The sequence below is a fragment of the Niallia sp. FSL R7-0648 genome (assembly GCF_038007005.1).
Taxonomy (GTDB): Bacteria; Bacillota; Bacilli; order Bacillales; family Cytobacillaceae; genus Niallia; species Niallia circulans.
Window position 1 is genome coordinate 1,441,789 of record NZ_JBBOWE010000001.1, and the last position, 115,343, is coordinate 1,557,131.

The 115,343-nt window shown below is 36.0% G+C and carries 114 protein-coding genes (2 of these 114 only partly in view); 110 read left to right on the forward strand and 4 right to left on the reverse strand.

What is annotated here, in order from left to right; all coding sequences use genetic code 11:
• From NSQ89_RS06725 to NSQ89_RS07190, 94 genes are all read left to right on the forward strand, one after another.
• Positions 1-297: the 3' portion of a putative DNA-binding protein gene (locus NSQ89_RS06725; protein ID WP_047939979.1), read on the forward strand. 36 nt of this gene lie to the left of the window's left edge; only the last 297 of its 333 coding nucleotides appear in the window; its start codon lies beyond the left edge, outside the window; it ends in the stop codon at positions 295-297.
• 12 nt (positions 298-309) lie between these two features.
• Positions 310-1,662, forward strand: a complete 1,353-nt coding sequence (gene ffh, locus NSQ89_RS06730) for a signal recognition particle protein (protein ID WP_047939980.1) — start codon at positions 310-312, stop codon at positions 1,660-1,662.
• 175 nt (positions 1,663-1,837) lie between these two features.
• Positions 1,838-2,110, forward strand: a complete 273-nt coding sequence (rpsP, locus tag NSQ89_RS06735; RefSeq protein WP_016201097.1) for a 30S ribosomal protein S16 — start codon at positions 1,838-1,840, stop codon at positions 2,108-2,110.
• Between the two features lie 11 nt (positions 2,111-2,121).
• Positions 2,122-2,352: a KH domain-containing protein gene (locus tag NSQ89_RS06740; protein ID WP_031534442.1), complete on the forward strand. Its 231-nt coding sequence runs from the start codon at positions 2,122-2,124 to the stop codon at positions 2,350-2,352.
• A 358-nt stretch (positions 2,353-2,710) separates the two neighbouring features.
• Positions 2,711-3,088, forward strand: a complete 378-nt coding sequence (locus NSQ89_RS06745) for a YlqD family protein (RefSeq protein ID WP_047939981.1) — start codon at positions 2,711-2,713, stop codon at positions 3,086-3,088.
• A gap of 11 nt (positions 3,089-3,099) precedes the next feature.
• On the forward strand, positions 3,100-3,618 hold the full coding sequence (gene rimM, locus NSQ89_RS06750; RefSeq protein ID WP_144579777.1) for a ribosome maturation factor RimM: 519 nt from the start codon (positions 3,100-3,102) through the stop codon (positions 3,616-3,618).
• Positions 3,618-4,361, forward strand: a complete 744-nt coding sequence (gene trmD / locus NSQ89_RS06755; protein WP_047939983.1) for a tRNA (guanosine(37)-N1)-methyltransferase TrmD — start codon at positions 3,618-3,620, stop codon at positions 4,359-4,361. Before rimM ends, trmD begins: the two co-directional genes overlap by 1 nt.
• A 220-nt stretch (positions 4,362-4,581) precedes the next feature.
• Entirely contained in the window at positions 4,582-4,926 is a 345-nt protein-coding gene (gene rplS / locus NSQ89_RS06760) for a 50S ribosomal protein L19 (protein WP_047939984.1), read from the forward strand.
• Between the two features lie 346 nt (positions 4,927-5,272).
• Complete coding sequence (gene lepB / locus NSQ89_RS06765; protein ID WP_047939986.1) at positions 5,273-5,809, forward strand: signal peptidase I; 537 nt, start codon at positions 5,273-5,275, stop codon at positions 5,807-5,809.
• Between the two features lie 28 nt (positions 5,810-5,837).
• Positions 5,838-6,689 (forward strand): ribosome biogenesis GTPase YlqF, encoded by an 852-nt coding sequence (ylqF, locus tag NSQ89_RS06770; RefSeq protein ID WP_047939987.1) that lies wholly within the window; start codon positions 5,838-5,840, stop codon positions 6,687-6,689.
• 235 nt (positions 6,690-6,924) lie between these two features.
• Complete coding sequence (locus NSQ89_RS06775) at positions 6,925-7,701, forward strand: ribonuclease HII (protein WP_047939988.1); 777 nt, start codon at positions 6,925-6,927, stop codon at positions 7,699-7,701.
• Between the two features lie 31 nt (positions 7,702-7,732).
• Positions 7,733-8,986 (forward strand): hypothetical protein, encoded by a 1,254-nt coding sequence (locus tag NSQ89_RS06780; protein WP_341132393.1) that lies wholly within the window; start codon positions 7,733-7,735, stop codon positions 8,984-8,986.
• Positions 8,983-9,285 (forward strand): EscU/YscU/HrcU family type III secretion system export apparatus switch protein, encoded by a 303-nt coding sequence (locus NSQ89_RS06785; RefSeq protein ID WP_061796708.1) that lies wholly within the window; start codon positions 8,983-8,985, stop codon positions 9,283-9,285. The genes NSQ89_RS06780 and NSQ89_RS06785 overlap by 4 nt, the downstream gene beginning before the upstream one ends.
• Positions 9,286-9,570: 285 nt before the next feature.
• Complete coding sequence (sucC, locus tag NSQ89_RS06790; RefSeq protein WP_047939991.1) at positions 9,571-10,746, forward strand: ADP-forming succinate--CoA ligase subunit beta; 1,176 nt, start codon at positions 9,571-9,573, stop codon at positions 10,744-10,746.
• Complete coding sequence (gene sucD, locus NSQ89_RS06795; protein ID WP_047939992.1) at positions 10,746-11,663, forward strand: succinate--CoA ligase subunit alpha; 918 nt, start codon at positions 10,746-10,748, stop codon at positions 11,661-11,663. Before sucC ends, sucD begins: the two co-directional genes overlap by 1 nt.
• Before the next feature lie 242 nt (positions 11,664-11,905).
• Positions 11,906-12,775, forward strand: a complete 870-nt coding sequence (gene dprA, locus NSQ89_RS06800) for a DNA-processing protein DprA (RefSeq protein ID WP_061796859.1) — start codon at positions 11,906-11,908, stop codon at positions 12,773-12,775.
• Between the two features lie 470 nt (positions 12,776-13,245).
• Positions 13,246-15,321, forward strand: a complete 2,076-nt coding sequence (topA, locus tag NSQ89_RS06805; protein WP_328283422.1) for a type I DNA topoisomerase — start codon at positions 13,246-13,248, stop codon at positions 15,319-15,321.
• 473 nt (positions 15,322-15,794) lie between these two features.
• Positions 15,795-16,697 carry a tyrosine recombinase XerC gene (gene xerC / locus NSQ89_RS06810; RefSeq protein ID WP_047939994.1) on the forward strand — a complete coding sequence of 301 codons (903 nt, stop codon included), beginning with the start codon at positions 15,795-15,797 and terminating at the stop codon, positions 16,695-16,697.
• Positions 16,698-16,731: 34 nt separating this feature from the next.
• Positions 16,732-17,274, forward strand: a complete 543-nt coding sequence (hslV, locus tag NSQ89_RS06815; protein ID WP_016201113.1) for an ATP-dependent protease subunit HslV — start codon at positions 16,732-16,734, stop codon at positions 17,272-17,274.
• A gap of 15 nt (positions 17,275-17,289) precedes the next feature.
• Positions 17,290-18,699: an HslU--HslV peptidase ATPase subunit gene (hslU, locus tag NSQ89_RS06820; RefSeq protein ID WP_047939995.1), complete on the forward strand. Its 1,410-nt coding sequence runs from the start codon at positions 17,290-17,292 to the stop codon at positions 18,697-18,699.
• Positions 18,700-18,795: 96 nt separating this feature from the next.
• Positions 18,796-19,578 (forward strand): GTP-sensing pleiotropic transcriptional regulator CodY, encoded by a 783-nt coding sequence (gene codY, locus NSQ89_RS06825; RefSeq protein WP_047939996.1) that lies wholly within the window; start codon positions 18,796-18,798, stop codon positions 19,576-19,578.
• A 461-nt stretch (positions 19,579-20,039) separates the two neighbouring features.
• Positions 20,040-20,423 (forward strand): flagellar basal body rod protein FlgB, encoded by a 384-nt coding sequence (gene flgB, locus NSQ89_RS06830; protein WP_047939997.1) that lies wholly within the window; start codon positions 20,040-20,042, stop codon positions 20,421-20,423.
• Between the two features lie 5 nt (positions 20,424-20,428).
• On the forward strand, positions 20,429-20,881 hold the full coding sequence (flgC, locus tag NSQ89_RS06835; RefSeq protein WP_047939998.1) for a flagellar basal body rod protein FlgC: 453 nt from the start codon (positions 20,429-20,431) through the stop codon (positions 20,879-20,881).
• 19 nt (positions 20,882-20,900) lie between these two features.
• Positions 20,901-21,209 (forward strand): flagellar hook-basal body complex protein FliE, encoded by a 309-nt coding sequence (gene fliE / locus NSQ89_RS06840; protein ID WP_047939999.1) that lies wholly within the window; start codon positions 20,901-20,903, stop codon positions 21,207-21,209.
• Between the two features lie 156 nt (positions 21,210-21,365).
• Entirely contained in the window at positions 21,366-22,952 is a 1,587-nt protein-coding gene (fliF, locus tag NSQ89_RS06845; RefSeq protein ID WP_047940000.1) for a flagellar basal-body MS-ring/collar protein FliF, read from the forward strand.
• A gap of 12 nt (positions 22,953-22,964) precedes the next feature.
• Positions 22,965-23,981 carry a flagellar motor switch protein FliG gene (fliG, locus tag NSQ89_RS06850; RefSeq protein ID WP_047940001.1) on the forward strand — a complete coding sequence of 339 codons (1,017 nt, stop codon included), beginning with the start codon at positions 22,965-22,967 and terminating at the stop codon, positions 23,979-23,981.
• On the forward strand, positions 23,974-24,738 hold the full coding sequence (fliH, locus tag NSQ89_RS06855; RefSeq protein ID WP_047940002.1) for a flagellar assembly protein FliH: 765 nt from the start codon (positions 23,974-23,976) through the stop codon (positions 24,736-24,738). The genes fliG and fliH overlap by 8 nt, the downstream gene beginning before the upstream one ends.
• Positions 24,735-26,051, forward strand: coding sequence for a flagellar protein export ATPase FliI (gene fliI, locus NSQ89_RS06860; protein ID WP_341132394.1), 1,317 nt, complete (start codon positions 24,735-24,737; stop codon positions 26,049-26,051). Before fliH ends, fliI begins: the two co-directional genes overlap by 4 nt.
• Positions 26,052-26,054: 3 nt before the next feature.
• Entirely contained in the window at positions 26,055-26,507 is a 453-nt protein-coding gene (gene fliJ, locus NSQ89_RS06865) for a flagellar export protein FliJ (protein WP_047940004.1), read from the forward strand.
• Positions 26,508-27,104 (forward strand): MotE family protein, encoded by a 597-nt coding sequence (locus tag NSQ89_RS06870; protein ID WP_047940005.1) that lies wholly within the window; start codon positions 26,508-26,510, stop codon positions 27,102-27,104.
• A 31-nt stretch (positions 27,105-27,135) separates the two neighbouring features.
• Positions 27,136-28,605 (forward strand): flagellar hook-length control protein FliK, encoded by a 1,470-nt coding sequence (locus NSQ89_RS06875; protein WP_336044825.1) that lies wholly within the window; start codon positions 27,136-27,138, stop codon positions 28,603-28,605.
• Between the two features lie 14 nt (positions 28,606-28,619).
• Complete coding sequence (flgD, locus tag NSQ89_RS06880) at positions 28,620-29,264, forward strand: flagellar hook assembly protein FlgD (RefSeq protein WP_047940007.1); 645 nt, start codon at positions 28,620-28,622, stop codon at positions 29,262-29,264.
• 11 nt (positions 29,265-29,275) lie between these two features.
• Positions 29,276-29,677: a TIGR02530 family flagellar biosynthesis protein gene (locus NSQ89_RS06885; RefSeq protein ID WP_047940008.1), complete on the forward strand. Its 402-nt coding sequence runs from the start codon at positions 29,276-29,278 to the stop codon at positions 29,675-29,677.
• Positions 29,678-29,752: 75 nt separating this feature from the next.
• Complete coding sequence (flgG, locus tag NSQ89_RS06890) at positions 29,753-30,535, forward strand: flagellar basal body rod protein FlgG (RefSeq protein ID WP_047940272.1); 783 nt, start codon at positions 29,753-29,755, stop codon at positions 30,533-30,535.
• A 50-nt stretch (positions 30,536-30,585) separates the two neighbouring features.
• Positions 30,586-30,807: a flagellar FlbD family protein gene (locus NSQ89_RS06895; protein WP_047940009.1), complete on the forward strand. Its 222-nt coding sequence runs from the start codon at positions 30,586-30,588 to the stop codon at positions 30,805-30,807.
• The gene (fliL, locus tag NSQ89_RS06900; protein WP_047940010.1) at positions 30,797-31,225 is read left to right on the forward strand and encodes a flagellar basal body-associated protein FliL; all 429 of its coding nucleotides are present in this window, start codon (positions 30,797-30,799) and stop codon (positions 31,223-31,225) included. Before NSQ89_RS06895 ends, fliL begins: the two co-directional genes overlap by 11 nt.
• Before the next feature lie 31 nt (positions 31,226-31,256).
• Entirely contained in the window at positions 31,257-32,255 is a 999-nt protein-coding gene (fliM, locus tag NSQ89_RS06905; RefSeq protein WP_047940011.1) for a flagellar motor switch protein FliM, read from the forward strand.
• On the forward strand, positions 32,245-33,456 hold the full coding sequence (gene fliY / locus NSQ89_RS06910) for a flagellar motor switch phosphatase FliY (protein ID WP_341132395.1): 1,212 nt from the start codon (positions 32,245-32,247) through the stop codon (positions 33,454-33,456). The genes fliM and fliY overlap by 11 nt, the downstream gene beginning before the upstream one ends.
• Before the next feature lie 21 nt (positions 33,457-33,477).
• Positions 33,478-33,840, forward strand: coding sequence for a response regulator (locus tag NSQ89_RS06915; protein ID WP_016201134.1), 363 nt, complete (start codon positions 33,478-33,480; stop codon positions 33,838-33,840).
• A 24-nt stretch (positions 33,841-33,864) separates the two neighbouring features.
• Entirely contained in the window at positions 33,865-34,605 is a 741-nt protein-coding gene (locus NSQ89_RS06920; protein WP_341132396.1) for a flagellar biosynthetic protein FliO, read from the forward strand.
• On the forward strand, positions 34,598-35,263 hold the full coding sequence (gene fliP, locus NSQ89_RS06925; RefSeq protein ID WP_047940013.1) for a flagellar type III secretion system pore protein FliP: 666 nt from the start codon (positions 34,598-34,600) through the stop codon (positions 35,261-35,263). The genes NSQ89_RS06920 and fliP overlap by 8 nt, the downstream gene beginning before the upstream one ends.
• A gap of 12 nt (positions 35,264-35,275) precedes the next feature.
• Positions 35,276-35,545, forward strand: coding sequence for a flagellar biosynthesis protein FliQ (gene fliQ, locus NSQ89_RS06930; protein WP_047940014.1), 270 nt, complete (start codon positions 35,276-35,278; stop codon positions 35,543-35,545).
• A gap of 7 nt (positions 35,546-35,552) precedes the next feature.
• A complete protein-coding gene (fliR, locus tag NSQ89_RS06935) occupies positions 35,553-36,332 on the forward strand; it encodes a flagellar biosynthetic protein FliR (protein WP_047940015.1) in 780 nt (259 codons plus the stop codon).
• Positions 36,333-37,412, forward strand: coding sequence for a flagellar biosynthesis protein FlhB (flhB, locus tag NSQ89_RS06940; RefSeq protein WP_047940016.1), 1,080 nt, complete (start codon positions 36,333-36,335; stop codon positions 37,410-37,412).
• A gap of 69 nt (positions 37,413-37,481) precedes the next feature.
• Entirely contained in the window at positions 37,482-39,518 is a 2,037-nt protein-coding gene (flhA, locus tag NSQ89_RS06945) for a flagellar biosynthesis protein FlhA (protein ID WP_341132397.1), read from the forward strand.
• Positions 39,515-40,693: a flagellar biosynthesis protein FlhF gene (gene flhF / locus NSQ89_RS06950; protein ID WP_341132398.1), complete on the forward strand. Its 1,179-nt coding sequence runs from the start codon at positions 39,515-39,517 to the stop codon at positions 40,691-40,693. Before flhA ends, flhF begins: the two co-directional genes overlap by 4 nt.
• Positions 40,690-41,565 (forward strand): MinD/ParA family protein, encoded by an 876-nt coding sequence (locus NSQ89_RS06955; protein ID WP_047940019.1) that lies wholly within the window; start codon positions 40,690-40,692, stop codon positions 41,563-41,565. Before flhF ends, NSQ89_RS06955 begins: the two co-directional genes overlap by 4 nt.
• A gap of 11 nt (positions 41,566-41,576) precedes the next feature.
• Positions 41,577-42,686: a protein-glutamate methylesterase/protein-glutamine glutaminase gene (locus NSQ89_RS06960; protein ID WP_341132399.1), complete on the forward strand. Its 1,110-nt coding sequence runs from the start codon at positions 41,577-41,579 to the stop codon at positions 42,684-42,686.
• A 20-nt stretch (positions 42,687-42,706) separates the two neighbouring features.
• Positions 42,707-44,761 (forward strand): chemotaxis protein CheA, encoded by a 2,055-nt coding sequence (locus NSQ89_RS06965; protein WP_341132400.1) that lies wholly within the window; start codon positions 42,707-42,709, stop codon positions 44,759-44,761.
• Positions 44,762-44,927: 166 nt separating this feature from the next.
• Positions 44,928-45,404, forward strand: a complete 477-nt coding sequence (locus NSQ89_RS06970; RefSeq protein WP_047940022.1) for a chemotaxis protein CheW — start codon at positions 44,928-44,930, stop codon at positions 45,402-45,404.
• 2 nt (positions 45,405-45,406) lie between these two features.
• Entirely contained in the window at positions 45,407-46,048 is a 642-nt protein-coding gene (locus NSQ89_RS06975) for a chemotaxis protein CheC (RefSeq protein ID WP_061796670.1), read from the forward strand.
• Positions 46,041-46,538: a chemotaxis protein CheD gene (locus NSQ89_RS06980; RefSeq protein ID WP_047940274.1), complete on the forward strand. Its 498-nt coding sequence runs from the start codon at positions 46,041-46,043 to the stop codon at positions 46,536-46,538. The genes NSQ89_RS06975 and NSQ89_RS06980 overlap by 8 nt, the downstream gene beginning before the upstream one ends.
• 543 nt (positions 46,539-47,081) lie before the next feature.
• A complete protein-coding gene (locus NSQ89_RS06985; RefSeq protein ID WP_047940024.1) occupies positions 47,082-47,846 on the forward strand; it encodes a FliA/WhiG family RNA polymerase sigma factor in 765 nt (254 codons plus the stop codon).
• A gap of 18 nt (positions 47,847-47,864) precedes the next feature.
• Positions 47,865-48,176, forward strand: coding sequence for a hypothetical protein (locus tag NSQ89_RS06990; protein WP_061796667.1), 312 nt, complete (start codon positions 47,865-47,867; stop codon positions 48,174-48,176).
• A 9-nt stretch (positions 48,177-48,185) separates the two neighbouring features.
• On the forward strand, positions 48,186-48,743 hold the full coding sequence (locus NSQ89_RS06995; RefSeq protein WP_061796665.1) for a hypothetical protein: 558 nt from the start codon (positions 48,186-48,188) through the stop codon (positions 48,741-48,743).
• A gap of 150 nt (positions 48,744-48,893) precedes the next feature.
• On the forward strand, positions 48,894-49,595 hold the full coding sequence (rpsB, locus tag NSQ89_RS07000) for a 30S ribosomal protein S2 (RefSeq protein ID WP_016201151.1): 702 nt from the start codon (positions 48,894-48,896) through the stop codon (positions 49,593-49,595).
• Between the two features lie 198 nt (positions 49,596-49,793).
• The gene (gene tsf / locus NSQ89_RS07005) at positions 49,794-50,678 is read left to right on the forward strand and encodes a translation elongation factor Ts (RefSeq protein ID WP_047940027.1); all 885 of its coding nucleotides are present in this window, start codon (positions 49,794-49,796) and stop codon (positions 50,676-50,678) included.
• Between the two features lie 82 nt (positions 50,679-50,760).
• Entirely contained in the window at positions 50,761-51,495 is a 735-nt protein-coding gene (pyrH, locus tag NSQ89_RS07010) for a UMP kinase (RefSeq protein ID WP_047940275.1), read from the forward strand.
• A complete protein-coding gene (frr, locus tag NSQ89_RS07015; protein WP_047940028.1) occupies positions 51,488-52,045 on the forward strand; it encodes a ribosome recycling factor in 558 nt (185 codons plus the stop codon). The genes pyrH and frr overlap by 8 nt, the downstream gene beginning before the upstream one ends.
• A 439-nt stretch (positions 52,046-52,484) precedes the next feature.
• Positions 52,485-53,261 (forward strand): isoprenyl transferase, encoded by a 777-nt coding sequence (locus tag NSQ89_RS07020; protein WP_047940029.1) that lies wholly within the window; start codon positions 52,485-52,487, stop codon positions 53,259-53,261.
• Positions 53,262-53,278: 17 nt separating this feature from the next.
• The gene (locus NSQ89_RS07025; RefSeq protein WP_047940030.1) at positions 53,279-54,070 is read left to right on the forward strand and encodes a phosphatidate cytidylyltransferase; all 792 of its coding nucleotides are present in this window, start codon (positions 53,279-53,281) and stop codon (positions 54,068-54,070) included.
• A gap of 38 nt (positions 54,071-54,108) precedes the next feature.
• Positions 54,109-55,251, forward strand: a complete 1,143-nt coding sequence (gene dxr / locus NSQ89_RS07030) for a 1-deoxy-D-xylulose-5-phosphate reductoisomerase (protein WP_047940031.1) — start codon at positions 54,109-54,111, stop codon at positions 55,249-55,251.
• Between the two features lie 17 nt (positions 55,252-55,268).
• Positions 55,269-56,534: an RIP metalloprotease RseP gene (gene rseP, locus NSQ89_RS07035; protein WP_047940032.1), complete on the forward strand. Its 1,266-nt coding sequence runs from the start codon at positions 55,269-55,271 to the stop codon at positions 56,532-56,534.
• Positions 56,535-56,706: 172 nt separating this feature from the next.
• Positions 56,707-58,413, forward strand: coding sequence for a proline--tRNA ligase (locus NSQ89_RS07040; RefSeq protein ID WP_095257539.1), 1,707 nt, complete (start codon positions 56,707-56,709; stop codon positions 58,411-58,413).
• A 159-nt stretch (positions 58,414-58,572) separates the two neighbouring features.
• Positions 58,573-62,895 carry a PolC-type DNA polymerase III gene (locus NSQ89_RS07045; protein WP_047940034.1) on the forward strand — a complete coding sequence of 1,441 codons (4,323 nt, stop codon included), beginning with the start codon at positions 58,573-58,575 and terminating at the stop codon, positions 62,893-62,895.
• A 275-nt stretch (positions 62,896-63,170) separates the two neighbouring features.
• Positions 63,171-63,644, forward strand: coding sequence for a ribosome maturation factor RimP (rimP, locus tag NSQ89_RS07050; protein ID WP_172866010.1), 474 nt, complete (start codon positions 63,171-63,173; stop codon positions 63,642-63,644).
• Between the two features lie 81 nt (positions 63,645-63,725).
• Entirely contained in the window at positions 63,726-64,856 is a 1,131-nt protein-coding gene (gene nusA / locus NSQ89_RS07055) for a transcription termination factor NusA (protein ID WP_047940036.1), read from the forward strand.
• A gap of 15 nt (positions 64,857-64,871) precedes the next feature.
• Positions 64,872-65,156, forward strand: a complete 285-nt coding sequence (gene rnpM, locus NSQ89_RS07060; RefSeq protein WP_047940037.1) for an RNase P modulator RnpM — start codon at positions 64,872-64,874, stop codon at positions 65,154-65,156.
• Positions 65,153-65,455, forward strand: a complete 303-nt coding sequence (locus tag NSQ89_RS07065) for a YlxQ family RNA-binding protein (protein WP_016201165.1) — start codon at positions 65,153-65,155, stop codon at positions 65,453-65,455. Before rnpM ends, NSQ89_RS07065 begins: the two co-directional genes overlap by 4 nt.
• Positions 65,456-65,474: 19 nt before the next feature.
• The gene (infB, locus tag NSQ89_RS07070; RefSeq protein WP_047940038.1) at positions 65,475-67,649 is read left to right on the forward strand and encodes a translation initiation factor IF-2; all 2,175 of its coding nucleotides are present in this window, start codon (positions 65,475-65,477) and stop codon (positions 67,647-67,649) included.
• A complete protein-coding gene (locus NSQ89_RS07075) occupies positions 67,646-67,927 on the forward strand; it encodes a DUF503 domain-containing protein (RefSeq protein WP_047940039.1) in 282 nt (93 codons plus the stop codon). The genes infB and NSQ89_RS07075 overlap by 4 nt, the downstream gene beginning before the upstream one ends.
• Positions 67,928-67,949: 22 nt before the next feature.
• Positions 67,950-68,315, forward strand: coding sequence for a 30S ribosome-binding factor RbfA (gene rbfA, locus NSQ89_RS07080; RefSeq protein WP_047940040.1), 366 nt, complete (start codon positions 67,950-67,952; stop codon positions 68,313-68,315).
• A gap of 266 nt (positions 68,316-68,581) precedes the next feature.
• Entirely contained in the window at positions 68,582-69,499 is a 918-nt protein-coding gene (gene truB / locus NSQ89_RS07085) for a tRNA pseudouridine(55) synthase TruB (RefSeq protein WP_047940042.1), read from the forward strand.
• Between the two features lie 84 nt (positions 69,500-69,583).
• Positions 69,584-70,531 (forward strand): bifunctional riboflavin kinase/FAD synthetase, encoded by a 948-nt coding sequence (ribF, locus tag NSQ89_RS07090; protein WP_095319979.1) that lies wholly within the window; start codon positions 69,584-69,586, stop codon positions 70,529-70,531.
• A gap of 309 nt (positions 70,532-70,840) precedes the next feature.
• Positions 70,841-71,110, forward strand: coding sequence for a 30S ribosomal protein S15 (rpsO, locus tag NSQ89_RS07095; protein ID WP_016201171.1), 270 nt, complete (start codon positions 70,841-70,843; stop codon positions 71,108-71,110).
• A gap of 231 nt (positions 71,111-71,341) precedes the next feature.
• Entirely contained in the window at positions 71,342-73,462 is a 2,121-nt protein-coding gene (pnp, locus tag NSQ89_RS07100; RefSeq protein ID WP_047940043.1) for a polyribonucleotide nucleotidyltransferase, read from the forward strand.
• Positions 73,463-73,644: 182 nt separating this feature from the next.
• Positions 73,645-74,601, forward strand: a complete 957-nt coding sequence (locus NSQ89_RS07105) for a polysaccharide deacetylase family protein (protein WP_047940044.1) — start codon at positions 73,645-73,647, stop codon at positions 74,599-74,601.
• Between the two features lie 268 nt (positions 74,602-74,869).
• The gene (locus NSQ89_RS07110) at positions 74,870-76,108 is read left to right on the forward strand and encodes a M16 family metallopeptidase (RefSeq protein WP_047940045.1); all 1,239 of its coding nucleotides are present in this window, start codon (positions 74,870-74,872) and stop codon (positions 76,106-76,108) included.
• A gap of 328 nt (positions 76,109-76,436) precedes the next feature.
• Positions 76,437-77,312, forward strand: a complete 876-nt coding sequence (dpaA, locus tag NSQ89_RS07115; RefSeq protein WP_047940046.1) for a dipicolinic acid synthetase subunit A — start codon at positions 76,437-76,439, stop codon at positions 77,310-77,312.
• Between the two features lie 25 nt (positions 77,313-77,337).
• Positions 77,338-77,931 carry a dipicolinate synthase subunit B gene (locus NSQ89_RS07120; protein WP_047940047.1) on the forward strand — a complete coding sequence of 198 codons (594 nt, stop codon included), beginning with the start codon at positions 77,338-77,340 and terminating at the stop codon, positions 77,929-77,931.
• Positions 77,932-78,197: 266 nt separating this feature from the next.
• A complete protein-coding gene (gene asd, locus NSQ89_RS07125; RefSeq protein WP_047940048.1) occupies positions 78,198-79,244 on the forward strand; it encodes an aspartate-semialdehyde dehydrogenase in 1,047 nt (348 codons plus the stop codon).
• A 361-nt stretch (positions 79,245-79,605) separates the two neighbouring features.
• The gene (gene dapG / locus NSQ89_RS07130; RefSeq protein WP_095321306.1) at positions 79,606-80,829 is read left to right on the forward strand and encodes an aspartate kinase; all 1,224 of its coding nucleotides are present in this window, start codon (positions 79,606-79,608) and stop codon (positions 80,827-80,829) included.
• Between the two features lie 46 nt (positions 80,830-80,875).
• Positions 80,876-81,739, forward strand: a complete 864-nt coding sequence (gene dapA / locus NSQ89_RS07135; RefSeq protein ID WP_047940050.1) for a 4-hydroxy-tetrahydrodipicolinate synthase — start codon at positions 80,876-80,878, stop codon at positions 81,737-81,739.
• Positions 81,740-82,216: 477 nt separating this feature from the next.
• Positions 82,217-83,554 (forward strand): amino acid permease, encoded by a 1,338-nt coding sequence (locus tag NSQ89_RS07140; protein WP_047940051.1) that lies wholly within the window; start codon positions 82,217-82,219, stop codon positions 83,552-83,554.
• 193 nt (positions 83,555-83,747) lie between these two features.
• On the forward strand, positions 83,748-85,421 hold the full coding sequence (locus NSQ89_RS07145) for a ribonuclease J (protein WP_047940277.1): 1,674 nt from the start codon (positions 83,748-83,750) through the stop codon (positions 85,419-85,421).
• Between the two features lie 299 nt (positions 85,422-85,720).
• Positions 85,721-86,458, forward strand: a complete 738-nt coding sequence (locus NSQ89_RS07150) for a ClpP family protease (RefSeq protein ID WP_047940052.1) — start codon at positions 85,721-85,723, stop codon at positions 86,456-86,458.
• Positions 86,455-86,667: a YlzJ-like family protein gene (locus NSQ89_RS07155; protein ID WP_047940053.1), complete on the forward strand. Its 213-nt coding sequence runs from the start codon at positions 86,455-86,457 to the stop codon at positions 86,665-86,667. Before NSQ89_RS07150 ends, NSQ89_RS07155 begins: the two co-directional genes overlap by 4 nt.
• 100 nt (positions 86,668-86,767) lie before the next feature.
• Positions 86,768-86,917 (forward strand): hypothetical protein, encoded by a 150-nt coding sequence (locus NSQ89_RS07160; protein WP_341132401.1) that lies wholly within the window; start codon positions 86,768-86,770, stop codon positions 86,915-86,917.
• A gap of 141 nt (positions 86,918-87,058) precedes the next feature.
• Positions 87,059-89,395, forward strand: coding sequence for a DNA translocase FtsK (locus NSQ89_RS07165; protein ID WP_095321308.1), 2,337 nt, complete (start codon positions 87,059-87,061; stop codon positions 89,393-89,395).
• 367 nt (positions 89,396-89,762) lie between these two features.
• Positions 89,763-90,494 (forward strand): GntR family transcriptional regulator, encoded by a 732-nt coding sequence (locus tag NSQ89_RS07170; protein ID WP_047940055.1) that lies wholly within the window; start codon positions 89,763-89,765, stop codon positions 90,492-90,494.
• A 66-nt stretch (positions 90,495-90,560) separates the two neighbouring features.
• Entirely contained in the window at positions 90,561-91,628 is a 1,068-nt protein-coding gene (locus NSQ89_RS07175; RefSeq protein WP_061796650.1) for a BMP family lipoprotein, read from the forward strand.
• A gap of 266 nt (positions 91,629-91,894) precedes the next feature.
• Positions 91,895-93,430: an ABC transporter ATP-binding protein gene (locus NSQ89_RS07180; protein ID WP_095257536.1), complete on the forward strand. Its 1,536-nt coding sequence runs from the start codon at positions 91,895-91,897 to the stop codon at positions 93,428-93,430.
• The gene (locus NSQ89_RS07185) at positions 93,423-94,481 is read left to right on the forward strand and encodes an ABC transporter permease (RefSeq protein ID WP_047940058.1); all 1,059 of its coding nucleotides are present in this window, start codon (positions 93,423-93,425) and stop codon (positions 94,479-94,481) included. Before NSQ89_RS07180 ends, NSQ89_RS07185 begins: the two co-directional genes overlap by 8 nt.
• Positions 94,482-95,444: an ABC transporter permease gene (locus NSQ89_RS07190; protein WP_061796649.1), complete on the forward strand. Its 963-nt coding sequence runs from the start codon at positions 94,482-94,484 to the stop codon at positions 95,442-95,444.
• 122 nt (positions 95,445-95,566) lie between these two features.
• Here the strand turns inward: NSQ89_RS07190 and gpmA are convergent, their stop codons facing one another.
• Positions 95,567-96,358 (reverse strand): 2,3-diphosphoglycerate-dependent phosphoglycerate mutase, encoded by a 792-nt coding sequence (gene gpmA, locus NSQ89_RS07195; protein ID WP_047940061.1) that lies wholly within the window; start codon positions 96,356-96,358, stop codon positions 95,567-95,569.
• An 814-nt stretch (positions 96,359-97,172) separates the two neighbouring features.
• Between gpmA and yfmF the strand changes: the two genes are divergently transcribed.
• The 15 genes from yfmF (at position 97,173) to NSQ89_RS07270 (ending at position 113,492) form a co-directional block, all read left to right on the forward strand.
• A complete protein-coding gene (gene yfmF, locus NSQ89_RS07200) occupies positions 97,173-98,453 on the forward strand; it encodes an EF-P 5-aminopentanol modification-associated protein YfmF (RefSeq protein WP_095319954.1) in 1,281 nt (426 codons plus the stop codon).
• Entirely contained in the window at positions 98,453-99,736 is a 1,284-nt protein-coding gene (yfmH, locus tag NSQ89_RS07205; protein WP_341132402.1) for an EF-P 5-aminopentanol modification-associated protein YfmH, read from the forward strand. The genes yfmF and yfmH overlap by 1 nt, the downstream gene beginning before the upstream one ends.
• A gap of 83 nt (positions 99,737-99,819) precedes the next feature.
• The gene (gene ymfI, locus NSQ89_RS07210; RefSeq protein WP_047940064.1) at positions 99,820-100,542 is read left to right on the forward strand and encodes an elongation factor P 5-aminopentanone reductase; all 723 of its coding nucleotides are present in this window, start codon (positions 99,820-99,822) and stop codon (positions 100,540-100,542) included.
• Between the two features lie 93 nt (positions 100,543-100,635).
• Complete coding sequence (locus tag NSQ89_RS07215; protein ID WP_047940065.1) at positions 100,636-100,893, forward strand: DUF3243 domain-containing protein; 258 nt, start codon at positions 100,636-100,638, stop codon at positions 100,891-100,893.
• Positions 100,894-101,333: 440 nt separating this feature from the next.
• Positions 101,334-102,125, forward strand: coding sequence for a YmfK family protein (locus NSQ89_RS07220; RefSeq protein WP_047940066.1), 792 nt, complete (start codon positions 101,334-101,336; stop codon positions 102,123-102,125).
• Positions 102,126-102,145: 20 nt separating this feature from the next.
• A complete protein-coding gene (locus tag NSQ89_RS07225) occupies positions 102,146-103,030 on the forward strand; it encodes a helix-turn-helix domain-containing protein (RefSeq protein ID WP_047940067.1) in 885 nt (294 codons plus the stop codon).
• 116 nt (positions 103,031-103,146) lie between these two features.
• Entirely contained in the window at positions 103,147-103,725 is a 579-nt protein-coding gene (gene pgsA / locus NSQ89_RS07230; RefSeq protein WP_047940068.1) for a CDP-diacylglycerol--glycerol-3-phosphate 3-phosphatidyltransferase, read from the forward strand.
• A 101-nt stretch (positions 103,726-103,826) separates the two neighbouring features.
• Complete coding sequence (locus NSQ89_RS07235) at positions 103,827-105,068, forward strand: competence/damage-inducible protein A (protein WP_095321311.1); 1,242 nt, start codon at positions 103,827-103,829, stop codon at positions 105,066-105,068.
• Between the two features lie 177 nt (positions 105,069-105,245).
• Positions 105,246-106,289, forward strand: coding sequence for a recombinase RecA (gene recA, locus NSQ89_RS07240; RefSeq protein ID WP_047940070.1), 1,044 nt, complete (start codon positions 105,246-105,248; stop codon positions 106,287-106,289).
• A 554-nt stretch (positions 106,290-106,843) separates the two neighbouring features.
• On the forward strand, positions 106,844-108,412 hold the full coding sequence (gene rny, locus NSQ89_RS07245; RefSeq protein WP_047940071.1) for a ribonuclease Y: 1,569 nt from the start codon (positions 106,844-106,846) through the stop codon (positions 108,410-108,412).
• Between the two features lie 142 nt (positions 108,413-108,554).
• Complete coding sequence (locus NSQ89_RS07250) at positions 108,555-109,352, forward strand: TIGR00282 family metallophosphoesterase (protein WP_341132403.1); 798 nt, start codon at positions 108,555-108,557, stop codon at positions 109,350-109,352.
• Between the two features lie 185 nt (positions 109,353-109,537).
• The gene (gene spoVS, locus NSQ89_RS07255; protein WP_016201204.1) at positions 109,538-109,798 is read left to right on the forward strand and encodes a stage V sporulation protein SpoVS; all 261 of its coding nucleotides are present in this window, start codon (positions 109,538-109,540) and stop codon (positions 109,796-109,798) included.
• 505 nt (positions 109,799-110,303) lie between these two features.
• Positions 110,304-111,227, forward strand: coding sequence for a dipeptidase (locus NSQ89_RS07260; protein ID WP_095257531.1), 924 nt, complete (start codon positions 110,304-110,306; stop codon positions 111,225-111,227).
• Positions 111,228-111,558: 331 nt separating this feature from the next.
• Positions 111,559-113,109, forward strand: a complete 1,551-nt coding sequence (gene miaB / locus NSQ89_RS07265) for a tRNA (N6-isopentenyl adenosine(37)-C2)-methylthiotransferase MiaB (protein ID WP_047940278.1) — start codon at positions 111,559-111,561, stop codon at positions 113,107-113,109.
• Positions 113,109-113,492 carry a RicAFT regulatory complex protein RicA family protein gene (locus tag NSQ89_RS07270; RefSeq protein ID WP_341132404.1) on the forward strand — a complete coding sequence of 128 codons (384 nt, stop codon included), beginning with the start codon at positions 113,109-113,111 and terminating at the stop codon, positions 113,490-113,492. The genes miaB and NSQ89_RS07270 overlap by 1 nt, the downstream gene beginning before the upstream one ends.
• 123 nt (positions 113,493-113,615) lie before the next feature.
• Here the strand turns inward: NSQ89_RS07270 and NSQ89_RS07275 are convergent, their stop codons facing one another.
• From NSQ89_RS07275 to NSQ89_RS07285, 3 genes are all read right to left on the reverse strand, one after another.
• Positions 113,616-113,969, reverse strand: coding sequence for a hypothetical protein (locus tag NSQ89_RS07275; protein ID WP_047940075.1), 354 nt, complete (start codon positions 113,967-113,969; stop codon positions 113,616-113,618).
• Positions 113,970-114,078: 109 nt separating this feature from the next.
• Complete coding sequence (locus tag NSQ89_RS07280) at positions 114,079-114,387, reverse strand: hypothetical protein (RefSeq protein ID WP_047940076.1); 309 nt, start codon at positions 114,385-114,387, stop codon at positions 114,079-114,081.
• Positions 114,388-114,422: 35 nt separating this feature from the next.
• On the reverse strand, positions 114,423-114,842 hold the full coding sequence (locus NSQ89_RS07285) for a hypothetical protein (protein ID WP_341132405.1): 420 nt from the start codon (positions 114,840-114,842) through the stop codon (positions 114,423-114,425).
• 340 nt (positions 114,843-115,182) lie between these two features.
• On the opposite strand from NSQ89_RS07285, the gene NSQ89_RS07290 reads away from it, so the two are divergent.
• Positions 115,183-115,343: the start of an outer spore coat protein CotE gene (locus tag NSQ89_RS07290; RefSeq protein WP_047940078.1), read on the forward strand. Its footprint extends 391 nt past the window's final position; only the first 161 of its 552 coding nucleotides appear in the window; its start codon is at positions 115,183-115,185; its stop codon lies off the right edge, out of view.

A 115,343-nucleotide genomic window follows, 5' to 3' on the forward strand; every position in this document is an offset into this window, starting at 1 on the left:
GATTTCTATCAGTCGTTGTTAACACCGAAGCAACGAAGCTATATGTCTCTTTACTATTTGGATGATTACTCTCTTGGGGAGATTGCTGCGGAGTACAATGTAAGCCGGCAAGCGGTGTATGACAACATTAAACGTACGGAAGCAATGCTAGAAGAATATGAGAATAAGTTAGTGTTACTTCAGAAATTTCAGGAACGTCAAGTTCTTTTTGAAAAGATGAAAAAAATGCTAGAACATGATACCTTATCTATATCTGCGTTGCGAGAAGCAGTAGAGGAACTAGAGAAATTAGATTAAGGAGGCTGACGTATGGCATTTGAAGGTTTAGCTGACCGACTGCAGAACACGATGCAAAAAATCCGCGGAAAAGGGAAAGTAAATGAAGCGGATGTTAAAGAAATGATGCGTGAAGTTCGTCTTGCACTCCTTGAAGCGGACGTTAACTTTAAAGTGGTAAAAGACTTTGTCAAAAAAGTAAGTGAGCGTGCAGTTGGACAGGAAGTGCTAAAAAGCTTAACTCCTGGACAACAAGTTATTAAAGTAGTAAAAGAAGAACTTACTGAATTAATGGGTGGAGAAGAAAGTAAAATTGGCGTTAGTAAGCGCCCTCCAACTGTTGTTATGATGGTCGGACTACAAGGGGCAGGTAAAACAACAACTACTGGTAAGCTTGCGAATTTATTGCGTAAAAAACATAATCGTAATCCGTTATTGGTAGCTGCAGATATTTATCGTCCTGCTGCGATTAAGCAATTGCAAACTTTAGGAAAGCAGCTTGATTTTCCGGTATTTTCACTAGGAGATCAAGTTAGTCCAGTTGAAATTGCAAAACAAGCAATTGAAAAAGCAAAAGAAGATCATCATGATTATGTTTTAATTGATACAGCTGGTCGCCTTCATGTAGACGAAGCACTAATGGATGAATTAAAGCAGATCAAAGAACTTGCAAACCCAGAAGAAATATTACTCGTTGTCGATGCAATGACAGGGCAGGATGCTGTTAACGTAGCTGGCAGTTTTAACGAGCAGTTAGGATTAACGGGAGTTGTTTTAACAAAACTTGATGGGGATACACGCGGGGGAGCAGCACTTTCTATTCGTTCTGTTACAAATACACCAATTAAATTTGTTGGTTTGGGAGAAAAAATGGATGCGCTTGAAGCGTTTCACCCTGAGAGAATGGCTTCCAGAATCTTAGGAATGGGCGATGTCCTAAGCTTAATCGAAAAAGCACAAATTAATGTAGATGAAGAAAAAGCAAGAGAGTTAGAAAAGAAAATGAAGTCTGATTCATTTACCTTTGATGATTTTCTTGATTCCTTAAGCCAAGTTAGAAGTATGGGGCCGCTGGACGAATTATTAAAAATGATGCCAGGTGCGAACAAAATCAAAGGCTTAAATAATATGAAGGTGGATGAAAAGCAAATTGCCCATGTTGAGGCAATCATTAAGTCCATGACAAAGCAAGAAAAAGAGCATCCTGAAATTATCAATTCTGGCAGAAGAAAGCGTATTGCGAAAGGAAGCGGAAGAACGGTTCCAGAAGTAAATCGACTTTTAAAACAGTTTGATGATATGAAAAAAATGATGAAGCAAATGACCAATATGGGTCAAAAAGGCAAGAAAAAAGGTAAATTTAAATTACCATTTAACCCTTTTTAACAGCGATTATTTGTAAAAAAGAGGATCTGTTTGTCCATTGGAATGGCGCGGAGACTGCCTGTGAGAGGGCTTAAATAAAGATTTTTAACACTGACAAGAAAAAACACTTTACAAAGTGTTGGAGTATCTGATAATATACTATCTTGTGTGAAACTATTCGGAGGTGCAATATTAAATGGCAGTAAAAATTCGTTTAAAAAGAATGGGAGCAAAAAAATCTCCTTTTTATCGTATCGTAGTAGCAGATTCTCGTTCACCACGTGATGGACGTTTCATTGAAACAGTAGGAACTTACAATCCAGTAGCAAACCCTGCTATCGTGGAAATCAACGAAGATAAAGCTCTACAATGGTTACAAAATGGTGCAAAACCATCTGATACAGTACGTAACCTATTCTCTAACCAAGGTATTATGGAGAAATTCCACAATATCAAAAACGGTAAATAATATTTGATGCAATGAAAGAGCTTATAGAAACGATTGTTAAGCCCCTTGTTGATTTTCCAGAGGAAGTTGCTGTAACTGTAACAGAAGAGGATAATCGTATCACTTACTTGCTTTCTGTCAACGAGAATGACATTGGAAAGGTAATAGGGAAGCAAGGGCGAGTTGCTAGAGCAATTCGAACGATTGTTTATGCAGCAGGATCATTACAACAAAAGAAAATTATTGTTGATATTAGAGATTAAATGAAAAGGAAGGAGGGGGAACCCTCCTTCCTTTATTTTTTAGGGGAAATAGTAGCTTTGGCTGATAAAATGGAAATTTGGCTGAAAAGAGAGCGTGTTTGGCTGATAAATCGGAAATTTGGCTGATAAGAAAGCAGGATTGGCTGATAAATCGAGATTTTGGGCTGATGATCGCACTATAAATAGCTAATATAACTTCATTACCCTAAAAGGCAGAAACAAACGGCAGCTTTTCTGAAAAATAGTTGTAATTACGTTCGGAAAATTGATTCCCCCCTTTGTTTTTAGACGAAAACAGTAATCTGTGTTACTTTGTTAGTAGTAAGGACTAAAGTTGTCATCTGTTAGGAGGAAGTGAATGAAGATTCTTCAGTCTGTAACAGTAAAACAAGTATTAACCGAAACTACCAAAAAGTCGATTTCCGATCGATATAGGCAAGAAATACAGCAGTTAGAAAAAGAAATACAGCAGCTTCAATTTGAAGAAAGAAAACAATTGAAAAATAATCCTTCTATTTCGGAAATAAAAACTTTTTTTCGTAAGGAAGTTACAAATAAATTAGAGAAACAAAAAACGATAGAGTTTCAATTAAAGCAATTACATATACTACCGTTAGGGACAGAGATTAAAGAACAGGAAGTAATGGGACTTGTTGATGTTCAAGTGGGACAGGCTTGGGAAAGTACTAAGAAGACGATTGTTGTCAAAGATGGAATAGTGGTTGACATTCGATAGAGGTGAAGGTAATGGAAAAATGGTTTAATGTTGGAAAAGTTGTAAATACCCATGGGATAAGAGGAGAAATCCGCGTCATTTCTCGTACTGATTTTCCAGAAGAACGATATAAAATTGGAAACACCATTTATTTTTTTCAAAACGATAAAGCAAATCCCCTAGAACTGAAAATTAAAAGTCATCGTGAGCATAAGAACTTCAATCTACTTACATTTGAAGGCTATGATAATGTAAATGATGTAGAATTTATGAAGGGTGGTCTCCTGAAGGTTCCAGAGAGTTTTTTAGGTGAGCTTGCGGAGAATGAATATTACTTCCATGAAATTATTGGCTGTAAAGTAGTGACAGTTAAAGGAGAAGAACTTGGAGAAATCACAGAAATTTTAACACCAGGTGCAAATGATGTTTGGGTGGTAAAGGGTAAAGATAAGAGTGAAATTTTAATTCCTTATATTGAAGAGGTAGTCATGAAAGTAGATGTAGAAGAAAAAGTAGTTGTCATAGAGCCGATGGAAGGGCTGTTGTCTTAATGAAAATTGACGTATTGACTTTATTTCCTGAGATGTTTGAAGGCGTCCTTCATAGCTCCATTTTAAAAAAAGCACAAGAAGCGGAAAAAGTAGCTTATAAGATCGTCAATTTTCGCGATTATGCCGATAATAAACATCAAACCGTTGATGATTATCCATATGGAGGAGGTGCGGGAATGGTGTTGAAGCCACAGCCTATATTTGACGCTGTGGACGCTCTAAAACCAAAAGATAACAGAAAGCCTCGTGTCATCTTGATGTGCCCTCAAGGCGAAAGATACAGTCAAGCAAAAGCAGAGGAATTAGCACAAGAAGAGCATTTGATTTTCATTTGCGGACATTATGAAGGCTATGATGAGAGAATTAGAGAACATTTAGTGACAGATGAAATCTCCATTGGTGATTATGTCCTTACAGGCGGCGAATTAGGGGCTATGGTCGTTATTGATAGTGTAGTACGTTTATTACCAGGCGTGCTTGGAAAAGAAGCATCCCATGTTAATGACTCTTTTAGCACTGGTTTGTTGGAGCATCCTCATTACACTCGTCCAGCCGATTTCCGAGGAATGAAGGTACCAGACACGCTGCTTTCTGGAAATCATGCACATATTGATGAATGGAGAGAAAGGGAATCCTTCCGAAGAACGATTGAAAGACGACCAGATTTACTCGAAAATTATCCGCTGACTGAGAAGCAGAAAAAGTTGGTAAAAGAGCTAACAAATCAGCATCATCCAAGCTAATGGGGGATGGAATTGTTGAAGATTTGATGAAGGAATCTATTAAGGAGCAAGGTAATACTATTATTTTCAGAAAAAATATTGCTGTTATGCTCCTTTTATGTTAAGATAACACTTGTGACTTAAACAGATGAATTTCTGTGAAGGGTCTTATAACGATGTTCCGCTGCAAGTGGTCTCTATCTATGAGTGCAAGAGCGTCTGTTGGAAGGAGTTGAAAACGATGCAAAAATTAATAGAAGAAATTACAAAAGAACAACTTCGTTCTGATCTTCCTGCGTTCCGTCCTGGTGACACTGTACGTGTACACGTGAAAGTTGTTGAGGGTACTCGTGAGCGTATTCAGTTATTTGAAGGTGTTGTAATTAAGCGTCGTGGTGGTGGAATCAGCGAAACTTTTACAGTACGTAAAGTTTCTTACGGAGTTGGCGTTGAGCGTACATTCCCTGTTCACACACCTAAAATTGCGAAGCTAGAAGTTATCCGTCGCGGTAAAGTACGCCGTGCGAAACTTTACTACCTACGTAACCTGCGTGGTAAAAAAGCTCGTATTAAAGAAATTCGATAATTGTTACCAAAAAAGAGCCTGTTCTTGTAACAAGCTCTTTTTTATATCCTTAAATGCTGCTTATAGAAAACTCGCATATTAGAAATAATAGTCCTATAATTCATCCAAAAATGAGGGGGATGCTGAGAAAGGAAACTGAAGTGGTCTTTAAATGGAATCACAACTTAGCAAATCTATTTCTAATCTATATGCGAATAATTGGAGTAATCTGGAACAAAAGTCCAACTGCAATCTTTCCAATTTTACTTCATCCGGAAATTCCGCTAAAATATTATCATGGTAGAGAGAACTTTTAACCATACATAAAAAAATACCTATATTGTTCAGTTAAGGATTGGTGAAAGGTATGGCAACTGAAAAGAAGAAGAAAAATGAAATTTGGGAATGGAGTAAAGCATTAATAATTGCTGTTTTACTTGCTGTTGTTATTCGCTATTTTTTATTTGCTCCAATTGTAGTTGATGGTGAGTCCATGCAGTCTACATTGCTAGATCAAGATCGAATGATTGTCAATAAGATAAATTACAAAGTAAGTGAACCGAAGCGTTTTGATATTGTTGTGTTCCACGCTCCAGAAGGTAAGGACTATATAAAAAGAGTAATTGGTCTACCCGGAGATACAATTGAATATCGCGATGATGTTTTATATGTGAACGGACAAGCTTATGAAGAACCTTATTTAGAACATAATAAAGAAGGCGTAATAGGCCCTCTAACAGAAGACTTTACAGCAACTGTGCCAAAAGGAGAATTATTTGTGATGGGAGATAACCGTCGCAATAGTAAAGACAGTCGTCATATCGGTACAATTGGCTTTGATAAAATTATTGGTACTACAAGTGTGGTATATTGGCCAATAGCTGATTGGAAAATAGTAGAATAATGTTAGTGGGAGAAATAGAGGTGCATGCATGACTATACAATGGTTTCCAGGGCATATGGCAAAAGCCAGAAGGCAAGTAACGGAAAAATTAAAGCTAGTTGATATTATTTTTGAATTAGTGGATGCGAGAATTCCGCAATCTTCACGAAATCCAATGATTGATGAAATTATCCAGCATAAGCCAAGAATTGTTTTGTTAAATAAAGCAGATATGGCAGATAAAGAACGAACGAAAGAATGGATTCGTTATTTTCAAAGTCAAGGAATAAGAGCACTTGCGATTAACTCTCAAGCAGGTGTTGGAATGAAAGAAATTACTGCTTTAGCAAAAGAAGTACTAGCAGAAAAATTTGATCGGATGAAAGCGAAAGGGATTAGACCTCGAGCGATTCGAGCGATGATTGTTGGAATTCCTAATGCAGGTAAATCTACTTTAATTAATCGGTTGGCAAAGAAAAACATTGCCAAAACGGGGAATACACCTGGTGTGACGAAAGCGCAGCAATGGATTAAAGTAGGGAAAGAACTGGAGTTATTAGATACACCAGGAATACTATGGCCGAAATTTGAAGATCAGGAAGTAGGCTTAAAGCTTGCATTAACAGGTGCGATAAAGGATACAATTTTGAATTTGCAGGACATTGCCATATTCGGACTTCGTTTTTTGGAAAAAGAGTATCCGCAACGTTTAAAAGAAAGGTACCAATTAGAAATAATTCCAGAAGATACAGTAGAGCTGTTTGATCGTATCGGTGAGATAAGAGGAGCTCTGTCGGGTGGCGGTATCGTTAACTATGATAAAGTAACGGAACTAATTATTCGTGACATTAGAGGTGAAAAGTTTGGTCCGCTAACTTTTGAAAGAGCAGACGAAATGTAAGGGAAAAACTGCAAGGAGAAGTGGCTAAAAACAGACACTTCTCTTTTTTATGTAATATATTTACCTATAAATGATTAGGTCCAGCGCTTTGAATCATATGGGAGATAAGAAATGATATGAAGCATCCCACACGGAATAATAGGACCATTTATAGGACCGGTCTCTTGGAAGGGAATGTGATCGGGGCTATAAAAAAGGAAGCGATTGAACCGATATAACTACTGAGGTGTAAACAATGAAATTAGCAACAATGAAAGATATCAAAGAGGCGCTAGAAGCAATAAGGGAAGTAAATGACCCATTTATCCTTGAATTAGAAAAGGACGAGAGGAAAGGGGCTCAGAAGCTTTTAGAAGCGTGGAAGAAGCGGATAGAGAAGGAAGAAAAGCTCCATCATCACTTTCTATCGATGAACCACTATGAACAAATTATCAGAAAGCAAGGTTATACATATATAGCAGGAATCGATGAGGTTGGCAGAGGACCGCTTGCAGGGCCTGTTGTTACAGCAGCTGTCATCCTGCCAGAAGATTTCTATTTACCAGGTATCGATGACTCAAAAAAATTATCTGAGAAAAAAAGAGAATTATTTTACGAGGTAATCCAAAAAGAAGCAATTGCCATTGGCGTGGGAATTATTTCACCTGCTGAAATTGATCGTATAAATATTTATCAAGCAACAAAAAAAGGGATGCTTCTAGCAATTAATGAACTTTCACAAACGCCAGACTACTTACTAATTGACGCAATGAAATTAACGACACCATATCCAAGTCAATCTCTTATTAAAGGAGACAGTAAAAGTGTCTCTATTGCTGCAGCAAGTATAATAGCAAAAGTGACAAGAGATCATATGATGAAAGAGCTGCATCAAGAATATCCAGAATACCATTTTGCGACAAACATGGGCTATGGGACACAGGAACATTTAGCTGCTCTTAAAGAGTACGGAATTACCATTCATCATCGTAAAAGTTTTTCCCCTGTGAAAGAGATGGTAGAAAATAACTAAGCTGAATCTGTAAGGAAGGAGGAAGAGAAAGATGAATGTGAACCATATTGTCCAAACTTTATTTCAAGAAAACCTCATGAGTAATAAAAGTCTGGAATTACGAGATGGACAACTAGTTTATGGGAAATTAACGAAACTTTTTCCTCAACAAATGGCAGAGGTACAAATAGGCTCACAAAAAATGCTTGCAAACCTAACGATTCCGTTAACTCTTGATAAAAGTTATTGGTTTCAAGTTTCCATTACAGATAATAAACCAGTTCTAAAAGTATTGCCGCAGTCATCAGAAGTTCCAGCTGCAAAGGGGAATATCAATGGATTACTTCAGCAGCTGCATCTTACCGATACGAAAGAAAATAAACTGCTTCTTCATTTTTTACTATCTAATAATCTACCAATTTCGAAAGAAGCGATAAAATCTATAGGTGAATGGCTGCCAAAAACAATAGGGAAACAGGAGCTTGCTACTATCGGTCTTATGATGGAAAGAGAGCTCCCTCTAACAAAGGAAGTATTTGCAAGTATTTCCGCCTTGCAATCCAATAAAGGAGTTAGTGTGCTGCTAAATGAACTTCAGCAGCAGTTGTCTACCTATCATATTAAAGAACCAAAGGTAGCGGATGTTCTTTCGGGGATTAGTGAGAGTGGAAAGGTTGCTCAAGATAATATCGTTGCTTCACTAAAAGCTGTTCTGCATAAAATGGGCTATTCGTTTGAAGCGGGATTGTTACAGCATACGCAAATAGAGGAGCAAACAACTAAAGAAATATTAAAACCATTGCTGCTAGGATTGATGGGAAAAGATATCCCTGATGTTGTGAAAGAAACTGCAGGTCAATTAATTGATAAAGTGACAGGGTATCAGCTTATCAGTCAGCAAACAGGTCCAATGATGCAAATGATAACAGAAATTCCTCTTCGTTTTTTTAATCAACAAGTGGATGTGACAATGCAATATAATGGCAGAAAAACAGCAGATGGAAAAGTCGATAGTAATTATTGTCGCATTCTTTTTTACTTAGAACTGGCTAATTTAAAAGATACAGTTATTGATATCCATATTCAAAATAGAATCATGAACATGATTATATTAAATGATCAGTCAACAAAAATAATGCCCTTAATTAAACAGGCAGAGGAGCCCTTAAAAGAAAAACTACGGGAATTAGATTATACCTTACTGTCTATTCATGTGAAAGACTTGTCAAAAGAAAACAAACCCATATGGAGTTCCCAACAAGCAGTGAAAGGAAATGCCTACAGAGGGGTGGATATAAAAATATGAATAAACACCATTCTTTAAAAAGGAAAGAAGCAATAGCATTAACTTATGAACAGCAAAAACACGCTTCCCCTACCGTTATTGCAAAAGGCAAAGGCGTGATCGCAGAACAAATTCTGGAACGTGCCAAAAAAGAGAACATTCCAATTCAAGAAGATCCCTCTCTTGTAGAGCTTTTAAGTAAATTAAATATAAATGAACAAATTCCTGAAGATTTATACATGACAGTGGCAGAAGTGTTTGCATTTATTTATGCTTTAGAGAAGGAAGTAACGGAAAAAGAGGGGGAAAAAGCAAAATAAGAAAGAAAAAATATTTTTAATTGTAAAATATTTAAAGATAAAAGCCTTTTTTATAGACAAAGAAAGGTTTTTTCCTTTAAAATGAAAGCGTGAACATATTTTTGTCTTTTCTAAATACATAAAATAATCGTAATTTGCTCTCGAAAAGAATATTAATACAGTGATAACGATACTTATGTTTTGGAAAAAACAAATGAATGGATGGGAAAAGTTATTCATTCACGAAAGTCATCATGCAGTTGTCTCCAATTTTACACAAAAAGGGAAAATAAGGGGTGTGGAAGCTTGAATATTCATGAATATCAGGGGAAAGAGATTTTAGAATTAAATGGCGTCGCAGTACCAAAAGGAAAAGTAGCTTTTACAGTAGAAGAGGCAGTGCGAGCTGCAGAAACATTAAATAGTGATGTATGGGTAGTGAAAGCGCAAATTCATGCAGGTGGTCGCGGTAAGGCTGGAGGAGTAAAAGTTGCCAAAAGCTTAGATGAAGTACAAACATATGCTTCTGACATTCTAGGGAGCACATTAGTAACTCACCAAACAGGTCCCGAAGGAAAAGTTGTAAAACGATTATTAATTGAAGAAGGTTGCCGAATCAAGAAGGAATATTACATAGGTTTTGTTGTGGATCGAGCAACATCTAGAATCGTATTGATGGCTTCTGAAGAAGGCGGTACAGAAATTGAGGAAATTGCAGAAAAGTACCCAGAGAAGATTGTAAAAGAAGTTATTGATCCAGTGACTGGCTTAACACCATTTCAAGCACGTCGAGTTGCTTTCTCTATTAACATTCCGAGCAAGCAAGTTAATAAAGCGGTTGCCTTTATGACTGGATTATATAAAGTATTTGTTGAAAAAGACTGCTCTATTGCTGAAATTAATCCCTTAGTTTTAACGGAAGATGGAAATATTATTGCATTGGATGCAAAATTAAATTTTGATTCAAATGCATTGTATAGACATAAAGATATTGTTGCCTATAGAGATTTAGATGAAGAAAACGAAAAAGAATTAGAAGCTTCTAAATATGATTTAAGCTATATTGCCTTAAATGGAAATATTGGCTGTATGGTCAATGGTGCTGGACTTGCTATGGCAACAATGGATATTGTTAAGCATTATGGCGGAGAACCGGCCAATTTCTTAGATGTTGGGGGCGGTGCGACAGCAGAAAAAGTAACGGAAGCATTTAAAATCATTCTATCTGATTCTAATGTGAAGGGGATTTTTGTCAATATTTTTGGAGGCATCATGAAATGTGATGTTATTGCGACTGGAATTGTAGAAGCCGCAAAGCAAGTTAGTCTTCATGTACCATTAGTTGTTCGCTTGGAAGGAACAAATGTGGAGCTTGGCAAAAAAATTCTTCGTGAATCTGGAGTAGATATTGTCGCAGCAGAATCAATGGCTGATGGTGCTGAGAAAATTGTAACCCTAGTAGAACAAGGAGGGAATGCATAATGAGTGTTTTTATTAATAAAGATACAAAAGTCCTTGTCCAAGGAATCACAGGTGCAACAGCACTATTTCATACTAAACAAATGCTTGAATATGGAACTAAAATAGTTGGCGGGGTAACACCAGGCAAAGGTGGTACAACGGTAGAAGGAGTGCCGGTATTTAATACCGTTAAAGATGCAGTGGATGTAACCGAAGCAAATGCATCCGTAATTTATGTACCAGCTCCATTTGCAGCAGACGCTATTTTAGAAGCGGTTGATGCCGAATTAGACTTAGTAATCTGTATTACCGAACATATTCCTGTTCTGGACATGGTGAAAGTTAAGCGCTATTTGGAAGGGAAAAAGACTAGATTAATAGGACCAAACTGTCCAGGTGTAATTACCCCAGAAGAATGTAAAATTGGCATTATGCCAGGATATATCCATAAGAAAGGGCATGTAGGCGTTGTTTCTCGTTCTGGTACTTTAACATATGAGGCTGTTCATCAGCTTTCTCAAGCTGGGATTGGTCAGTCAACAGCTGTAGGAATTGGTGGAGATCCAGTTAATGGAACAGATTTTATTGATACACTAAAAGCATTTAATGAAGATGAAGATACGTATGCAGTTATCATGATTGGGGAAATTGGTGGGACGGCTGAAGAAGAAGCAGCCCGCTGGGTGAAAGAAAACATGACGAAGCCAGTTGTTGGATTTATCGGCGGTCGTACAGCTCCTCCAGGAAAGCGTATGGGCCATGCGGGGGCGATAATCTCTGGCGGTAAAGGAACAGCAGATGAGAAAATTAGTGTTCTAACGGAATGTGGCATTAAAGTAGCCCCAACACCATCTGATATGGGGGCAACACTTATTGAGGTGTTAAAAGAGCAGTCGTTATACGAAAAATGTAAGACACATGAAGTGGTAGCAAAATAGAGAAAAGCTTAATCTAGCCTTATTCCACTAAATAAGGCTAGGTTTTTTCTTGATTTTTTTAAAGAGGATGGCATATGTAGCTAATCTATTAATTTACAATAGAAACAGTACCTCAATACTAGGAATTTTCAGAAAAACTAATTATAATGAAGGAAGATAATCCTTATTTAATTTATGTTTCTCTTTCTTTTGTATTTTTAGCTGATTTCTTTGTGAAAAGTAGAAAGCGAAAGGAAGAAAAGATGGAAATAATAAATAAATTATTAGTGAAATTACATCATTGTCAAGGAATCAGCTGGAAAATGATCGATCGTCTTCTAAAAGAAGATCCCACTCTTCAGTTGGAGAAAATCCCTTCCTTTATATCCTCGTTGTCACCTACTATGGAAAAGGAAATAGTAGAAACAATCCATTCTCATCATGTAGAAGAACAATTAAACCAATATTGGTTTAATCAAATTCATCCAATTACATTTTTTGATCCGTTATATCCGCCGTTTTTAAAAGAAATATATCAACCACCTTGGGTTCTTTATGCAAAAGGAGATCTTGAACTGCTGCAATCGAAGAGAAAGCTTGCAATTGTAGGTTCGCGCTTAGCTACCAATTATAGTACCAAAGTAATAACAAGGTTGATGAAAGAACTAGTAGAGGAGAAAATCACCATAGTAAGTGGACTTGCACATGGGGTTGATTCGATTGCCCATAAGCTGGCAATCGAAAATGGCGGCAAAACCATCGGTGTTATTGCTGGAGGTATTTTTCATATCTATCCAAAAGAAAGCATAGAGTTAGCAGGAGAAATGATGAAACATCATTTAGTCATCTCCGAATATCCTCCGTTAACTAAGCCTCTAAAATGGCAATTTCCAATGAGAAATCGAATTATAAGCGGTTTAAGCAATGGAACACTTGTCGTAGAAGCAAAGAAAAAAAGCGGCTCCTTAATAACTGCTAATTTCGCTGTAAATGAAGGGCGGGATGTATTTGCTGTTCCTGGCAATATATTTAGTCCTTATTCAGACGGTCCAAATGAATTAATTCAACAAGGAGCAAAGCCGGTGCTTGAAGCAAAAGATATACTAGAAGAATGGAAGCATTTATCGAAGTAGGAAAAAGTAAACTAGAAATAGCTTTGCAGACAAATTTATTAAATAAAATAATCATTTTCACAGATAGTAAAATGAAAATAGTTTGCAATACAAAAGGAAAGTGATACGCTATAAGCAGCAAATTATTTAAGGAATTATCTTTTTTTAGTTCGGTCAGTGTGACTAACATCTCTGCTAATGAGAATTCAACGGAGGGGATTTAGCTGCAGTTAAGAAAGTAAAAACGCTATTCCAAACCAATGAGCAAGAAAAGTTGTTTCCATAAATTTGGAGTTTTTCATGAAAATTCAAAAAAAGTGTTGCTATTTTTATCATTTTGTTATACATTTTGCAACGTATAGATATTTCAAAGATAAAATTATGTAAATAAAGAGAGTGAAAACGTTTGCTAGTTATCGGAATGTTTGACAAATCAAAACATAGTATACAATAATAGTGAATATTTAAATCCCTCTTAAGGAGGACAGTTGATGTCAGATTTTTTAGTAATCGTTGAGTCACCAGCTAAAGCAAAGACAATAGAACGATATTTAGGAAAAAAATATAAAGTGAAAGCATCGATGGGGCATATTAGGGATTTGCCTAAAAGCCAAATGGGTGTTGATATAGAAAAACAATTTGAGCCGAAGTACATAACTATCCGTGGAAAAGGTCCAGTATTAAAAGAACTTAAAACAGCAGCAAAAAAAGCCAAAAAAATCTATTTAGCAGCTGACCCGGATCGCGAAGGAGAGGCAATTGCCTGGCATTTGGCAAATAGCTTAAATGTTGATATCGAATCAGATTGTCGCGTTGTTTTCAATGAGATAACAAAAGATGCTATCAAAGAATCATTTAAGCATCCTCGTGCGATTAATATGGATTTAGTAGATTCTCAGCAGGCTAGAAGAGTTTTAGACCGTTTAGTGGGTTATAATATCAGTCCATTATTATGGAAAAAAGTAAAAAAAGGGCTTAGTGCAGGAAGAGTACAATCAGTTGCAGTACGTCTCATTATTGAAAGAGAACAAGAAATTAAAGAATTTGTACCAGAAGAATACTGGTCCATTGAAGGAAGTTTTATAAAAGGAAAAAATAATTTCGAAGCATCCTTTTACGGTGTAAAAGGAAAAAAAATTGAGTTGCATTCAGAAGATGAAGTAAAAAAAATTACTAGTCAGTTAAAAGATAATAAGTTTACTGTCGACAAAGTGAGTAAAAAAGAGCGGAAGAGAAATCCTGCTGTTCCATTTACAACATCTTCTTTACAACAGGAAGCTGCCCGCAAATTGAATTTCCGAGCAAAGAAAACAATGATGTTAGCACAGCAATTATATGAAGGAATAGATCTTGGAAAAGAAGGAACAGTGGGTTTGATAACCTATATGAGAACGGATTCCACTAGAATATCAGAGGTTGCACAAAGTGAAGCATATGACTATATAAACAGTCAATATGGCAAAGAGTATACACGTGAAGAGAAGAAACAAGAGAAGAAAAATCCAAAGGTTCAAGATGCCCATGAAGCAGTACGTCCAACTAGTATAGGTCGTGAGCCTAGCAAGATGAAGGAATATTTATCCCGAGATCAATTTAGATTGTATAAGCTTGTGTGGGAAAGATTTATTGCCAGCCAAATGGCGCCAGCTGTTATGGATACGATGAGTGTGGATTTATCAAATGGTAACGTCCTTTTTCGTGCTAATGGTTCAAAAATTAAGTTCCCAGGTTTTATGAAGGTATATGTGGAGGGCACAGATGACAACGTTGATGAGAAAGATCGACAGCTCCCAGATTTAAAAGAAGGAGATGTTGTCTTAAATAAGGATATTGATACAAAACAGCATTTCACTCAGCCGCCTCCACGTTATACAGAAGCAAGATTAGTTAGAACACTAGAGGAATTGGGGATAGGAAGACCATCTACATTCGCACCAACTTTAGATACAATTCAAAAAAGAGGTTATGTGGCTCTTGATAACAAACGATTTATTCCAACGGAGCTTGGGGAAATTGTTTTAGAGTTAATTTTAGAATTTTTCCCAGAAATATTAAATATTGAGTTTACAGCCAATATGGAACAAGACTTGGATAATATTGAGGCGGGCAAGGTCAATTGGGTAAAGGTTATCGACGATTTTTATAAAACGTTTGAGAAAAGACTTGAAGTTGCAGAACAAGAGATGCAAACTATTGAAATCAAAGATGAGCCAGCTGGAGAGGACTGCGAAGAATGTGGTCATCCGATGGTATTTAAAATGGGACGTTATGGAAAATTTATGGCATGTAGTAATTTTCCAGAATGCAGAAATACGAAAGCAATCGTCAAGGATATTGGTGTGAAATGTCCGAAGTGTCATGAAGGGAATATAATTGAAAGAAAAAGTAAAAAACGCAGAATTTTTTATGGCTGTGATCGATTCCCAGAATGTGACTTCATTTCATGGGATAAACCACTACAAAGACCATGTCCAAAATGTGAAAATATGTTAGTGGAGAAAAAATTAAAAAAAGGTGTTCAAGTACAGTGCGTAAACTGCGACTATAAAGAAGAACCACAAAGTTAAAATAGCTAGAATAAATAAATTTATTTGAGGGTGAGCAAAAGCTCACTCTCTTGTCACGTTACTGCCCAAGTATTCTTTTTCAAGTATCCCCTAAATTAGATATATAATGGAAGAAAAATAGATATTTTGCGAAAAAATTATTAATTCGCTTAAAGTAGAAACTTTTCATTCTTTCAATCGTATAGTAAAATGCTATGAGTGAACATCATCCATACATTTTAGCAGAAATAAAAAATGACAATTTTTTTACATTTGTAGCTGATTCTAATTCTTCTGTGTTTAAAGCGATATACTCTAGAAGGAAAGTTCCATAATCATTTAGGATTATCTTAATCTCAAAAGGGAAGAGTGTAGAAACAATAGGTTGTGAAAGAAATGATGCGAACAATTCGGAACTTTGTGAAAAATATGTAAATTGATTGATTGTAGCTAAAAAGTATGATAATATGATGAAGCCATTGTGAGGTGAGGTTATGAAACAGGAATTAAACAATCATGTTCACGCATTTATTGCCTATTTGCAGATTGAAAAAAATTACTCACCATATACAATAGAATTTTATACACAAGATATTAACCAATTCTTTCACTTTATGAAAGATCAAGTAATAGACAAGTTAGAAGACGTAAGTCCATCTGATGTAAGAATATACTTAACAGAGCTGTTTTCAAAGCAATTAGCAAGAAAAACAATTGCTCGGAAAATCTCTAGTTTGAGAAGTTTTTATCGTTTTTTGCTTAGGGAAAAAATAGTAGAAAATAACCCATTTTCTGCTGTATCGATCCCAAAGCTAGAAAAGAGATTACCTGATTTTTTCTACGAGGAAGAATTGCAGCAACTCTTTTTATCATGTGATACGAACACGCCCCTAGGACTAAGAAATAAAGCATTGCTGGAATTATTGTATGCAACCGGCATCCGTGTTGGTGAATGTACAAAAATTCAGTTGAGCGATATTGATTTCAGTGTCTCTACTGTGTTAGTTAGGGGGAAGGGCCAGAAGGAAAGATATGTTCCGTTTGGTAGTTTTGCTCATAATGCTCTTGAAGCGTACATAAAAGCGGGTAGGAATCAGTTGATGAAAAATTCAACAGATCATTCTTATCTGTTTGTTAATTATCGCGGAGGAATGTTAACAGATAACGGAGTTCGTGATATCTTAAATAAAATGATGAATACTTCATCCTCACAAGGAAAAATTCATCCCCATAAATTGAGACATTCATTTGCCACACATTTACTGGCAAATGGTGCAGATATGAGAACGGTTCAGGAATTATTAGGTCATGCATTTTTAACATCAACACAAATATATACACATGTCACAAATGAGTATCTAAAAAAGACGTATATGTCTTATCATCCTAGGGCATAGTCAATTGGTAGAAGGAGGAAGTAACATGTCTGAAATGCCACAATTTCATGCAACAACTATTTTTGCAGTTAAACATAAAGGGAAATCAGCAATGTCCGGTGATGGGCAAGTCACACTTGGAAATGCTGTTGTGATGAAACATACAGCCCGTAAGGTTAGAAAGCTTTTTAACGGGAAAGTAATTGCAGGATTTGCGGGATCAGTTGCGGATGCCTTTACTCTTTTTGAACTATTTGAAGGGAAATTAGATGAGTATAATGGGAACCTACAGCGCGCTTCAGTAGAGCTTGCGAAGCTGTGGCGCAGTGATAAAGTTCTTAGAAAACTTGAAGCGATGCTGATCGTAATGAATGAAACGGATCTATTATTGGTATCTGGAACAGGAGAAGTAATTGAACCAGATGATGGTATACTTGCAATTGGATCTGGCGGAAACTATGCTTTAGCAGCTGGCAGAGCACTAAAAACTTACTCAGGAGATAATCTTTCTGCATACGATATCGCTAAAGCAGCTCTAGAGATTGCTGGTGAGATTTGTGTCTATACAAATAATAATATCATCGTAGAAGAATTATAGGGGAGGATTTTTAATATGCAAAAAAGTGCTAGTTTAACACCTCGGCAAATTGTAGAACGACTTGATCAATATATAGTCGGACAAAAAGATGCAAAAAAAGCGGTGGCTGTTGCATTAAGAAACCGTTTTCGCAGAAGCCTTCTTGATGAAAAGCTAAGAGATGAGATTAGTCCGAAAAATATTTTGATGATTGGTCCTACTGGTGTCGGAAAAACAGAAATAGCTAGAAGAATTGCGAAAATTGTTAATGCGCCATTTGTTAAGGTAGAAGCTACTAAATTCACAGAGGTAGGATATGTTGGCCGCGATGTAGAATCAATGGTTCGTGATCTTGTCGAAACATCTGTACGCTTAGTAAAGGAAGAGAAGATGTTTCAAGTAAGAGAAAGAGCGGAAGTTGCGGCAAATAATCGTCTCGTTGAATTGTTAGTTCCGTCTGCTGCAAAGAAATCATCCAGTTATAAAAATCCTCTGGAAATGCTTTTTGGCGGCGGTGGGGCAGACACAGAGGAAGATGAGCCGACTGTAGAAGAAACTAGTAAATCAGAAAAGAGAAAAATAGTAAAAGAAAAGCTTGCTCTAGGTGAACTGGAAGATGAAGTGGTTTCTGTAGAAGTGGAAGAACAACAGCCTTCTATGTTTGACATGCTCCAAGGTTCTGGTATGGAACAAATGGGTATGAATATGCAGGATGCTTTAAGTAGTTTTATGCCGAAAAAAAAGAAAAAGCGCAAATTAACAGTTAGGGAAGCACGTACAATATTAACGAACGAGGAAGCTCAAAAACTAATCGATATGGATGAGGTTACCCAAGAAGCAGTCGTTCGTGCTGAGCAAATGGGAATGATATTTATCGATGAAATTGATAAAATTGCCAGCAAATCAAACAGCAGCTCTTCAGCGGATGTTTCTAGAGAAGGGGTGCAGCGAGATATTTTACCTGTAGTAGAAGGATCTACGGTTGTGACAAAATATGGATCAGTTAAAACAGACCATGTATTGTTTATTGCTGCTGGAGCATTTCATATGTCTAAGCCTTCTGATTTAATACCAGAGCTACAAGGAAGATTTCCGATTCGTGTAGAACTTACTAAATTAACAGTGGATGATTTTTATCGCATTCTTGTGGAACCAGATAATGCGTTGATTAAGCAATATCAAGCATTATTGCATACAGAAGGTATAGAAATTGAATTTTCTGACGAAGCTATTCGTAAGATAGCTGAAGTGGCTTATGAAGTCAATCAAAATACAGACAATATCGGTGCGCGAAGACTGCATACTATTCTCGAAAAATTATTGGAAGATCTTTCTTTCGAAGCACCAGAAATAACAATGGAAAAAATAACGATTACTCCAAAGTATGTGGAGGAGAAGTTAGGAGCCATCTCAAGAAATAAGGATTTAAGTCAATTTATACTCTAATGAAAGCCAATTGGAATTTAAACTCCTGCATTGAAAGGTATAAGTAGACATAGATTTATTTCAAGTGTTGGTTTTAGTTAACAGGAGGAATAAAAAATGGATTTATTAACAAAAACGAGAAAAATAAACGCAATGTTACAAAGAGCTGCTGGAAAACCAGTTAATTTCAAAGAAATGTCTGAAACTTTAAGCGATGTTATCGAAGCAAATATCTTTGTTGTTAGCAGAAGAGGAAAATTATTAGGTTTTGCAGTTAACCAGCAAATTGAAAATGATCGTATGAAAAAAATGCTTGAAGATCGTCAATTCCCTGAGGAATACACAAATAGCTTGTTTAATATTCAAACAACTTCTAGTAATTTAGAAATTGAAAGTGAATATACTGCTTTCCCAGTTGAAAATAAAGAATTATTTGCAAAAGGGTTAACAACTATCGTACCAATTATTGGTGGAGGAGAAAGATTAGGAACATTAATTCTTGCAAGATTACAAGAACAATTCCACGATGATGATTTGATTCTTGCTGAATATGGTGCTACTGTTGTTGGAATGGAAATTCTTCGAGAAAAAGCAGAAGAAATTGAAGAAGAAGCAAGAAGTAAAGCGGTTGTTCAAATGGCAATCAGTTCACTATCCTATAGTGAATTAGAAGCTATTGAGCATATTTTTGAAGAATTAAACGGAAGTGAAGGCTTGCTAGTCGCTTCTAAAATTGCAGACCGAGTTGGAATTACAAGATCTGTAATTGTTAACGCATTACGTAAATTAGAAAGTGCTGGTGTTATTGAGTCTCGTTCATTAGGAATGAAAGGTACTTATATTAAAGTACTTAACGATAAATTCTTATTAGAACTTGAAAAGTTAAAAACAAATAAGTAAGGATAAATTATTATCCATTGTAAAAAACCTTTTCCTTTTATAGAAAAGGTTTTTTTTACGTGACGAAAAATGAGAGTTTTTTTTAACCATCAATCGATAGCTAATAAGTTATGTACATATTATTCGACATAAACCGCATATTTTCCATTTATTTTTCATTTACATTACAGTATGACAAAAGGTATATTAAATCAGATAGAAGAAAAAGGGTAACGTTTAGTAAGTTATGACTATGAAAATAGTAACAATGACGCAGTGAAAAATCGCTTTTTATCCTTTTTTAAGATGATTAAAACCAAATATTAACTAAAATAGGTAAAAAGAATCACTAAAATTCTCCTCTTTTCCATGGACATATTATTACAAATTAATTAAAATAAAAGCTATCATGTAAAAAAAACGTCATCAAAAAACAAAATTCAACAATTTTTTCTCAAAATGATTGCTCGAGGTGTGATGAAGTGAAACTTTTCTCAAATACAATAACTACTTTAGAAAATGCAATTAATTATTCGAATCAAAAGCAAAAAGTAATCTCACAAAATATTGCAAATGTTGACACGCCTAATTATAAAGCAAAGACTGTAACTTTTAAAGATTCGTTATCTAGTGCATTGAATGCTAATGTAACGAATAGTAAGCATATTCCTTTTTCTGCTACTAATACTGCTTCATCAGCTGTCGTTACAAAGAATGGAGTTACTTACAATAACAGTGGGAATAGTGTCGATATGGAAAAAGAGATGGCAGACCTTGCGACAAACCAAATCTATTACAACGCATTAATAGATCGAATTAGCGGAAAATTTAGTTCCCTTGAAAATGTAATTAGAGGAGGTAAGTAATAAAAATGACCATTTTTGCTAGTATAAATACTACTGCCTCTGCTTTAACCGCTCAACGGCTAAGAATGGATGTTATTTCATCTAATATGGCAAATGTTGATACAACAAGAGGCAGATTAGTAAATGGTGAGTGGGAGCCATATAAAAGAAAACAAGTAGTGTTTCAAGAACAAGAAGGATCATTTGCCTCTCATTTAAATGCTGCAAGAGGGAATAGCGGGAACCCTGCAGGTGGTGTGAAGGTATCACGTATTGTAGAAGATGATACACCGTTTGAAATGGTGTATGATCCGGAGAACCCAGAAGCGGACGCAACAGGATATGTTCGTATGCCCAATGTGGACCCTTTACGAGAGACGGTTGATTTAATGAGTGCTTCAAGATCGTATGAAGCTAATGTGACTGTTTTAAATGCATCAAAAAGTATGTTAATGAAAACATTAGAAATCGGTAAATAAAACAAAAAGGAGTACTTAAATGGAACCAATTAATTTTTCACCTGTATCATCTGCATTACCGTTAACAAATACGGCAACAAGTAATAAGACCTCTGCAGCAGATACGCAAAAAAGTTTTGCTTCGTTTCTAAAAGAATCAATTAACAATGTGAATCAAGCGCAAAATGAATCAGATGTGCTAACAAATAAGTTAGCAAGAGGAGAAAACGTTGATTTATCTCAGGTGATGATTGCCTCGCAAAAAGCAAGCATTACCATGCAAGCTACGTTAGAAATCCGAAATAAGGCAGTAGAAGCTTATCAGGAAATTATGCGAATGCCAGTTTAATGTAAGGCTGTTTTCTATAATGGTTACTTTTTACAAGAAAACGAAGGTCCTTCTCTGCTTTAGGCAATTAAGTGTCCATGCCGTTAAAGAGAAGACAGTTAATATAAAAGATGGGCGGTTTATACCTAAACAAATTACGGTAGCCGGGGGAAGAAAATGAAAGAGAATCTAAATAAAATATTTAATCCTTTAAAAGAGTTTTGGCAAAGTCGTTCTAAAAAGCAAAAGACTGTTATAACGGGCAGCGGACTTTTGCTTATTCTATTTGCTGTGTTTGCGACTTATTTTTTCACAAGAGTAACGTTAGTGCCGCTATACAGTAATTTAACACCTTCTGAAACGGGAGCTATTAAAGAGAGTCTAGATAGTAAAGGGGTAACTTCTGAAATATCAGGTGGCGGTACCGTGATTAGTGTTCCAGAGGAAGTAGTCGATACATTAAAAGTACAACTTGCAGCAGAAGGAATTCCTAAGTCCGGTAGCATTGATTATTCCTTTTTTAGTCAGAATGCGAGCTTTGGTATGACAGATAACGAATTTAATGTCTTAAAATTAGATGCCCTGCAGACAGAAATTGCTAATTTAATAAAGAGTGTTGAAGGAATTAATGATGCCAATGTTGTTATTACATTACCAGAAGAAAGTGTATTTGTTTCAGATCAAGGGGGAGAAGCTACAGCTTCGATTGTATTAAATACAAAGCCTGGCTATAACTTCTCTGAAAATCAAATAAAAGGGTTATATACACTCGTGTCCAAAAGTGTACCAAACCTTCCTACAGATAATATCGTCATTACTAATCAAGATTTTGAGTATTTTGACTTAAATTCTTCAGATAATTCTGCGACAGATACTTTTACTGCGCAAAACAATGTGAAAAAGCAGATTGAACGTGATATTCAAAGACAGGTTCAAACAATGCTAGGAACGTTAATGGGACCAGATAAAGTTGTAGTGTCAGTTACTGCTGATATAGACTTTACCCAAGAAAACCGAGAAGAAAACCTAGTTACGCCAGTTGATGAAGAAAATATGGCGGGAATTGAAATAAGTGCACAAAATATTACAGAAACATATACCGGTGAAAATGCTGCCGGTGGAGTTGTACAGGCAGAAGACGATGCCGATGTAACTACTTATAATACAGAAACAGGATCGGGAAATGGCGACTATGAAAAAGTCGAACAAACCGTTAATAGTGAAGTTAATCGTATAAAAAAACAAATTGTGGAAAGTCCCTATAAAATTCGTGATTTAGGTATTCAAGTAATGGTAGAGCCGCCTGATGCAAATGATACTACTTCCTTACCACAGGAAAGTATTGATGATATCTCTAACATATTGGGGACAATTGTTAGAACTTCGATAGATAAAACATCAACAGGCGGAGAACTAACAGATGAGGATATCCAAAGTAAGATTGCTGTGTCTGTTCAACCATTTAAAGGTAAAAAACAAGCAACAGAGGTTGCTCAAACATCAATCCCGTGGTGGATTTATGCCGTTGGAGGAGGTTTACTTGCAGTTATTATTCTATTAATCTTCTTCGTTATGAGAGCGAGAAAGAAAAAACAGGAAGAAGAAGTAGAAGAAATTATTCAGCCAGTTACTTCAGTAGCAGATATTAATGAGGAACAACAAGAATCAGAAGGAACAATAAGACGAAAACAGCTTGAAAAAATGGCTAAAGAAAAACCAGAGGAATTTGCAAAATTACTTCGTACATGGATTACGGAAGATTAAGGGGTGATGTAGATGGCAAGAAAAGAATCAAATGAGTTAACTGGAAAACAGAAAGCTGCCATTCTCCTTATATCGCTAGGTCCTGATGTTGCAGCTTCGGTTTATAAGCATTTAAGTGAGGAAGAAATTGAGAAACTATCTTTAGAAATATCAGGAGTTAGAAAGGTAGAGAATACTTCTAAAGAAAGTGTTTTAGAAGAATTTCATAATATCGCACTTGCTCAAGACTATATTTCTCAAGGTGGTATAGGATATGCAAAAACGGTCTTAGAAAAGGCTCTTGGAGCAGAACAAGCATCCATTATTTTAAATAGGCTTACTTCTTCTCTGCAAGTAAGACCTTTTGATTTTGCCAGAAAAGCAGAGCCGAACCAAATATTAAATTTTATTCAAAATGAACATCCACAGACAATTGCGCTAATTTTATCTTACTTGGATCCCACTCAGGCAGGTCTCATCTTGTCTGAGCTTCCACAGGAAGTGCAAGCTGATATTGCAAGAAGAATTGCTGTAATGGACAGTACTTCACCAGAAATTATTAACGAAGTCGAGCAAATATTAGAAAGAAAATTATCGAGCACTGTTACGCAAGATTATACACAAACTGGTGGTATTGAAGCAGTAGTTGAAGTACTAAATGGAGTCGATAGAGCAACAGAACGCACTATTTTAGACGCACTCGAAATCCAAGATCCAGAATTAGCAGAAGAAATTAAAAAGAGAATGTTTGTCTTTGAAGATATCGTTACATTGGATAATAGAGCAATTCAAAGAATTATTCGTGATTGTGAAAATGAAGATCTTATGCTTGCACTTAAGGTATCTGGAGATGAAGTGAAAGAGATTGTTTATGGCAACATGTCTACTAGAATGGCTGAGTCCTTTAAAGAAGAGATGGAATTTATGGGACCTGTACGCTTGAAGGATGTAGAAGAAGCACAATCAAGAATTGTTGGGATTATCAGACGTCTTGAGGACGCTGGCGAAATCGTAGTTGCCCGTGGCGGAGGAGATGATATCATTGTCTAGATTAATAAAGTCAAGATACTCAAAGCCAGAGACTGCTACAGAGAAGGTTATTTCGATTAAATATATAGATACCTTCAATACGGAGATGGATCTTTCTAGGGAAGTTACACAAGCCGAGTACAACAGGATAGTAGAGTCAGCATGGGAAGAAGCAGAAGAGTTGAAAGCCCAAGCATTGGAAGAAGCCGAACTTATACGAATACAGCTTTCGGAAGAAAGACAGAACTGGGATATAGAAAAAGCAAGTTTAATAGAAGAAGCGAGGAAAAATGGTTTTCAAGCAGGTTACGAAGAAGGTCAAAATGTTGGATATAACGAAATGCTAAGTTTTATTCAACAAGCGAAAGACACAGTAACAGCATCAAAAGAGGATTATGAAAAATACTTACAATCTGCCGAAACTACTATTTTGGAGCTCGCGATTGAAGTTGCTGAAAAAATTATGAATAACAAGATAAAGGAAGAGGAAGAAAATTTCCTTTATCTTGTACAAAATGCTTTAAAAGAAGTAAGGAAACAGAAGGAAATACAGTTACATGTTAGTCCTATCCATTATGAAATGCTAGTAGCAGAAAAAGAGGAATTGTTACAACTATTCCCGATAAAGCCAAATCTTTTCATTTTTCCTGATGAAACGATTGATGAAAATGCTTGTATTATCGAAACGGCAAATGGGCGTTTAGATGCAAGTGTTGATACGCAATTGCTTATGATTAAAAGTAAGTTACTTGAAATATTGGAGAGTGAAGAAGGGTGAAAGCACTAGAGTTACTAAGCTCGATTTCGTCCATTGACACTTATAAGCAATATGGCCGTGTGAAAAAAGTTGTAGGGTTAATGATTGAATCACAAGGACCTGAGAGCTCTATCGGTGATGTATGTAATATCCACATTGGTACAAAGCATAAACGAATTATCAAGGCAGAAGTTGTAGGATTTAACGAGGGAAATATCATTTTAATGCCATATACAACTGTCCAAGATATATCACCAGGCTGTTTAGTAGAAGCGTCTTCTGAGCCATTAGAAATTAAGGTGGGTCCAGGATTAATAGGCACTGCTGTGGATGCATTAGGAATGCCTTTAGACGGATCGATGTTACCAAAAGGGTTAAAGTCTGTTCCAATTGACCAAGAGCCTCCTAATCCAATGACAAGACCACCAATTTCTCAGTCGATGGAAGTAGGAGTTCGATTAATTGATGGACTCTTAACAGTTGGCACTGGACAAAGACTTGGGATTTTTGCAGGTAGTGGTGTTGGGAAAAGTACATTGCTAGGGATGATTGCAAGAAATACGAAAGCAGATTTAAATGTGATTGCCCTGATAGGGGAACGTGGTAGAGAAGTACGAGAATTTATTGAACGGGACTTAGGGCCAGAGGGGCTGAAGCGATCGATAGTTGTTGTTGCAACATCTGATCAGCCAGCTTTAATGAGAATCAAGGGTGCATATACAGCTACTGCTATTGCCGAATATTTTCGAGACAAAGGATTAAATGTCATGTTAATGATGGATTCTGTTACTCGGGTTGCAATGGCACAAAGAGAAGTAGGACTAGCTATTGGCGAACCGCCGACGACAAAAGGATATACCCCTTCTGTATTTGCTATCTTACCAAAACTCCTAGAAAGAACGGGAACGAACGAATTTGGAAGTATAACAGCCTTTTATACCGTGTTGGTTGATGGGGATGATATGAATGAACCGATTGCAGATACCGTACGCGGGATTTTAGATGGGCATTATGTCTTAGACCGAGCACTTGCCAATAAAGGGCAATATCCTGCTGTGAATGTCTTAAAAAGTGTAAGCCGTGTGATGAATCATATTGTCTCAAAAGAACATGTAAAAGCAGCCGAGCGATTACGAGATCTTTTGAGTACTTATATGAATTCGGAAGATTTAATCAATATAGGTGCTTATAAAAAGGGTTCTTCTAAAGAGATTGATACAGCAATGAGGTTATATCCTAGCATCCTATCTTATATAAAGCAGGCAACAGACGAAAAGGTTTCAATTGAGGAGAGTCTTCATTCCTTATTAACTTTAGTTGGAACAGAGGGATAAAAGATGAGCTATCAATTTAAATTCGAAAAGATTTTAACGATTCGCGAAAGAGAAAAAGAAGAAGCAAGCTCTGCTTATAATCAATCAGTAAACAGATTTGAAGAGGCAGCTGAAAATCTTTATGAGCTGTTGAAAAGAAAGGAAGATCTGGAAGCATATCAAGCAGAAAAAATGATGTCCGGATTATCGGTTCAAGAGATTAGACACCATCAGCATTTCGTGGGCAATTTAGAAAAAACAATTGAACATGCACAAAAGATGGTGCACAATGCCCGAAATTCAATGGTCTATTTTCAAGAGAAAATGCTTGAAAAAAACATGGAAGTAAAAAAATTTGTGAAAATAAAGGAAAAAGACCATTCGAATTATTTGGCAATAGCAAGAGCAGAAGAGGCCAAGCAAATGGATGATATTTCCCTTCAACAATACATGCAACATGAAAAGGTAGGTGGCTAAATGGAAAATTCATGGGAAGAAAAAAAGAAGCCATTTAATTTTTTTCAACGAATTCTTATGGTTGCAGTTATTCCGACAATATTTGCAATTATTGTTCTTGTTCTTTTGCTTATGTATTCAGGAGCAGATGTTGCAGAGAAAGGAAAAGAGTTATTAAATGCAATTCCTTTTCTGAGTGAAGAAAAAAAATCTACCGATAAATTACTAGAAAATAATAAAAATACAATTAGCTCTTTACAAACAAAGCTAAAAGAACGAGATAAAGAAATAAAGTCACTGGAGTCACAATTAGAAAATAGTGAAAATAGATTTCAATCTGCCAATTCGGAAAAAGAGAAGCTGCAGAGTGAGTTACAGTCTCTCCAATCCGCCCAAGAGGAAACAAAGAAAGCGGTGGATGAGATTGTCAAAACATATGAAACAATGTCCCCGAAAAATGCAGCAGCTATTTTATCAGAAATGAGCGAAAAGGAAGCAATGAAAATTTTAGGAGAACTTAAACCAGCAAAACTTGCTTCGGTATTAGAGAAAATGGAGCCTTCTGTCGCTTCAAAATATACAGAGCTGCTATCGAAATCAGCAACAGCAAATCATTAAAATTTAAATTCGCTTGAAAGGGGGTGAAAAATTGCAACTAGAGCTGACTAATTCATTAAAGAAAATCGAATCGACAAGCGGCGCTCAAGGGAAAGTAAGAGGAAAAGTAGATGGAAAGTTTTTATCTTTGATAAATGACTTAAAAACGACTTATCAGCACAGTAGTCCTGCGCAAACAAATACTAACTATAAAGAAGATATAAATCAGCTTTTAGCCATATTGTCCAGCTCTTCTGAAGATGGAAATCTCCAACAAAAGATGGATAAAGAAACAATGGTTACGGGAATAGATGGTGATCAAATCCAAATAAATCTTGAATATTTATTGGCTAATTACCAACAATTTTCTCAAGGCGAAGGGATAGTAGATATAGATGAATCCAATATGGCTGCTAAGTTAGCTGAGTTATTTGTGAATCTAGAGAATAAGATCGCTCACGAATTAAAGATAGCAATTAATATGAAATTAGAGCCTGATATGTTTAAGGATACTGAATTATCTACCTTGCTTACTGATTTGAAATTACTGGAACGGACAGTAAAGGAATTACCGGATAAGTCTATTGAAGAAAAAGTTACTGAATCCATAGAATATTTGCAAGGGTTTATGATTTCATTAAAGCAGTTCTTAGAGCAGGACGGCTCTAATATGATGAAAAATGATTCACAAAAGATGGAAAAATTGTGGGGCGAAAGAGAGAAATACAGATTTCCTGCAGTTGATACAAAACAAACTGCAATGCAAAATTTTGCATCACAAGAAAATAAAAATATTCTTTTTAGAGAAGCTAACACGATTGAAATTAATTCGGAATTGAAATCTATTATTTCTTCTATTCTATCAAAAATAGATATGCAGACTAATGAGAAAAAAACAGTAGCTGTACAAAAAGTAATCAATCCAGTAATGGTTAGTTTCTTAAGAAAATCTGAGGAAAATACCCTTTCAAGTACAGAAGTAAAAAAAACTGCCCAAGTAAGTCATGGAGATACTGATTCAAAAGTAATTTCAACTATACAAAATAACATCTTTAAGCAGCACCCACTCACGTTATTAACTGATTCTGGTGAGCTGGCCGCTCCTAAAAATGTTGAAGATCAATTTGCTAAATTATTAGCTAAAAGTACGTTTATAAAAACTGGAGACATACAGAAGCTTTCCATGCGGTTGGCACCTGATCATTTAGGATCTATTCGAATTGAGATTACTCAAAATGAAGGAAATATGATTGCCCGAATTATTACTGCAAATACTGAGGCGAAAGACGTATTAGACAAACAACTTACTAGTTTGAAACATGGATTATCCGCACAGAATTTGCAAGTAGATAAAATAGATATTGTTGTTTCTTCACACCCACAAGAGAGGCTGCAAAGAGAACAGCAACAGCAGCAAGAACAACAGCAGCCACATCCGCAAAGAGACAAGAAAGATGCAGATGATGAAGAGGATAAACGAAAAGCTTCTTTTTTTGAGGAGTTATTAAATTTTGAAGTATAGAGGAGCAAGTACCGATGGCAAATACAATAAATGACCCTTCTCTCTCTTTATCAGAATACCAGAAAACGAAATCTAATACTTCCACAGGCAGCTCATCGCTAGGAAAAGATGATTTCTTGAAAATTTTAATTACACAACTACAAAACCAAGATCCAACAAGTCCGATGGATGATAAAGAGTTTATCGCACAAATGGCACAGTTTTCAAGCTTGGAACAAATGCAAAATTTAAATACTGCGATGACTAATTTAATCTCGCTGCAAACTCAGTCGAACCTTATCTCATACGGACAATTTATTGGTCAAGAAGTAAATTGGAGCAAAGTAGAAACTGATAAAGCTGGGAACGACAAAACATATTCTGGTACTGGAAAAATAAGTTCTATTGCTTATTCTGAAGATAGTGTGATTTTCACATTGGAAGATGGAACAAAGGTTATGCCTGCTAACATCTCAAGTATGAGTAGAAATAATTCGGAAAATAATCTTGTACTAGCAAGCCAATTAATTGGAAAAAAAGTTTCTTATTTGGATGATAAAGAGAAAGAAGTAAGTAATAAAGTTCTATCTGTGTCATTAAAAAATGGACAAATACAACTAACATTAGGTGATGATGCAGAAACGAAAATTACTTCAGGACAAATTATAAAAATTGAATAGGAAGTGATTAAATGGATAAGCAAGTTTATCCTTCCATAAAATCACATGCTGCTATTAAGAACGGTATAGATGCGATTAAATCAAAGGCTGCAGTGCATAAAGCACAAAACATTACATCCTTTTCTACTCATTTACAACAGTCTATTTCTTCTTTAAACACATTGAACATTAGTAAACATGCTAATGAAAGGCTTCAACAACGAGGAATTAAGATAGATGCTGCTAAATGGAAGGCAATCGAGGAAAAGGTTACCGAGGCAAAGAAAATGGGCATAAAGGAATCTCTAGTACTGTTAAATAACGCTGCCTTAATTGTAAGTGCAAAAAATAATACAGTAATCACGGCAATGGATCGTGAAGAAGTGACAGACCATATTTTTACCAATATTAATGGAACAATCATAATGAATTAAGAGGCTGGACCAAAAATGGAGGCCGATAACTGCTGAGTGATAGAGGCAGTTTATTCGAAGGGAGATTATAAACAAATGTTACGTTCATTATATTCAGGGATAAGTGGAATGAAAAACTTTCAAACAAAATTAGATGTTATTGGGAATAATATCTCAAATGTAAATACTTATGGTTTTAAAAAAGGACGAACAACATTCAGTGATTTGATTAGTCAAACAGTTTCTGGTGCAACTGCCCCTGCAAATGGAAATGGAGGGACGAATTCAAAGCAAATCGGGTTAGGATCTCAGCTAGCTTCAATTGATACAGTTCATACTCAAGGACCTACACAATATACAGGCAGAGGGCTTGATTTGGCGATTTCTGGTGAAGGCTATTTTGTAGTAGAAGATGGAGGGGGTAATCCATTTTATACTAGAGCAGGAAACTTTTACTTTGATGAAAACCGAAATATTGTTACGTCGAGTGGACTTAAAGTGTCTGGTGTAGGTACTATTCCAGCCTCAGCAAAAAGCTATAGCATAGGCACGGATGGAACCATTACTTATGTTGATGAAAACGGAGAAACACAAAATGCTGGACAAATCGTACTTGCGAAGTTTAATAATCCAGAAGGGTTAGAGAAAGTAGGCGGGAATATATTTCAGGTTTCTAATAACTCTGGAGATCCTATTTTATCTACTCCAGGTCAAGCAGGTACTGGATCAGTTAATAGTAGTTACCTAGAAATGTCAAATGTTGACCTATCGGAAGAATTCACAGATATGATCGTTTCTCAAAGAGGTTTTCAGGCAAATACAAAAATCATTACAACTTCTGATGAAATTCTTCAAGAATTAGTTAATTTAAAACGATAATTTAATTGGAGGGATAGGGGTTATTCGTAAGGCTAGCCCCTAATAAAAAAATGATACAGTTAACTCGACTAAATGGAAAAAAGTTTTTACTTAATGCTTTATTTATTGAAACAGTCGAATCTTTTCCTGATACAACGATAACTTTAACAAATGGAAATAAATTTGTTGTTAAAGAAAGTGAAGAGGATGTATTAGAGAAAATGAATCATTTTTATCAAAAAGTGAACCTCTTCGGATTACCACATGTGGGAGAGAAAGACGATGAAGAATAATAAAGTTGTTATTATAATGCTCGTTTTATTATTAGTTATTACACTGGCAGGAGCAGGAGCTTTCATTTATATTTGGAAATTTACTGGCGAGCAAAAGACAAATGAACCTTCGATTGACGAAATCTTGGAATCTTCAGTGGATATTGAGGAGATGACGACAAATTTAGCTTCTAATAATTTCATCCGAATATCCTTTAAGATTCAGACAGATAGTAAGGAAGCGAAGGAAGAATTAGAAAAGAGAGATTTTCAAGTTAAGAATATTATTATTCAAGAATTATCTGAGAAAAAAACAGAAGATTTAAAAGGGAAAAATGGTCAAATTAAATTAGAGAATGATCTTAAGGATAAAATTAATGAACTGATGCAAGAAGGCAAAGTAGTCCAAGTTTATATTGTAAACTCTCTACTCCAATAAAATAAAAGAGAATAGATGGAGGTGAGTAATTTTGTCAGCTGATATTTTATCCCAAAATGAAATAGATGCCCTGCTTTCGGCTTTATCATCTGGTGAAATGGATGCAGATGAGCTGAAAAAAGAGCAACAGGAAAAAAAGATTAAGGTATATGATTTTAAAAGAGCATTACGGTTTTCGAAGGATCAAATTCGAAGTTTAACAAGAATTCATGAAAATTATGCTAGATTATTAACAACTTTTTTCTCAGCACAATTAAGGACATATGTGCAAATATCTGTTACATCAGCAGATCAAATTCCATACGAAGAGTTCATTCGTTCGATTCCGAAAATGACTATTTTAAATGTATTCGATGTTCCGCCACTTGAAGGCAGAATCTTGATGGAAGTAAATCCTAATATTGCCTATGCCATGATGGATCGAATGATGGGCGGAAGAGGCAGCAGTATAAATAAAGTGGAAAATTTGACAGAAATTGAAACGAAAATTATGTCAAATACATTCGAAAGTGCCTTTGATCATTTTAGAGAGGCAATGGAAGATTTAGTGGATATTGAACCAAGTCTTGCTGAATTCGAAGTAAATCCACAGTTTTTACAAATGGTTTCTCCTAATGAAACGGTTGTAGTAATTTCCTTAAGTACTACGATTGGGGAAACAAGTGGAATGATAAATATTTGTATTCCGCATGTGGTGCTAGAGCCGATTATTCCGAAGCTATCCGGGCATTACTGGATGCAGGCAGAGAAAAAGGAAAGGTTACCTGAATTTACTGCTCGTTTAGAAGAAAATATTCAGCAATCGATTGTGCCGGTTGTCGCTGAACTTGGTACTTCTGATATTTCCATCCAGGATTTTTTAATGTTGGACATTGGAGATGTTATTGAAATGAATCAAACGATACAACAGCCCTTAATCATTAAAGTTGGAGAGATCCCTAAATTTATTGGACAACCTGGTAAATTAAATAAAAAAATGGCTGTTCAAGTCTTAGGAACTTTAGAGGAGGGGAAGGAAGATGGTGAGTAAGGATATGCTTTCACAAGATGAAATTGATGCTCTCTTAAGGGGAGATAGTGATACAAATGATAGTCCTGAAATGGATGTAGAAAAGTATTTATCAGATATAGAGAAAGATACGTTAGGAGAAATCGGAAATATATCCTTTGGTAGCTCTGCAACAGCTCTGTCTACGTTATTAAATCAGAAAGTAGATATTACGACACCTACCGTAAGCGTAATATCCAAGAATATGCTGTCTGACGAGTTTCCCCAACCTTATGTCGCAATAAGAGTTAATTATACAGAAGGATTTTCGGGTATGAATTTACTTGTTATTGAACAAACAGATGCAGCTGTTATTGCTGATTTGATGCTTGGGGGAGATGGATTAAATGCCAATCCTGAAATGTTAGGAGAAATCCAGCTAAGCGCAGTGCAAGAAGCGATGAACCAAATGATGGGCTCTGCTGCAACTTCCATGTCTACTATTTTTAGCAAAAAAGTAGATATTTCTCCACCAAGTATCGATATTTTAAACATTCATGATGGAGAAGGAACTGAGTCGATTCCGGATGAAGACGTTTTAGCTAAAATTTCTTTTCGAATTAAGATCGGGGATCTAATAGATTCGAAGATTATGCAAGTATTACAGCTTTCTTTTGCGAAAAAGTTAGTAGAAGGATTAATAAATCCTAATAATAATGAAGAAGAAGTTTCCAATATTTCCGAAGTGGATTATAATTCAGTATATGAGCCAAAAGAACCAATGCAAGAGTCACAAGCGACAGCTAATTATCAAACAGTTTCAAATCCAATGGCAAATAATTCTGTTAATACTAGTTCGCATCCAGCAAATGTGACTCAGCAGCAATATTTTGGTTCAGGAAATCATACACAGGGCCCGCCACCGAATGTGCAGCCTGCAGGTTTTTCTAGTTTTGATACACCGACTTCAACAGTTACAGAAACAAAGAACTTGGATATGCTACTAGACATACCATTACAAGTAACGGTTGAGCTTGGCAGAACGAAGCGATCTGTTAAGGAAATTCTAGAGTTGTCTTCAGGCTCTATTATTGAATTAGACAAGTTAGCAGGAGAACCTGTTGATATTCTTGTAAATAACCGATTGGTTGCACAAGGGGAAGTAGTGGTAATTGATGAGAATTTCGGTGTGCGTGTAACTGATATTGTTAGTCAAAAGGATCGATTAAAGAATTTAAAATAATTTTTGGGGGTTTTGAGGAATATGGCACAGAAAATATTAATCGTTGATGACGCCGCTTTTATGCGAATGATGATTAAGGATATTTTATCGAAGAATGGGTATGAAATCGTAGGAGAAGCTGCCGATGGTATGCAAGCAATTGAAAAATATAAAGAAACACAACCAGATCTAGTAACAATGGATATTACCATGCCAGAAATGGATGGAATTACTGCCTTAAAAGAAATTAAAAATATTAATCCAAATGCGAAAGTTATTATGTGTTCAGCAATGGGACAACAAGCAATGGTTATTGATGCAATCCAAGCTGGTGCAAAAGATTTTATTGTTAAGCCATTCCAGGCAGATCGCGTGTTGGAAGCTATCAGTAAAACATTAGGCTAAAAATTAAATTAGAGGGTGCCGAATGTGAATAAAGTAAATTTATTAATTCGTTGTTCACTGCTCATCATTGTTCTGCTAGGCTTTGGAAATCAAGCCTATGCAGAACAAATTGATAAAAGTGTATATGATAATATCTTACAGAACCAATCAGAAAAGAATAAAGCAGAAGATGATACGAAGAGAGATATGAAAACAGAGCAGAATTCTAAAAATGACAATCAAACTAAGGAACAATCTGATTTACTTTTGGAAGAAACAAATTCAGATGAATCACGTTCCCTCGGGGTTACTATTTGGGATTTCGTTAAGATGATTTTTGCAACCATATTTGTTGTTTTCTTAATATATTTTATCTTGCGCTTTATAAACAAAAGAAATCATGGTTATAAAAACTCGCAAATTATTGAAAATATTGGTGGTACAGCGTTAGGTGCAAATCGCTCCATTCAATTAATAAAAGTAGGGAAGCGGTTATTAATAGTAGGTGTGGGAGATAGTATTCAATTAATCAAAGAGATTGAGGATGAACAAGAATATAAAGAAATATTAGAAGAATATAATCGAAAATTAGATCAACTAGTACAACCAAGCGATATTGTGACAAAGGTGAAGAATGTAATATCTTCTAGTCATTCTGCTCCGAAGACAAAAGAATCTTTTTCTATCCGTTTATCAAAAGAATTAGAAAGAATATCAAGTGAACGTAAGGAAAAGATGGACGTACTAGAGAAGAAAAAGAAAGGATCGTCAGAAAAAAATGAATGAGTTTATACAGTTTTTTAATAACAATGACCCAGGTAATGTTTCTACTTCTGTTCAATTGTTATTATTATTAACCGTCCTTTCTTTAGCACCTAGTATCATCATATTACTAACTAGCTTTACAAGAATAGTGATTGTTCTTTCCTTTGTCAGAACGGCGCTTGCAACCCAACAAATGCCCCCTAACCAAGTCATTGTAGGGCTAGCATTATTTTTAACATTTTTTATTATGGCTCCTACTTTTCAGGAAGTAAACGATAAAGCTTTAACACCATTATTTAATGAAGAAATCACATTAGAAGAAGCCTATGATAATGCCTCTCTGCCACTGAAAGAATTCATGAGCAAACATACGAGGCAGAAGGATTTAGCATTATTTTTGAATTATTCAAAAGCAGAAACTCCAGAATCAATTGAGGATATCCCATTAACGACGTTAGTACCTGCTTTTGCAATTAGTGAATTAAAAACAGCTTTTCAAATCGGATTTATGATCTTTATTCCGTTTTTAGTTATTGATATGGTTGTTGCAAGTATTTTAATGTCGATGGGGATGATGATGCTGCCACCAGTAATGATTTCTTTACCATTTAAGATTTTATTATTCATTATGGTAGATGGTTGGTATTTAGTTGTAAAATCACTGTTAGAAAGTTTTTAAGAAGGTGAAAGAATGTCACAGGAAATGGTTATTTCCATAGCTGAGAAAGGCGTACTTACAGTATTAATTATCAGCGGTCCACTGTTAATTATTGCGTTGGCAGTTGGACTAATCATCAGTATTTTTCAAGCAACAACACAAATCCAAGAGCAGACTTTGGCGTTTGTCCCAAAAATTGTAGCGGTTCTTGTAGGTCTTATTTTTTTTGGATCATGGATGCTGAGTCATATGCTTTCTTATACGAAAGATATATTTTCAAATCTAACAAGGTTTATTGGATAGAAGGATGATGAATGAACTTTTATCAAATTTTCCAGCATTTTTGTTAATCCTTGTTCGAGTTACTTCGTTCTTTTTAATGCTGCCTTTCTTTTCTTATCGGACGATACCTACGACTTTTAAAGTGGGTTTAGGCTTTTTTTTATCGCTAGTTATGTTTTGGGGAATGGATGTACCTGCATTAACCATTGATACAGGTTACTATTTTCTTATTCTCAAAGAAGCTTTAGTTGGGCTTTCGATTGGATTTGTCGCATATATGTTATTTTCTGCTATTCAAATTGCAGGGGGATTTATTGATTTTCAAATGGGATTTGCCATTGCAAATGTGATCGATCCTCAAACAGGAACTCAAAGTCCGCTGACGGGTCAATATTTGACAATTATCGCTATGTTTTTTTTATTAGCATCTAATGGTCATCATTTACTATTAGACGGTATTTATTATAGCTATCAGTTTATACCGCTCGAACAGCCTTGGATTAAATTTGGAAATGGTGAGTTAGCAGAGTTTCTTATTAAAACATTCAGTTTAATGTTTATGATTGCTTTTCAGATGTCTATTCCTATTGTGGGAAGCATCTTTTTAGTAGATGTCGGATTAGGGATTGTAGCAAGAACTGTCCCTCAATTAAATATTTTTGTTGTTGGTGTTCCTATCAAAATTATTGCAGGACTAATTATTCTCTTTATAGTTATGGGTGTACTAATGACCACTGTATCCCATTTGTTCTCTTCCATTGTTACAACGATGAGAGGGATGATGAACATTATAGGGGGGATTGGTTAAATGAAGCTCCTATCATTAGATATTCAGTTTTTTGCAGGAGAAAAAACGGAAAAGGCTACTCCAAAGAAAAGACAAGACACGAGAAAAAAAGGACAAGTGGCAAAAAGTCAGGATGTTAATACAGCGCTTGTTCTTTTAGTTGTTTTTGGTGTATTAAGTTTCACAGGGGAATACCTTTTAGATGGGTTACTGTCTCTTTTCACCTATACCTTTAGTGATTTTATAAACATTAATCTGTCAATCAATACGATACAAGGTTTGTTTTTAGATATTGTAAAGGAAGTAGCACTTTTATTAAGTCCTATTTTAATTGCTGCTCTTGCCGGGGGACTAATTGCCAATTATATGCAGGTCGGTGTTTTGTTCTCTCCGGAAGCAATTAAATTTAAATTAGAAAAAATAAATCCAATTTCGGGATTTAAGAGATTGTTTTCACTTCGTTCGATTGTAGAATTGCTGAAGTCATTGTTGAAAATTACAGTGATTGGTATTGTTGTATTTTCCGTTCTATGGGGAAAAATGGATGAAATTCTAATCCTCTCTCATAAATCTATTGGTTCTATTGCTGTTACAATTGCTAAGTTAACCGTGCAGATGGGGCTTTACGCTTCTATTGTGCTGTTAGTGATAGCACTCATGGATTATATGTATCAGCGATATGACTATGAAAAGAATATTCGGATGTCAAAACAAGATATTAAAGACGAATATAAAAACATGGAAGGTGACCCCTTAATAAAGTCCAAAATTAAGCAGAAGCAGAGAGAAATGGCAATGCACAGAATGATGCAGGATGTGCCTACCGCTGATGTTGTCATTACGAATCCAACTCATTATGCGATTTGTCTGAAATATGATGAAGATAAGTATGACGCACCTTATGTTGTCGCAAAAGGGGTCGATTTTGTTGCCCAAAAAATAAAATTAGTAGCAAAAGAAAATAATGTTGTCATGGTAGAGAATCGACCATTGGCAAGGGCAATGTACAGCCAAGTAGAAATAGGCGATTTAGTTCCGGAAGAATTTTATAAGGCTGTTGCAGAAATTCTAGCTTTCGTCTACCAAACTAGAGATAAATAATAGCATTACTCGTAAAGGAATTATTGTAAATATTATAGACATAAATGTGTTTTTTAAGGAGCGGAAGAAATGGCAAGGAGAGACTTAATCGTAGTGATTGGGGTAATCCTCATTATTGCAATGTTGATTATCCCATTTCCAACATGGTTATTAAGTGTGTTAATTTTACTTAATATTACGTTGGCATTACTTATCTTATTATTAACTATGAATATGAGTGAGGCTTTGGAGTTCTCTATTTTCCCTTCACTTTTGTTGTTAACGACCCTATTTCGCCTTGGTCTCAATGTATCCACTACTAGAGCTATATTATCAAAAGGGGATGCAGGAGGGGTAGTCCATACCTTTGGAACATTCGTAATTGGCGGCAATATTGTTGTTGGGTTAGTTGTCTTTTTAATTCTTGTCATCATTCAATTTATTGTTATCACCAAAGGGTCTGAGCGTGTATCAGAGGTTGCTGCACGTTTTACATTAGATGCAATGCCAGGTAAGCAGATGAGTATTGATGCTGATTTAAATGCTGGGATTATTTCCGAGCAAGAGGCAAGACAACGTCGTGAAAAAGTTGGTAGAGAAGCAGACTTTTATGGTTCGATGGATGGGGCAAGTAAATTTGTCAAAGGAGATGCCATAGCTGGAATCATTATTGTTTTTATTAACTTGATTTTTGGTATCGTCATCGGGATGACTCAGCTTGGTATGGCAGCTGGGGATGCTGCTCAGCATTTTTCCTTACTATCCGTTGGAGACGGGATTGTCAGCCAAATACCTGCATTACTAATTTCAACAGCAACAGGGATTGTTGTAACAAGAGCTGCTTCAGAAGGAAATCTTGGTTCTGATATCACTTCTCAGTTATTGGCATATCCAAAAATGCTTTATGTAGCAGGAGGAACAATCTTTTTATTAGGACTGTTTACACCAATTGATGACTTTTTGACGATTCCTATTACAGGACTTTTAATATTTGGAGCATATTACTTATCGAAAAAGCCAAAGCAAAATTTAGAACAAATGCAGGAGCTTGAGGAAGAGATCCAAACAGATGAGCTAAAAAGTCCTGAAAGTGTAGTTAGTTTACTAAGTGTGGATCCAATTGAATTTGAGTTTGGTTATGGTCTTATTCCTTTAGCCGATGCCAATCAAGGAGGGGACCTATTAGATAGGGTGGTCATGATTAGAAGGCAGCTAGCGATAGAGTTGGGTCTTGTCATTCCTGTTGTTCGGATTCGCGATAATATTCAATTACAGCCAAATGAATACCGATTAAAGATAAAGGGAAATGAGAGAGCAAGCGGGGAACTGCTTCTGGATCATTACTTAGCGATGAGTCCTGGGATGGACGATGATTCCATTGAGGGAATTGATACGATTGAACCATCTTTTGGCCTGCCGGCTAAATGGATAACAGAAAGTACGAAGGAACAAGCCGAAATCTTTGGTTATACCGTTGTTGATCCTCCATCCGTTGTTTCTACACATATTACAGAGGTAATTAAGGCAAATGCCCATGAGTTATTAGGAAGACAAGAAACGAAACAATTAGTGGATCATGTAAAAGAAAGCTATCCGATTTTAATCGAAGAAGTAACACCAAGTCCGTTGTCGATTGGAGAAATTCAAAAAGTTTTAGCAAAACTTTTAAGGGAAAATGTTTCTATTCGCAATTTACCAGTCATTTTCGAAACATTAGCTGATTTTGGAAAAATGACAGCTGATACAGATTTATTAGTTGAATATGTTAGACAATCTTTAGCACGTCAAATAACTACCCAATACACGAATCAAAATGATTCTTTAAAAGTAGTAACTTTGTCAGGAAAAGTGGAAAAACTAATCGCAGATAATATTCAGCAAACAGAGCATGGAAACTTCTTAGCGTTAGATCCAAATATTTCCCAATCAATTTTAGAGAGTATTGCTGGGCAAATTGAACAATTATCTGTAATGGAACAGATGCCAATTCTTTTATGTTCGCCAGCTGTTCGTATGTATGTAAGACAATTGACAGAACGTTATTTTCCACAAGTTCCAGTATTATCGTACAATGAATTAGAAGCAAATGTAGAAGTTCAAAGTGTGGGAGTTGTGAATATCGAATGAAAATCCAAAAATACGTAGCACGGGATATGCCAGAAGCAATGAAAAAGATTCGAGCGGAATTAGGGAATGATGCCGTCATTCTTCATTCAAAAGTAATTTATACAGGCGGCTTCTTAGGCTTATTTAAAAAAAGAAATATTGAAGTACTCGCAGCCATTGATCCGAGTATTTCAGAGACAACAATTTCTAAGCATACAAAAAAGCGAGAAATACGCAGTCCTGTTTTAATTAAAGAACCGGCTTTTAGGGCTGATGCAGATAATTCAGCTAATAATATAAGTTTAAAAGAGGGAGAGAAAATATCTGATTATCCAGAGATAGTAAAGCATTTAAATGAAATTAATCAAAATGTAAAAGCGAATAGAAGTATGACATTTTCTATTCCTGCTCCTATAACTAAAATAGTAAATCAATTAGATAAACAAGGGATAGACGAAGAAATTAAGACAGGATTAGTGAAAGATTTAGTAGCTAAATGGTATGCAGCAGGCGAAGACGTTTTAGAGTCTCAGGTTTCTGAGTGGGCACGGCAATTTCTATTAGCGGAGATTTCCCCTTTTTCGTTTGGGGAAATCTCTTTAGCCAAAAAATATATTAATGTCATTGGGCCAACAGGTGTGGGTAAAACAACAACTTTAGCCAAAATTGCTGCCAATATCATTTTAAGACAGCAAAAATCAGTAGGATTTATTACAACAGATACATATAGGATTGGGGCAATCGAACAACTTAAAACATATGCGAATATTTTAGATGTTCCCTTAGAGGTTTGTTATTCACTGGAAGATTTTGAGCATGCTACGAAAAAACTGGAAGAATGCGATGTTATTTTAATTGATACAGCAGGAAGAAATTTCAGAAATAAAAAATATGTAGAAGATTTAATGCAAGTGGTCGATTATAAAAGAGAAATGGAAACGTTACTTGTTTTATCTATGACAGCAAAGCAAGATGACTTAGAAGAGATTTATCAACAATTTTCCGCAATCAAGATTGATGCTTTCGTGTTCACAAAATTAGATGAAACATCTTCGTACGGGGCAATGATTAATTTAATTGTTGCTTGTAAAAAAGGTGCTGCTTATATTACAACAGGTCAGAATGTCCCAGATGATATAGTTCCAGCAACCCCAGAGGAGTTAGTAAATAAACTATTTGAGGTAGTTGAAGAATGAACGATCAAGCTTCTATCTTACGAAAAAAAATTGAACAATTAAATGCAAACAAAAGGCACTCCAATCACAAAACATTGGCGATTATCAGTGGAAAAGGCGGTGTGGGAAAGTCGAATTTTTCGCTTAACTTTGCACTCACTCTTCAAAAAAGAGGATATCGTACTTTACTGATTGATATGGATATTGGTATGGGGAATATTGATATTCTAATGGGGACACAGTCTCGCTATACGATCGTTGATTTTTTTAGAAATGATATTAATTTTGAGTATATTATTTCGAAAGGATTTGATGGATTAGACTATATTGCAGGTGGTTCTGGACTAAGTGATTTTGTTGATATGGAAGAAGAGAAACTAGAGAGCTTTTTCCAGCATTTTCAAGGGATATTAAATCACTATGACTATATTTTATTTGATATGGGAGCTGGAATTAGTACGGATTCTTTAAAGTTTATTCTATCTGTTGATGATTGTATCGTCATCACAACACCTGAACCTACTTCTATAACAGATGCGTATGCTGCAATGAAATTTATTCATACAAGAAATGCAGTACTTCCGTTATATCTTGTCGTTAATCGAACAATGGAGAAAAAAGATGGGGCAGAAACGTTACAAAAACTTCAGCAAGTTGTAAAAAAATTTTTGCAGCGGGATCTTATTAATCTTGGCTATATACCAGATGACACAAATGTAGCACAAGCTGTACGAAAACAAATTCCTTTTGTTTTTTTTAATGAAAAATCAGAAGCGGCTAAAGCTTTGCGCGAAATTGCCGATAGATATGGTAAACAACAGTTTACAGAACCCTATCCAGTTAATAGACACAATTTCGTGTCTAAATTAAAAAGGTTTTTGTTTGAAAGGTAGTTGAGTTTAAAGTGGAGAAAATAAAGGTTCTTGTTATTGATGATTCTGCATTTATGCGTAAGCTAATTACAGATTTTCTCTCTGAAGACTCGAGAATAACCGTTATTGGTACAGCCAGAAATGGTGAAGACGGAATAAAGAAAATTAAGCAATTAACTCCTGATGTGGTAACGCTTGATGTCGAAATGCCAGTCTTAGACGGTTTAAGTGCTTTAAAGAGAATTATGTTAGAGCATCCTGTACCAGTTCTCATGCTGTCAAGCATAACAAGGGTTGGAGCAGAAAGCACAATTCAGGCAATGCAAGCAGGGGCAATTGACTTTATTACAAAGCCTTCTGGGTCTATTTCACTAGATTTATATAAGGTTAAGCAGGAATTGGTAGAAAAAGTTATTCTAGCAAGTAAAGTAAAACCGAAAACATTATTAAATCTTTCAAATGAAGGAAAAAAGACTATTACTTCACAATCTTCTTATAGTAAAATAGAACCAAGAGAAGAAAATGAAAGAATAGTACAAAAGGCTGTATCAATCAGTAATTGGATGAACACCATGAAAAAGATTGTCATAATTGGAACTTCAACTGGTGGTCCAAGGGCATTACAGAAAGTCCTAACTAATTTACCAAGTGATATAGAAGCGCCTATTTTAATCGTTCAACATATGCCAGCAGGATTTACCCGATCCCTTGCAAATCGTCTTAACACGTTATCCGCCATTACCGTAAAGGAAGCGGAGCATGGGGAGATTATCCGCAATGGAGTTGCCTATATTGCTCCAGGAGGTCAGCATTTAAAGGTGAAAACAGTTGGTGTCCATACAGCAATTGATCTGGATCAAACTGCCCCTATAAATGGTCATAGGCCATCTGTTGATATTATGTTTGAATCTGTCAGCGATTTGAAAGCCTATGCAAAAATAGCAGTTATTATGACTGGGATGGGATCAGATGGCACAGATGGTTTATTAAAATTAGCAAAAAAAGGTGACGTAAAAGCTATTGCTGAGTCACAGGAGACATGTATTGTTTACGGAATGCCTAAAACAGCTATTGCCACGAATTATATTGATGAAATTCAAAAGGTAGATCATATTGCTGAAACTATTATGAAATATGTATAACGTCAAGGGATGTGAAGCAAGTGGAAATGAGTCAGTATTTAGAAGTATTTATTGAAGAGAGTAAAGAACATTTACAAGCATGTAACGAACATTTATTAGAGTTAGAAAAGGATCCTGAAAATTTACAAATAGTAAATGAGATTTTCCGTGCAGCTCATACTTTAAAAGGTATGTCTGCAACAATGGGCTATGAAGATTTAGCTAGTCTAACCCATCAAATGGAAAATGTACTTGATGCTATAAGAAATAAGAAAATTACTTTTTCTCCAGAAATATTGGATGTCATTTTCTTAGCTGTTGATGATCTTGATGCCATGGTAGAGTCAATCGCTAGCGGCGGCGATGGGAAAAGAAATGTAGAAGCAGTAGTTGAGAAGCTTGTACAAATCGAAAAAGGACTTCCTTTAAATCAAAAAACTGCAGAAGCTGAGGTTGCAGCAACAGCCATACAAGATGCTCCTGTAAAGCAAAATCAATATGATGAATTTGAAACAACTGTATTACAGCAATCATCTGATCAAGGCTTTTTTACTTATGAAATCAATATTACATTAAAAAGTGACTGTTTATTAAAAGCAGCGAGAGTTTATATGATATTTGAAGCTTTAGAATCTTTAGGAGAGGTTGTTAAGTCTCTTCCACCGGTGGAAGAGCTTGAAGAAGAAAAGTTCGACTATGACTTTATGGTAACTCTTATATCTAAAGAGGAAGCAGATAAAATTGAAGCGTCTGTTATGAAAGTTTCAGAGGTTGAAAAGGTAGCTGTACGAGAGTTCTTTGCAAATAGTCAATCTCCTAAGCCGCAAACGATAGCAGAAACTCCTGTTGCAGAAGAAGTACAAGCAAAAACGGATAATACATCTGTTACAGAAAATAGTACTCCGGCTGAAACTAAACAGCCTGAGAAGCAAACAGGGACTAAAGTATCTAATAAAACAATTCGTGTTAATATTGAGCGTTTAGATATTCTTATGAATCTATTTGAGGAACTTGTTATCGACAGAGGAAGATTGGAACAAATTTCTTCCACCCTTAAAGATCAAGAGCTTCATGAAACGGTAGAAAGAATGTCAAGAGTTACTGGTGATCTTCAAAATATTATCCTAAATATGCGCATGGTTCCTGTTGAGACAGTATTTAATCGTTTCCCAAGAATGGTCAGACAGCTCGCGCGTGATTTAAATAAGAAAATTGATTTGCAAATTGTTGGTGCAGAAACAGAGCTTGATCGCACAGTTATAGATGAGATTGGTGATCCATTAGTTCATTTAATTCGCAATGCACTTGACCATGGAGTCGAAACACCAGAAGTAAGACGAGCGAATAATAAAAGCGAAGAAGGAACAGTTGTTCTTCGTGCATATCATAGCGGAAACCATGTTTTTATTGAGTTGGAAGATGATGGAGCAGGAATTAATAAAGAAAAAGTCCTTTCTAAAGCAATTAATAAAGGAATTATTTCAAAAGAAGTTGCTAAAACATTAACGAATAATCAAATTGCTGAACTTATTTTTGCTTCTGGTTTTTCTACTGCTGATCAAATTTCTGATATTTCAGGACGTGGAGTAGGGCTGGATGTAGTGAAAAATACAATTGAATCACTAGGTGGTTCGATTACAATCGAATCAGAGGAAGGAAAAGGATCGTTATTTTCTATCCAATTACCATTAACTTTATCGATTATTTCTGTGATGCTAGTTGAAATTCAAGCAGAAAAGTATGCTATTCCATTGTCATCTATTATTGAGACAGCTATTGTCAATAAGAATGATTTAATGCATGCTCATAATCAAACCGTTATCGATTTCCGTGGCAAAGTGGTGCCATTATTATTCCTAAAGGATATTTTTGATGTGCCATCAGCAGGAATCGAGAGTGACTATTATTCTGTCGTTATCGTAAGAAAAGGGGATAAATTAGCTGGTCTTGTTGTGGATGGATTTATCGGTCAGCAAGAAGTGGTTTTAAAATCACTAGGTACTTACCTTTCTAGTGCGTATGCTATATCTGGAGCAACTATCTTAGGAGACGGACAAGTGGCTTTAATTATGGATTGTAATGCTTTAATTAAGTAATCACCTGTACAAGGATTAATAGATGTTAGCGCAAGTGGCTTTACTTAGGAACGAATTCGTTAAGTATAATAACTACTTGTCGTAATTTTGTTTAGAACAAACCGAGGAATAATGATCTTGCGCTTTATGAATTGCAGATAGGTTATGTGAGAGGGATGAAAAGGGAATGAGCGATGCAGTTTCAACAGAACAAAAATTAATAATATTTGAATTGAAGGGAAAAGAGTATGCTATTTCCGTCAATGAAGTAATGTCGATAGAGAAAAACATGCATATTACAAGAATTCCAAATATCGCTCCTTTTGTTAAAGGTGTGATTAACCTTAGAGGAGTAGTAACTCCCATAATTGATTTACGACTTCGTTTTAATTTGGAAGAAATTCCATACACGGATAGTACAAGAATTATCATTATTATGCTTGAAGATATGGAAGTAGGTATAATTGTTGATTCTGCTAATGATGTCGTAGATGTCGATACTGCTCTTTATGAGCCTGCTCCAGAGACAATCAATGGCGATGAAGTCGATTATATAAAAGGTGTAGTAAAGCTTGATAAACGTTTATTAATTCTTGTTGATTTAGAAAAAGTGTTTGATCGAAATATTTTAAGAAATTATTCTAATGGTAAAAGTGATGAGTAAGTATGGGGTATATTAATGATATAAATTCCTTAAAGCTTGATGTACTAAGAGAAATTGGTAATATCGGAGCGGGACATGCTGCCACCTCTTTATCAAAGCTTCTTAATAAAAAGATTGATATGAAGGTTCCAGATGTTCAAATTGTGACATTTGATGAGATGATGGAAATGGCAGGCGGTGCTGACAATATTGTTGCAGGGGTGTTTTTACGAATTGAAGGAGATGTTCCAGGAAGTATGTTTTTTATACTTCCTTTAGAGCAAGCAGCTAAATTGGTTCAAGATATGATTGGTGACCCTTCTATTACCTTAGCTGAACCGCCATATGATGAGTTATCTATGTCTGCATTACAAGAACTAGGCAATATATTATCCGGTTCTTATTTGTCCTCTTTATCTGATTTTACGAAGTTATCTTTATATCCTTCCGTACCAGCACTTGCAATTGATATGGTTGGTGCAATTGTTACATATGGATTAGTTGAACATTCTCAAGTAAGTGATTATGCAATTGTCATCAATACGGAGTTAAATGGAGAAGAAATCACATTAGCTGACACTGTAAATGGCCATTTCTTTTTGCTGCCTGATCCTGATTCTTTTGCCCCTTTATTTCAGTCTTTGGGAGTGAAGGATGGTGACTGACCAAATTACAGTAATAAAAGTAGGAATTGCTGATATGAATGTGGTAGAGTCTCCTAATACAATTCGTACTTCTGGACTTGGTTCATGTGTGGGTATTGTATTATATAGCTCCCTAAAACCAATTGCTGGCTTAGCACATATTATGCTACCAGAAGCATCCATATCTAAATCCGGAACGCTCAATAAAGCTAAATTCGCAGATACAGCCATTGTAGAACTAGTAGAGCGTTTAGAAGGATTAGGATTAAAAAGAAGTACGTTGTTAGCGAAAATTGCCGGAGGGGCACAAATGTTTCAGTTTACTGGAACAAGCGATGTTATGAGAATAGGACCTCGAAATGTTGAAGCGGTTAAGAATACACTACAATCGTTAAGAATTAAATTGGTTAGTGAAGATGTTGGTGGAAATAGTGGTAGAACAATTGAGTTTTGTCCTGCTACCCATGAATTAACAATTCGAACGGTGAATAAAGGGATTCATATTATATAGTGTATAGTAATACTTTTAAAAGCAGAGAAATAAGACTACCTCTAATTTAAAGAATCCATGGTTTGGACTTTGGAATGTATTCTTTTATTAGGAGATAGTCTTTTTATTTTCATTTTCTCGGAAATTTCAGCAAAAAAAGAACTGAAAATTATAGTTGTTAGTTCTTATTACCTAATTTTAAATGGGATATTTAGAAAGGATAGCTAATAATTCACGTCTTCTGCTAAAATCAATAGTGAAATATATACATAAACAAATGATAGGTATATCTTCCTTTCCTATTCATTCTATTTTTAAATGGAATGGATAAGATTATAAATGATAAAAATAAAATATGCAGACAAGCTCCTTATTATAGTAATTATAAATAATATACTTATGTATCATTGCACGAATACAAAAATATTGATTTTTTTGCTGAATTTAAGGGATATAGATAGGGAAGAAATGTACTTATATCCTTTTCAAGTTGTTACTTATATAGATAGAACTAGTTATATGCGTGTATGGTGTTCATTGTTTATAGAGGAGGGAAATTATTTAATGGCAAAGGAATCAACTACAGAAGAGAAGCAAGTATGGGAAATGTGGACTAGTACGAGAGATCAAGAAGCAGGTAATCAATTAATTAAAAAATATATGCCCTTAGTAAGTTTTCATGTTCAAAGAATTTCGATAGGGTTACCAAAAAGTGTTTCCCGAGATGAGCTAACAAGTCTTGGAATGATGGGACTATATGATGCCTTACAACGTTTTGATCCAAATAGGGATTTAAAGTTTGATACATATGCTTCCTTTCGGATTAGAGGCAGTATTATTGATGGACTTCGTAAAGAAGACTGGTTATCTAGAGGCACGAGGGAAAAGTCAAAAAAAATTGAGGCGGCCATTGAAAAACTCGAACAAAAATTAATGAGAAATATTACTGTTCAAGAAATTGCTGATGAGCTAGAGACTAGTGTTGACGAAGTATATGCAACAATGAATGAACATTTTTTTGCAAATATACTATCTATTGATGAGCAGATGAATGAAGGGGAAGAGAAAGAAGCACAAAGTTTCTCGATTCGTGATGATAAAACGGTTATTCCAGAGGAAAAAGTCGTAAGGGATGAATTGGTTCAAGAGATGGCCGCAAAAATTAAGGAGCTTAATGATAAGGAACAGCTTGTGATTAGTTTGTTTTATAAGGAAGAATTAACATTAACGGAAATTGGACAAGTTATGAATTTATCTACTTCTCGCATATCGCAAATTCACTCCAAAGCTATTTTTAAATTAAGACATTCATTAGAAAAAGTAATATAACGAAAAGGATGAGTGCACATGAGTTTAAAAGCATTAGAAATGCAAGTTGCATTACCACGAACTTATGATGCAGGGAAGCTTCAAGAACAACAGGACCAAAAACATCAGCAAATGTACACCTTCGCTGCTCAAGAAACCGGTAAGGAAGAAGAACGAAAGCGAACAACGGTTATTAAGGGGGAAGGGAACGGTAAAGTTACTACCAAGAAAAAAAGGGATAAGCAGTTTTTTGAACAAGAGATGAGGAAAGAAGAAAAGGAATTAGAAGATTTAGAGAGAATACAAACGATACACCCTTATAAAGGCCTAAGTATCGACTATAGTGGATAGAGGGATGAAATGGTTAATTTTTTACTTTTTTTAAGTATTACTTTAAATTTAATCGCAATACTTTGCATTGTGATTTTGTATGTTAGACAAAATCGCGTTGTAAATTTAGAAAAGGAACAGAGAGAGAATTTAGAAGAAATGGAAGAAGTGATTGCCACTTTTATTACAGAAATAAAAGAAGAAAATGAACAGTTTTTAAATAGACTTACTAGCTTTGAAGCTGATGAGAATCCACTAGATAAAAAAGAAGACAGTAAGGATAAAGCTGAAAGGATGGAATATAAGCCAAGAGAGATAAAAGGCAATAAAGCGATGCTGGATGCTTATAAAAATGTGACTGCTTCTGTACAAGAAAATAGCCTAAAAGAGGATCGGTTGGAGAAGGAAGATGTCAATGAACTATTAAATTTAATCTTGCCACCAGAAAAAAAACAGAAAGAAAAGTCAATAGTAGAAGTAGCAAAAGAGATGCAGGCGGAAGGGAAGAGCATCGAAGAAATAGCAAAAGCATTAAATAAAGGAAAGACAGAGATGGAACTATTACTTAAATTTAGACAAAATTCGTAAATGTACTTGATTGTACACAATACATATGCTATATTAACAAATGGTGTTAATACACACGCTTTTGGATTTAATCATTGGTGCTGTAATTTTTACAGTTTTGATTAAAAATGATAAAAGCGGAGGAAATCAAAACCATTAGGAGGAAAAAACATGTCAGTTATTTCAATGAAACAATTACTTGAAGCTGGTGTACATTTCGGTCACCAAACTCGCCGTTGGAACCCAAAAATGAAAAAATATATTTTCACAGAGCGTAACGGCATCTACATCATCGACCTTCAAAAAACAGTTAAAAAGGTTGAAGAAGCTTATAACTATGTGAAAGAATTAGCTGGAAACGGCGGTACAGTTCTTTTCGTTGGTACTAAAAAGCAAGCACAAGATTCAGTTAAAGAGGAAGCTATCCGTTCTGGTCAATACTATGTTAACCAACGCTGGTTAGGTGGAACTTTAACTAACTTTGAAACAATTCAAAAACGTATTGCTCGTTTGAAAGATATTGAAAGAATGGCTGAAGACGGTACATTCGACGTACTTCCTAAAAAAGAAGTAGTTCAATTAAACAAAGAGCTTGAGCGTTTAGAAAAATTCCTAGGCGGAATTAAAGATATGAAAAAAATTCCTGACTGCCTATTCATCGTAGATCCACGTAAAGAACGTATTGCAGTAGCAGAAGCTCATAAATTAAATATTCCAATCGTTGGTATTGTTGATACTAACTGTGATCCAGACGAAATTGACGTTGTTATTCCTGCGAATGATGATGCAATCCGTGCTGTTAAATTATTAACTGCAAAAATGGCAGATGCTATTCTTGAAGCTAAACAAGGCGAAGAAGTAACAACTGCTTAATTAGAACCGAATGACTTGTTATACAAAATAGTTTTGGATCAATCGATAAACTAAAATGGATAATAAGTAATTGTTAGGGACTTGTGGAAAAGGTGATAAAGAGCATCCCTCTTATCACCTTTTTTTCAAGCGTCCTGCTTAAAAGTGAGATAAATTGGATAAAAAAATAATACATAAACCTTAAGGAGGCAAATTACTATGGCTGTTACAGCTCAAATGGTAAAAGAACTACGTGAAAAAACTGGTGCTGGAATGATGGATTGTAAAAAAGCACTTACTGAAACAAATGGTGATTTAGATAAAGCGATTGACTTCTTACGTGAAAAAGGGATTTCAAGTGCTGCGAAAAAAGCAGATCGTGTAGCAGCTGAAGGTTCAACTTTTATCGCGGTAGAAGGTAATGAAGCAGTAATTCTTGAGGTTAACTCTGAAACAGATTTCGTTGCGAAAAACGAAGGTTTCCAAACTTTGGTTAAAGAACTTGCTTCCCATATCTTAGCTACTAAACCTGCAACTGTTGAAGAAGCACATACTTCCAACATTACAGAAGGAACTACTGTTGAAGCACACATCAATGCTGCAATTGCTAAAATTGGTGAAAAATTATCTTTACGTCGTTTTGAAATCAAAACAAAAACTGATAATGATGCTTTCGGTGCTTACCTTCATATGGGTGGACGCATTGGTGTTTTAACTGTATTAGAAGGTACTACTGATGAATCAGCTGCTAAAGATGTTGCAATGCACATTGCTGCATTAAACCCTAAATATGTTTCTCGTGACCAAGTTTCTCAAGAAGAAGTGGCACATGAGAGAGAAGTATTAACACAACAAGCACTTAACGAAGGTAAACCAGCTAACATCGTTGAAAAAATGGTTGAAGGCCGCTTAGGTAAATATTTTGAAGATGTATGTGCACTTGATCAATCATTTGTTAAAAACCCAGATCAAAAAGTTCGCCAATTCGTAGAATCTAAGGGTGCAACTTTACGTGAATTCGTTCGTTACGAAGTAGGAGAAGGAATCGAAAAACGTGAAGATAACTTTGCTGAAGAAGTTATGAACCAAGTTAACAAGAAATAATAAATGATCGATTAATGTTTTCATAGGGGGCACCATGGTGTTCCCTATTTTTCAAGATATTACAAATAAAGCGGAGGTTTCCATGAGTAGTAATCCAAAATATAAACGTGTTGTTCTGAAATTAAGTGGCGAAGCATTAGCTGGTGAAGCTGGATTTGGTATAAATCCAAGTATCATTAAAAACGTAGCACAGCAAGTAAAGGAAGTTGCTGATCTTGGTGTGGAAGCAGCTGTAGTAGTCGGCGGTGGAAATATTTGGCGTGGTAAAATTGGGGAAGAAATGGGAATGGACCGTGCCAACGCTGATTACATGGGAATGCTCGCTACAGTAATGAATTCATTAGCCCTTCAAGATAGTTTAGAGCAAATGGGCATTGAAACACGTGTTCAATCTTCTATCGAAATGAGACAGGTAGCTGAGCCATATATTAGAAGACGTGCAATTCGACATCTTGAGAAGAAACGTGTTGTGATTTTTGCAGCAGGAACAGGAAACCCTTATTTCTCAACAGATACAACAGCTGCCTTACGAGCTGCTGAAATTGAAGCAGACGTTATATTAATGGCGAAGAATAATGTAGATGGCGTATATTCTGCAGATCCGAAAGTGGATAACACTGCTACGAAATACGAGGAACTTACTTATTTTGATGTGATTAAAGATGGTCTTGCTGTAATGGATTCAACCGCTTCATCATTATGTATGGACAATGACATTCCGTTAATTGTATTCTCTATTACGGAAAATGGCAATATTAAGAGAGCTGTAATGGGAGAAACAATTGGAACAATAGTGAGGGGGAAAAATAATGCCTAAACAAGTTATCGCTAATACTAAAGACAGAATGGATAAAGCAATTCAAAGCTATTCGCGCGAGCTTGCAAGTATTCGTGCTGGAAGAGCAAATGCTTCCTTATTAGATCGTATTACAGTTGATTATTATGGTGCTCCAACACCAGTTAATCAACTTGCAGGTATCAGTGTACCAGAGGCTAGATTACTTGTTATTCAGCCGTATGATAAAACTGTTCTTGGAGATATTGAGAAAGCTATTCTTAAATCTGATATAGGTTTAAATCCTTCTAATGATGGTAGTGTTATCCGTCTTTCTATTCCAATGTTAACAGAAGAGCGTCGTAAGGAATTAGTGAAGAATGTGAAAAAAGAATCAGAAGAAGCAAAAATTGCTATTCGCAATATTCGCCGTGACGGCAATGATGATTTGAAAAAGCTAGAGAAAAATGGAGAAATCACAGAAGATGATCTTCGCGGCTACAATGATGACATTCAAAAATTAACAGATGAATACATCAATAAAGTCGATGCTTTAACAAAAGAGAAAGAAAAAGAAATTTTAGAAGTATAACCTAAACGTATTTAGTGGATATTTCAACATTTCAATTGAATAGGAAGTTTATTGTTCTTGAGTTAAACCCTCTACTTTATAGGGGGTTTTTTTCTTCATGTTAGTAAAAATAAGGATAAAAAATATAGCCTGAAATATTCATTCTTTGTACATAAAATAGTGAAAACTAACGAGTTTTTTAATTGATAGTTGCTTAGGTTGACTATTTTCCTATAATATAGAAAGGGAACTTATTTGATTATCCTTTTATTGGATAGGTTATGGAAAAGAATTTATTAGAAAAGTGGATCCTTACCATTAGTAGTTTAGGCAATATCGTTATCATAATGATTATCCTGAATAGTAGATAATATAAACAGATATAGATAATAGTATTTACCGTACATAATCACTGTGAATAGAGAGTTACAAAAGGGATCTATTTTGGAGGAGCTATTTTATGTTTAACAAAATAAGGTTATGGAAGAAGAAACCTGTTTCTTCTAATTTCCAAGACCGAATATCAGCACTTAAAATGCGACAAATTCCAGAGCATGTTGCAATTATCATGGATGGAAATGGAAGATGGGCAAAAAAGAGAACGTTGCCTAGAATTGCAGGCCATCATGAAGGAATGAAATGTGTAAAACGAATTACAGCTATTGCAAATGATCTTGGAATCAAAGTGTTAACTTTATATGCTTTTTCCACAGAAAATTGGAAAAGGCCGAAATCGGAAGTTGATTACATTCTGTCCCTTCCAGAACAATTTCTTAGTACATTTTTACCTGAATTAATTGAAAAAAATGTTCGCGTAACAGCCATTGGCTATACAGAAGGATTACCAGAATCTACTTTGAATGCCCTAAATCGAGCAGTAGAACAAACAAAGCATAATACAGGTCTTCATTTAAACTTTGCCTTAAATTATGGTTCTAGGGCCGAAATCATCGATGCTGTTAAAAATGTTGTAAAAGACAGTCAAACGGGAAAAATAGAAATAGATAACTTAACAGAAGAAGTATTTTCCTCTTATTTGATGACAGAAGATATAATCGAGCCAGATTTATTAATTCGTACAAGTGGAGAAATAAGAATAAGCAACTTCATGCTTTGGCAAATAGCTTATTCCGAACTATACTTTACGAATGTACTATGGCCAGATTTTAGTGAATTACATTTATTCGAAGCAATAGAAGAATTTCAAAACAGACAACGCCGTTTTGGTGGAGTCTGAAGAGAGTTGGTTTAGAGATGAAGCAAAGAATCATAACAGCAATTATTGCAATAGCCGTATTTTTACCATTTGTATTAATTGGAAAACTACCATTAGTTCTTTTTACTTTTCTATTAGTTGGAATTGGTGTATTTGAAATGTTTAGAATGAGAAAAATTTCATTTTTTTCTATTCCGGGATTTATTTCATTAATTACCGTATGGATGATTGTTCTGCCGAATCATTATATAAGTTCGTGGAATATGAATAAAATAGAATTGGGCTTAATCGCTGTTTTATTTTATTTAACTTATATGGTTTTTTCTAAAAATAAATTTACATTTGATGATGTTGCTTTTACGATACTAGCTGTCATCTATATTGGAACAGGATTCCATTTCTTTATTGAAATTAGAGAAACGGATTTAGCTTTTCTTATTTATTCACTATTTATCATTTGGGCCACTGATTCTGGTGCATACTTCATCGGAAGAGCAATTGGAAAACGAAAATTATGGCCAGAAATAAGTCCAAATAAAACAGTCGAAGGATTTATTGGCGGGATAGTAAGTGCTTTAGTAGTAGGAGTTCTATTTAGTGTGTTTGGATACATAGAATGGTCTATAGGCTTTGCTTTTACTACCATTATCTTATCTATTTTTGGACAAATTGGTGATTTAACAGAATCTGCGTTAAAACGTCACTATGATGTGAAGGACTCAGGAAAGTTATTACCAGGACATGGCGGAATTCTGGATCGGTTTGACAGTCTTATTTTTGTCTGGCCGCTGCTTTATTTTATCTTTGAACGTTTTCTTCATTTAATTTAAAATAAATAGTAGGAAATATTGGGTGTAGGAGTGAGGTAGTGAAGTATATTAGTTTGCTAGGGGCGACAGGATCGATTGGAATGCAAACTTTGGATGTTATTAAAAGTCATCCAGATATGTTTGAATTAGTTGCCTTTTCATCAGGAAAAAATATAGAATTAACCAGAAAGATCATTCAAGAATTTAGACCGCAGCTTGTATCTGTTGCAGAAAAAAAAGATTATGAGCAATTAAAACAAATCTTCCCAGATATATGTTTTAGCTATGGATTGGATGGATTAATAGAAGCAGCCGTTTTTGATAAAGCTGATATTCTGGTAAATGCAGTAATCGGTAGTGTTGGTTTACATCCAACGTTACAAGCAATTGAAGCGGGAAAGGTTATAGCGATTGCAAATAAGGAAACATTAGTTACTGCAGGACATATTGTAATGGATGCAGCTGCAAAATATAATGTTCCTGTATTACCAGTTGATAGTGAGCATTCTGCTATTTTTCAATGTTTACAAGGGGAAAACCCGAAAAATATTGAGCGCCTTATTATTACTGCCTCTGGAGGAAGTTTCCGCGATCTTAGTAGAAAAGAGTTAGAGCAGGTGACAGTGGATGACGCTTTAAATCATCCAAATTGGTCAATGGGTGCGAAAATTACGATTGATTCGGCGACAATGATGAATAAGGGTTTAGAAGTAATTGAAGCGCACTGGTTATTTGGGCTTCCATATGAGAAAATAGATGTATTACTACATAAAGAAAGTATCATTCATTCAATGGTAGAATTCCATGATAGTAGTGTAATCGCACAATTAGGTACTCCAGATATGCGAATACCCATTCAATATGCTCTTTCGTTTCCAGAGCGTCTAGCTGCAGCAAATGGGAAAAAATTAGATTTAGCTGCGATTGGAAAATTGCATTTTCAGCCTATGGACTTAGAGAGATTTAGATGTCTTCATTTTGCTTTTGAGGCTGGAAAAGCAGGTGGAACTTTACCAACAGTATTAAATGCAGCGAATGAAGTGGCAGTACAAAAATTCTTAAATCAAGAAATTAGCTTTCTACAAATTGAAGATTTAATCGAAAAAGCACTAAATAGTCATCAGAATATACTAAACCCTAGTCTTGAAGTGATCCAAGAGATTGACTTAGAAACAAGAAAAAGAGTAAGCACACTTCTATAAAAAGGTGGTTAAAAATTTTGTATACAGTTATAGCTTTTATCATCATTTTTGGTGCGTTAGTTTTTTTCCACGAATTAGGGCATTTCGTATTAGCTAAGCGTGCGGGCATTTTATGTCGTGAATTCGCCATTGGAATGGGGCCTAAAGTTCTTTCTTTAAAAAAGGGAGAAACTGTTTATACGATTCGTCTTCTGCCAATTGGCGGTTATGTGCGGATGGCTGGAGAAGATCCAGAAATGGTTGATATTAAACCTGGTCATCGCATCGGCTTAATCCTTAATGATAAAGAAGAAGTAACGAAAATTATCATTAACAATAAAGAAAAGTATCCGAATGCTCGTGTTATTAATGTAGAGGATGCTGATTTAGAACATAAGCTTTTTGTAAAAGGATATGTAGAGGAAGACAATGAAGATAATCTCCTCGTTTTTTCTGTAAGAAAAGATGCTGTTTTTGTTGAAAATGGAATCGAAACGCAAATTGCACCATATGATCGCCAATTTGCCAGTAAGTCACTATGGCAGCGCACACTTGCTATTTTTGCAGGTCCGGCCATGAACTTTGTGTTAGCTTTTCTTATTTTTATTGTGATTGCGTTAATACAAGGAATTCCTTCAAATGAAGCAAAGCTTGGTAAGTTAACAGATGATGGAGTTGCAATTAGTGCAGGCCTGCATGAAGGCGATAATGTCATCAGCATTGACGGACAATCTGTAGGTTCTTGGGAAGAAGTTGTTTCCATTATTCAAAAAAGTCCGGGAGAGAACCTAGAATTTTTAATCGATCGTAATGGACAAGAAATGACAATTGACGTAACACCAAAGGAAACAGAAGTAGATGGAAAAACAATTGGGTTAGTTGGTGTATATAGCCCAATGGAAAAATCGCCATTAAAGTCTATCCAATTTGGTGCAGCACAAACCTATAATTGGACAAAGGAAATTTTTGGAGCAGTTGGTAAACTAGTAACCGGTCAATTTTCGATTGATGCTTTAGGTGGTCCTGTTGCCATTTATCAATCAACCGATACGGTTGCTCAATCAGGTGTCTATTCCTTAATGAATTGGGCGGCTGTTTTAAGTATTAACTTAGGCATTATGAATCTTCTTCCGTTACCTGCATTAGACGGTGGGCGACTATTGTTTTTTGCTATTGAAGCGGTTCGCGGTAAACCAATTGACCGGCAAAAAGAGGGCATCGTTCATTTTATTGGATTTGCCTTACTCATGTTATTGATGATTGTCGTCACTTGGAATGATATCCAACGATTTTTTATACAGTAGGATACTTTTCATTCCCCTTATTGTAAGGGGAATGTTGTTTTGTCAGGAAACTCTTTTTTGATAATAGGCATGAGGCAGTTGGCGGCAGCACAAGACACTCAACTCAAAGATGTAAAACATATCTCACCATAACAACTTAATAACAACATAAATAATAGAGGTGCAATGATAGATGAAGCAAAGTAAAATGTTAATTCCAACATTAAGAGAAGTACCAGCAGATGCAGATATTAAAAGCCATCAGCTCTTATTAAGAGCTGGATATATTAGACAAAATGCAAGTGGTATCTATTCTTATTTGCCACTAGCAAACAAAGTAATAAAGAAAATTGAACAAATTATTCGTGAAGAAATGGATGCAGCTGGTGGAGTGGAGTTATTAATGCCTGCATTGCAGCAAGCGGAATTATGGCAAGAATCCGGCAGATGGTTTACTTATGGACCCGAATTAATGCGTTTAAAAGACCGTAATAGTCGAGAATTTGCTCTTGGGGCCACACATGAAGAAGTGATAACTAGTTTAGTTCGTGATGAAGTGAAATCTTATAAACGCTTGCCATTAACGCTTTATCAAATCCAAACGAAATTCAGAGATGAGAAAAGACCACGTTTTGGAATTTTGCGCGGCAGAGAGTTTATTATGAAAGATGCCTACAGCTTCCATTCTTCGCATGAAAGCTTAGGAGAAGTTTATGACTCAATTTTCCAAGCTTATTGCAATATATTTGAGCGCTGCGGCTTAAACTATCGGGCAGTTATTGCAGATAGTGGCGCAATGGGCGGAAAGGATACGCATGAATTCATGGTATTATCTGATGTTGGAGAAGATACGATTGCGTACTCAACGGAATCCAATTATGCTGCAAATATTGAAATGGCTCCAGTTATTAATTCCTATGATAAAACGGACGAGCCTGCTAAAGAATTAGAAAAAGTAGAAACAAAAGAACAAAAAACAATTGAAGAAGTTTCTTCTTTCTTAAACGTAGCAGCAGAAAAATGTATCAAATCTCTTTTATTTAAAGTTGATGAGAAGTTTGTTCTAGTATTAGTTCGAGGAGACCACGAAGTAAATGATATTAAGGTGAAGAACCTTTTAGAAGCAAATGTAGTAGAATTAGCAGATCATGCAGATACGGAAGAAGTGCTAGGAAGCAAGGTTGGCTCAATCGGTCCAATTAACGTGAAAGATGTTGAAGTAATTGCAGATCATGCTGTGAAAGCAATTGTAAACGGTGTTTGCGGAGCAAACCAAGAAAATTACCACTATGTGAATGTGAATCCTGATCGTGATTTTACTGTCGATCAATATGCGGATATTCGATTTATTCAAGAAGGTGACCTTTCACCAGATGGAAAAGGCACGATTACTTTTGCTAAGGGCATTGAAGTAGGCCATGTCTTTAAGCTTGGTACTCGATATAGTGAAGCAATGGGTGCGACCTATTTAGATGAAAACGGCAGAAGTCAAGCACTTATTATGGGTTGCTATGGAATTGGTGTGTCAAGAACGATGGCAGCGATAGTGGAGCAATTTAATGATGACAGAGGGATTGTATGGCCAAATGCTGTAGCGCCATTTGATATTCATTTAATTACTGTAAATACAAAAGATGACACACAAAATGAGTTATCCGAAAAATTATATGCAGCATTAAAGGCTAATCGTTTTGATGTATTAGTAGATGACCGTGCTGAGCGTGCAGGCGTGAAATTTGCTGATTCTGATTTAATTGGTTTACCAATTCGCGTCACTGTCGGGAAAAAAGCAGGAGAAGGCATCGTAGAAGTGAAAGTCAGAAGTACAGGAGAAATGCTGGAAGTACATGAAAGTGAGCTTGCTGCTACGATTCTCCGCTTAACACAAGTAGCAGGATAAGCGAAAACAGGATAAAAGAAAAAGGTTTAGCAATCGGCTAAATCTTTTTCTTTTTGTAGCTTAGATTGTATGCTAAACTGCATTAAGGAAAAGAACAATTTATTTCTGTGATATAATATTTTTTATAGAAATTAAGCAAGATTGGAAGGAGCGACATAAATGAGTGATATACAGGGGAAAGTAGATCGTTTCCAGATTTTGCTACAACAATTGCAATTAACGGATGATTCATATATTTCCCATTTTCGCAACGCAAGTATAGAAAAAATTGTTGTCGAAAAACGGTCCAAAAAGTGGCATTTTCATTTTTTGTTTGATGATATCATTCCATTTCAAGTCTATCAATTATTTACTGCCAAGTTAAAAAGTAGTTTTTCTCATATTGCTACTATTACGTATGATATTCGAGTAAGAAATGGAATTGTTACAGATGTATTAATTCGAGACTATTGGTCTGCGTGTATAGAGGAGATGCAAGGAATTTCTCCACCGTTATTAAAACTATTAAATGAACAAGTGCCGCAATTAAATGGCAATAAGCTGACAATTCAGGTTAGAAATGAAATGGAAGGCTTAGCGATTAAGCGTAAATACGCGAACTTAATTACAGACGCTTATCAATATTTTGGTTTTCCTGCAATGAGTTTAGACACAGAGATAGCAGCAGAAAAATCAAATTCAGATTATGAGCAATTCTTGCTTGCGAAGCAAAAAGAGGATGAGGAAAGAGGAAAACAAGCTTTATTAGATATTCAGAAGATGGAAGCTGAAAAAGAAGCTGGTGATTCGCCAATCCCAAGTGGTCCATTAACAATTGGCTTAACGATCAAGGATGATAGCGATTATCGTCGTATGGAAGAGATTGTCGATGAAGAAAGACGTGTTACGATTCAAGGATATGTCTTCTTTGCAGAAACAAAAGAGCTGCGCAGTGGACGAACGCTATTAACCTTTAAAATAACAGATTATACAAGCTCTATCCTTGTCAAAATGTTCTCTCGTGACAAAGAGGATGCAGCTCTTTTTCAATTGGTAAAAAAAGGTATGTGGCTTAGAGCGCGCGGAAGCATTCAAAATGATACATTCGTTCGCGATTTAGTGATGATAGGAAATGACTTAAATGAAATTAAGCCTGTTGAGCGGAAGGATACCGCTAAAGAGGATGAAAAACGAGTTGAGTTGCATCTTCATACACCAATGAGTCAAATGGATGCAGTTTCATCTGTCGCAACTCTTGTCGGCCAAGCGAAAAAATGGGGACATAAAGCAATTGCTATCACGGATCATGCTGTTGCGCAATCATTCCCGGAAGCTTTTGGTGCTGGAAAGAAAAATGACGTTAAAATTCTTTACGGCGTAGAAATGAATCTAGTAGATGACGGTGTACCAATAGCTTATAATCCAAAGGATATCGATTTAGAGGATGCGACTTATGTAGTATTCGACGTAGAAACAACTGGACTTTCGGCTGTATATAACACGATTATTGAACTGGCGGCAGTGAAAATCCATAATGGAGAAATTATCGATCGATTTGAATCTTTTGCCAATCCACATCATCGTCTTTCTGCGACAACCATTAATTTAACAGGTATTACTGATGATATGGTAGAAAGCGCACCAGAAATTGATATTGTCTTACGCAAGTTTGCGGATTGGACAGGCGATAGTATTTTAGTTGCTCATAATGCATCCTTTGATGTCGGCTTTTTGAATGTCGGCTATCAGAAGGCAGGACTGCCTAAATCGACAAATGCGGTCATTGATACATTGGAACTGGGTAGATTTTTATATCCAGAAATGAAAAATCATCGTTTAAATACACTCGCGAAAAAATTTGATATCGAATTAACTCAGCATCACCGCGCCATTTATGATGCTGAGGCGACTGGATATCTCGCTTTAAAAATGTTGAAAGATGCTGCTGAAAGGGGCATCACCAATCATAATCAATTAAATGATAATATGGGACAAGGAAATGCCTATCAAAGGGCAAGACCATATCATTGTACAGTGCTAGCGCAAAATGAGGTAGGGCTTAAAAATCTCTTTAAACTCGTTTCGATTGCACATATTAATTATTTCTATCGGGTTCCTCGTATTCCGAGATCAGTCTTGCAAAAATACCGGGAAGGTTTGTTAGTAGGATCAGCTTGTGATAAAGGGGAAGTCTTTGAAGCAATGATGCAGAAGGCTCCAGAAGAAGTAGAAGATATTGCGCCATTTTATGATTATTTAGAAGTAATGCCAAAAGAGGTGTACGCTCATTTAATTGAAATGGAGTTAGTACAAGATGAAAAAGCCTTAGAAGAAATAATTGGTAATATCGTAAAACTTGGGGATAAATTAGATATACCAGTGGTTGCGACCGGGAATGTTCATTATCTGAATCCTAACGATAAAATCTATCGAGAAATTCTAGTCGGTTCACAAGGTGGAGCGAATCCGCTTAATCGCCATAAGCTTCCAGATGTCCATTTCCGTACAACAAATGAAATGCTGGACTGCTTCGGCTTCCTTGGAAAAGAAAAGGCAAAAGAGATAGTTGTAACAAATACTAATAAAATTGCCGATATGATTGATGTTATTAAACCAATCAAAGATGATCTTTATACACCGAAAATTGAAGGATCGGAAGAAGAGATGCGGGAAATGAGCTATGGCATGGCTAGACGTATTTATGGTGATGAATTACCTGAAATCGTAGAAGCACGCTTAGAAAAGGAACTAAAAAGTATCATCGGTCATGGATTTGCCGTAATTTATTTGATTTCCCATAAGCTCGTGAAAAAGTCGTTAGATGATGGATACCTAGTAGGTTCGCGTGGATCTGTTGGTTCTTCCTTTGTTGCTACTATGACAGAGATTACCGAGGTTAATCCATTGCCGCCACATTATATTTGTGCGGAATGTAAATACTCGGAGTTTTTTAACGATGGTTCGGTTGGATCTGGCTTTGACTTGCCAGATAAAAATTGTCCTAACTGTGGGGCTCGCTTGAAGAAAGATGGTCACGATATTCCATTTGAAACTTTCCTAGGATTTAAAGGAGATAAGGTTCCCGATATTGATTTGAACTTTTCTGGTGAATATCAGCCAAAAGCGCATAACTATACAAAAGTGCTCTTTGGTGAAGAGTATGTGTATCGCGCAGGTACAATTGGTACAGTTGCGGATAAAACAGCATACGGCTATGTAAAGGCATATCAAAATGATAATAATTTACAAATTCGCGGAGCAGAAATTGATCGATTAGCATCTGGATGTACTGGGGTTAAACGTACAACCGGGCAGCATCCAGGGGGAATCATTGTAATACCAGACTATATGGATGTCTACGATTTTACGCCAATTCAATTTCCGGCAGATGATCGGAATTCTGAATGGAAAACAACCCATTTTGATTTCCATTCCATCCATGACAATGTTCTAAAGCTTGATATTCTAGGGCACGATGATCCAACTGTTATTAGAATGCTTCAAGATTTAAGTGGAATTGATCCAAAGACCATTCCAACAGATGATCCTGAAGTAATGAAAATATTCAGTGGTACCGAGTCCCTTGGAGTAACACCAGAACAAATTTATTGCAAAACGGGAACATTTGGTATCCCTGAATTTGGAACAAAATTTGTTCGACAAATGTTAGAAGATACAAAGCCGACAACTTTTTCTGAATTAGTACAGATTTCTGGTTTGTCCCATGGTACAGATGTATGGCTAGGAAATGCACAAGAACTTATTCATAATAATATTTGTAACTTAAGTGAAGTAATCGGATGTCGTGATGATATTATGGTTTATTTGATATATCAAGGCCTTGATCCAAGTTTCGCTTTCAAGATTATGGAAAGCGTGCGTAAAGGAAAAGGCCTTACAGATGAAATGGAAGAGGAAATGAGAAAGAATGAAGTACCAGAATGGTATATTGATTCTTGTAAAAAAATAAAATACATGTTTCCTAAAGCCCATGCTGCGGCATACGTCTTAATGGCAGTAAGAATTGCCTATTTTAAAGTGCATCATGCCCTATTATATTATGCAGCTTATTTTACCGTTCGCGCCGATGATTTTGATATTGATGCAATGGTAAAAGGATCCCATAGTATTAAAGCAGTAATCGATGATATTACGGCAAAAGGGTTAGATGCATCAACGAAAGAGAAAAACTTATTAACGGTAATGGAGCTTGCTTTTGAAATGGTAGAAAGAGGATACACATTTAAGAAAGTGGACTTATATAAATCAAGTGCTACTGAATTTATTATTGAAGGAAACTCTCTTATCCCGCCATTTAACAGTATTCCTGGACTTGGGACAAATGCTGCCATTAATATTGTAGAAGCAAGAAAAGATGGTGAATTCTTATCAAAAGAGGATTTACAGCAACGTGGAAAAGTATCAAAAACAATTATGCAATATCTAGAGAATCATGGTTGCTTAGCTGATATGCCAGATCAAAACCAGCTTTCTTTATTCTAAAACTCTTTCTTAATAAGAGAAGAAACCTTGAAACTACGGACTTTCATTTGCATAAATGAAGTGGTTATGGTATAGTTTATTTGGAAATACTAAGGATAACTTTCGCGAATGGAGAGTGGGGCAACCCACTCTTTCCTGTTTGTATTAGGGTTTTTTTCCTAAAATCAAAGGAAAGGGTATCGCTGATTTAATGGATGAGCAACAAAGAGTACATATTTCAGGCTGCTAAGTTGACTCTAAAAACATAATAAGGTTCCTTGCTTAAGGAGGGAAAAATTTTGAGCAAAGTAACAGAAATAGTCGAAGAAATGGTACATCCTATTTTAGATGAACTACACTTAGAATTAGTAGATGTCGAATATGTAAAAGAGGGACCAAACTGGTTTTTACGGGTATATATTGACAAAGATACAGGTGTAGATATTGATGAATGTGCAGTCGTTAGTGAAAAACTTAGTGAGAAGTTAGATGAAGTCGATCCGATTTCAGAAAACTATTTTCTTGAGGTTTCTTCACCTGGAGCAGAGCGACCATTAAAAAAAGACAAAGACTTCGAAAAAGCGATTGGGAAAAATGTCTATATTAAAACATATGAACCGATTGAAAAGGAAAAAACATTCGAAGGAGTTTTAACAGCTTTTGATGGTAAAACAGTAACAGTTGAAGTGAAAATTAAAACTAGAAAGAAAACAATTGTGATACCGTACGAAAAAGTGGCAAAAGCAAGACTCGCAGTTAGTTTTTCATAATGTATAAAGAATCGATGAAATGTCTTTTGTAATCGATCATTATAATTTTTCATAAAAGAGAATAAAGGGGGATACACGCTCATGAGCAGTGAATTAGTTGATGCTCTAGTGTTACTTGAAAAAGAAAAAGGAATATCACGTGAAGTGATCATGGATGCCATGGAAGCAGCTTTGATTTCTGCTTACCGTCGTAATTTTAACCAAGCACAAAATGTACGAATTGATTTGAATCTAGGTGCTGGGTCTATGCGTGTATTTGCTAGAAAAGAAGTAGTAGATGAGGTGTTTGACCCACGTCTTGAAATTTCTTTAGAAGATGCACAAAGAATTAATCCGAACTATGAAGTGGAAGATGTAGTAGAGTTGGAAGTAACGCCAAAAGACTTTGGCAGAATTGCGGCACAAACTGCTAAACAAGTAGTAACACAAAGAGTTCGCGAAGCAGAAAGAGGAATTATTTATTCTGAATTTATTGATCGCGAAGAAGATATCATGACAGGCATTGTTCAACGCCAAGACAGTAAATTTATTTACGTCAGCTTAGGCAAAATTGAAGCGATTTTACCTACAAATGAACAAATGCCGAATGAGCATTATAAACCGCATGATCGCATCAAAGTTTTCCTGACAAAAGTGGAAAAGACAACAAAAGGTCCCCAAATCTTTGTGTCTAGAACACATCCTGGGCTACTTAAAAGATTATTCGAGATGGAAGTACCGGAAATTTATGATGGTACAGTTGAAATAAAATCAGTTGCCCGTGAAGCGGGAGATCGTTCTAAGATTTCCGTTCATTCTGAGAACGAAGAGGTAGATCCAGTAGGTTCATGTGTAGGGCCAAAAGGAACTCGTGTACAGACGATTGTTAATGAGCTAAAAGGGGAAAAGATTGATATTGTTAAGTGGTCAAGTGACCCTACTGTTTTCGTTGCAAATGCTCTTAGTCCTTCAAAGGTCTTAGAAGTTATTGTAAACGAAGAAGATAAAGCAACAACGGTTATTGTTCCTGATTATCAGTTGTCGCTGGCTATCGGAAAGCGAGGTCAAAATGCACGTCTGGCAGCAAAGCTGACAGGCTGGAAAATTGATATCAAATCCGAGTCAGAAGCAAGAGAAGCTGGAATTTATCCTACTGAAAATTCATTGATTAAGTTTGATGATGAAGTAGAAGAAGAGGATGATTTCCGCTTAAACACAGAAGATTTCGAGTGATAGAGGTGAATGTGTGTGAACAAACCAAGAAAAGTACCAATGCGTAAGTGTGTTGCTACTGGTGAAATGAAGCCGAAGAAAGAACTAGTTCGCATCGTTCGTTCCAAAGAAGGGGTTGTATCCGTCGATTTAACAGGAAAAAAATCTGGTCGAGGAGCATATCTCTCATTGGATAAAGAAGCAGTACTATTAGCCAAGAAGAAGAATATTCTTTCTAGCCAGCTTGAAGTTACTGTAGATGATACAGTTTATGACGAGCTGTTAGAACTAATAGATAAGGAGCAAAGACAATCCAAATGAACGATAACAAGTGGATGTCATTACTTGGCTTAGCAAATCGAGCACGGAAAATAACCTCAGGTGAGGAATTGACCGTTAAAGAAATTAGAAGCGGTAATGCAAAGCTAATATTATTGTCGGAAGATGCGTCACAAAACACGACAAAGAAAATCACTGATAAATGTCGTTCCTATAAAGTACCAGTGAAGCTTGTTTCAAATCGGGAAATCCTAGGTAAAGCAATAGGGAAAGAACAACGAGTGGTTGTCGCTGTTTTGGATAATGGATTTGCAAAAAAACTTTTAACGCTGCTCGATTAATTCTAGCGGGGGTGAAATGATGAGTAAAGTGCGAGTATACGAATACGCAAAAAAATATAACATTTCAAGCAAGGATGTTATTGCAAAATTAAAAGAGATGAACATAGAAGTCTCAAACCATATGACTACACTGGAAGAGGACGCAGTAAAAAAATTAGATAGCATATATAATAAAAAGAACGAAGAAAATAAGCCAAAAGCGCCAGCTGCAAAAGTGGCTGCTAAAAATATCGCGGACGAGTATGAAAAAGAAAGCGATGAAATGGCTGAAAAGGGGAAAGTAAATCAATCTGTGAAAAATACTAAAGATAATAAGCCAGGTTTTAACAAACCAAAAAATAATAATAATAATAACAACAATAAAAATAGAAACAACAATCGTAAAGGGAAGCAGAATACTGCTCCAGCTGCACCGCCAGCTCCGAAAAAGGAAAAAGAATTACCAGAGAAAATTACATTCAGTGAGTCTTTAACCGTTGCTGAATTAGCAAAGAAATTGCATCGTGAACCATCTGAAATCATCAAAAAATTATTCCTTCTTGGTGTGATGGCAACAATCAACCAAGAATTAGATAAAGATGCAATTGAATTAATCTGTACAGATTATGGTGTAGAGGTCGAAGAGGAAATCCAAATCGATACGACAGACCTAGAAGTATACTTTGCAGATGAAGAAGGCGCAGAATTAGTAGAGCGTCCATCTGTTGTGACCATTATGGGACACGTTGACCACGGGAAAACAACATTGCTTGACAGCATACGTAATACGAAAGTAACAGCAGGAGAAGCTGGTGGTATTACCCAGCATATTGGTGCATACCAAATTGAGGAGAATGGCAAGAAAATTACTTTCCTTGATACACCTGGACACGCAGCTTTTACTACAATGCGTGCACGTGGTGCGAAAATCACTGATATCACTATCCTTGTTGTTGCTGCTGATGATGGTGTTATGCCACAAACAATTGAAGCAATCAACCATGCCAAAGCAGCTGAGGTTCCAATTATCGTTGCTGTTAATAAAATGGATAAACCAACCGCTAATCCAGATCGCGTAATGCAAGAATTAACAGAACATGGATTAGTACCTGAAGCTTGGGGTGGGGATACTATCTTTGTTCCACTTTCCGCTTTAACAGGTGAAGGTATTGACTCTCTGCTTGAAATGATTCTTTTAGTAGGAGAAGTAGAAGAGTATAAAGCAAATCCAGACCGTAATGCAGTTGGTACTGTTATTGAAGCACAATTAGATAAAGGAAAAGGTTCGGTAGCAACATTGCTTGTACAAAATGGTACATTGCATATTGGGGATCCGATTGTAGTTGGGAACACATTTGGTCGTGTTCGTGCAATGGTTAATGATCTTGGCCGCCGAGTTAAAACAGCAGGACCATCAACACCAGTTGAAATCACTGGGTTAAACGATGTTCCTCAAGCTGGTGATCGTTTTGTTGTTTTCAAAGACGAGAAAACCGCAAGACAAATCGGGGAAGCTCGTTCCACGCAAGCGATTCAAGCGCAAAGATCTGAAAAAACAAGAATTAGCTTAGACAACCTGTTTGAACATATGAAACAAGGGGAAATGAAAGATATTAATATCGTTCTTAAAGCCGATGTTCAAGGTTCAGCAGAAGCGTTAGCAGCTGCTCTTTATAAAATCGAAGTAGAAGGCGTAAACGTAAAAATCATCCATACAGGTGTAGGGGCGATTAACGAATCCGATATTACCCTTGCTGCAGCATCAAATGCGATTGTAATTGGATTTAACGTACGTCCAGACGTAAACGCAAAAAGAGCCGCAGATGCTGAAGAAGTAGATGTACGCTTACACCGTATTATCTATAAGGTTATTGAAGAAATTGAAGCAGCGATGAAAGGGATGCTTGATCCTGAGTTCCAAGAAAAGATTATTGGTCAAGCGGAAATTCGTCAAACATTCAAGGTTTCTAAAATCGGTACCATTGCAGGTTCTTATGTAACGGACGGGAAAATTACAAGAGACAGCGGTATTCGTTTGATTCGTGATGGTGTTGTTATTTTCGAAGGGGAAATCGATGCATTAAAACGTTTCAAGGACGATGCAAAAGAAGTGGCTCAAGGTTACGAATGTGGTATTACCATCAAAAACTTTAACGATGTTAAAGAAGGCGATATTATCGAAGCATATGTAATGGAAGAAATTGAGCGTAAATGATTGTTGGATTAATGTCAGTGGAATGCATTATTTATGATGCCCACTCATTAAAAGAAAAGCGGGCGGTTCTGCAAAGAATTATGACCCGCTTAAAGCAAAGATTTAATATCTCTATTTCAGAAGTCGGGTATCAAGATACTTGGCAAAGAACAAAAATTGCTGTTGTTACCGTTGCTTCTGCGCGAGTTTCAGCTGAAGGTGTACTGCAGCAGACACAGCAGTTTATTGATTCTTTTCCTGAAATAGAGAGAACCATAACAGATATAGAATGGCTTTAAAAAAAATGAGGTGAATTGCGCGATGAGTCTAAGACCAAATCGTGTTGGTGAACAAATGAAGAAGGAACTAGGCGAGATTATTAGCCGTAAGATAAAGGATCCTCGCATTGGTTTCGTAACAGTTACAGATGTTAATGTTACTGGTGACCTTCAACAAGCAACTGTGTATATTTCTGTACTTGGCGACCAAGAGCAACGGGAAAATACACTAAAAGGGCTGGCAAAAGCGAAAGGATTTATCCGTTCTGAAATTGGACAAAGAATTCGTTTACGCAAAACGCCTGAAATTACGTTTGAATTTGATGAGTCGATAGATTACGGAAATAGAATTGATACATTATTGCATCAAATCGCAAAAGAAAATCCGTCCAGTGATGACGAAAGATAATGATGTAACATAAACTTGCTCCTATCGGACTTTTTCCATGATACTTATGGATGGGCGATAGGAGTTTTTTTATAAGCGGTGGAAATGGAGCCCGTTGAATTCCGCTCCAGGAACTTGCTTTTCTGCTGGACAGATAGGAGTCTCCTCGGCTATGCCTGTGGATTTCCCTCAATTCCAGCAGGAGTCAAAAGACTTTTAAATTATATTACAATTGAGGACTCAAGATTAAGCGTTTTTTTCCATAAAATGAATAAAGGATGAGGTATATGGAAGGGATTTTACCGTTATGGAAGCCTAAGGGGCTTACTTCCCATGATTGTGTTTTTCGTTTGCGGAAGATTTTACATATGAAACGAGTCGGTCATACTGGAACATTGGATCCGGATGTAACGGGTGTATTACCAATTTGTTTAGGAAGAGCAACAAAAGTAGCTGAATATATAACAGACGCAGGAAAAGAATATGTAGGAGAGGTAACGATAGGGTACTCTACAACAACAGAAGATCGTTCTGGCGAAAAGGTCGAGGAGAAAAAAGTAGCGGAAATTATTACGCGAGATAGAATAGAAGCGATTTTACGAGAGCTAACAGGAGAAATCACACAAACACCACCCATGTATTCTGCTGTTAAAGTAAATGGGAAAAGGCTTTATGAATATGCTAGACAAGGGATTGTGATTGACCGTCCTTCTAGGCAAGTAAACATTTACTCCTTAGAATTAATCGAAGAATGGCAAGTGTTACAGGGAGATACCGTATCTTTTCGTTTTAAAGTAAGCTGTAGTAAAGGTACCTATATTCGCACACTTGCTGTTATGATTGGAGAAAAATTAGGGTATCCTGCCCATATGTCAGACTTGTGCCGGACACGTTCTGCAGCCTTTACGAAACAAGAGTGTGTAACATTTGAAGAACTAGAGGAATATGTAGAAAATGGGAAGCTGAAAAACTTTATTTATCCGCTTGAAGACGCGCTTTTACATTTGCCGAAATATGAAATAAATGATACATTAGCAATGAAGGTACGAAACGGAACGGTATTAGAAACTCCTGCTCATCTACTAAATGAACAGGAACCAATTGTCATTCAAACAACAACAGGTGAAGCGTTAGCTATATATGTTCAGCATCCAGCAAAACAAGGATTAATCAAACCGTCCAAAATATTAAAAATCTTGGAGTAACCATTGATGCTCTCGTTCACCTTGAAAGAAAGTTTAACGACAAATGAGAAAAAAAGAAATTTGTTAGAAAAGGTGAGTAGCACAGTGAAGATAGTAAGAATAAACCATTCAGAACGAAATAAAGAGCATGATAATCCGCCAATTTCTATAGCATTAGGTTCCTTTGACGGAGTTCATCTTGGCCATCAAAAGGTCATTGGCGAAGCGAAAAGAGTGGCAGATGAAAATGGATGGAGCAGTGCGGTGATGACATTTGACCCCCATCCTTCTATCGTATTAGGTGGAAAAACAAAAAAAGTAGATTACTTAACATCTTTTGAAGCGAAAGTAGAACAATTAGCAAACTTGGGAATCGATTATTTATTTATTGTCGATTTTACGATTGAGTTTGCTAGCTTACCTCCTCAAGAATTCGTTGATTTGTATTTAATTGGTTTAAATGTGAAACATGTAGTAGCTGGTTTTGATTACACTTATGGAAAGAAAGCTCAAGGAACAGCTGAGACTCTTTCTATACATTCACGAGGTAAATACAAAACAACAATTATTGGGAAAGAGACCTTTGGAGGTGAGAAAGTAAGTTCTACTTTAATTCGCTCTCTTATAAATAATGGCGAAATGGAAAAGGTACCTGCTCTTTTAGGTAGATACTATTCAGTAAATGGTACGGTCATCCATGGCGACAAACGTGGTAGAACGATTGGTTTTCCTACTGCAAATGTGAAATCAACTAGCGATGTCATTTTGCCGCCGTTAGGTGTATATGCAGTACGATTCTTTGTCAATGATCAATGGTATGAGGGTGTATGTAACCTCGGTACAAAACCAACCTTCCAGCCTGATGAAAAAAAAATTAGTATCGAAGTCCATATTTTTGACTTTCATCAAGATATTTATGGTCATTCCGTAATCGTTGAATGGCATAAACGAATTAGAAGCGAACAAAAATTCAATGGCATAGATGAACTAGTAGCCCAAATTGAAAAAGACAAGCAAACCGCCTTACAATATTTTTATGAAAAGGCACGATAAGAAAAAAGAAAAGTAACCTGAATATTTCTAAAAAGATTAGGATATACTAAAAAATATATCCTAATAAAAAATGGAAAGAAACTAATGAATAGCAGGACTGGCTAGAAATACAATAAGATGAAGTTTTTTCAGATTCTATTTTTATGTTCTTTGTTTATAAAAAAATAAAAGGTTATGTCTTGATTTTTCCAAAGAAAACAGTTATTCTTAAAGACGTACTAAAAACAACCTTTGCTTGGCAAAATCGAATCACCAACGTTTTGCTCGGTAATTGGGGATTAGTGTAATAGAATTAGGAGGTGAAACAGGATGGCAATCACTCAAGAACGTAAAAACGAACTTATCAATGAGTACAAAACGCATGAGAACGATACTGGATCTCCAGAAGTTCAAATCGCTGTCCTTACTGAGTCAATCAATAATTTGAATGAACATTTACGTACACATAAAAAGGATCATCACTCACGTCGTGGTCTTTTGAAAATGGTAGGTAGACGTCGTAATCTTTTAACTTACCTACGTAATAAAGACGTTCAACGTTACCGTGTTTTAATTAACAAACTTGGTCTACGTAGATAGTTAAAAAAAGCGGGATATTTTTCCCGCTTTTTTATTGTAAATAAATGCGAATTTAACATATGATTAGTATAGATTACATAAATTAATTTCGTTTTTTAGTTATATAAAATGTGTATACTAGTAGAAGAGAAATTTAAGGATAATATTTTTTATTTTATAAAATAACGCAGGTTTTAGGTAGTTCTTAACCGGAAACCTCCATGAAGTGAATGAGTAGAGAGGGGTTTATGAATGGGACAAGATAAGCATGTCTATTCCATTGACTGGGCTGGAAGAAAGCTCACAGTTGAAATTGGACAATTAGCAAAACAGGCAAATGGTGCAGTACTTGTACGATACGGTGATACGGCTGTATTAAGCACAGCAACTGCTTCAAAAGAACCAAAGAACTTAGACTTCTTTCCATTAACAGTAAATTATGAAGAGCGTCTATATGCGGTTGGTAAAATTCCCGGCGGTTTCATTAAAAGAGAAGGCCGCCCAAGTGAAAGAGCAATCCTTGCAAGCCGCTTAATCGATCGACCAATTCGACCATTATTTGCAGATGGCTTCCGTAATGAAGTGCAGGTAGTCAGCTTAGTAATGAGCGTGGATCAAGATTGTACATCAGAAATGGCCGCAATGTTTGGATCGTCATTAGCATTATCTGTTTCTGATATTCCATTTGGGGGACCAATTGCTGGTGTTTATGTTGGAAGAATCGATGGAGAATTTGTCATCAATCCAACGGTTGAGCAAGCAGAAAAAAGTGATATTAACCTTGCTGTTGCAGGTACAAAAGATGCAATCAACATGGTTGAAGCTGGTGCCGATGAAGTTCCAGAAGAAGTAATGCTTGAAGCAATTATGTTTGGACATGATGAGATTAAACGCCTAATTGCATTCCAAGAAAAAATTGCAGAAGAGATTGGCAAAGAAAAAATGGAAGTTGTACTATACGAATTAAATAAAGACATCGAAGCAGATGTGCGCGCATTATGTGAAAGCGAAATGCTAGATGCTATTCGTGTACAAGAAAAGCATGCTCGTGAAGCAGCTATTAAAGAAGTAAAAGATTCTGTCATTGCAAAATATGAAGCAGAAGAAACAGAAGAAGAAGATTTAAAACAAGTGAAAGCTATTTTAGATAAATTAGTGAAAAATGAAGTTCGTCGTCTTATTACAGAAGACAAGGTTCGTCCAGATGGACGTGGCTTGGAAGAAATTCGTCCACTATCTTCTGAAGTGCATTTATTACCGAGAACACACGGTTCAGGTCTATTTACTCGTGGACAAACTCAAGCATTAAGTATTTGTACATTAGGTGCTTTAGGAGATGTGCAAATACTGGATGGTCTTGGGGTAGAAGAAGAAAAAAGATTCATGCATCACTATAATTTCCCTAATTTTAGTGTTGGTGAAACAGGACCAATGCGTGGACCTGGACGAAGAGAAATCGGTCATGGTGCACTAGGGGAAAGAGCATTAGAACCAATTATCCCTTCTGAAAAAGATTTCCCATATACGATTCGCCTTGTATCAGAAGTATTAGAATCCAATGGTTCAACTTCACAGGCTAGTATTTGTGCAAGTACCCTTGCTATGATGGATGCTGGGGTGCCAATTAAAGCACCGGTTGCTGGTATTGCAATGGGACTGATTAAATCTGGTGAACATTACAGTATTTTAACAGATATTCAAGGGATGGAAGATCATCTAGGAGATATGGACTTTAAAGTAGCTGGTACTTCTAAAGGGGTAACGGCACTTCAAATGGATATTAAAATTGATGGATTGTCTCGTGAAATTTTAGAAGAAGCATTACAGCAAGCTAAGATTGGCCGCATGCAAATTCTTGAATCGATGCTGGCAACAATCAATACACCTAGAGAATCACTATCTTCTTATGCGCCAAAAATCTTAATGATGTCCATCAACCCAGACAAAATTCGTGATGTTATTGGACCAAGTGGTAAACAAATCAATAAAATTATTGAAGAAACTGGCGTTAAAATTGATATTGAGCAAGATGGCACAGTATTCATTTCTTCTGTCGATGATGAAATGAATAACAAAGCAAAACAAATTATCGAAGATATCGTTCGTGAAGTTGTTGTTGGACAAATGTATCTTGGTAAAGTAAAACGAATCGAGAAATTCGGTGCGTTCGTTGAAATCTTCAATGGAAAAGATGGACTTGTTCATATTTCAGAGCTTGCTGAAGAAAGAATTGGCAAAGTAGAAGATGTAGTAGCAATCGGTGATGAAATCCTTGTGAAAGTAACAGAAATTGATAAACAAGGAAGAGTAAATTTATCTCGTAAAGCTGTTTTGAAAGAACAAAAAGAACAAGCTGAGAATGCAAAAAACTAATAAAAGTATAATAAAGCGTACCCGCCAAAAAAGACTCATGTTTTTAAGCGGGTATTTTTTTTATGGAATGAAAAGGAACATTTTGAACAAAATAATAGGGGAAAAGGATAAGCTAACTCCGTCATTCGGCGTTCTACCTTGTCCTTTCCTATCATATGGTAGTAACTAGGGAGGGAAAGGTGATGAAAAAAACAGTTTCACTTATAGGAATTCTGGTCATCTCTTGGTTTTTAGTTAATAATCCGTTGGCTGATACATATGTTAGTACTTTACAAGAAAACGCTGTCTCAGTGACAGCAAATAACTCTTTATATACGACGATAAGCGAGAAAGCAAAAGACTACGAAAAGAAGCCGATTGATGCCAAGCTAGATCCTGTATGGAAAGCTATTCCTGGATTAAATGGGCTGACTGTGGATATTGATGCTTCTTACAAGAATATGAAAAAAGAGAAGAAATTCAATGAACAAAAACTAATTTTTAAGCAAGTGAAACCAGAAGTTACACTAAATGATTTGCCACCTGCTCCTATTTATAAAGGAAATCCAGATAAAGAAATGGTAAGCTTTATTATAAATGTAGCATGGGGAAATGAATTTTTACCTGACATACTAGCAACCTTAAAAAAACATCATGTCAAGGCGAGTTTTTTCTTGGAAGGCAGATGGGTTCAGAAAAATCCAGATCTTGCTAAAATGATTGCAGAAGCAGGACATGAACTCGGAAATCATTCCTATACCCATCCAGATATGAGTAAAATTAGCAGTAGTAAAATTCATGAGGAAATCGTAAAAACAAATGATGTCATTGAAGCTACAACTGGTAAGCAAATCACATTATTAGCACCGCCAAGTGGATATTTTAATAATGAAGTAGTGAAAATTGCCGCTCAACAAAAGCTTAAAACAGTAATATGGTCTGTGGATACGATTGATTGGCAAAAACCAAGTCCTGATACATTGCTTAAAAGAGTTACAGGAAAGGTCCATAATGGGGCTCTAATCCTTATGCATCCAACGGAAGTTACTACAAATAGCCTTGAACGTTTAATTACCGAAATCAAAAATAAAGGATATAAAATCGATACAGTTAGCGACATGCTTAGTGAAGAGCGAGAAAGCATAAAAACAAAAAAATAGTAGTTCGGTTCATCTTATAGTATTCTATAAGGAGAAAACGTTTTATTAGATGCTACTTCTTATAGAAGAAAAACAACATCTACATGAAAGGAAATGGAAAATAAAGGCTGTCCGTCCTTTTAAAAGGAACTATTCGCTATTTCATTTTTAAAACGGAGATATGTTATCATTATATTAAAACAATATTTTGGAAAAAATAAGAGGAATAAGATATACTAGCAGTCGCAGCTATTTTTTGCAACTTGGTAGAAGAACAGGAGGAACATAATTGATCAAAAGATATACTTGCCAAAATGGAGTAAGAATTGTATTGGAAAATATTCCAACAGTACGTTCCGTTGCTATTGGCGTATGGATTGGTACAGGATCTCGCAAAGAAGATGAAAAAAACAATGGGGTATCTCACTTTTTAGAGCATATGTTTTTTAAAGGAACAAAAACACGTAGTGCGAGAGAAATAGCAGAATCATTTGATAGTATTGGCGGCCAGGTAAATGCTTTTACTTCAAAAGAATATACTTGTTATTACGCAAAGGTGTTAGATACACATGCTGATATGGCGTTAGAAGTGTTAGCAGATATGTATTTTAACTCGACATTTGATGAGGAAGAATTAAAGAAAGAGAAAAATGTTGTCTGTGAAGAGATTAAAATGTATGATGATACACCTGATGATATTGTTCATGATTTATTGAGTCAGGCAATTTATGATAAACATCCACTTGGCTATCCGATTTTAGGAACAGAAGAGACACTTGCTACGTTTAATGGAGATACGCTAAGAGAGTATATGTTTAATCATTATACACCAGAGAATACGGTTATTTCGATCGCAGGGAATATTACCGAATCGTTTATTTCAGAAGTAGAAAAATACTTTGGGGCATATGAAGCCGGTAAATCCGAAGTAGAATTAGTAAAGCCTTCTTTCCATGCCAATAATTTTTCACGCAAAAAGGAAACAGAGCAAGCACATCTATGCTTAGGTTTTAATGGGTTGCAGGTGGGGCATGAGAAAATGTATACACTTGTTTCTTTGAATAATATTCTTGGGGGCAGTATGAGTAGTCGATTATTCCAAGATGTACGTGAACAAAAAGGTTTAGCTTATTCTGTATTTTCTTATCATTCCGCATACCAAGACAGTGGAATAGTAACAATTTATGGAGGTACAGGAGCTAAGCAGCTAGATGAATTATTTGATACCATTCAAAATACGCTTGCTATCTTGAAAAAAGAAGGAATTACCGAAAAGGAACTTCTTAATAGTAAAGAGCAGTTAAAAGGCAGCTTGATGCTAAGCTTAGAGAGCACTAATAGCCGCATGAGCAGAAATGGTAAAAATGAACTTTTATTAGGTAAACACCGTTCCTTAGATGATATCATTGCCGATATCGATCGTGTCACAAAAGAAGAAGTTGATCAAATGGCAAATGATATATTCACTGACACCTTTTCTGTCTCTTTAATCAGCCCAGACGGACAATTACCAAAAGCACTGCAATAAAAAGCTACATATTATATAAATAAAGAACTAGGAAACAGAATTCCCTTCTGAATCCTAGTTTTTTTTATGTATGACCACTAATAAAACCATTTTTTTGCTACTCCCATTATAAAGGAGTTGCAATAACTCCCTTCTTAAAATACCTGTCCACTAAAAGGAGATACCAACCAAATCATTCATTCTCATCGTTATCTATAATAGATAAGGAAAGTAACCATCTTTTTAAGGAATTGCGGTAAACAACTCACCTAATATTAGATAATCACATAAGATGTTGAAGTAGCGAGCTATGAAAAACAGGATCTTTAAAAAAGAAGGTGAAATATTCATGCTGAAAGGGATGAAAATCGCGGTTATCGGCGGTGATGCAAGGCAGCTTGAAATTGTTCGCAAATTAACAGAACTACAAGCAATCCTTTCATTAATTGGCTTCGAGCAATTGGACCATGCATTCACTGGTGCTACAAAAGAAAAAATCGATAACGTAGATTTTTCGAAAATAGATGCTATTATCTTACCCGTTCGAGGAACAGACCTAAATGGGCAAGTTGATACAATCTTTTCGAATGAGAAGGTTTTTTTAACGAAAAAAATAGTAGAAAAAACCCCTGAGCATTGCATCATATATTCAGGAATAACGAATGATTATTTAAATTTGCTTATTAAAGAAACGAATCGATCATTAGTTCAATTATTTAACCGAGATGATGTAGCAATTTTAAATTCTATTCCAACTGTCGAAGGTACAATAATGATGGCAATTCAACATACAGACACAACGATTCATGGCTCGAATGTTATTGTGCTCGGGCTAGGTCGTGTAGGCATGAGTGTTGCACGTGCTTTTCATGCCCTAGGAGCGAAAGTAAAGGTCGCAGCAAGTCAAAGTGAACATATTGCTCGCATTATCGAAATGGGATTAACTCCAGTACATTTAGATGATTTACAGATTGCGGTTGATGATATTGATATTTGTATAAATACAATTCCCCATCTTGTCGTAACTTCTGATGTCATTGAAAAAATGCCATTGCATACATTGGTGATTGATTTGGCATCTAAACCAGGCGGAACAGATTTTCAATACGCAGAAAAAAGAGGAGTTAAGGCATTACTTGCGCCGAGCTTACCAGGTATTGTAGCTCCGAAAACAGCGGGAAATATATTGGCAGATGTCTTAGCTCAATTACTGGATGAACAATAGCAGGCAATGAGAGGAGAATAGAATCATGAGTTTACAAGGAAAAAGAATAGGGTTTGGAATTTCAGGTTCTCACTGTACGTATGAGGAAGTAGTACCACAAGTAGAAAAGTTAGTGGCACAAGGAGCTGAAGTTGTACCAGTTGTAACAGGAAATGTAAAAAATACGGATACTCGTTTTGGAAAAGGGAAAGATTGGGTTAGTAAAATAGAAGAAATAACAGGACAGAAAATAATCGATAGTATTGTAGCAGCAGAGCCGCTAGGACCGAAAGCACCTCTTGATTGTATGGTAATTGCCCCATTAACTGGAAATAGTATGAGTAAATTTGCAAATGCGATGACAGATAATGCAGTTTTGATGGCAGCAAAAGCGACATTAAGAAACCAAAAGCCTGTGGTATTGGGAATCTCTACTAATGATGCGTTAGGATTAAATGGGATTAATCTGATGCGATTAATGGCAACGAAGAATATTTTCTTTATTCCATTCGGTCAAGATGATCCTGAGAAAAAGCCAAATTCTATGGTTGCAAGAATGTCTATGCTTGCAGAAACTATTGAAGCAGCATTAGAATATAAACAGATTCAACCAGTAATAGTGGAAAAATATTTAGATTAACAGGAAAGTACATGATTATTTAAAAAAGGCATATAAATCACGTTCTTTGAAAAAGAATGGTAGACTGATAATAAGACGTACCGTAAAAAGGCGCTTGTCGACTTCCACAAGGAACTTTATAGCGCCAATCGGTGTTTTTTGAAAGAATCTGATAAAAGTTTCTTTTATTGCTGCTTGAATATGTTAAAATAGATAATATTATTTAAGGCGGAGCGTAATGCTTGCCTATTATTATTAAGAGAAAGCCTTTGGAAGGAGAACCTTAAATGGAGCAATTAAAAGGATTTAACGTAGCAGTAGTGGGAGCAACAGGGGCTGTTGGTCAACAAATGATTAAAACATTAGAGAGCAGAGATTTTCCGATTTCGACTTTAACACTTTTGTCCTCTAAACGTTCAGCAGGAACAAAGGTTCAGTATAAAGATAAAGAAATTATCGTACAAGAAGCAACACCAGATAGCTTTAAAGGAATTGATATCGCACTATTCAGCGCTGGCGGTGGTGTATCGAAAGAACTTGCACCACATGCAGTAAGACATGGGGCAATTGTTGTTGATAATACAAGCGCATTCCGTATGGACAAAGACGTGCCATTAGTAGTTCCTGAAGTAAACGAAGAAGATCTTCGCAAGCACAATGGAATTATTGCAAATCCAAACTGCTCTACGATTCAAATGGTTGTAGCCTTACAGCCGTTAAAAGAAAAATTTGGTCTTTCGAAAGTATTAGTATCTACTTATCAAGCTGTATCTGGATCAGGTGCTGCTGCTGTCGAAGAGTTGAACAGCCAGACACAAGCAATTCTTAATAAAGAAGCGTTTGAGCCGAAGATTCTACCAGTTAAGAGTGATAAAAAGCACTACCAAATCGCATTCAATGCAGTACCGCAAATTGATGTATTTACTGATAATGGATTCACATATGAAGAAATGAAAATGATCAATGAAACAAAGAAAATAATGCATGCAGATGACTTAAAGGTTGCAGCAACATGTGTCCGCATTCCAGTAGCAACAGGTCATTCTGAATCTGTTTACTTTGAATTAGACAATGATCAAGTAACAGTAGAAGAAATTAAATCCTTGTTAGCTGATGCTCCTGGCATCGTGCTTCAAGACGATCCAAGTAATCAAGTATATCCGATGCCTGCAGATTGCGTAGGAAGCAATGATGTATTTGTCGGTCGTATTCGTCAAGATTTAGATGTGAAAAACGGTTTCCATATGTGGGTTGTTTCCGATAATCTATTAAAAGGTGCCGCATGGAACTCTGTACAAATTGCTGAAAGTCTAATTAAATTAGGGCTAGTTTAATGGACTAGTGAAGAAAGACAAGGCTGTAGAGGTTTAGTATGCAGGAAAATTACCTGTAAGTAGATTTCTATTTTATTCTACATACAGGAAGTACAAGTTTGGACACAAGCCTAAATAATGGTGCCAAAATCTTGTCTTTCTTATTATTAAATGATTCCTTAAATAGAATCCTATTTAGGGAATCATTTAAATAAGTGTGCTCATTTTGGATGGAAAAAAATCATCAAAGTTAAAACAACAAGGGATCCTCCTAGTAAAATGATGGAAGGGGAAATCTTTTTAAAAGTAGATTCCCCAAATTTGTTTTAGAAAAGGCACCCTTATATTACACTCTTTAAGAAAGTGTTCAGAGGTGTTTATTGTGAAAATCATGGTTCAAAAATTTGGCGGAACATCCGTTAGAGATGAAAAAAGCCGAATTCAAGCAAAAGATCATATTAAGGATGCATTAAATGAAGGATATAAAGTAGTAGTAATTGTTTCTGCGATGGGACGAAAAGGAGAACCTTATGCAACAGATACATTGTTGTCTTTAGTCGGCGGATCAGAATCAAGTATCAGCAGAAGAGAAAACGACTTATTAATGTCATGCGGCGAAATTATTTCAAGTGTTGTGTTTACGCAACTATTACTAGAAAATCAAGTTTCGGCAACTGCATTAACAGGTGCTCAAGCTGGATTTAAGACAAATAATGATTTTACGAATGCAAGAATTATGGAAATGGATTGCAGCCGTGTTCTTGAAGAATTAAAAAATCATGATGTTGTAGTAGTAGCTGGTTTCCAAGGGGCAGCGCCTAATGGGGATACAACTACTTTAGGCAGAGGCGGAAGTGATACATCTGCGGCTGCTTTAGGATCAGCACTTCAAGCAGAATATATTGACATTTTTACAGATGTAGAAGGTATTATGACTGCAGATCCAAGAATTGCAGAAAATGCTCGTCCGCTATCTGTTGTTACCTATTCGGAAGTTTGCAATATGGCTTATCAAGGAGCAAAAGTTATTCACCCACGAGCAGTGGAAATAGCAATGCAAGCAAAAGTACCGATTAGAATACGGTCCACGTATTCAAAGGGGACTGGTACACTTGTCACCTCTAGTAATGCGGAGAGTCGAGGCAGTGACATAAAGGAAAGACCAGTCACAGGAATTGCTCATGTGGCAAACGTAACCCAAATTAAAGTTTTTGCAAAAAAAGATCAGTATGACTTACAATCGCAAGTCTTTAAAGCAATGGCAAATGAAGAAATCAGCGTAGACTTTATCAATATTTCACCTAACAGTGTCGTATATACTGTAACAAACGAAATGACAAACAAAGCAATTGCCGTTCTTGAAAATATGGGATATGAACCAGTTATCGAAAAAGAATGTGCAAAAGTATCCGTGGTTGGTGCTGGAATGGCCGGTGTACCTGGGGTGACATTTAAAATTGTTACTGCACTTTCAAATAAGGGAATTCGCATCCTCCAATCAGCGGATAGCCATGCAACGATTTGGGTGCTTGTGAAGCAGGATGATTTAGTAAGTGCAGTTAATGTATTACATGATGCGTTTGAGTTAGAAAAAGAAATAGAATAGAAAATAATAGATACAACGAGATCGAAATGAGAATAGGAGTGGAACGATGGGTTTATTTGGTAGGGTGTCAACGGCCATGATTACACCATTTGATGCCAAGGGACATATAGATTTTCCAAAAACAACACAGTTAATTAATCATTTACTTGAAAACGGAACAGATTCTTTAGTGGTAGCTGGTACTACTGGAGAATCGCCCACATTATCCAAACAAGAGAAGATTGCTTTATTTAAACATGTGGTAAAGGTAGTGGAAAAGAGAGTTCCAATCATTGCAGGAACAGGTAGTTATAACACATATGAGTCCATCGAATTAACGAAACAAGCAGAACTCGCAGGTGTGGACGCTGTTATGGTAGTTGGACCATACTATAACAAGCCGAACCAAGAGGGGTTGTATCAACATATTAAAGCAGTTGCAGAATCTACAAAACTACCCGTTATGATATATAATATTCCAGGTCGTTCTGTTGTTAATATTGAACCAGAAACTATTATTCGTTTGTCAGAAATTGATAATATTGTAGCTGTAAAAGAGGCTAGTGGAAATCTAAATAATATCACAAAAATTATTGCATCAACACCAGCTGATTTTAATGTATACAGTGGTGATGACAGCTTAACTTTACCAATTTTATCTGTAGGAGGAACGGGAGTAATTTCTGTAGCTTCGCATATTATTGGCAAAGAAATGAAAGAAATGGTGACTTCCTTTTTAGATGGAAAGGTAGAGGAAGCATCTAAAATGCATCAACAATTACTTCCTCTTATGTTAGTTTTATTTAAAGCACCTAACCCTGTTCCAGTAAAAACAGCATTACAATTAAAAGGATTTGATGTGGGTTCTGTTCGTTTACCTTTAGTGCCATTAACAGAGGAAGAGCGAATCGAATTAGCGAAATTTATTTAAGGAATAAGAAGGATATCGTATATTTACGAGGACTATTGATAACAGTTTATTTGATTCTTTTTTGCTAGTTTTATAAATGTTTACGTGTCAGAAGAGCTTAGCTATCTCTTATTACGACGGATAAACCAAAGCAAAAATGGTTTATTCCTCCTGAGATAACTAGCTCTTCTGTCTTTTTTATTAGCTATCTTTATTAAGAAAGACTTGTTTCTAAACTAGTTTTTGATTATGATTGGATACATCATCATATTTTTAAATAGCGCAATCATAAGTTTCTCATATATAAGAAACTAGAAGTTTGTGAAGTAGATGAGTGTTTAGCTATATTGTCTTGCGAATTTTTTGTTTGGCGGAAGTCCACATGTGAAGACGCAAACTGTCTTCTTAGTTTCCTCTATCGAAAAAACTGCGGTTTGGACAACGGCTAGTAAGAACACAAGAGTATTTAGATAAGGTTATATATAAGGAGGAGAAGTCATGGCGAATAATCAGTTGCAAAAAAACTTACTGCCAAGACATATAAGTTTAATGGCCATGGGAGGAGCTATTGGGACAGGGATATTTAAAGGTAGTGGAGAAACAGTTTCAATCGCAGGTCCAGGTGTTATTTTTACATACATATTTGCAGGACTTTTATTACTAGTAGTGATGGGCAGTATTGCGGAAATGGCTATTATTTATCCAAATACAAACATGAAGGGCTTTATTGGGAAGGCCTTTGGCAACCAGACGGCATTCGTTATTGGCTGGATGTACTGCATTTTATGGCTTGCTGTATGTGTGATTGAGGTAGTTGTAGCAGGAAGCTTTCTGCAGTTTTGGCTGCCAGATGTGCCGCTGTGGATATTAAGCATTCTTTGCGCAATAGGTTTAATTGTCGTTAATACAATGAATGTGAAAAATTATGGGGAATTTGAATTTTGGTTTGCTGGAATTAAAATTGGCATGATTATTATATTTATTATATTAGGAGCCGCTGTTTTATTTGGGCTTATTCCATCTGGGCAAACAAACTATCTGCAAAATTATACAGAGCATGGCGGCTTTTTCCCAAATGGATGGACATCTGTTTTTTCTGCTCTTTTAATTGTTATGTTTTCTTATGGAGGCTCCGAGCTCATTGGCGTAACCGTAACGGAAGCGAAAGATGCAGAAAAAGTACTGCCAAAAGTTATTAAAAGCTTTATTCTTCGCATTGTTTTATTTTACACATTGCCTATTTTAATTATTTGTGGACTAATTCCTTGGAATGAGTTAACAGAAGAATCCAGCCCTTTTGTACAAGTACTTTCGATTTCTGGATTATCTGGTGCAGCCCACATTATGAATTTTGTCTTAATTATTGCTGTGTTATCTGCAGCAAATTCGGGTATATATGGATGTACAAGAATGATGTACTCTCTTTCAACGGAGGGAGAAGGACCGAAAGCCTTTAGCAAAGTAAACCACAATGGAGTGCCGACTTATAGTTTAATGGTTACAGGTATTATCTTAATTGCTGGATCAATGATTGCTTTATTTAAACAAGATCAAGTATTTTCTTTACTTATGGCATTCCCAGGCTTTGTTGTATCGATTGTTTGGATTATGATTTGTCTTGCGCAGTTAAAGCTTAGAAAACAATATCCATTTCAGCCAAGTTTTAAAATATGGGGATATCCGTATATTCCGATATTTACTGTAATCTGCTTAGGCATCATAAGCATTAGTTTCTTATTTGATGAGGCGAATCGAATTAGTATACTAGCATGTTTAATTTGTTTTTTTGCTGTGACAGCTATTTCTATATTTAAGTTTAAATTGAATAAACGGTAAAAAAAATTTATTATAGGAAAAAGCGTTGGAATGCTAGGCGAACTATAGAAAAATACCTCCTGATATTGTTATGAAATGAACCTGAAAAAGGAAGATTTCATAAAATTGGTTGTAAACAATTTTAAACATCAAGTATAATAATCATAACTGATCAATGGTCGGCTTAACTCAACATAGGAGGAAACAAAAATTGATGAAAAATGAAAAAATAAAGCTTGTCGCACTCGGCGGAGTGGGCGAGAACGGTAAAAATATGTTTGTAGTCGAAGTAGACGAAGATATATTTGTAATTGATGCTGGCTTAATGTACCCGCAAAATGAAATGCTCGGGATCGATATTGTTATTCCAGATATCGCGTATTTAAAGCAAAATAAAGAAAAAGTAAAAGGAATTTTCTTAACACATGCACATGAAGATCATATCGGAGGCTTATCTTATATTTTAAGAGATTTAGATGTACCGGTTTATACGACTTTATTAACAGCTGAACTAACAAAGGAAAAGATGAAAGAGCAAGATTTCAAAGGACAAGCACAATTTGAAATTGTGACATCGAAAACTGTTCTAACATTTGCTTCCTCAAAAGTGTCATTCTTTAAAACGAATCATAGTATCCCTGATAGCATTGGGATTGTTATTCATACATCAGAAGGTGCAATCGTACATACTGGTGATTTCAAATTCGATCAAACAGCAAGTGATCTTTACAAGCCAGATTATGGCGAGATGGCCAAAATAGGAGAAGAGGGAGTATTAGCTTTATTATCTGATAGTACGAATGCAGATAAACCAGGCTATTCCACAACAGATTTTGTTGTAACTCAAAGCTTAATTGAGTCATTTTTACACACAAATGGTCGGATTATTGCAGCTTGTTTTGCAACTGACTTAAATAGAATTCAACATATAATTGATGCAGCTGAAAAAACAAATCGAAAAGTTGCGATTATCGGCAAGAATTTACAAAGAGTGTTGCAAATTGCTTTAAAACACAACTATTTAGTAGTAGATGAAGAAACGATCGTTACCTATAACGAGCTTCAAGGATATACACAAGACCAAATGGTAATCATCACTACTGGTACAAAAGGGGAACCAATTGAAGCACTGCAAAAAATGATTAAGAAAAATCATAAGCAGGTAAGCATCATGGAAGGGGATACCGTTTTATTTGCAGCATCCTCTTTCCTAGGCAGTGAAGTTTTTGTCGGAAAAACAATCGATAAATTATACAGAGCAGGTGCAACACTTCTTGCAGGCTACAAAACATTTAACAGCTCTAATCATGGCAGCCAAGAAGAATTAAAATTTATGATTAATATGATGAAGCCTAAATTCTTTTTGCCTATCCATGGGGAGTATCGCGTATTAAAGGCACATGAAAAAATTGCGATTGAATGTGGTGTACCACCGCAAAATATTTACCTTCCGGAACAAGGAGAGGTGCTTGAATTTAAAGAAGATACTCTTCGTGTAGGCGGAAAAATTCCAGCTGGAAATGTATTAATTGATGGCAGCGGTGTTGGCGATGTTGGGAATATTGTTTTAAGAGACCGCAAGCTGTTATCACAAGACGGAATTTTAACGGTTGTTGTAACTTTAAATAAAGCGGAAAGAAAAATCTCTGCTGGTCCTGAAATCATTACAAGAGGTTTTGTGTATGTTCGCGAATCAGAGAAGTTGCTAGAAGAAGCTGCAGACCGTGTAAGAGATATTGTAGAAAAAAGTATTAGTAAGGACAGCTTCGACTGGACTGGAATTAAGCAAGATATTAGAGATACGCTAAACCAGTTCTTATATGAAAAAACAAGACGTAGACCAATGATCTTGCCAATTATTATGGAAGTTAAGCCAGTTAGAAGATAAAAGTGAGAGCCTCCTTAAGATAAGGGGGCTTTTAGTTTGTTTGGGACTAGCCGTGCTTAAATCTAAGAAGAGTTTGAATTGAAAAAGGAGAAGCTTCCTTGGGATTTAGATGAACCGTGGGGACCGCTGCTTAGCGCAAAGGTCGGAAAAGACTTCTAACAAGAATTTTTCTGAAAAGCTTTCAATTAAAATTTATTCCAGAAGTAAAAGCGACTTATTGACTTTTCGATTTCGCCCGCATGAAATAGTGTTTCTCGCTTCATACTAAGATTATTATGGTTTTAGGAAGGGAGAACTTTATGGTTTCAGTTAACAATAATAATCAGCCTGATGAAAAGCCAAATGAGGATAAACCATCAAGCTTAATGGAAAAAATTCAACAGCTGGGACAAACTAATGTACCACAGCTTTCTCAAGATTCAAAAATACATTGTTTAACCATTGTTGGTCAAATCGAAGGTCATTTACAATTACCGCCTCAAAATAAAACAACGAAATATGAGCACCTGATTCCACAAATTGTAGCAATCGAACAAAATCCTAAGATTGAAGGGGTTCTTGTCATTTTGAATACAGTAGGAGGGGATGTAGAAGCAGGATTAGCTATTTCTGAAATGCTTGCTTCTCTGTCTAAACCAACTGTTTCCCTTGTTTTAGGAGGTGGGCACTCAATTGGTGTTCCAATTGCTGTTTCCTGTGATTATTCCTATATTGCAGAAACAGCAACGATGACAATCCATCCTATTCGTTTAACAGGTCTGGTTATTGGAGTACCACAGACCTTTGAATACTTAGATAAAATGCAAGAGAGAGTGGTTAATTTTGTGACCAAGCATTCTAAAATTACAGAAGAAAATTTTAAAGACCTGATGTTTGCAAAAGGAAATTTAACGAGAGATATTGGAACAAATGTAATTGGAAATGATGCTGTTACTTCTGGACTTATTGACTCTGTTGGCGGAGTCGGGGATGCGATGAAAAAGCTCAATGAGTTGATTGATGTCAATAAAGAACAGAATGAAGGGATTATCCAATGATTATGTATACAATGATGCCAGAAGAATTGATTTTTCCAATGAGCCAAGATATCTATGAAAAACACCAAGTTATTCATTATAATGGCATTCCTTTATTAGTAGCTAGAAATGAGTCAAATGAATATGAAGTCATAAGAATACTTAGCACCGATCCCAATCATTTTCTGCAGACAGAAATGCAGCCAGGAGCAAAAATTCCAACCATTTAATTGCTTTTTTATTAAAAAAGTTGATAATAGGGAATGATAGGGGGAAAAACTTATCTAGTATTTTGCTTTTTTAGCTAGAGTTGGCAGGATATCAGCCAAATTGAGCGGAGAATCAGCCAAAGTAGGCAGGATATCAGCCAAACTGAGCGGAGAATCAGCCAAAGTAGGCAGGATATCAGCCAAACGAGCGAAATATCAGCCAAAGCACACAACAAATCAGCCAAACCAAAAAGCATACCTTTTTCTATAAAGACAGCAAAGGATAAAAAAACCTTCGGAAAGAAGTTTCCCTTTATAAACTATGTTATAATATAGGAACAACAAAGAAGCAGCCTAAGGCTGCTTCTTTACTACAAAAGAGAAAGATACTTTTTAAATATTAGGTGATCAAATGGCAAAAAGGAAAAAAAGAAAAACAAGAAAAAAACAACATCTTAAATTAACGATACAATATGAACTTGCAGCCCTGCTTCTTATGGCGTTGAGTTTTATCTCTATTTTACAACTCGGTGCGGTTGGGAAAACAATGGTTTCTTTTTTCCGTTTCTTTTTTGGAGAGTGGTATATGCTTTGCCTAATAGGCCTTATCGTATACAGTGGTTATTTAATGTGGAAAAGAGAAAAGCCTTATATGTTTCATACGAAATTAAATGGAATTTATTTAATTGTCAGTGCAATTTTATTACTTAGCCATGTAACACTATTTAAGTTGCTAGCAAGCCAAGGCGCTTTTCAAAACCCAAGTGTTATATTCAATACATGGGAATTATTTTGGATGGAAGTGAATAAAGAGGCTACTAATGTCGATTTAGGCGGTGGTATGATTGGTGCCGTTTTATTTGCATTATTTCATTATTTATTCGACACGGTAGGTACGCAGATTATCAGCTTTATCGTGATTGTGATCGGTTTTATCCTGCTTACTGGTAAAACGTTAAGTGGTGCTTTTAAAAAAGTTATATCAAGTATCTGGAATTTTTTCCAAGATCAATGGGAAGCGTTTAAGCAAGATATGAAAGACTGGAAAGAATCGATTCAAAAAAATAAAGAAAAGCGGAAGGCAGAAAAACAAGCAAGACGCGAAAATCAGCAGTCTAAGGAAAATACGAATGCTTCTATTATTGTGAACACTCCGCCTCAAGAGGAAGAGCCATACATACAAGAGCCAATTATTAATACCTTTGCCGAAAGAGCCTATCAGGAAGAAGTCATTCAGGAAGACTTGATGGCAGATTCGCCAGAAGAACAAACCGATTTAGGTGATGTCGTACCAATAACTTTTACAGAAGTAGAAAATAAGGATTATGAACTCCCGCCTTTAAAACTATTAAAGTTGCCGAGAAAGGCAGATCAGAGTGGGGAATATGAGCAAATTCACGCAAACGCTGCTAAATTAGAAAGAACCTTTCATAGCTTTGGCGTAAAAGCTAGAGTAACAGAGGTTCATTTAGGACCTGCGGTAACGAAGTATGAAGTTCATCCAAGCGAAGGGGTAAAAGTAAGTAAAATTGTTAATTTAAGCGATGATTTAGCTTTAGCTCTTGCAGCAAAGGATATTCGCATTGAAGCACCTATTCCTGGAAAATCAGCAATCGGGATTGAAGTTCCCAACTCTGAAGTTGCTGTTGTGTCACTAAGAGAAGTATTGGAATCAAGTAAAAATGATAAGCCTGATTCGAAGCTGATGATTGCTTTTGGACGAGATATCACAGGGGAAGCCGTATGCGCGGAATTAAATAAAATGCCCCATTTACTTGTTGCCGGAGCAACAGGAAGTGGTAAATCTGTCTGTATTAACGGGATTATTACAAGTATATTGATGAGAGCAAAACCTCATGAAGTAAAGCTAATGATGATTGATCCGAAAATGGTTGAATTAAATGTATATAATGGAGTCCCTCATTTGCTGGCCCCTGTTGTGACAAATCCAAAAAAGGCATCACAGGCATTAATGAAGGTTGTTAGTGAAATGGAGAGAAGATACGACTTATTCTCCCATACAGGGACAAGAAATATAGAAGGCTATAATGAGTATATTAAACGAATAAATGCAGAGGAACAAGAAAAGCAGCCACTATTGCCATTTATCGTGGTGATTGTAGACGAGCTTGCTGACTTAATGATGGTAGCATCATCTGATGTAGAGGATGCCATTACACGACTTGCACAAATGGCCCGTGCAGCCGGAATTCATCTAATTATTGCCACTCAGCGACCTTCAGTTGATGTTATTACAGGAGTTATTAAAGCAAATATTCCATCGCGAATTGCGTTCGCTGTTTCCTCTCAGACGGATTCTCGTACCATATTAGATATGGGAGGAGCCGAAAAGCTATTAGGAAGAGGAGATATGCTATTCTTCCCTTATGGGGCAAGCAAACCTGTGCGAGTACAAGGAGCGTTCTTGTCAGATGAAGAGGTGGAAGAAGTGGTTGATTTTGTGATTGGTCAGCAAAAAGCACAATATCAAGAGGAAATGATTCCAGATGAAATTGTGGAAGTTACAGGAGCTGTAGAAGACGAACTATATCATGAAGCAGTTGAACTAATTGTTGAAATGCAAACAGCTTCTGTTAGTATGTTACAAAGAAGGTTCCGGATTGGCTATACGAGAGCAGCTAGATTAATCGATGAAATGGAAGCCCGTGGGGTAGTTGGACCATATGAGGGCAGTAAACCAAGAACAGTTCTTGTGCCTAAAAGTTCCGAAGAAATAAATATGCAGTAATAATAGCAGATGAATTGAATTCAACCAACATATAGGACAAAAAATGAACCGGTTATGAGAGAAACAATCATATTTTTTAGAAAAGGACTTGAAATAGTATAACCTATTTCAAGTCCTTTTTTAGCGTATATTCTGAACATTCATTCAAGATATGTAAGAAAAAATAACAAAACAATGCATTATTTTTACAATAATATACAAAAGAAAACGGTTGATTTCCGAACAATTACTCATTTCTGTATTTTTTCGACGAAATTCTTAAAAGTCTATTTATTTATTAGGAAAAAAGTGTTATAGTATTTTCGATTAGTAGGAATGATTGAACATCAGAGGTCTGATGTCTTAGAAATGTTTGGAGGAACATCATATGCTAATTAAATCGGATACGAGACATTTATATTTGCAAGTAGTAGATCGTCTAAAAAAAGATATTGAGTTAGGAATTTATAAAGAAAAAGAAAAATTCCCCTCAGAATTCGAGCTTGCAAAAACTTTAGGTGTGAGCCGGGCCACTTTAAGAGAGGCACTGCGTACATTGGAAGAAGAAAATGTCATTGTCAGAAGACATGGTGTTGGCACTTTTGTTAACTGTAAACCATTGTTTAATTCTGGCATAGAACAATTGAATAGTGTCACGAATATGATTAAGCAGGCAGGTATGAATCCAGGCACTATATTTCTAAGCTCAAACACGATGTTCGCTACTGAAGAAGACTCGACACGCTTCTCTGCATTACAAGGGGATGAACTGCTCGTTATCGAAAGAGTTCGAACAGCTAATGGCGAACCGGTTGTTTATTGTATAGATAAATTGCCACAGAAATTTTTGCCTGAGCGATTTTCATACGATCAAGAATCGATTTTTCAGTTCTTGGAATCGGATAGTCAAAGACATATTACATACGCTGTTGCACAAATCGAGCCGATAGGATATCACGATAAGGTATCTCCCATTCTGCAATGTGAACCAGAAACTGCACTGCTTGTATTAAAACAGATGCATTATGATGAGAAGGATGAACCGATTCTTTATTCAGTAAATTATTTTCGATCCGATAAGTTTAGCTTTCAAGTATTAAGAAAACGAATATACTCGTAGAAGCTGAACAGACTAATCGTATAAAATTTGACTAAATAACAATAAAAAGTCTAGGGGGTACAAGCTTTGAAGAAGCGTAAATTTGGCTTAGCACTATCTTTAGTACTAGCTGCTGGAACTGTATTAAGTGCTTGCGGAAGTAATGACAAAGGTAACGATAAAGCAGCAGATGGGGATAAAGAGAAAGACTCATTTAAAGTTGCAATGGTAACAGATGTCGGTGGTGTTGATGATAAATCATTTAACCAATCAGCTTGGGAAGGTTTACAAGCATTTGGTAAAGAGAATGGCTTATCAAAAGGTAATGGTATTGATTACCAACAATCACAGTCAGATTCAGATTATGCTACTAATTTAAATAATTTATCTCGTCAAGGCTATAATTTGGTATTTGGAATCGGATTTTTAATGGAAGGTGCAATTTCAGAAATTTCTCAACAACAAAAAGATGCACATTTTGCAATTGTTGATGCTGTAGTTAACCAACCTAATGTAGCAAGCATTACTTTTAAAGAACAAGAAGCTTCTTTCTTAGCTGGTGTTGCAGCAGCTCATGCAACCGAATCTAAAAAGATTGGATTTATTGGCGGGGTAGAAGGAGATGTAATTGGACGCTTCGAAGCTGGATTCGTTGATGGCGTTAAAGCAGTAGACCCTAATATTAAGGTAGACGTACAATATGCTGGTGCATTTGATAAACCTGAACTTGGTAAAACAATTGCAAGTAAGATGTACTCTTCAGGCGCAGATGTAGTATTCCATGCTTCTGGTGGTACTGGTGCTGGATTATTCTCTGAAGCTCGTGATTTAAAAGAAAAAGACCCTTCAAAATATATTTGGGCAATCGGTGTTGACTCTGATCAAGCAGCAGAAGGTGTAGTAGGAGACCACAACATTGTGTTAACTTCTGCATTAAAAGGTGTTTCCACAGCGGTACAAGATATTTCAACTAAAGCAAAAGACGGTAAATTCCCAGGTGGCGAAACTACTGTTTATGGCTTAAAAGAAGATGGTGTTGGTCTTGCACCAATTAATGAAGAAGTTAAAAAGAAAGCTGAAATTGATGCAGCTGTTGAAGAATGGACTGCTAAAATTAAAAACGGTGAGTACACTGTTCCTGATACTGTTAAGTAAATAGCAATTGCTAATTTTCCAGGAATAAGTGGTTTGCATGGCAAACACTTATTCCTTTTTTACGACAAAAAATAGAATTTTAACTAAAGAGTAGAAGTTTAATTCTAGTCTTTATTAAAAATTTTATATGTCGAAATTATCGTAATATAAAAATTACATAATTTCCTTTGTGGATTGTTTTAGAAAATAAAATTCTTTGACATCATACGTGTATTTTAAGCTTTATAACATTTATCTTGTAAGGTAAGTAGGAAGGAGTGGATTAGATGGAATATGTAATCGAGATGTTAAATATTCGTAAAGAATTCCCTGGTATTGTTGCAAACAACAATATTACCCTTCAAGTAAAAAAAGGTGAGATTCACGCACTTTTAGGGGAAAATGGTGCAGGAAAATCTACGCTAATGAATGTTCTTTTTGGTCTATATCAGCCAGAAAAAGGGGAAATTCGTGCGCGTGGGAAAGTCGTAAATATTTCTAATCCAAATATTGCGAATGATTTAGGAATCGGAATGGTTCATCAGCATTTTATGTTGATTGACACCTTTACGGTGACGGAAAATATTATTTTAGGAAAAGAAACAGTCAGCAAAGGAAAAATCGATTTAAAAAAAGCAGAAAGAGAAGTACAGGAAATTTCAGAGCGTTATGGATTGGCAGTTGATCCGAAAGCGAAGATTGCTAATATTTCTGTTGGAATGCAACAAAGAGTAGAAATCTTAAAAACGTTATATCGCGGAGCTGAAATTTTGATTTTTGATGAGCCGACAGCTGTTTTAACTCCGCAGGAAATTGCCGAATTAATTGGTATCTTCCGTAAGTTAATTCAAGAGGGCAAGTCCATTATCCTCATTACCCATAAATTAAAAGAAATTATGGAAGTATGTGACCGTGTTACGGTTATCAGAAAAGGGGAAGGCATTGGCACTTATAATGTAAAAGATACAAACCCAAATGAGCTTGCAAACTTAATGGTTGGCCGTGAAGTTTCCTTTAAAACAGAAAAAAAAGCACCAAATCCGAAAGAAACAGTATTAAAAATTTCTGATTTAACTGTAAAAGATAGTCGTGGTGTCCATGTAGTCAACTCTCTTAACCTAGATGTTAAAGCAGGTGAGATTGTAGGGATTGCTGGGGTAGATGGTAATGGTCAATCAGAGTTGATTGAGGCGATTACTGGCTTAATGAAGAAAAACAGTGGAAGTATTACCCTTAACGGCAAAGAAATCAGTGTACTTTCTCCACGGAAAATTACAGAAAGTGGGATTGGTCATATTCCGCAGGATCGACATAAACACGGTTTAGTACTTGACTTTTCGATTGGACAAAATATGGCTTTACAGACCTATTACAAAAGCCCATTTTCTAAATATGGCTTTTTAAACCAAGGCGAAATCGAGAAAAAAGCGAGCAAGTTAATTGAAGAATTTGATGTCCGTACACCAAGTATACACACACCAGCGAGAGCTCTCTCTGGGGGTAACCAGCAGAAGGCAATCATTGGTAGAGAAGTAGATCGTGACCCTGATTTGCTTATTGCTGCCCAGCCAACTAGGGGACTGGATGTAGGTGCAATTGAATTTATTCATCGACGATTAATCGAACAAAGAGATAAAGGAAAAGCGGTATTATTAATTTCCTTTGAATTAGATGAAATTTTAAATGTCAGTGACCGCATTGCTGTTATTTTTGATGGCGAAATTATTGCAACAGTGGATCCAAAAACAACAACAGAACAAGAGCTAGGTTTATTAATGGCAGGATCGAAAGCTAAAAAAGTGGGTGTGGAGAATAATGTCTAATACAATAAAGAAAATTAGTATTCCAATTATTGCCGTATTGTTAGGGGTTATTGTTGGGACGATTATCATGTTTGCAACAGGTTATAATCCTGCGGATGCATATACAGCCCTTTGGAATGGAGCGTTTGGAGATATTTATTTCACTGGAGAAGTAGTGCGCCAAATCACTCCGTTGATTCTTGCAGGTCTTGCAGTTGCCTTCGCTTTTCGCACCGGATTATTCAATATTGGGGTTGAAGGGCAATTAATTGTTGGCTGGCTTGCTGCAGTTTGGGTAGGGATTTCCTTTGATTTACCAAAAATTATTCATTTACCACTTGCTGTATTAGCTGCTGCTGCTGCTGGTGCGCTGTGGGCATTTGTACCAGGCTTTTTAAAGGCACGATTTAGAGTTCATGAAGTTATCGTAAGTATTATGATGAACTATGTCGCATTACATGTATCCAACTATTTAATCCGAAACGTGCTTACAGATAAAGCAGACCGTACAGAAAATATTGCGCCAACTGCTAGTCTGCGTTCTGGGTTCTTAGAAAGCTTAACAGACTATTCCCGTATGCACTGGGGAATCTTAATTGCGGTTGGATGCGCTATACTTATGTGGATTATCTTAGAGAAAACAGTAAAAGGATATGAATTAAAGTCTGTTGGTTTTAATCAGAATGCCTCCCAATATGCTGGTATGAATGTTAACCGTAATATCATTCTTTCTATGGTCATTTCTGGTGCTTTTGCAGGTCTTGCAGGAGCAATGGAAGGTTTAGGAACATTTGAATATGTGAGTAATAAAGGTGGATTTACAGGGGTTGGATTTGATGGGATTGCCGTTGCTTTACTTGGAGCAAATGGCCCAGTCGGAATCTTGCTTGCTGCATGCTTGTTCGGTTTCTTAAAAGTAGGGGCGTTAAATATGCCGCTTGAAGCTGGAGTACCGAATGAGATGGTTGATATCATTATTGCTTTAATCGTTTTCTTTGTTGCTTCAAGCTATATGATTCGCTTATTCTTAGAACGATTGAGTAAAAATAAAAGTAAAAAGGGGGAGAAGTAAATGGGATTAATGGACGTATTATTAATTGTCATACCTTCTTCGCTATTGTTTGCTGCTCCACTAATTTTTACTGCGCTTGGCGGGAATTTTTCTGAAAGAGCAGGGGTAGTTAATATTGGACTAGAGGGTTTAATGGTAATGGGAGCTTTCTCCTCCATTGTTTTTAATTTAACATTTGCTGATAGTCTTGGCGCTTGGACACCATGGGTTTCTTTGCTTGTCGCAATGGTTGTCGGTGCTCTATTCTCGATACTTCATGCAGTGGCAAGTATTACATTCCGTGCCGACCAAACGGTTTCTGGTGTAGCGATTAATCTACTAGCAGCTGGTCTTGCTATGTTCTTAGTAAAATTAATCTATGATGGAAAGGGACAAACAGGTACCATTCGTTATAGCTTTAAGAAAATTGATATTCCGCTATTAAAGGACATCCCTGTGATTGGAGACTTATTTTTCTCTAATACATATTGGACTTCTTACTTAGCAATTGTTGTTGCTGTTATTGTTTGGTTCGTTATGTATAAAACGCCATTCGGCTTGCGTCTTCGTTCTGTTGGAGAGCATCCGATGGCTGCAGATACAATGGGCATTAACGTAACCAAAATGCGTTATATTGCGGTTATTCTTTCTGGTGCATTTGGTGGAATCGGTGGGGGCGTATTTGCGCAGTCGATTACAAATGATTTTACCCATGCGACCATTAGCGGACAAGGATTCATGGCACTTGCCGCCCTGATCTTCGGAAAATGGAATCCGCTTGGAGCAATGGGAGCTGCGATTTTCTTTGGTTTTGCTCAAAGCTTAAGTATTGTTGGAAGCAGCTTACCGTTCTTAGAAAACATCCCGAGCGTTTACTTGTTAATTGCACCATATGTATTAACTATTATTGCATTAACAGGCTTTATCGGTCGTGCAGATGCACCAAAAGCTTCTGGTGTTCCTTATATTAAAGGTAGCAGATAATCCTTTGGGAAAATAAAAAAGAGACTTCTAATTATGTGCACCCCAAAAGTTAGACGAACCAATTCTAACTTTTGGGGTGTTTTTTATTTAATCATTTCAATGACTAATTTTCCTGACGTTTTTTATTCCTCATGTGTATTAATTGCCTTCGTTTTAATTTCTTTATCCAATAAATCAATTGGAATATGTTTAGGAATCACATCGGCAGGAACTTCGCCGTTCATATCTAAATAATAATGGCGAATAGGTTTTAAGGAATTATCATCTAATTCATATACTAATGGAATGCTTGTTGGAATGTTTAAAGATGCAATTCCGTCAGGTGAAACGTTATCTAAATACTGAATAATAGCGCGAATTGTATTACCATGAGCTGCAATAATTACTTTTTTATTATTGTGTAGCATGGGTGCAATTTCTTGATCCCAGAAAGTTAGGACTCTTTTCTCCGTATCGGCAAGACTTTCTGTTAAAGGAAATTCGCCTTCTTCGAGCTGTTGATACCTTGGATCGTCGATATTGTAGCGGGGATCATCTTTATTTAAAGCTGGTGGTCTGATATCCATGGATCTTCTCCATTTTTGAACTTGGTCAAGCCCATATTGATCAGCTGTTTCTTTTTTATTTAATCCTTGCAAAGCACCATAATGCCGTTCATTTAATTTCCACGTTTTATGTATAGGAATCCACATGCTATCCATTTCATCGAGAATAATCCATAATGTCCGAATAGCTCTTTTTAAATAGGATGTATATGCAATATCAAATGTGTATCCGTTATGATTGAGAATAATTCCAGCTTCCCTTGCTTCTGTTAACCCTTTTTCTGATAGTTCAATATCTGTCCAACCAGTAAAGCGATTTTCCACATTCCAAAGACTTTCTCCATGGCGAATCAAAACAAGCTTTGGCATTGTGCATCTCTCCCTTTCTTCTTTTCTTTATTTTTTTCCTGTTTTCATGGAAATAATCGTCCTTTTAAAGGAAAAAGTATAATTTAGAATTATTTTCTTCGCTATTATTGAATAAACTTTTTTTGATTGATAATTGATTTAATTAATTTTTTATAAAGTTAGGAAAATATATGAGCGTAAAAAATCTATTATTTTTATTTAGTAGTATATTGCTTATCCTTGTAATCGGATTATTATGGAATGGACCAATTTATGGTAATGATGAAGTTCTATTAAGAAGGTTGATTAAGGAACTAATCTGAAATTTATTGATATTTTCGATACAGAAAAGACTAGAATCGCTGGTTTTACAAATGGAGAGGGCTAGGAGCTATTAAGTTTGAAAAACATTCCAAAGGGAACTATACCTAGCTTGGTAAGAGCTTTGATAGAGAGCTGAGTAAAGGAGTAACTAGCTACACGATTTCAATCGAGGGTGAACGAACACCACTCTTTCTTTTTATTATCAGATGGGGTGGGGCAAGTGTTCGTTCGATTGACTTAATCATTAATAATAAGTGGAAGGAGAGAAAAAAGGTATCTTTAGGCAATTTTTCAATGGGAACGTCGATGAAAGACTTTCAGAAATAGAGGCAAAATCCTATTATTATAAGTTTAAGCTATATGATAAAGAAGGAATAGAAATAAGCAAAGGAGAAAGATATAAGTTTAAAGGAAAATCATCCTAATCTAGACTTTATGAGAATAACCATATAAATAGAGTTAATACTAGTAAGTAGTGTATGATTAGTGTAAGTATATGAGGAGGTATGTTATGAGCATAGCAACGGAAAAAATTACAAAATATAGCGGCTTTCAATTACATACAGTCAAGACTGAAAAATTTAAAACGAATACGATTGTGGTGAAATGGCGGACCCCTATTACAAAAGAAAATTCCACACACAGGGCCCTTCTTCCTTATGTGATGCAAAATAGTACAAAGAAATATCCGACAACGGCAAAGCTTCGTTCCTTTATAGAAGAATTGTACGGAGCTACTTTTTTTATCGATCTTGCTAAAAAAGGGGAATACCACATTGTTTCTTTCTCCTTAGAAATTGCAAATGAAAAGTTTCTCTCAGACCCAGCTCCTTTATTAAAAAAAGGCTTGGAATTTTTATCTGAGGTAATCTTTCAGCCAAATGTATCAGAAAGTGGTTTTGACCAAAATGTTATAGAGAATGAAAAACGTGCATTAAAGCAAAGAATTCAATCCATCTATGACGATAAAATGCGATATTCGAATCAACGGGTAATTGATGTTATGTGTGAAAATGAGCCTTATGCATTAAGTGTGTACGGTGAAAAGGATGAGGTTGACAGCATTACCCCACAATCCCTTTACGCCTATTATATAAAAGCGTTAGCAGAGGATCAGATTGATTTGTATATGGTCGGCGATATTAAAGAAGAAGAGATAGGAGCATATATTGAGGATTTATTTCCATTTAAAGAAAGAACTGCACAATCAATTGATCGTAGAAAAACGTATGAAACTAGGGAAGTAAAAGAGGTTCGTGAAGTTCAAGATATTAAACAAGGAAAACTAAATATGGGATTCCGCACAAATATAGTTTATGGAGATCCTGAATATTTTGCCCTTCAAGTACTTAATGGTATTTATGGCGGGTTCTCGCATTCTAAGCTATTTATTAATGTCAGGGAAAAAGAAAGTCTTGCCTATTATGCAGCAAGTCGTTTAGAAAGTCATAAAGGATTGCTTTTAGTAATGTCAGGAATAGATAATAACAATTATGATAAGGCAGTAAAGATTATTAAGGAACAAATGGAGTTAATGAAAAAAGGCGAATTTTCCGATCAAGAAATAATGCAGACAAAAGCGGTGATTCATAATCAAATGCTGGAAACATTGGATACTTCCCGTGGCATGATTGAATTGTTCTACCATAATAGCGTAAGTGATAATTATGTAGAGATGGGTGATTGGCTTCAATATATGAGTAAAGTTTCCAGAGAGGAAATCATTGCTGCCGCTAAAAAGATCGAACTAGACACCATTTATTTCTTAACGGGATCGGAGGGAAATGCATAATGGAAAAAATAGAATTTGCTCAATTGCAAGAAGAGCTATATTATGAAAAATTAGCAAATGGCTTAAAGGTATATATTTTGCCGAAAAAAGGGTTTAATAAGACGTTTTGTACATTCACAACAAACTATGGTTCTGTAGATAACACATTTATTCCTCTTGAGGGATCCGAATTCACTCAAGTTCCTGATGGAATTGCTCATTTCTTAGAGCATAAGCTTTTTGAAAAAGAAGATGGTGACGTTTTTCAAGATTTTAGTAAACAGGGGGCAAGTGCTAACGCTTTTACGTCTTTTACAAGAACAGCCTATTTGTTTTCTAGTACCTCTAATGTAGCGAATAATCTGGAAACGCTTATTAATTTTGTACAGGAGCCATACTTTACGGAGAAAACGGTAGAAAAAGAAAAAGGAATTATCGGACAAGAAATTTCGATGTATGATGATAATCCAGATTGGCGCCTTTACTTTGGATTAATTGAAAATATGTATGTCCATCATCCTGTGAAAATTGATATTGCTGGAACGATTGAATCCATCTCACATATCACAAAAGATATGTTGTATGAGTGCTATAATACGTTCTACCACCCAAGCAATATGCTTCTTTTCATTGTAGGACCTGTTGATCCAGAGGAATATATGGCTCAGATAAGAGAAAATCAAAGTAAAAAAGACTATACAAATCATAGTGAAATTCAACGTAAATTTAAAGAAGAGCCTGCACATGTTAATAAGGACAAGCAAGTTTTAAAAATGAACGTCCACACTTCTAAATGTCTTGTTGGGATAAAAGGAATCAATGTAGAGCAGTCCGGAAAAGAAATGATGAAACAAGAGTGGAGCATCAATTTATTATTAGATTTCCTATTTAGTGAAAGCTCTGAAAACTACCAAAATCTTTTCCAAGAAGGCTTAATTGATGATACTTTTTCTTATGATTACACACAGGAGCACGGATTTGGATTTGCGATGATTGGTGGGGATACGAGTGATCCTGATCGGTTAGAAGCTGCAATTAAAGAAATTTTAATGAAAGCTAAAACAATGGATTTCGCCAGCGAGACGTTAGAAAGAACGAAGAAAAAGAAAATTGGCGCTTTCTTACGTGCGATTAATTCACCAGAATATATCGCTAACCAATTTACACGCTATGCTTTCAATGAAATGAATTTATTTGATGTGGTGCCTGCTGTCGAAGAAATAACAGTAGAGGATATAAAAAATGCGGCTAATAAATTTTTAGCAGAAGAAAGACTAACATCTTGCCAAGTAGTGCCGAAATAATGATGGCAGACACAAAGAAATTTATTTCTTTGTGTCTGTTGCTGTTTAGATTTATAGGTAAAAGTATATGGAGTGAGAAAAAAATGGGGAAATGGATTTTAATTACCGGTGCATCTGGTGGGATTGGACAAGCAATTGCAAAACAATTAGCAAAAGAAGGCTATTCTCTTTACTTACATTATCATCAAAATGAAAAAGCAATAAAGGAATTATTAGAAGTTCTAGCAGTGAATGGCGGAGAATACTTACCTATACAAGCAGATTTACAACAAGAAAATGACTATCAAAAAATTCTCGAAAGTATTTTCACAATAGATGGAATCGTTCACGCAAGTGGTATAAGTACATATGGTTTATTGACGGATTTGGAAGAAGGGGAAATGAAAGCCCTATGGAATGTCCATGTTCATTCATTAATGTGTATAACAAAAGCATTATTACCGAAAATGCTTTCTAGACAATATGGTAATATTATCGTGATCACCAGTATATGGGGCCAAGTAGGAGCAGCAATGGAAGTTGCTTATTCAACTGTAAAGGGTGCCCAGATTAGCTTTGTGAAGGCATTAAGTAAAGAGGTTGCCTTTAATGGTATTCGAGTGAATGCAGTAGCTCCTGGCGCTATTGAAACGAACATGCTTCAATCTTTTTCGCCTGAAGAAATGCAGTTGATGGCAGAGGAAATCCCGATGGGGAGATTAGGAAGTCCGCAAGAAGTAGCAGAAAGCGTAGCCTTTCTATTATCGGAAAAATCTTCTTATATGACAGGACAAGTCCTTTCACTTAATGGGGGATGGCATGTATAGATAGCTTTTCCAAAAGATTTTCATGCATATTATTTCATCGAACAAACCAAAATAATGATGTAATTCACTAAGCAATGGAAGGAGTAATTCATGATGTCTATTTTAGAAAATTGGGATCAATGGAAAGACTTTTTAGCAGATCGTCTTCATCATGCTGAAAATGAGGGAATGAATCAGGAAGCAATAGGAGATCTTGCTTTTCAAATTGGAGATTATCTGTCTAATCAAGTTCAACCTAAGAATGAACAAGAAAAGATTTTATCCGATTTATGGTCAGTTGCAGATGAAAAAGAACAGCATGCGATTGCAAATATGATGGTAAAATTAGTGCATAATAACGGAACAAAATAATTATTAGTGGCAATCATAGAAGCTCGATAAATAGAAAAGCTATTTATCGAGCTTCTTTCTTTTGTTATGTAAAAATATTCTAATCAAGATGATATGCTTAATAGATGGGAATCCTGTCTGACCAAAAGCAAGAAAGCAAAATAGAAAAGGAAATAGAGAGAAAAGCTCCTCTATTAAAAAGGTATATCTCCACACTGTTCATTTAAATAAAGGAAGAAACAAATAGAAGCAATTGCCTGCATATAAATCAAGTAACAATAGCAGAAACCAATGATTTTAGATAAAAAAGAATACCTTATTTTCCTAGAATGCACCCTTTCTATAAAAAGTCCATCTTTTTTTCTATTTTGACCCCTTTTTTCTTGATTATTTATACTATTGCTATATGATAGAAGTTAAAAGACTAGAAAATTTCACTTGCTAGTTGTAGGAGGATTTTTTTGGAACAGAAGGAATGGTATCTAGAATACGAAATTCAAAAAAACCGACCTGGCCTACTAGGGGAGATTTCCTCATTACTAGGGATGCTTTCAATCAATATTATCACCATTAATGGGGTAGACGATGGACGGCGTGGCTTATTAATGTTAGCCAAAAATAAGGAACAAATAAAAAGGTTAGAATCTATTCTCTATACAATGGACACAATAAAAGTAATCAAGCTTAGAGAACCTTCTTTAAGAGATAAACTTGCAGTTAGACATGGTCGTTATATTCAAAGGGATGCAGATGACAAAAAAACATTTCGCTTTGTTCGTTATGAGCTAGGATTGCTAGTAGATTTTATGGCCGAATTATTTAAGACAGAAGGCCATAAATTAATAGGTATTAGAGGGATGCCGCGGGTAGGTAAAACGGAGTCCATAGTAGCTGCAAGCGTTTGTGCAAATAAGAGATGGCTTTTAGTAAGTTCTACTTTGCTAAAGCAGACTATCCGCCATTCCTTAATGCAGGGAGAATATAATGAAAACAATTTATTTATCATTGATGGAATTGTTTCTTCTAAACAGATTAATGAGCGACATTGGGCGGTTGTTCGAGAAGTGATGCGCCTGCCATGTATAAAAGTAGTAGAACATCCTGATGCCTTTGTACATAATACAGAATACACTTTAGATGATTTTGATTATATTATTGAGCTAAGACATGAGCCAGGCGAGGAGATTCTTTATGATGTTCATAAAAAAAATACTCTTGCCTTAGAAAGTGAATTCGAGGGTTTTGATTTTTAGTAGTTGGAAGGTGTTATCTTGTGAGTGAATTAGGAAATCGATTAAAAGAAGCTAGAGAAGCTAAAGGACTAACGTTAGAAGAATTACAAGAGATTACCAAAATTCAAGTCCGTTATTTAGTTGGCATTGAAGAAGGTAACTATAGTATGATGCCAGGTAAATTTTATACACGGGCATTTATCAAACAATATGCAGAAGCAGTAGATTTGGTTCCAGAAGAAATATTTGAAGAGTATAAAGCCGAGGTACCAACAACGGTAAATGATGAGTTACCGCAAAATTTATCGAGAGTAAATTCAAGAAGCGCAATAGACGGAGCCACTTCTAAAGTATTTGATATCTTGCCAACTATTCTTATTGCTATTCTTGTATTGGCTGTTGCTTTCCTGGTTTGGTATTTTGTGTATGCAAAAGATTCAAATCCAGAAAAACAGTCTAGTAGTGATACGGAACCGAATTCTGTTTATATGAAATCAGATGCATTAAATAAAAAGGAAAAAGAAAAAGCAATTGATGAGGATGCTAATAAAGAGGAAGAACAAGTAGTTGAAGAAGAAGAGAAGAAAGTAGAAGAAGAGGCACCAAAACAAGAGATTACCAAAAAAGAAACAGCGGGAAGAACGACAACATATGAAGTGAAAAATGCTGAGAAGTTTGTTGTTAAGCTTGTAGCAACAGGAAAAGTTTGGGTTGATATCCAAAATGGCAAAAACTATTCTTTTTTCCAAGGTATCCTTGAAAAGGGGGGAGCTGAATCACACGAAGAAGATTTATCAAAAGAGACAGAAGCACGTATTGTAATTGGAAATAGTCAAGTTGATGTTTTTGTCAATGATGAAAAATTAGAGCTTGGTGATTCATCCTCTAGACAAGATCTTGTTATTAAAAATATAAAAGAAGAATAGTCATCGATTCGATGACTATTTTTCGCTATTATATCGTAATTAGGTTATAATACTAATGTTTTTAATTTATTTTTAATGAAAGTGACGATTAACGTCATGGTAATGGAGGATGTAAGATGAATTTGCCAAATAAGATTACCGTAGCAAGAATTTTATTAATTCCCGTCTTTCTAGTCATCATGCTAGTGGACTTTCAATGGGGAGAACTAACATTTTTAGGTGTTACCTTACCGATGACACATTTTATCGGAGCCTTGATTTTTATTCTAGCATCGACAACGGATTGGATTGATGGACACTTTGCGAGAAAGTATAATCTAGTAACCGATTTAGGGAAGTTTTTAGATCCTTTAGCAGATAAATTATTAGTTTCGTCTGCATTAATTGTTTTAGTAGGATTGCAGATGGCACCTGCATGGATTACGATTGTTATTATCAGCAGAGAATTCGCAGTAACCGGTTTACGTTTAATATTAGCTGGCGGCGGAGAGGTAGTCGCAGCAAATATGCTTGGGAAAATTAAAACTTGGGCTCAAATAGTTGCGATTTCAGCCCTTTTACTACATAATATGATTTTTGAACTTGTCTCACTGCCGTTTGATAAGCTTGCACTATGGGTTGCTTTGATCTTTACAATTTGGTCTGGCTGGGATTATTTTGCAAAAAACAAACAGGCTTTTGTTTCATCCAAATAAAATAGAGGAATAAAAATAAGGACATCTATTTATGACAAGCGAATATTGCTTTATAAAGAGACGTCCTTTCTTTATGAACAGACAAAAAGGGGGAGCACTACATGAATGCAGAGATTATTGCTGTTGGCTCAGAATTATTACTTGGACAAATTGCTAATACAAATGCTCAATTTATATCCAAGCATTTAGCCGACTTAGGAGTAAATGTTTATTATCATACAGTAGTTGGAGATAATGCAGCTCGTTTAGAGGAAGCGATAAAAATCGCTGAAAATCGAGCGCAATTGCTTATTTTCTCCGGCGGATTAGGTCCAACAAAGGATGATTTAACGAAAGAAACGATTGCCAAGCATATAGGGAAAGAGTTGGTTTTTGATAAAACAGCTTTAGCTTCCATTGAAGACTATTTTGTCAAAACGAAACGCACTATGACGGAAAACAATAAAAAACAAGCATTGGTATTAGAGGGAAGCGACGTTCTTCCAAATGACCATGGGATGGCACCGGGGATGTTTTTAAAAAAAGACAATCGTTTTTATATGCTTTTACCAGGACCACCGAAAGAAATTCAGCCAATGTTTGTCAAATATGGATTTCCAGCTATACAAAAGCAAATGACAAGCAAAGATGTCATCGTTTCGCGCGTGCTTCGCTTCTTCGGCATTGGAGAATCGCTGCTGGAAACAAAAATAGAAGACTTAATTGATGCCCAGACTAATCCGACTATTGCCCCGCTCGCAGGAGATGGAGAGGTAACATTACGTATCACATGTAAACATGATTCTGTAGAAGAAGCAGATAAATTGATTGCCAAAACAGAAGAAGAAATATTCGCACGCGTAGGAGAATTTTTCTATGGATATGAGGACACTACATTAATGAATGAGCTTTCCCATATTTTATTAAAGAAAAATTTAACAGTAGCAGCAGCAGAGAGTCTGACAGGAGGACTGTTTCAGCAGGAGATAACAGGAATTCCAGGTGCTGGGAATATTTTTAAAGGGGGAATTGTTTGCTATACAAATGAAGTAAAGCATCAAATCCTGCAAGTAAAAGAGTCGACGATTAAAGAACATGGTGTGGTAAGCGAGCAATGTGCGAAAGAGCTTGCAGAGAATGTGGCACGTTTATTAAATGCCGAAATTGGGATAAGCTTCACAGGTGTTGCAGGCCCAAATGAATTAGAAGGAAACCCAGTAGGTACCGTTTATATTGGGATTGCTAAAAGCGGGGAGCCGACAAAAGTAGAGAAGTTAGCATTAAGTGGAACAAGAGCAAGTAATCGAGTTCGAAGTGTGAGATACGGTCAATATTTCTTATTGAAAATGTTAGAAGATAAATAGTAGGGTGTCTTTTACTTAAAAGCTTCCTTTCAGCTGGAAAATAAAAAAAACGAATGAATGTTCGATTTTTTACTGTACAAATGAAAGGAAAAAAGGTATATTAAGTATATAATCTTTTAAACAACGAATGAATCATGATTAGTGAGATTCATTTTTTATATAAGGAGGAGAACGTATTTGAGTGATCGTCAAGCTGCATTAGAAATGGCGTTAAAACAAATAGAAAAGCAATTTGGTAAAGGTAGTATTATGAAGCTGGGAGAGCAAGCAGATAGAGTCATTTCTACTAGTCCAAGTGGATCTTTAGCTTTAGATGCAGCCCTAGGTGTTGGTGGATATCCAAGAGGTCGTATTGTGGAAATTTACGGTCCTGAAAGTTCAGGTAAAACAACAGTAGCGCTACATGCTATTGCTGAGGTTCAGGCAAATGGCGGACAAGCAGCATTTATTGATGCAGAGCATGCATTGGATCCAGTTTATGCACAAAAGCTTGGCGTTAATATTGATGAATTATTACTTTCTCAACCAGATACCGGAGAACAAGCATTAGAAATCGCGGAGGCCTTAGTACGAAGCGGGGCAGTGGATATTTTAGTTATTGACTCTGTAGCAGCACTTGTACCAAAAGCAGAAATTGAAGGCGAAATGGGAGATTCTCACGTTGGACTTCAAGCACGTTTAATGTCACAGGCGCTTCGTAAGTTATCTGGGGCTATTAATAAATCAAAAACAATTGCTATTTTCATTAACCAAATTCGTGAAAAAGTTGGAGTAATGTTCGGAAATCCTGAAACAACTCCTGGTGGTCGTGCGCTAAAATTCTATTCATCTGTCCGACTAGAAGTTCGTCGTGCTGAAACGTTAAAACAAGGAACAGATATGGTAGGAAACAAAACAAAAATCAAAGTGGTAAAAAATAAAGTAGCACCACCTTTCAAAGTAGCGGAAGTTGATATCATGTATGGAGAAGGTATCTCTAAAGAAGGAGAAATTATTGACCTTGGTTCAGAACTTGATATTGTTCAAAAAAGTGGAGCTTGGTATTCTTACAATGACGAAAGATTAGGCCAAGGCCGTGAAAATGCGAAGCAATTCTTAAAAGAAAATCCAGAAATGCGCTTAGAGATTCAAAAGAAAATTCGTGATCATTATGGGCTGGATAAAGAAGTAACATTACAGCCTGATAATGACGACCAAGAACAATTCGAATTAATCGATTAATCATTAAGAAAAGATGGGAGACGGTTTTTCCGTTTGCCATCTTTTTTGTTACTATTCTATAAAAGTATATGTTTCGATACCATTCGTGTGCTTGAAGCTAACTAATCCAAAAACACGCAATTATTGGCCATCTTGTAAGCTGAAAAGTAAAAAAAACTCTGTAATCGACTTAGGCATTTTTAAAGAGGCTGTGGGATATAGGTCTCCACAGGTTTAATAAGCTTAGTTTCTGACTATAATACGGATGATAGGTTAGATTTAGCTTTAAATAAGGTGAAATTCATACATATATAGGAAGTAAAGAGCAATTGTTAGAGGAAAATGATAACGAGATAGCCAATGAGAATTAGGTTAATCCTACTAGTTCAAAGTCTTGACAATAAATTGGTACAACTATACAATTGAATTGTATATTTTACATTTTTATAAGTATGAAAACCTAGAAAACATTTTTATAAGACTAGGGAAAATTTCGATTGAAAAAAGGAACATTTTAAGCCAATACTTTTAAAATCGTAACAAACACAATTTGATAGCAAGAGGAGGTGAAAATGATGGATTTAATAAAAATCATCTCCATTTTGCTTATTCTAATCGTTATTGCCGTTGTTGGCTTTGTTGTATATTTTATTCGAAAGTCCAATGCTAATGCAAAAATTAGCAATGCAACGTTGACTGCTGAACAAATTATGGAGAATGCAAAGCGTGAAGCAGACGCATTGAAAAAAGAAGCTTTGTTAGAAGCAAAGGATGAGATTCACAAGCTTCGTAGTGAAGCAGAACTAGAAGTTCGTGATCGAAGAAATGAACTACAAAAACAAGAAAATCGTTTATTGCAAAAAGAGGAAAATCTTGATCGCAAGGGAGAAGCGTTAGATAAACGTGAATCAGTGTTAGAAAAGAGGGACGATTCTCTTAATAAAAGACAACAGCATATGGAAGAGATGGAAAGCAAAGTGGACGAGATGGTTCGCAAGCAGCAAACAGAACTAGAGCGCATTTCTGGATTAACCCGAGAAGAGGCGAAGTCCATCATTTTAGAGCGTACAGAGCAAGAAGTTGCTCATGATATTGCGATAATGATTAAAGAAAGTGACACTAGAGCGAAAGAAGAAGCAGATAAAAAGGCTAAAGAAATTTTGTCACTTGCAATCCAACGTTGTGCAGCTGATCATGTTGCAGAAACTACAGTTTCCGTTGTTAACCTTCCAAATGATGAAATGAAAGGGCGAATTATCGGCCGTGAAGGACGAAATATTCGAACGCTTGAAACATTAACAGGAATTGACTTAATTATTGATGATACACCAGAAGCAGTAATTTTATCTGGTTTTGATCCAATAAGACGTGAAACTGCTAGACTTGCGTTAGATAAGCTCGTCCAAGATGGACGTATTCATCCAGCTCGTATTGAAGAAATGGTTGATAAAGCTCGCCGAGAAGTGGATGAACATATTCGTGAGATCGGAGAACAAACTACGTTTGAGGTCGGAGTTCATGGATTACATCCAGATTTAATTAAAATTCTCGGCCGTCTAAAATTCCGTACAAGCTATGGACAAAATGTATTAAAGCACAGTATGGAAGTGGCACAATTATCAGGAATTTTAGCTGCTGAACTTGGTGAGGATCAAACTCTTGCTCGCAGAGCTGGCTTACTTCATGATATAGGGAAAGCAATTGATCATGAAGTAGAAGGAAGCCATGTGGAAATTGGTGTCGAACTTGCTACCAAGTATAAAGAACATCCAGTTGTGATCAATAGTATCGCATCCCATCATGGTGATACGGAACCAACTTCAATTATCGCTGTACTAGTAGCTGCTGCTGACGCACTTTCAGCTGCAAGACCAGGAGCGCGAAGAGAAACATTAGAAAACTATATTCGCCGACTTGAGAAGCTTGAAGAAATTTCAGAGTCTTATGATGGAGTAGAGAAATCATTCGCTATTCAAGCAGGTCGTGAGATTCGAATCATGGTGAAACCTGATCTTGTGGATGATTTAGAATCCCATCGATTAGCACGTGATATTCGTAAGAAAATCGAAGAGGAATTAGATTATCCAGGTCATATCAAAGTAACCGTCATTCGTGAAACAAGAGCGGTTGAATATGCAAAATAAAAACGGTGCGTTTGCACCGTTTTTTTTTATTGCTTGGCAACATTATTTTCAAAAAGCTTTTAGAAGGAAAATCGAGTTAGGAACGCAAGCAATAATATGTTACACTGTTACATAGTGAAGATTAGAAAGTAGGAAAAAAGACATGCATATTTTATTTATTGGGGATGTCGTAGGCTCTATGGGCCGAGATATGATTAAAGAGTACTTACCAAAGCTGAAGGAGAAATACCGTCCTCAGATGACGATTATAAATGGCGAAAATGCTGCTGGCGGAAAAGGAATCACCGAGAAAATCTATCGAAGCTTTCTGGAAATTGGTGCTCAAGCAATAACAATGGGAAACCATACATGGGATAACCGTGAAATATTTGAATTCATCGATCAGGCAAAATATTTAGTACGACCTGCCAATTTTCCCGAAAATAATCCAGGAAAAGGCATGGTATTTGTTAAAATTAATGATATTGAAGTAGCTGTTATCAATTTACAAGGCCGAACATTTATGAATCCGAGTGATGATCCATTTATCGTGATTGATGGCTTAGTTGAGGAAGCAAAAAAACGCACCGATATTATTTTTGTTGATTTCCACGGAGAGGCGACAAGTGAAAAGCAAGCAATGGGATGGTATTTAGATGGGAAAGTAACAGCCGTTGTGGGAACACATACACATGTGCAAACTGCAGATAACCGTATTCTTCCAAATGGAACTGCCTTTATGGCAGATGTTGGGATGACAGGACCATATGACGCGATTCTTGGGATGCAGAAGGAATTAGTATTGAATCGTTTCTTAACCAATTTGCCAACACGCTTCGAGCCGCCGAAGAGTGGGAGAGCACAATTAAGCGGCTGTCTAATCGAAGTAGATAAAAAGACTGGGAAAGCAAAGAAAATAGAACGTATATTGATCAATGATGATCATCCATTTTTCTCGTAATAAATGGATGATGATTAGGAGAACTAGCTCTTCTTGTATTAACAAATATTTTCTAATTTTTTATGTCCAAGCTGGAATATGTGTATGAAACTTGGAATATAGTAACATTGGAATGATATATATCCTGATATGTTCATTATTACTTAATGTAACATGCGGGGGGGTTAAACAAGGAGGAGCTAGAAATGGAGATATTAAAGGTTTCAGCAAAGTCTAGTCCCAATTCTGTAGCTGGTGCGCTTGCAGGTGTTCTACGTGAAAGAGGTGGAGCAGAAATCCAAGCTATTGGTGCAGGTGCATTAAATCAAGCGGTTAAAGCAGTTGCTATCGCAAGAGGGTTTGTAGCACCTAGCGGAGTGGATTTAATCTGTATCCCTGCCTTCACTGATATCGTCATTGACGGTGAGGAACGAACAGCCATCAAGCTCATTGTGGAGCCTAGATAAAGAGAAAACAAGATTTGATAAAAAGTAGAAAAGCATGTAATTACATGCTTTTCCATTTATTCTGATCTTAATGGACAGTAAGAGGAAAGCGGCAGAACTTGCAGAACTTCTTGATATTCGCAGAAGCAGGTTTGAAGTCAGCTGTCTATTTAGTACTGAATGATTAACTATGATGAGTTGGAGAAGAAAAAATCTTCTCTGATCATAGTTTCGCTGTAACCCTTCTCTGATTGGTATGCTTGTTTGTGTTCTCTGATCTTTTTGGACCTGAATAGAGCAACCTTCAAAAAGGAAGGGGGATGTCTCCTCAATACGGTTTAGGCCCCGCAGTAAGGATTAAGTTGAAGAATAAACTTTTTCCTAAGCTATTACTTGAAACTGTGGAGAGTAAACCAAATGAGTGAGGCATCCTTTTTTTATAACTATAGTCAATTGATATCTTGAGGGATAGGAATAGCCATCAAGATTTACATAAAAAGAACATCTTTGTATGGGAGTGAATGGTTTGAATTACTTTGATGGACATTGTGACGTATTATTTAAAATGTTTATGGATAAAACAATAAATTTTCAGAATAGTAACAAACTTCATGTGACGAAGAGAGATTTACAAAAAGGGGGAGCAAAAATTCAATGCTTTGCTATTTATGTTCCAGAATCTGTCCATCCTGATATGCGGTTTGAAGCAGCTTTATCGATGACAAATATCTTTTATGAAAAAATCTTACAGCCGAATTCAGATTTAAAATTTATACGCTCACAAAAAGATATAAATGAATTAAAAGATGGAGAAATTGGTGCACTCCTAACATTGGAAGGCTGTGATGCAATTGGAGGAGATCTGCTAAAATTAAAAACATTGCTTCGATTAGGTGTTTCAGCAGTAGGGCTTACTTGGAACTATGCGAATGCTGTTGCGGATGGAGCACTAGAACCCAGAGGTGCAGGTTTATCTTTATTCGGGAGAGAAACAGTGAAGCTTTTGAATAAACAATCGATTTGGGTAGATGTTTCCCATTTATCGGAAAATGCTTTCTGGGATATTATGGAGCATGCTGATCATCCATATGCATCACATTCGAATACATATAATCTTTGTCCACATCCTCGTAATTTACGTGACGATCAAATTAAAGCAATGGTAGAAGCAGACAGTGTAATCGGAATTACTTTTGTACCACAGTTTTTAAGTGGAACAAATTCAGCCACTATTACAGATATTCTGCGCCATCTTGATTATATTTGTTCGCTTGGAGGAGAGGATCATGTCGGTTTTGGTTCCGATTTCGATGGAATCGACCAAACGGTAAAAGGTCTAGCCTCTACTGCTGATTATCCTAATCTAATAAATGAGCTAACACGATATTATACAAGTACGCAAGTAGAAAAATTCTTATATACGAATATGGCAAAAAGGTTTCCGAAATAAAGGAAATCATCAGCTTCTTTTTGAGGAGGAGGGTGAAAGTCTCTTTCTAGTTAAACAATAAGAAAATAGTAGAATGATATCTTTAAAACGTTGCTATTGTTTTCAAAAGATGAAAGGCTTATACTAGAATAATGAAAATATGTCTATAAAGAATAGTACATATGAAACAGCAGCTATTATATGGATGGATGTTTTTCTTGTCTAAGCAGCTTTAATCAATTCACTCTGATGGGTGGAGAGAAGGAAACACCAATCAATAAGAAGCCTAAACATGTATTTTAACAAACTTATGGATGAAATAAAAATCATCGATAAGAGAGGAGTAGATGAAATGAACGAAAACCAACGTTTAGAAGGACAACAAATCGGAAGCAATAATTCTTCGGACAAAAAATCCGAAAAGGATTATAGCAAATATTTCGAAACAGTATATAAAGCGCCTTCCTTAAAAGATGCAAAAAGACGAGGAAAAGAAGAAGTTCGTTATGAAAAGGATTTCTCTATTTCCGAACAATTCCGCGGAATGGGTGAAGGACGTAAATTCTACATTCGTACATATGGCTGTCAAATGAATGAACATGACACAGAAGTAATGGCAGGGATTTTCTTAGCTTTAGGCTATGAAGCAACAGATTCAGTCAATGACGCCAATGTTATTCTTCTTAATACTTGTGCGATTCGTGAAAATGCCGAAAATAAAGTATTTGGTGAATTAGGGCATTTAAAACATTTAAAAACGGAAAAGCCGGACCTTTTAATAGGTGTTTGTGGATGTATGTCACAAGAAGAATCTGTCGTAAACAAAATCTTAAAAACATACACACAAGTAGATATGATATTTGGTACACATAATATTCACCGTTTACCAAATATTCTTCATGAAGCATATATGTCAAAAGAAATGGTCGTAGAAGTTTGGTCTAAAGAAGGGGATGTAATCGAGAACCTTCCTAAAGTACGTAATGGAAAAATTAAAGCATGGGTAAACATTATGTATGGCTGCGACAAATTTTGTACCTATTGTATTGTTCCATATACTCGCGGAAAAGAGCGAAGCCGCCGTCCAGAGGATATTATTCAAGAAGTGCGTCATTTAGCTGCACAAGGGTATAAAGAAATTACTTTGCTTGGTCAAAACGTAAACGCCTATGGAAAAGATTTCACAGATATCGATTTCCGTTTCGGAGATTTAATGGAAGAAATGCGCAAAATTGATATTCCGCGTGTTCGTTTTACAACAAGTCACCCACGTGATTTCGATGATCATTTAATTGAGGTGCTTGCTAAAGGCGGTAACCTAGTGGAACATATTCACTTACCAGTTCAGTCTGGTTCATCTGATGTGTTAAAAATTATGGCACGTAAATATACAAGAGAGCAGTATTTAGAATTAGTTCGCAAAATGAAAGCGGCTATTCCTAATTTAACTCTTACAACAGATATTATTGTTGGTTATCCAAATGAAACAGATGAGCAATTTGAAGAAACATTATCTCTTTATAAAGAGGTTGGTTTTGAAGCGGCTTATACATTCATCTATTCTCCACGTGAAGGAACACCTGCAGCACGAATGAAAGATAATGTTCCGATGGAAGTTAAAAAGGAACGCCTACAGCGCCTAAATGCTTTAGTTAATGAGTATTCTGCTAATTCCATGAAGAATTATCAAGGCCAAACGGTAGAGGTTCTTGTAGAAGGAGAAAGCAAGAATAACCCAGATGTGCTTGCTGGTTATACACGTAAAAACAAGCTAGTAAACTTTGTTGGACCAAAATCGGCAATTGGCAAACTTGTTTCTGTGAAAATTACCGATGCAAAAACATGGTCATTAAACGGAGAAATGATTGAGGTATTAGAAGCGGAAGCTGTTGAGGCAAACTAATGGCGAAATTCACACGAGAAGAAATTATTGAACGAACAGAGCAGCTTGCCAAAATGATTCGTGAGACAGAAGAAGTGGAATTTTACCAAGGTGCCGAAAAACAAATCAATCAAAACCAAAAAGTAAATGATCGAATTGCCCAGATTAAAAAGCTGCAAAAACAAGCAGTTAATCTTCAGCACTATGGCAAAATTGCTGCTTTAAAAGATACTGAAGCAAAAATTGATGCCTTACAAAAAGAAATTGATGAACTGCCAATCGTCAGTGAATTTAAAGAATCACAAGAAATTGTCAATGATATGCTGCAAATGGTAACAAAAACGATCGCGGAAACAGTAGAAACAGAAATTCTTTCTTCTAATGAGAAGACGAAAGAACAATAAAACACTGAGATTCTCCGAAACAAGCGGAAAGAGGGTAAAAACATCCTCAAGAGTACCGCTGGCAGTTTTGGTAAATACAATGTAAACATATAAATGAAAACCAAGCATATTTTTGCTTGGTTTTTACTTGTTTTGATTATTTAAAATATTGATCGCCCGTAAGAATGCTTTCCGATATTCCTGTTGTTCCTTCATAGCTGTTTGCAAGGTCGAAAGCAATGCTTTATTAAGCTGCTTCGTTTCTTTGTCTTTTGCATTTCCGTTATTAACTGTTTGCAATAGAAATGTATACACAAGAAATAAGACAGAGTAATTGTCTACATAAGTTAGACTGACGGCACTTCCGCCATTTCCTCCTTCCGCATGTGTGTTAACAGAAGGCCCCCCTGTTTCTAGAATTTTATCGATAAGCTCCTCTGGTACTCCAAGCTCCTTTAATTTCTCGGCAGTTAACCCAATATTTTTTTCTTTAGCCATTCTTTAGCCTCCTTTTATTAGGTATGTAAAAAGAAAAGGGCAATCATCAAGAAGATGTTGCCCTTTATTATATGCTTATCTCTTATAGGAGTGATTATCTTAAAGGTGATTAACCTTCATTCACCATTTCAGGGCTATTTTCGTTGTAAGATACAGCAGTAGCAGCACCAGCAACGTTAGCATTAACTAAAATACCACCAACAAAGAAGTTTAATAAGTTAACACCTACAGCAGCACCACCAGCAGCACCAGCAGCAGAAAATTGGTTAGCTAGGTTACCGTTTCCTTGAGTAGCATTAGTGAATCCGCGAAGTTCTGCTCCTTTGTTTCCAATGCCTTTACCTTTAGCAGTAACATCAGTACCAGCAAGGCCAGTACCCTTACCTTCGTGACAATCAGATGTGCATTTAGACAACATTTGACTTCACCTCCTTTCAAGAAAAGATTCTTTACTTATTTTTTGATGAAATCTGAAAGATCTAGTGAAAAAATAGGCTTGCCGTTAACATTTAATTTAAGGTTCCCATCATCATTTGAAGCATCAATGACAGGTAATTTCTCTTGCAGCTTGCTTAGGGTGTCTTCACTTACTATACTTTTTAGCGTTTCGGGATTAAGATGTGGTTTTACTTTTTCTTTAATTGAATCTAAATCAACCGCACTTGCAACTTTCTCCTTCATCGCATCCATTGTAGTTCCAGCTATATTCTCAGAAACACCTTTGGTTAACTTTTGGACTAATCCACCCATTTCTGAAGATAATTTAGTAATTAATTCTTGTGCGTATTTAGCTCCGTCCTCACCAGTAATCTCTTTACCATTAACATTGAATTTAAAATCAAACTGATCGTTTTTATTAAATAACCCTGCCAACTTCCTCACCCCCTTACCGTATACTACAGTATATAGAGATTAGAACAAGCTGTATCCGCGAATGTATTAATACAAACGCATATTTTTTTTAAAAGCTTAAAAAAGAGCTGAATGGTAAGGTTCTTTCATAAAAAAAAGAAATATTGGAAAGTTTTTTTTTAGAATCGATAAAAAGTAGGATAGATGTCTAGAAAAAACGCTAATATCGGCACACTTACCCAAGTTTTACATACAATGAAGTAGATTTAAGCATTACTTATCGTCTTTAAAAATTATCGCACACTAGACTCCTATCCCGCATAGGATGAAATGAAAATGAATGAGGAGGTTTCGCTCGAACATGGGAGAATATAGAGAGATTATTACAAAGGCAGTCGTAGCGAAAGGACGTAAATTTACAAAATCCAATCATACCATCTGCCCAGACAACAGCCCATCAAGTATCTTGGGCTGCTGGATTATCAACCATACGTATGAAGCAGAAAAGGTTGGTAAAACAGT

Bases quoted from the DNA above. Each gene is read 5' to 3' on its own strand.
- lepB (WP_047939986.1), top strand. From the start codon at position 5,273: ATGGCAACTGAAAAGAAGAAGAAAAATGAAATTTGGGAATGGAGTAAA.
- ylqF (WP_047939987.1), top strand. From the start codon at position 5,838: ATGACTATACAATGGTTTCCAGGGCATATGGCAAAAGCCAGAAGGCAA.
- NSQ89_RS07145 (WP_047940277.1), top strand. From the start codon at position 83,748: ATGAAAAATGAAAAAATAAAGCTTGTCGCACTCGGCGGAGTGGGCGAG.
- flgG (WP_047940272.1), top strand. From the start codon at position 29,753: ATGTTACGTTCATTATATTCAGGGATAAGTGGAATGAAAAACTTTCAA.
- flhF (WP_341132398.1), top strand. From the start codon at position 39,515: ATGAAAATCCAAAAATACGTAGCACGGGATATGCCAGAAGCAATGAAA.
- NSQ89_RS06775 (WP_047939988.1), top strand. From the start codon at position 6,925: ATGAAATTAGCAACAATGAAAGATATCAAAGAGGCGCTAGAAGCAATA.
- rpsP (WP_016201097.1), top strand. From the start codon at position 1,838: ATGGCAGTAAAAATTCGTTTAAAAAGAATGGGAGCAAAAAAATCTCCT.
- NSQ89_RS06970 (WP_047940022.1), top strand. From the start codon at position 44,928: ATGAGCGATGCAGTTTCAACAGAACAAAAATTAATAATATTTGAATTG.
- NSQ89_RS07235 (WP_095321311.1), top strand. From the start codon at position 103,827: ATGAATGCAGAGATTATTGCTGTTGGCTCAGAATTATTACTTGGACAA.
- rpsB (WP_016201151.1), top strand. From the start codon at position 48,894: ATGTCAGTTATTTCAATGAAACAATTACTTGAAGCTGGTGTACATTTC.
- NSQ89_RS06870 (WP_047940005.1), top strand. From the start codon at position 26,508: ATGGAAAATTCATGGGAAGAAAAAAAGAAGCCATTTAATTTTTTTCAA.
- fliG (WP_047940001.1), top strand. From the start codon at position 22,965: ATGGCAAGAAAAGAATCAAATGAGTTAACTGGAAAACAGAAAGCTGCC.
- NSQ89_RS07140 (WP_047940051.1), top strand. From the start codon at position 82,217: ATGGCGAATAATCAGTTGCAAAAAAACTTACTGCCAAGACATATAAGT.
- NSQ89_RS06785 (WP_061796708.1), top strand. From the start codon at position 8,983: ATGAATAAACACCATTCTTTAAAAAGGAAAGAAGCAATAGCATTAACT.
- fliF (WP_047940000.1), top strand. From the start codon at position 21,366: ATGAAAGAGAATCTAAATAAAATATTTAATCCTTTAAAAGAGTTTTGG.
- frr (WP_047940028.1), top strand. From the start codon at position 51,488: ATGCCTAAACAAGTTATCGCTAATACTAAAGACAGAATGGATAAAGCA.
- rny (WP_047940071.1), top strand. From the start codon at position 106,844: ATGGATTTAATAAAAATCATCTCCATTTTGCTTATTCTAATCGTTATT.
- yfmH (WP_341132402.1), top strand. From the start codon at position 98,453: ATGGAAAAAATAGAATTTGCTCAATTGCAAGAAGAGCTATATTATGAA.
- rbfA (WP_047940040.1), top strand. From the start codon at position 67,950: ATGAGTCTAAGACCAAATCGTGTTGGTGAACAAATGAAGAAGGAACTA.
- flgC (WP_047939998.1), top strand. From the start codon at position 20,429: ATGACCATTTTTGCTAGTATAAATACTACTGCCTCTGCTTTAACCGCT.
- topA (WP_328283422.1), top strand. From the start codon at position 13,246: ATGTCAGATTTTTTAGTAATCGTTGAGTCACCAGCTAAAGCAAAGACA.
- NSQ89_RS07045 (WP_047940034.1), top strand. From the start codon at position 58,573: ATGAGTGATATACAGGGGAAAGTAGATCGTTTCCAGATTTTGCTACAA.
- spoVS (WP_016201204.1), top strand. From the start codon at position 109,538: ATGGAGATATTAAAGGTTTCAGCAAAGTCTAGTCCCAATTCTGTAGCT.
- hslU (WP_047939995.1), top strand. From the start codon at position 17,290: ATGCAAAAAAGTGCTAGTTTAACACCTCGGCAAATTGTAGAACGACTT.
- fliR (WP_047940015.1), top strand. From the start codon at position 35,553: ATGAATGAACTTTTATCAAATTTTCCAGCATTTTTGTTAATCCTTGTT.
- NSQ89_RS07040 (WP_095257539.1), top strand. From the start codon at position 56,707: ATGAAGCAAAGTAAAATGTTAATTCCAACATTAAGAGAAGTACCAGCA.
- NSQ89_RS06915 (WP_016201134.1), top strand. From the start codon at position 33,478: ATGGCACAGAAAATATTAATCGTTGATGACGCCGCTTTTATGCGAATG.
- pnp (WP_047940043.1), top strand. From the start codon at position 71,342: ATGGGACAAGATAAGCATGTCTATTCCATTGACTGGGCTGGAAGAAAG.
- NSQ89_RS06780 (WP_341132393.1), top strand. From the start codon at position 7,733: ATGAATGTGAACCATATTGTCCAAACTTTATTTCAAGAAAACCTCATG.
- fliE (WP_047939999.1), top strand. From the start codon at position 20,901: ATGGAACCAATTAATTTTTCACCTGTATCATCTGCATTACCGTTAACA.
- gpmA (WP_047940061.1), bottom strand. From the start codon at position 96,358: ATGCCAAAGCTTGTTTTGATTCGCCATGGAGAAAGTCTTTGGAATGTG.
- NSQ89_RS06990 (WP_061796667.1), top strand. From the start codon at position 47,865: ATGAGTTTAAAAGCATTAGAAATGCAAGTTGCATTACCACGAACTTAT.
- NSQ89_RS07065 (WP_016201165.1), top strand. From the start codon at position 65,153: ATGAACGATAACAAGTGGATGTCATTACTTGGCTTAGCAAATCGAGCA.
- miaB (WP_047940278.1), top strand. From the start codon at position 111,559: ATGAACGAAAACCAACGTTTAGAAGGACAACAAATCGGAAGCAATAAT.
- NSQ89_RS07120 (WP_047940047.1), top strand. From the start codon at position 77,338: ATGAGTTTACAAGGAAAAAGAATAGGGTTTGGAATTTCAGGTTCTCAC.
- NSQ89_RS07275 (WP_047940075.1), bottom strand. From the start codon at position 113,969: ATGGCTAAAGAAAAAAATATTGGGTTAACTGCCGAGAAATTAAAGGAG.
- truB (WP_047940042.1), top strand. From the start codon at position 68,582: ATGGAAGGGATTTTACCGTTATGGAAGCCTAAGGGGCTTACTTCCCAT.
- NSQ89_RS07020 (WP_047940029.1), top strand. From the start codon at position 52,485: ATGTTTAACAAAATAAGGTTATGGAAGAAGAAACCTGTTTCTTCTAAT.
- tsf (WP_047940027.1), top strand. From the start codon at position 49,794: ATGGCTGTTACAGCTCAAATGGTAAAAGAACTACGTGAAAAAACTGGT.
- NSQ89_RS06995 (WP_061796665.1), top strand. From the start codon at position 48,186: ATGGTTAATTTTTTACTTTTTTTAAGTATTACTTTAAATTTAATCGCA.
- rimM (WP_144579777.1), top strand. From the start codon at position 3,100: ATGGAAAAATGGTTTAATGTTGGAAAAGTTGTAAATACCCATGGGATA.
- NSQ89_RS07215 (WP_047940065.1), top strand. From the start codon at position 100,636: ATGTCTATTTTAGAAAATTGGGATCAATGGAAAGACTTTTTAGCAGAT.
- fliJ (WP_047940004.1), top strand. From the start codon at position 26,055: ATGAGCTATCAATTTAAATTCGAAAAGATTTTAACGATTCGCGAAAGA.
- flhA (WP_341132397.1), top strand. From the start codon at position 37,482: ATGGCAAGGAGAGACTTAATCGTAGTGATTGGGGTAATCCTCATTATT.
- NSQ89_RS07250 (WP_341132403.1), top strand. From the start codon at position 108,555: ATGCATATTTTATTTATTGGGGATGTCGTAGGCTCTATGGGCCGAGAT.
- sucD (WP_047939992.1), top strand. From the start codon at position 10,746: ATGAGTGTTTTTATTAATAAAGATACAAAAGTCCTTGTCCAAGGAATC.
- asd (WP_047940048.1), top strand. From the start codon at position 78,198: ATGGAGCAATTAAAAGGATTTAACGTAGCAGTAGTGGGAGCAACAGGG.
- yfmF (WP_095319954.1), top strand. From the start codon at position 97,173: ATGAGCATAGCAACGGAAAAAATTACAAAATATAGCGGCTTTCAATTA.
- dpaA (WP_047940046.1), top strand. From the start codon at position 76,437: ATGCTGAAAGGGATGAAAATCGCGGTTATCGGCGGTGATGCAAGGCAG.
- NSQ89_RS07075 (WP_047940039.1), top strand. From the start codon at position 67,646: ATGATTGTTGGATTAATGTCAGTGGAATGCATTATTTATGATGCCCAC.
- NSQ89_RS07180 (WP_095257536.1), top strand. From the start codon at position 91,895: ATGGAATATGTAATCGAGATGTTAAATATTCGTAAAGAATTCCCTGGT.
- dprA (WP_061796859.1), top strand. From the start codon at position 11,906: ATGGAAATAATAAATAAATTATTAGTGAAATTACATCATTGTCAAGGA.
- NSQ89_RS07025 (WP_047940030.1), top strand. From the start codon at position 53,279: ATGAAGCAAAGAATCATAACAGCAATTATTGCAATAGCCGTATTTTTA.
- NSQ89_RS07165 (WP_095321308.1), top strand. From the start codon at position 87,059: ATGGCAAAAAGGAAAAAAAGAAAAACAAGAAAAAAACAACATCTTAAA.
- NSQ89_RS06745 (WP_047939981.1), top strand. From the start codon at position 2,711: ATGAAGATTCTTCAGTCTGTAACAGTAAAACAAGTATTAACCGAAACT.
- NSQ89_RS06895 (WP_047940009.1), top strand. From the start codon at position 30,586: ATGATACAGTTAACTCGACTAAATGGAAAAAAGTTTTTACTTAATGCT.
- dapA (WP_047940050.1), top strand. From the start codon at position 80,876: ATGGGTTTATTTGGTAGGGTGTCAACGGCCATGATTACACCATTTGAT.
- NSQ89_RS06740 (WP_031534442.1), top strand. From the start codon at position 2,122: ATGAAAGAGCTTATAGAAACGATTGTTAAGCCCCTTGTTGATTTTCCA.
- pgsA (WP_047940068.1), top strand. From the start codon at position 103,147: ATGAATTTGCCAAATAAGATTACCGTAGCAAGAATTTTATTAATTCCC.
- fliY (WP_341132395.1), top strand. From the start codon at position 32,245: ATGGTGAGTAAGGATATGCTTTCACAAGATGAAATTGATGCTCTCTTA.
- NSQ89_RS07270 (WP_341132404.1), top strand. From the start codon at position 113,109: ATGGCGAAATTCACACGAGAAGAAATTATTGAACGAACAGAGCAGCTT.
- nusA (WP_047940036.1), top strand. From the start codon at position 63,726: ATGAGCAGTGAATTAGTTGATGCTCTAGTGTTACTTGAAAAAGAAAAA.
- NSQ89_RS06975 (WP_061796670.1), top strand. From the start codon at position 45,407: ATGGGGTATATTAATGATATAAATTCCTTAAAGCTTGATGTACTAAGA.
- rplS (WP_047939984.1), top strand. From the start codon at position 4,582: ATGCAAAAATTAATAGAAGAAATTACAAAAGAACAACTTCGTTCTGAT.
- NSQ89_RS06985 (WP_047940024.1), top strand. From the start codon at position 47,082: ATGGCAAAGGAATCAACTACAGAAGAGAAGCAAGTATGGGAAATGTGG.
- NSQ89_RS07170 (WP_047940055.1), top strand. From the start codon at position 89,763: ATGCTAATTAAATCGGATACGAGACATTTATATTTGCAAGTAGTAGAT.
- NSQ89_RS07280 (WP_047940076.1), bottom strand. From the start codon at position 114,387: ATGTTGTCTAAATGCACATCTGATTGTCACGAAGGTAAGGGTACTGGC.
- trmD (WP_047939983.1), top strand. From the start codon at position 3,618: ATGAAAATTGACGTATTGACTTTATTTCCTGAGATGTTTGAAGGCGTC.
- NSQ89_RS07185 (WP_047940058.1), top strand. From the start codon at position 93,423: ATGTCTAATACAATAAAGAAAATTAGTATTCCAATTATTGCCGTATTG.
- codY (WP_047939996.1), top strand. From the start codon at position 18,796: ATGGATTTATTAACAAAAACGAGAAAAATAAACGCAATGTTACAAAGA.
- NSQ89_RS06955 (WP_047940019.1), top strand. From the start codon at position 40,690: ATGAACGATCAAGCTTCTATCTTACGAAAAAAAATTGAACAATTAAAT.
- infB (WP_047940038.1), top strand. From the start codon at position 65,475: ATGAGTAAAGTGCGAGTATACGAATACGCAAAAAAATATAACATTTCA.
- pyrH (WP_047940275.1), top strand. From the start codon at position 50,761: ATGAGTAGTAATCCAAAATATAAACGTGTTGTTCTGAAATTAAGTGGC.
- xerC (WP_047939994.1), top strand. From the start codon at position 15,795: ATGAAACAGGAATTAAACAATCATGTTCACGCATTTATTGCCTATTTG.
- ymfI (WP_047940064.1), top strand. From the start codon at position 99,820: ATGGGGAAATGGATTTTAATTACCGGTGCATCTGGTGGGATTGGACAA.
- ffh (WP_047939980.1), top strand. From the start codon at position 310: ATGGCATTTGAAGGTTTAGCTGACCGACTGCAGAACACGATGCAAAAA.
- rpsO (WP_016201171.1), top strand. From the start codon at position 70,841: ATGGCAATCACTCAAGAACGTAAAAACGAACTTATCAATGAGTACAAA.
- NSQ89_RS06885 (WP_047940008.1), top strand. From the start codon at position 29,276: ATGGATAAGCAAGTTTATCCTTCCATAAAATCACATGCTGCTATTAAG.
- hslV (WP_016201113.1), top strand. From the start codon at position 16,732: ATGCCACAATTTCATGCAACAACTATTTTTGCAGTTAAACATAAAGGG.
- fliQ (WP_047940014.1), top strand. From the start codon at position 35,276: ATGTCACAGGAAATGGTTATTTCCATAGCTGAGAAAGGCGTACTTACA.
- NSQ89_RS07105 (WP_047940044.1), top strand. From the start codon at position 73,645: ATGAAAAAAACAGTTTCACTTATAGGAATTCTGGTCATCTCTTGGTTT.
- NSQ89_RS07155 (WP_047940053.1), top strand. From the start codon at position 86,455: ATGATTATGTATACAATGATGCCAGAAGAATTGATTTTTCCAATGAGC.
- fliP (WP_047940013.1), top strand. From the start codon at position 34,598: ATGAATGAGTTTATACAGTTTTTTAATAACAATGACCCAGGTAATGTT.
- NSQ89_RS07150 (WP_047940052.1), top strand. From the start codon at position 85,721: ATGGTTTCAGTTAACAATAATAATCAGCCTGATGAAAAGCCAAATGAG.
- NSQ89_RS07190 (WP_061796649.1), top strand. From the start codon at position 94,482: ATGGGATTAATGGACGTATTATTAATTGTCATACCTTCTTCGCTATTG.
- fliL (WP_047940010.1), top strand. From the start codon at position 30,797: ATGAAGAATAATAAAGTTGTTATTATAATGCTCGTTTTATTATTAGTT.
- flhB (WP_047940016.1), top strand. From the start codon at position 36,333: ATGAAGCTCCTATCATTAGATATTCAGTTTTTTGCAGGAGAAAAAACG.
- flgD (WP_047940007.1), top strand. From the start codon at position 28,620: ATGGCAAATACAATAAATGACCCTTCTCTCTCTTTATCAGAATACCAG.